Raw genomic sequence first — 115,343 nt, 5'->3', positions numbered from 1 at the left:
ATTTTGCTTAAAATGGGTGGTTATGCGCTCTTACGGATGAATATGGGGATGTTACCCGATGCTCACGCCGTTTTCGCCCCCGTTTTGGTGATTTTAGGGGTAGTTAATATTATCTACGCCGCCTTAACCTCCTTTGCCCAACGCAATCTTAAGCGCAAAATTGCCTATTCTTCCATCTCTCACATGGGATTTGTCTTGATTGGTATGGCTTCCTTTACCGATATTGGCACAAGTGGGGCGATGTTACAGATGATTTCCCACGGACTGATTGGGGCGAGTTTATTCTTTATGGTCGGTTGTACCTACGATCGCACCCATACCCTGATGTTAGACGAGATGGGCGGTGTCGGCAAGAAAATGAAGAAAGTTTTTGCCATGTGGACTACCTGTTCCCTCGCTTCCCTGGCTTTGCCCGGGATGAGCGGTTTTGTGGCGGAATTAATGGTATTTATCGGTTTTGCCACCAGTGATGCCTATAGTCCCACTTTCCGCGTCATCATCGTCTTTTTAGCGGCTATCGGTGTCATTCTCACCCCGATTTATCTCTTGTCCATGTTGCGAGAAATTCTCTACGGGCCGGAAAATAAGGAATTAGAAGAACACCATGCCCTAGTGGATGCGGAACCCCGGGAAGTCTTTATCATCGCTTCTCTATTAGTGCCAATTATCGGCATTGGACTCTATCCCAAAGTGGCGACGACGATTTACGATGCTACTACCAATAAATTAACCGCCCTAGTGCGTAATTCTGTCCCCAGTTTAGTGCAACAGGCAAAGGCAAAAACCCCCAGTTTCTCCCTTTATTCCCTAAAAGCCCCCGAAATCTAAGGAGTTATCAGTTATCAGTTATCAGTTACCAGTTACCAGTTATCAGATTTGAGTTTTAAGTGAGCAGTATTAAATCCCACTTTCCGCACTTCTTAACATTCAATTGATAATTTTTACTAATATTAGATCCGGTTATTAAAGAATGATTATTTATTCTCCCTTTTGCCTTTTGCATGAGTAGAAAACGGGTTTCTCCGAGAAACCCGTTTTCTGTGCGTTACTCAACGGATTTAGTATTATTATACTTTTAATTGATTGTGTCATTATTTTAATGCGATCGCTAACGAGTACAGCCTGGAGAATTATCAGAATTAGTCCCCACTGGAGCAATCGCGCCCAAAGAAGATTAGGCGGTCGCAACGCGCTCGCTACGCGAGACCGCAACATAGCAAAATATAGGAGTTTAGCCCATGTCTAACGAAACCGTGACTTATTCCCTAGAAGCTGTTCTAACAAGGATCGAGGGGAAAATAGACTCTCTACAAAAAGATGTTAATCAAAAATTCGACAAAATCGATGAACGATTAACCAAAGTAGAAATAGGACAATCGGAGTTAAAAGGGGAGATTAAAGCCTTAGGCTTTAAGGTTGAGGGCATCGATAAAAGATTAGAGAAAGTAGAAAACGAGCAATCTGTTTTAGTTAAGTCTGTTTCTGACTTACAGGGATTTCGGGGGTTAATTTTACCTCTGATTGTTGGGGGAATTAGTGCTGGTATCGGGGCAATAATCACCGTCAGCATCAGATTTTCTCTACTCGGTGGCAACCCCTAAATAGCGCAATCGCAACATAGCAAAATATAGGAGTTTAGCTCATGTCTAACGAAACCGTGACTTATTCCCTAGAAGCTGTTCTGACAAGGATTGAGGGAAAAATAGACAAAATCGATGAACGATTAACCAAAGTAGAAATAGGACAATCGGAGTTAAAAGGGGAGATTAAAGCCTTAGGCTTTAAGATTGAGGGCATCGATAAAAGATTAGAAAAAGTAGAAAACGAGCAATCTGTTTTAGTTAAGTCTGTTTCTGACTTACAGGGATTTCGGGGGTTAATTTTACCTCTGATTGTTGGGGGAATTAGTGCTGGTATCGGGGCAATAATCACCGTCAGCATCAGATTTTCTCTACTCGGTGGCAACCCCTAAATAGGGTTTGCTGAATAAATCTAAAAACCTTACAGGAAAGGGCTTTTAGCTTGATTGAGAGCTTCCCAAATGCACTTAAATCTGCTAGAATCTCTTAAAACCCTTGCATCACCCTTGCATCTTCTCTAATTAGTGCTAATGTACCGTAAAAGCGAGTTACCCTCAACCCCACCAGAAAACTTCGAGCTGCCCTTTGAGGGGAAATTATCCCAAGATAATCGTTGGGTAATTATGGCCAACCTCATTCCCTGGTCAGAATTTGAAGCGGAATACGCATCACTTTTTTCAGAAGAAATGGGCGCACCCGCCAAAACATTTAGGACAGCACTCGGAGCATTAATTATTAAAGAAAAATTAGGAACAAGCGATAGAGAAACGGTAGAACAAATCAAGGAAAATCCTTATTTACAATACTTCTTGGGGTTTTCAGCCTACAGCAATGAACCCCAGTTTGAAGCGTCAATGTTGGTTCACTTTCGAGAAAGAATCACTCGGGAACTAATTAATAAAGTGAATCGCTTTATGGTCAAAAATTCGAGAGAAATAAAAGAAGAAGAAAACACCGAAAAAAAGTTAGAGAGCGAAACCCAAAGTCAACCAGAAAATCGAGGTAAATTAATTTTAGATGCCAGTTGTGCGCCCGCAGATATTAGTTATCCTACGGATTTAAACCTGTTAAATCAAGGAAGAAAACAAACCGAAAAAATTATTGATATTCTCTAGGAAACTATAAAAGGAAAACTTGTTCAAAAACCGAGAACCTATCGTCTCCTGGCCAGAAAAAGTTATTTAGAAGTAGCAAAAAAAAGAAAACCTACCGTCAAACAAAGACGAAAAGCTCTAAAAAGACAACTGCAATATCTGAAAAGAAATCTCGACCATATTGAACAACTTTTAGCAGAAGGAGCCTCTCTACAAAGCTTGAAAAAAAGAGACTATAAACTGTTATTAGTAGTCACAGAAGTTTATCGCCAACAACTCTGGATGTACCAAAATAACAAACAGAGTATTGAAGACAGAATTGTCAGCTTAACTCAACCCCACATCCGTCCGATAGTCAGAGGAAAAGCTGGAAAACCCGTAGAATTTGGGGCCAAATTCTCAGCAAGCTGTATAGATGGTTACATATTTTTAGACCGGATTAGTTGGGATAACTTTAATGAATCGGGAGATTTAAAAGCACAAATAGAAGCTTATTATGACTATACAGGATACTATCCAGAATCAGTTCATGTGGACAAAATTTATCGAACCAGAGAAAACCGAGCTTGGTGTAAAGAAAGGGGAATCAGAATCAGTGGTCCCCCATTAGGAAGACCAGCCAAAAATGTTAGTAAAGAACAAAAGAAACAAGCTACTGATGATGAGAGGATTCGGAATTGTATAGAGGGCAAATTTGGACAAGGGAAAAGAAGATTTAGCTTAGGTAAAGTGATGGCTAAACTTCCTCATACTTCCTTTTCAGCGATTGCTATTACTTTTTTAGTCATGAATCTTTCTAACCTGTTGAGGCAGGTTTTTTGGGCTTTTTTATGTCTGAAATGGAAAAACAGCACTTTTTCTCGGTCAATGATTAGGATAAGTTATAATTTAAAAATTAATCAACAACTAAAGCTTATGCTTGTAGCTAAGTGAAATCATTGATTAAGAGACCTGTACTTTTCAATGACTTTTTCAGCAAACCCTAAATAGCGAGACCGCAACATAGCAAAATATAGGAGTCTAGCTCATGTCTAACGAAACCGTGACTTATTCCCTAGAAGCTGTTCTGACAAGGATCGAGGGGAAAATAGACTCTCTACAAAGAGATGTTAACAAGCTAGAGATAGGACAATCGGAGTTAAAAGGGGAGATTAAAGCCCTAGATGAGCGACTAACCACAGAAATTAAAGGATTAACTGCAAGAGTCGCTAATCAGGAATTTACCAATCGAGGGATTCTAATCGCTTTGGTTGTTGCCATTTTAGGAGGGGCAGCCAAACTTTTTGGTTTTCTTCCCAATCCCTAACAGATATCTAATTAGGAAGTTGCCGTTTTCTTTTCACTGATAACTGAAAAATCCCTACCCTACCCAATCACCTCGTGTAAATCCGTCGGTGCGAGATTAGGATAAACCACTTCACCATCCTTAAACCAGATAATGCGCTGAGAGTGACGCGCCACATCAGCCTCGTGAGTTACCATGACGATAGTAATGCCACTGTTATTCAATTCCGAGAAAATAGCCATCACCTCTTGGGTAGTTTTCGAGTCTAGGGCCCCCGTCGGTTCATCAGCAAGTAATAATATGGGTTGATTGACAATTGCCCTAGCAATAGCAACGCGCTGCTGTTGTCCCCCCGATAATTGATTGGGTTTATTGTGCAGTCGATTATCTAATTTTACCTTCGTTAAAGCAGCGATCGCTCTTTCCTTTCTTTCTTGGGGAGAAACCCCACCATAAATCATTGGTAACATGACATTTTCCAGCGCACTCATCTGGGGTAAAAGATGGAATTGCTGGAAAACAAAGCCGATTTTACGATTGCGAATCTGGGCTAAATCCCCATCCGGCAGCGTGGAAACGTCCAGATTTTCTAGATAATAAGACCCCGAGGTGGGACGATCAAGACAGCCGATAATATTCATGGCCGTGGATTTTCCCGAACCCGAAGCCCCCATAATAGCGCAATATTCCCCTTTTTTCAGGCTCAAATTGACGTTATTAAGGGCTTTAACCATGGTTTCGCCACTGCCGTAGATTTTAGATACATTTTCGAGGCGAATAATTACTGGCTGATAGACTTCGGCTTTATCGTTGCGTTCGCTGAGAGAGGAAGTATCAAAACTCATGAAATAAATTCGTGGGGGCAGGGTGTGGGGTGTAGGGTGTGGGGTGTAGGGTTTTAGCGATTTTTAGGGGGTCAATTACCTAATTTTCAGGCAAAAAGTGCCTAAATTTCCCCCCTGATCACTCCAAGGGCTGGCAGTTTTTGATTTCAAACAAGCTTAAAGATATTATCCAACAAGGTTTTTAGATTTATTCAGCCAGCCCTAAATAAAGATAAAACCAATAAATGCAGCTATTCTAACCTGAGCAATTCTCCATTCAAGCAACATCCTTGAGAAAACCGACTAAAGGCAAGAAAACCGGCGCTAAATTCGATCGAGCCACGGCTAAACAGGGATAGGATCGATCGCTATAATTTTCCCCCACCTGCAAGGGAAAAATCTTTTCTCCTAAAGAGATAAATACTCCGCCAGCGGCCTGTAGAATTGCCCAAACCGCAGCAATATCCCAGACTTTCGGGGTTGCTTCCACTCCTCCCAAAACCGTGCCATCGGCAACCAAAAGCAGATTATAACTAGCCACTCCTATCATCCGCACTTTGCAGGGAAAGGGATTTTTAAATATATCTGTACTACGAGCGCAGAGATTGAAAAGATGATTTTTGCTGGGAAAATCTTCGCTGGTGTGAATCGGTTGACCATCACGGTAGGCTCCCTCTGGACCGGTTAAACCCGTCTCACCGTACCAATAACCATAATAGGCCTGTTTTAGGCAGGGGAGATAAACAAATCCGAACACGGGAGTCCCCCAGTAGAGAAGTCCTAGGGAAATGCCCCAGATGGGAATACCGCGAGTAAAATTAGTCGTGCCGTCGATTGGATCCACGACCCAACACCATTCTTGATCCGGGAAAATATGGGTAGTTTCCTCGGTTAGGACTCCATGATCCTGGAAAGTGCGGGCAATTAGCGATCGCAATTCCCCATCAGACCAACGGTCGGCAGCCGTCACTAAAGTCCCATCTGCTTTATTGGTGGCCTGTAATTTGCCAAAATCAGCCAGTAAGCGATCGCCCACCTGCTCGGTAGCCTGATAACAAAAGTCTAAAACCTGACTCCAAAAAGTTTCCATAATTTTCTCGTTCGTCTTCTAGTAGAATATTAAATCATTGTCTAAACTTAGGTAGTCGAGATTGAGCGCGGAAGCACACCAAGAGATCAGACTAGCTACCCGTCTAGAAGCGATACTTTACCTAAAAGGGCAGCCTGTCCCCTTAACCGAGATGGTGACATTAACCAACAGCGATCGCTTGACGGTGGAAGATGCCATGATCGAGTTAATGTCCGATTATGCCCACCGGGATAGTGCCTTGGAAGTGGTGGAAACCCCCCTCGGTTATAGTTTACAATTGCGGTCAGCTTATCAGAATTTGATCGAAGACCTGATCCCGGCCGAATTAGGCACAGGAACCCTCCGTACTTTAGCAGCGATCGCACTGAAAGAACCGATTTTGCAAGCGGATTTAATTAATTTACGAGGCAGTACGGCCTATCAACAGGTTCAGGACTTGGTAGAACGAGGATTTGTGAGAAAACGCAAGCAAAACGAGGGTAGATCCTACTGGTTAGAAGTAACCGATAAATTTCATCAATATTTCGAGGTTGACAATCTTAGGGAACAGGGTATTCTGGAAGCTACCGATCAGGAATAAGGAGAGAGAGGGTATATTAGGGGTGAATATTTCTGATCACTGAGCTAAACTTGAGGAAGATGGGGGGACTTCGGGCAATCAAGAAGAGCGATTTGTTAACCTAGATCCAATAACCACTACAGCGTGGGAGTTCTGATGACTTTTAATCCTGATTTTTTTCCCTGGGAAACCGAAGAACAAAATGATAACTGTCTGATGCAGTATCTCCAGCAGCAGCATCCTGAAACCCTTGAGAGAATAGCCCAATCGGTCAGTAGCGAAATTAAAGATATTATCTCGCAAAACGTCAAGGGATTGGTGGGAATGTTGCCCTCAGAGGACTTTGCGGTACAAATTACCACCGACCGCGAGAATTTGGCGAATCTTCTCGCTTCAGCGATGATGACAGGTTATTTCCTCGGTCAAGTGGAGAAGCGCCATCATTTAGAATCAATTTTGTTAGCTACAGAATCAATTAAATTGGGCAAAAAACCAAAAATAGATTAATCTTCACCCCAAAAAGATAGAGACACTTTCATCGGTGTCTCTATCGGTTTTTAACCCCCTTTGGCAAAACTCACCATCACCAAAATCGAGAGCAGGATACCGGGGACAAGTAAACCCGCTAATAATCCAAATTCAGTCAGCGTCATAGGAAAATATGCCCAAAATTCCATCACTTCCCACTCTAACCCCCTCTTCCGGCCACCTCAACAAAGCTTAAGGAAAATTTAAAGCCTTTTATCGGTTTTTCTCCTATCAGTTGTTCGACTAGACAAACCAAAGAGAGTCGTTTTGATGTTGCCAAGCGGTTTATAAGTAGCTGGTTATAATTAAATTAAAAATGGATTTTAGGTTCGATCCCCCCTGCCCCCTAGGGCTGTTTCATTCTCCCATCAGAATATCAAAAGTAAAAGCGATCAATATCAGGTAAAATGATAAGTGACCGCCAACCTTTTAAATATATGTTGAGCTTAATAGAAAAACTGAAACAAGTCAAGGACTTTCGGAAAGATAAAGGAAAAAGACACCCTTTATGGATAGTATTAGTAGTAATAATACTGGGAACAATGCTAGGATACTCAGGTTATAGAGAACTAGGAGAGTTTGCTAAAAATAATCGGCACAGGCTCAGTAAAGAATTTAACATAATTCCAGAAAGAGTCCCATCCTATTCAACAATTAGAAGGGTAATGATGGGAGTTGACTGGCAGAGTTTGTTAAAAATGTTTAATGAATGGGCATTAGAAGAATATGGACAAAGAGATGATATAAATTGGCTAGGTATGGATGGAAAAAGTCTCAAAAACACCCTAAAGAATCCTAATAATGAACAACAAAATTTTATCATGTTTGTCTCATTGTTTAGTCAAGAAAGTGGATTAGTATTACACTTAAAAAGAATCGAAAACAAAAAAGGGTCTGAAATCGACGAAGGGCAAGCTATAATTGAGGATTGCTCTCTCCAAAATAAAGTTTTTACTGGCGATGCTTTACACTGTCAGAAAAAAACAATCAGCTTAATAGCCAAGAGTAAAAATGACTATGTTATCACCGTTAAAGGAAATCAGAAAAATCTTTATAAGCGAATACAAGACCTGAGTAATTCCTCAAAGCCAGAAAGTTGCTTTCTTGAACAAGATAATAGTCATGGACGAAAAATATCAAGAAAAATAGAAGTTTTTAAAGTGAGAAAAAATGAAAGACAAGGGTTTGAAAATCTGCGAAGAGTTATTAAAGTAGAAAGAAAGGGTAGTCGCGGGGATAAAACCTATGAAGAAACAGCTTACTATATCAGTAGCCTAACCGAATCCGCTCAAGTATTTGCTAAAATTATTCGAGGACATTGGAAAATAGAAAATCAGTTACATTGGGTAAAAGATGTAATTTTTGAGGAAGATAAAAGCGAGATAAGTGATTTTCAAGCGGCCAGCAATTGGTCAATTCTCACAACTATAGGATTGAATCTTTTCAGAGGTTTGGGTTTTCTCTCAATAACAGAGGGACAGAGGTGGTTAGCTGAACGTTGGGAAAAACTGATAGTTTTATCGACGTAAGAAGCAGAAAAATTAGCTAAATTAACAGGATGTACTCTCAGACAATTTCAAGAGAGATAGGCTTTTAGTGGCTTGGAAACAGGCTTTATCAATTTATTCATAATCAATATTGGCAGAGGATTAAAGATTAGTTATTGTCACTAACTCTTTTGATTAGAAAAAGATAAACTTGAGAATTTTCATTCAAATTTATTGACTCAAAATCCGCTGTACTTAATTTAAATGAATCAACCCTACCCTGCCCCCCCTTGATAAGGTAGGGTTGATTCATGAATCAACCCTACGCTTGATAAGGGGGGTGTCTGATAATTTTTAACGCCTACCTACTTAATTCTTTTTTCAGCGCTTCGTATAAAGCTGAATAATCTTCCTCTGCGAATCCCATTTCTAAAGCTTTTTCAAGAAGGCGCTGTACTCCTGTTAGGGGAAAAGTGGTTAAATCTAACTTCTCCGATTCCTCTAAAAAGAGATTAACATCTTTGAGTAAATGTTTAGTAGGAAAATTAGGGTTAGCATAATTTTCTTCTAACATTCTGGTTAATTTTTTGTCAAAAGTAGGCGCATATAAGGCACTTTGACGCAGGATAGTCATGAACTTTTCTAGATCTACTCCTTGCTGGGATAAAAAAGCTAAACTCAAAGCAAAAGCACTGGTTAGAGCGGCAATTAATTGATTTAAAGCTAATTTTAACGCCGCGGCGGTTCCCACTTCCCCGATTAACATCGGTTCTTGACCAAAATGTGCTAATAAATTTGACCATTGATGGAACTGTTTCTCCGTTGCTCCCACCATAACTAAGAGAGTCCCATTTTTAGCTTCAGGAATACTTCCTAACACGGGTGCTTCTAGATATTCTCCCCCTTTAGCCACAATTTGATCTCGCAGTTGTTTACTTTCAGAAGGAGCAATAGTTCCCATCTGGATAATAGTCCGATTATTGAAGTTAGATTGCTCAGAATTTAATCCTAAAACCTCTTGGATAGCGGCGGCATTAGTTAACATTAAAATCAGACAATCTGCCTCCTGAATTACTTGCTCAGGAGAGCTAACTGTTTTGGCTCCTAACTGCTGTAAAGCTGTCAATTTTTCTAAGGTGCGATTATAGGCAATAACAGAAATTTTCTGATTTAATAATCTTTCTACCATTGGCGTTCCCATTAATCCTGTTCCCAAAAATCCAACTTTCATAACTCAATTTTTCCCTGATTTAGTGATTAGTTTTTACTTGTTTTTATGGCTGTCCAATGACGATTAGAAGACTGATAAATTTTAACATTTTTTAATCCCGACTGCTGGATTAAATCGGCGATTTCTGCTAGGGTAAAAGCGGCATGGAGAGAATCTTTAAATAGTTGCGCTTGTCGGGGAGAAAAATTAGGATCGATTTCCCTCACCATCCCCTGGATTATTTCCTCGGAATCGGGACGGAATAAATCTCTTAAAAAAATGCCACCATTCGGTTTTAAAACTCGCTTAATTTCCCGTAAAAAAGGCAGAGGATTTTCGAGATGATGGATTAAACTATTAGAAATAACTAAATCAAATTGCTCGGATTGGTAGGGAAGATTTTTTCCATCAACTTTCTCCAATTTTATCTGTTCTTGACAGTTAGCATTAAGGATATTTTTTTGACCAATTTCTAACATAGAATCGGCCAGATCAATAGCGATAATTTGCCATTGGGGACGTAGTTGACTGATCATAATCGGAATGCGTGCAGTACCGGTTCCTACATCTAACACCCTAGCATTAATACCGGCCAATTGTACGGCTTCTTTAGCGAAATTAGTATTAACTTCTGTGAAGTCCATGGCATCATATTCGATCGCTTCTTCCCGATCATCCATTACTTCTGGTTCTAAAATTCTTTCCATAGAAAAGCTATCTTTAGGGATTACAATATTCACAATACATTGGATCGGCAGTTTTTTGACCGTTGGGAAAGAGTTTTTCTTCTCGATAATCACACTTTTGACAACCGTATAGTTCCAGTTTAATCAAAGAGGTGGGAAAGTGACATAAACCACAGGGTAAACCCGATGTTATTTCGATAATATCAAACCCCGGACAACCACAATTAGGGCATAATTGATTAAGTTTCTGAACAAGATTTGCTGTCGCAGCAACAATTGCTTTCATCCTCGTGGGATTGTGCATAGCGCGCATATCGGTTTCTAGGTGTACTTTGCCGTTTTTGTCAAGAATATCTTCAACAATTTTAACTAAATTTTTCTGGTCAGTAATTCCCTTAAAAATATGCTCAGAGTCGAGAGAATTTTTATCAAACATCACCACTAAACCATGACTAGGAAACCCGATTTTTTCGGCAAATTCTAAAGCAGCTGCTAGATTAGTTACAGTTTGTTGAGCGTGATTAGTTTCCGTGACTATTGCTTGACCAATTATTTCTAGATTATGGACTCGATCGAGCAATAAAATCAATTCACGATTACAGGAAATCAACGGCAAGTGGGGATAGGGATAAAAACTACCCTCACTAGCAATTCCGATATCGTATCCCGAAAGCTCGATCGCTTGTTGTGCCTTGCTGCGAGCGGTTTCAATTTGTGTCCCGATGCGCTTAATATCCCGGGTAAAAGTGCCAAAGCGATCGGTATCAAAATTATCGGGTACAATCACCTTAAGGCCTATTTCTTGCGCTAAAATCGGTGCAATTACCCGCTCTTTTCCGTGCATAGTCCCTAAAATTGCTATCCGATCTTGAAACATCTTTGTCAAGTAAAAAGGAGACAGGAGACAGGAGACAGGAGACAGGAGACAAATTCACCTGATAACTGATGGTGGGTTACGGCGAATACTAAATAGGTGGTAAAATATCTAAGTTATTGTCGCCTAACCCACCCTACGCTAACTTTCTGGGTTTTTTCCCTGAGCTTGTTTTAATCTTTCTGCTGCTGTTTCCATGACTTCTGCAAAGTTTTCGAGAATTTCGCCGGGGTGCGCTTCGAGGATTTTTGTGGATAGGGAAATGCGATTTTTATATTCGTCAATTTCCGCGACTACCACTTTAATTGCTTGACCAACTTTAAAGAAAGTCATGGGAGAATTAAAAGAGGCTCCTGTCACCTGTTTAGCATGGAGTAATCCCGTCACTCCACCGCAATCGACAAAGACACCGTAGGGTTGTAATTTAACCACGGTGCCACTTAATAATTTACCCACAGCTAATTGACTGATAGCGTTAGCGCGAGCAATTTCTCGCTGAGATAAAACTAATTTATTATTTTCTTGATCGATTTGAATAAAAGTTGCGGTTAAAAGTTGTCCGATGAGGGAATCTAAATCATTTTTTTCGATTAAATGGGAGCGAGGGATAAATCCTTTTAATCCCTCCACTTCCCCCGTCACTCCCCCCTTATTCACCCCCGTGACGCGCAGCTGCACCGACTTGCCACTTTCGGAGATTTCCCTGACATTTTCCCAAGCTTTTTGTAGTAATAATTGCCGCAGAGACAGGGTAACTTGTCCTTCCGCGTCCTGTCCACGGGTAATCAGAAAATCGAATTCTGCATCTATGGGTAAAGCTTCGGCAATGGAAGTAACATTTTCCAGGGAAATTTCCCTTAAAGAAATAAAAGCGGAGGATTTGCCGCCAATATCGATGAATGCTCCATCGGAGGTGTGTTGATCGACTCTCCCGCGCACGATCTGCCCTTTTTCAAATTGATAATCGTATTGATCAAGAGCTTTGGCAAAATCGTCCATGGAAAAGGCAGGGTTCGGTGTCATGATAAATAGAATGGTTACAAGTATAATTTCGATCTGCTTCCAGTGTAAGCTGAAGCTTGAGGGGTCAGACCATTAAGATTTAAGAAGGCTAAATAACTCTAGCACATGATCCCAAGCAGATTTGGCCGCATTAGCATTATAACTAGCCCTTTGGTCGCAGAAAAAGCCATGGTCGGCATTTTCATAGCGGAAAACTCGATGAGGAATTTGATAACGGATTAATGCGTTTTCTATCTCATCCACTTGCTTTTGAGGAATACTCGCATCTAACATCCCGAAAAATGCGTAGATTGTCCCCTTGATTTGGGGAGTCACCTTCACTGTCCCTTGGCCACCCCCAGGGGTTCCCGTGGTGATTCCCGCACCGTAAAAAGAGGCACTAACTTTGATATCCTCTAGAGTGGAGACAAGATAAACCACATGACCACCAAAACAAAAACCGATCGTGCCGACACCGGTTTTTTGCACCTGTGGCAAACTATAAAGATAATCGATGGTGGCTTGGATATCGCTGATTAATTCGGCTGCTTTGGTTTGTTCTTTGTACTGACGACCGATTTCTATATCTTCTATACTGTACCCCGTTTCAAAACCCGGAGCGAATCGCTGATAAATGGCAGGAGCGATCGCTATATAGCCTTCTTGGGCAATTCTGCGGGTGACATCGCGAATATGGTCGTTTACGCCGAATATTTCCTGAATCACGATAATTGCCGGATAAATTCCCACCCGATCGGGAATGGCTAAATAGGCATCTATGTCAATATCTTTGTTAGGAATCGTAACAGTTTGCGTATTAATAGTCATAATTTTCTCGATGAAAAGGGTGTTAGGGTGTTAGGGTGTTGGGGTTTTAGGGTCTTAGGGTTGTAGGGTTTTAGTTGAATTCCCCCAATTCCCCATCTCCCCAATTCCCCATCTCCCCAATTCCCCATCTCCCCATCTCCCCAATTCCTCAAATTAAAACAAACTTTTCCAAGGCCACGGCAACCCCATTTAAGTCTACACTAGGGGCAACCCAATCGGCTTGATCCTTAACAGCTTGGGGAGCATTACCCATGGCAACACCGACACCCGCATAGGTGAGCATAGAAACATCATTAAAATTATCACCGATCGCCATAACGTTTTGCGGTTGTAATCCTAGGATATCTTCGGCCAAAAATTGGGTGGCGCTTCCCTTAGTGGCCTCAACGTGGGTAACTTCAAAAAAAGTCGGACTCGATTGGGTAAAGTATAAATCTTGATTTTGATAGCGTTGCTGTAAATGATGCCAAATCTCGGCGATAAATTGCTTATCTTCCCCCATGGCCAGGATTTTAGTGGTTTTGTGGGCAACTTTGCGTAAATCTCCCACTGCTTGGGCAATAATACCCGATCGCTGCCGATAGAATTCCGTTTCCGCGTTTAATTGCCGCACATAAAGCACATCGTCCATATAAAAATTAAGGGAGATTTTCTCTTTCCATTGGGGTTGTTCGAGATAATCTAAAAGATCGATCGCCAAGTCGGGGGAAATGGGAGTATGTCGATGGTGAACTTGGGAAACAGGATCTTGAATCCAAGCGCCATTGTAAGCAATTAAAGGTAAAGTGGATTTAAGGCGTTTATGAAAACGTAAAGCCGAGCGGTACATCCTACCAGTGCCAATAGCGACGGGAATTCCCTTTTTTTGGACGGCCGAGACAGCTTGCACCACAGCTGGATTAACCTGATTGTTATCACCGGCGATCGTTCCATCCACATCGACAACGATTAAGCGAATATCCACAGTTATGTCCCATTCAACAGTCAACAGTTATTGACACTCTCGCCGTCAAGCTACGCTGTGACTGGAGATTCTTGCTTCTACTCCTCTTAACTAGACACAATCGGAAGACTATGCCCCCGTCAGACCGAATCCACAAGCGTTTTAGTTTAACGTCTACCGACTGCCCGGCGGCGGACGGATCTGAATTTTATTTGTGGGCAGAATTGACCTTAGCCGTTAAGCTTCTATCCTGCTTGACCCGTCACCATTACATTTTCAAGGGCGATATTTGTTCCGAGGTACAAAGGAGCGGGAGGTTTCCGTGATCCCTTACGCGCTTTACCGCTTTCTGTATTCTAGCGAAATCCCTCGAAAATTGTCAAAGTATTGAAAGCTAGGATGGAAGGCATGGGATTAAATGCAACAGTCCGAACATTTGGATACACGAATAAAACAATATTAAATTGGGAAAAGAAATTATCAGCCTGACAAGAAACGTTAGTATTTAACTCTAGATAAAATGTCACCATAATTACCTCAAAAACTGCCCTAGTTAATTATTTTTAGCTAGTTGACTAACAAGCCATGCTCTTAAATTCTTTTCTGCCTTCACTTCATCCTCTTTAGCAGTGGCTAAAAATTCATAGAGTTTAGTTTTGGGAACTAGGGGAAAAGTCGGACTAAATTCTCCTTCCTGATAAACCCCCTTTTCTAACCGATAAATGCGCCAGATTTGTCCATTAAAACGCCATAATTCCGGCACTCCCAAACGGGCATAAAGTGCTAATTTATTAATATCCGTATGGGTGATATCCACTTCCACCACTAAATCTGGGGGCGGATCTTCAGTTAAATTAATCCTTTTTCCTAGCACTTTAGCTTGATTTTGAATATAGTAGGCATTATCGGGTTCTGCTCCTCGTTCTAAATCTTCCCTAGCTAGAGTTGTGGAACCCATACTTTTAATTTTTAAACCCAATTCGGACACCAAAAAATAGATAAAACGTCCGATTAATTCTCGATAAAACTCGTGTTCTTCTAGGGGCATAGTAATTTCTAAAGTGCCACGATCATAAAATAAATGGGCGCGATTATTTTCCCCTAGTGCCTGTAAAATTTGCTGATAGGATAACCAATTGAGATGATAAAAAGTAACCCGTCTTTCTGCCCGGATTTCGCTAGTATTTAACTCCAGAGGAACTGTCACCATAATTACCTCAACTGCCCTAGTCAATTATTTTTAGCTAGTTGACTAACAAGCCATGCTCTTAAATTCTTTTCTGCCCTCACTTCATCCTCTTTAGCAGTGGCTAAAAATTCATAGAGTTTAGTTTTCGGAACTAGGGGAAAAGTCGGACTAAATTCTCCTTCCTGATAAACCCCCTTTTCTAACCGATAAATGCGCCAGATTTGTCCATTAAAACGCCATAATTCCGGCACTCCCAAACGGGCATAAAGTGCTAATTTATTAATATCCGTATGGGTGATATCCACTTCCACCACTAAATCTGGGGGCGGATCTTCAGTTAAATTAATCCTTTTTCCTAGCACTTTAGCTTGATTTTGAATATAGTAGGCATTATCGGGTTCTGCTCCTCGTTCTAAATCTTCCCTAGCTAGAGTTGTGGAACCCATACTTTTAATTTTTAAACCCAATTCTACCACCAAAATCCGAATAAATAATCCGATTAATTCTCGATAAAACTCGTGTTCTTCTAGGGGCATAGTAATCTCTAAAGTGCCACGATCATAAAATAAATGGGCGCGATTATTTTCCCCTAGTGCCTGTAAAATTTGCTGATAGGATAACCAACTGAGATGATAAAAAGTAACCCGTCTTTCTGCCCGGATTTCGCTAGTATTTAACTCCAGAGGAACTGTCACCATAACTGCCCCGAAAAGCGAAATTTATGCCCAAAAAAGGGGGTTGACTCACCCCCTGATCATCTTATCAAACCAGTGCCGGAACCTGGGGCCAACGCCCGATCGTCTTACCAATGACCGCTAACTCCTGAGTTAATCGATCGAATCGGTCGGGGGTCAAGGATTGCGGCCCATCAGATAGGGCCTTTGCCGGGTTAGGATGTACCTCGATCATCAAGGAATCGGCCCCGGCTGCCAGGGAAGCCATGGCCATGGTCGGGACATATTCCCATTTACCCGTACCGTGGCTAGGATCGATCATGATCGGCAGGTGAGTTAAAGTTCTTAAAACGGGAATACAGGATAAATCTAGGGTATTGCGAGTATATTTACTGTCAAAGGTGCGGATACCGCGTTCGCAGAGAATGACATTGCTATTTCCTGCTGCGAGGATATATTCTGCCGCCATCAACCAATCTTCAATAGTGGCCGCCATGCCGCGCTTGAGTAGGACCGGTTTCGGTTGCGCCCCAACTTTTTTCAGGAGGGAAAAATTCTGCATATTGCGCGCCCCCACTTGCACCACGTCGGCTATTTCGACAATCTTATCGAGATCCGCTGCGTCCATTACTTCCGTGATAATACCCAAACCACTGGCATCTCTAGCCGCCGCTAGTAATTCCAAAGCGCTTTCCCCGTGACCTTGGAAAGCATAGGGAGAAGTGCGGGGTTTGTAGGCACCACCGCGGAGGAATTGCGCTCCGGCTGCCGCCACTCGTTTGGCAGTTTCCACGATCATCGCTTCATTTTCCACCGAACAGGGGCCGGCGACAATGCTAACGGTATGATTTCTGCCGATGGGGATAACACCGTTAGGAGTGGGGACTAAAACCTCGCTGTATTCGCCGTGACGGTATTCTAAAGAGGCGCGTTTGAAGGGTTGTTCGACTCGCAGGACGGTTTCGATCCAAGGGCTTAATTCTTGGATTTGTAGGGGGTCTAATTCCCTGGTTTCTCCGACTAAACCGATGACAACTTTATGCTTACCGACGATTTTTTCGGGACTTAATCCCCATGCCTCGAATTCGGCACTGACGCGCTCGATTTCAATTTCCGGGGAACCAACTTTCATGACAATAATCATGGCATTAACCTTTTATTTTTTTCTTTAATCTCTATTGTTGACGATTTCTAGAGGTTATCTATTTTTCTTCCACTTCTTTTTTGCCGGACCGCCAGGCGGCGATCGTTCTGCCAAAATTAGCTTGAAATTCTTGCCATCCTAGCCAATCCCCCACCCGATCCTCATCCCAAGAAGCGGAGAAGATGCCATAACTCAGACCGATGAAACCTAGACCAAATAGGCTTAAACTGACGAGCATGGCGACGTAGGAAGGGATTTCGAGAAGATCGTGGCTAATAATCCAGTAGAAGCCAAAAAAGGAAGCTATCCCCAGTGCCGTCGGCAGGCCACAAAATACCGCCATCCGTTTGGCCATCCGTTGACTGACCACTTGCGGAATCGCCTTTAAGCTGGTTTCCTCGGAGCGATTTTTTAGGGGCGGTGGCACGGGACTAGGGGCAATTTTCGGGGTTTTTCGCTTATTTTGGCGCGGCTCAAAGGGGAGACGTTCTTTTTTCTCCGTCGATTTCGATTCAGAGGCCATGGTAGGGATGCAAAGGGGGTATGCTTAACGGCGAATTCCGAGACGACCAATCAGGGTTTGATAACGTTGTTGATCTTTCTTCTGGATATAGGTTAACAGTCCCCGACGACGACCGATCATCTGGAGTAATCCCCGACGGGAAGCATGGTCTTTCGGGTTAGCTTTCAGGTGTTCGGTCAGTTGGTTGATTCTCTCGGTTAAGAAAGCTACCTGTAACTCCGATGATCCTGTATCGGTTTCGTGGGCCTGATATTGGCTGATTAGTTCTTGTTTTTTGGTCTGGGTTAAGGCCATAGGACTCGTGATCTCTGCTTAAACACTGCAATCTATCATAGTATCACGTTTCTGGTCGATCCGTAAACATTGTTCGGGAGGCAGGAGATAGGGTGATAGGGTTTTGGGGTGATAGGGTGATGAGACAGCTTCCCCACCTCCCCACTTCCCCACTTCCCTATCTACCCCACTTCATAATCCATAATTCCCACACCCCACACCCCACTTCCCCACTTCCCAATTCCCAATTCCCCAATTCCGCAAATCATGGCAAAATCTTAGACATAGCGTCTAACTTACCCCGAAGATTCCATGCTGTTAAAATCCACGACCCGTCATATTCGCATTTATACGGCTGAAGTAAAAAATAATCAATTAATCGAGAGTAACAATGTCTTGACTCTTGATGTGGATCCCGATAATGAATTTAATTGGGAAGAAGTGGCTCTCAATAAGGTTTATAGTAAGTTTGATGAATTGGTAGAGTCCTACAATGGGGAAGAACTGAGCGAATATAATCTCCGTCGCATCGGTTCAGATCTAGAACATTTTATCCGTTCTCTCCTGCAAAAAGGCGAAATTAGCTATAATCTCAATGCCAGAGTGCAGAACTATAGTATGGGTTTACCGAAATTAGGGTGAACGATTCCGCGTCAGTCCCCACCCCGCTAGGAGTCCGGGTGGGGAATTTGCCTCGCGGCAATGAGGAGTTTCACTCCTTGGGGGTGAGGGAAGAATTGCCTGTTATACTAAATCCGCTGAGCATAGGCTACCTATAAGGACAGGCACTCATGCAAGAGGCACTCATGCAAACCGGATTTAGTATTAACATTCAATTGATAATTTTTACTAATATATTGCTTACAATCCATTGCCAGTAAGGACTATAGCTACAATGATTGATTTTGATCAAGGTGAAGAATTTTAATTTTTTTTCTCAGAAAAAATCAATTATTGAAAATGTTCTCAATAGTAGTTTCTACAGTGAAGGTTTTTCGTCAAAACAGTTTGGGGAATGTAAAGATATATAAAAGTATATGAAGATAGGCGGAATGTCGGTTAAATCGACAATAGCAGACAGTGCCGGTGCCGAGCAGCTAAAACTTAATAAAAAGGCGACAAAACTTAATAATGTCCAAAACAGCTAATTATGCCCCTCGTTGGCTCTCTGGTTGGTTAAAGAAAAATCTAGGCTAATCCGATAATAACCTGCTTGCAAATCCTACTAGGGTGGTTTTATCTGTTAAAATTTCTTGTCGTCGTGAAGTAAAGCGGGAAGAGTATGCGAATTCTATTTGTGGGTGCCGAGGCCGCCCCAATTGCCAAAGTTGGGGGAATGGGGGACGTAATTGGGGCATTACCGAAAGTCTTGCGTCAGCTAGGTCATGACGTGCGGATTTTTCTACCCTACTACGGTTTTCTCCAGGAAAAAATGGACATCCCTTCCGAACCCATTTGGTCAGGATTCGCCATGTTTCAGGATTTTTTAGTCTATGAGACGGTTTTACCCGATACGGATATTCCTCTCTACCTCTTTGGTCATCTAGCTTTCTCTGGACGCAATATCTACGGAGGCGAAGATGAGGCCTGGAGATTTACCCTATTTGCCAATGGTGCGGCGGAATTCGCTTGGAATTACTGGAAACCGCAAGTTATTCACTGTCATGATTGGCATACGGGCATGATTCCCGTCTGGATGCACCAAGACCCCGATATTAGCACCGTTTTTACTATCCATAATCTCGCCTACCAGGGCCCTTGGCGGGAGGCATTAGAAAAAATGACTTGGTGTCCTTGGTATATGCAGGGCGATAATACCATGGCCGCGGCGGTTCAATTTGCTAATCGCATCACCACCGTTTCTCCCACCTATGCCCGTCAAATACAGACCCCCATTTATGGCGAAAATTTAGAGGGATTATTGTCCTATATTTCCGGCAATCTGGTGGGGATTGTCAACGGCATCGATACGGAGGTGTATGACCCGGCTAAAGATGTTTATCTTAAGCAGAATTTTACCCCAGAAACCATCGAAAAACGTCTGATCAATAAAATTGCCCTGCAAGAAGAAGTGGGGCTACAGGTCAGTAAAAGTGCCTTTGTCATGGCGATGGTGACGCGTTTGGTGGAACAAAAAGGTATTGATCTAGTGATGCAAATTTTAGATCGCTTTCTCACCTATACTGATGCACAATTGATTATTTTGGGTACAGGCGATCGCTATTATGAAACCCAACTGTGGGAGATGACTTCCCGTTTCCGGGGGCGAATGTCCCTGCATCTTCTCTATAGTGATGCCCTTTCCCGTCGCATCTATGGGGGGGCCGATGCTTTGTTAATGCCTTCCCGTTTTGAACCCTGTGGCATTTCCCAATTAATGGCCATGCGTTACGGTTGTATTCCCATGGTACGCCGCACCGGTGGTTTGGTCGATACGGTATCTTTCCACGACCCAATTCAGGAAAGAGGAACAGGATTTAGTTTCGATCGCTATGAACCTTTAGACCTGTTTACCTGTATGATCCGGACTTGGGAAAGTTTCCGTTATAAACAGGATTGGCAAAAACTACAGCAACGGGCAATGACTCAAGATTTCAGTTGGTATAAATCCGCTTTGGAATATCTCAAAATCTACAAACAAATCACCGGACAATCGGATCAATTATCCGATGAGGAAAAAGATAAATTGGTCGCCCTGACTAGCAGTTAAATCCTCCTTGATTAGGGGTGGAAAGCTCTCACCCCTACTGGGTAGAAATTAATCGGTAACGGCATTGAGAAGAACTTCCGCTAGGGTCATATCTTCCATATCATCGATAGTAATTGTGTCAACGATATCGAATTTGGCCCCCGCCGATTCTAGCTGATCGTCTAAAGCTTTAAGAAATTCGGTTGCTTGTCGATCATGGCCTACTTGAATCAGAGAAATGGCTAATTCTTCATCCCTATCGAGTTTTCGAGAAGCTTCGATAATTTGACGCATCACCGCTTTGCGATCATCTGGTTCTCCGTCGGTAATCACCAGAATAGTTTCTCCGTTGGGTTTAGTTTTGCCAGCAGTTTTGCGCTGAAAATAATTATTGAGGGCATCTTGAAGAACAGCGGCTAGGTCTGTCCTCCCCATAGGTTCATTTTCTTGATAAATTTGTGTCACCTTATCGGAAGTAACATTATCATAGCGTCGGAAACGTCCGGAAAAAAGATAGATAGTGATGCCGTCGGGATCGAATTCCTCGCACTTTCTAGCCAAGGCGAGGGTGGATTCTTGGGCAATTTGCCAACGGGTTTTCTCGCTGGGTTTATCAGCAGTGGACATACTGCCACTTTTGTCAATAATCAGAGTATAATCTCTGTTTTCTACCATAGGGGCTATACCTCCAAGCAATTTGCGCTCGTCCTAGTCTAATAATTATTAAACTCTAGGATGGAAACTCTACCTCGATCGACTAGGGTTTTTTAACTATTGGGGGGAGGAGACAGCGCCCCCAACAGCAGAAACTATCGCCAGAAAACCGGTCGGGCTAAAATGAAAAAAGTATGAAAATTATTGCTTAACCCGATATTGTTAAATTAGCCGATGAGTGATAGCAAATCGATCGCCTCAACCGAGAAAAAGCCAGATCAGCCACCTTCTTGGAGTTTTTGGACGGTGTTTAGTTCCACCTTCCTAACCATATTTTTTGCTGAAATCGGCGATAAAACCCAATTAGCCACCCTTCTCATCAGTGCTGAATCCCAATCCCCCTGGGTGGTTTTTGCCGGGGCAGCCACCGCTTTAATCGCTACCAGTCTCCTCGGTGTCCTGATCGGTTATTGGATTGCTCGTCGTCTTTCCCCCAAAACTTTAGATATCGGTGTCGCTATCCTTCTCCTTTTGATCACCGGTTTACTGATCGGCGATATTCTCTAAGCAATCAGTGATCAAGAGTCAGGAGTCAGGAGATAGGAGACAGGAGACAGGAGATTAGGGACTTGCGCTTTGATAATGTACCATTTATGGCTGGTCTGATTCTTCTACAGAGCGAGTGTCTGGCTGGGATATTATTCCTACGCAGGTCCCTTATTTCTATTTATTCTTCCGACACCCCACACCCCACACCCCACACCCCACACCCCACACCCCACACCCCACTTCCCCACTTCCCCACTTCCCCACTTCCCCACTTCCCCACCTCCCCACTTCCCCACTTCCCCACTTCCCCACCTCCCCATCACCCATCTCCCTAGAATTTATGAATTGGCAATTATTCGGACTGACATTTATCACGGTTTTTTTGGCAGAAATAGGCGATAAAAGTCAATTAGTAGCGATCGCTCTCGGTGGCAGTTCCAAATCACCTAAAGCTGTCTTTTTTGGCTCAATTACCGCCTTAATCTGCACCAGTTTCTTAGGAGTCCTTGCGGGCGGCAGTATGGCGCAATTATTCCCCGCTAAGATATTAAAAGCGATAGCGGCCATTGGTTTTGCGCTGCTTGCTGTCCGGCTGCTTTGGCCAGATTCGGATTGATCATTAGGTTTGCGGCAAAAAGCTTTTCCTGGGGGCAGGGTGTGGGGTGTGGGGTGTGGGGTGTGGGGTGTGGGGTGTGGGGTGTCGGAAGAATAAATAGAAATAATCTCCTGTCTCCTGTCTCCTGTCTCCTGTCTCCTATCTCCTGACTCCTATCTCCTGTCTCCTGACTCCCGACTCCTGATAGCTAAAAAACTGAGGCAAATTCCAGAAAAATCATTAATTTTTGGGAAAAAAGTAGCAAAAATTACAAAAAACATCCAAAAAGTAGCGAAAGTTACAAAAAATCTGCTAACCTAGCCGTAATATCACACAGATATTCGTAGAAAGATTCCCGAAAATCTCCTCAGCAAAAACATCCGTGTGAAGTAGCTAATATTGTCAGCGAGGTTAGTTCAAGATCATCATGTCAAATTTAGGACGACGTAAATTTCTCCTGTACGGTTCTGCCGCTTTGGGAACCAGTATTCTGTTAAAAGCTTGTGGTGGCAATCAAAGCCAAACCCCCACGGCTAGTCCTAGCCCGGCTGCTAGTCCCGCCCCAACTTCTGGAGAGACAATTAAGGTGGGTATTCTGCACTCCCTCAGTGGCACCATGGCCATCAGTGAAACCAGCGTAGTTGATGCGGAAAAACTGGCGATCGAGGAAATCAATGCCGCCGGTGGTGTTCTTGGTAAACAGATCGAGGCAGTGGTGGAAGATGGCGCTTCCGATTGGCCAACTTTTGCCGAAAAAGCCACCAAACTGATCGATCAGGACAAAGTTGCGACTGTCTTCGGTTGTTGGACTTCCGCCAGTCGTAAGGCGGTTTTACCCGTGTTTGAAGCCAAAAACCATATGCTCTGGTATCCTGTCCAGTACGAGGGTCAAGAGTGTTCTAGAAATATCTTTTACACTGGTGCTGCCCCCAACCAACAGATCGAGCCGGCAGTGACTTGGTTGCTGGAAAATAAAGGGAAAAAATTCTTCCTCGTCGGTTCCGACTACGTTTTTCCCCGCACCGCCAACACGATTATTAAAGAGCAGTTAAAGGCGAAAGGCGGCGAAACCGTGGGCGAAGACTATCTACCCCTAGGTAACACGGAAGTTACCCCGATTATTACCAAAATTAAGCAAGCTTTACCCGATGGTGGCGTTATTTTCAACACCCTCAACGGTGACAGTAACGTGGCTTTCTTTAAACAACTGCAAGCGGCCGGTTTAACTCCCGATAAATATCCGGTCATGTCGGTGAGTGTTGCCGAGGAAGAAGTTAAACAAATCGGTAAGGAATATCTCCTCGGTCAATACGCTTGCTGGAACTATTTCCAAACCGTAGATACCCCCGCTAACAAAAAATTTGTTGAGGCTTTTCGAGCTAAATACGGTCCCGAGCGCGTCACTAACGACCCCATGGAAGCGGCCTATATTATGGTCTATCTCTGGAAGCAAGCGGTAGAACAAGCGGGAACCGCCGATGATCTCGACAAAGTTCGCGCCGCAGCCGTAGGACAAAAATTCGATGCTCCCGAAGGACCGGTGGAAATGTTCCCCAATCATCATATCTCCAAAACCGTCCGCGTTGGTCAGGTGAGAGATGATGGTCTATTTGACATCGTTTGGTCAACTCCGGGGGTAGTGGATCCGCAACCTTGGAACCAATTTGTCCCCGAAACTAAGGGCTTTGCCTGTGACTGGACGGATCCGGCTAAGGGCGGTAAGTTCAAAATGGAAAAATCCTAGTTTTAGGAATTTTTTCAGACAATAACGAGAGTGAGGTGGGCATTACTGTTCACCCCACTTTTTAAAGCTTAAAAATGCACGGGAATAACGAAAAGTGTCAGCATTATTGGAAGGATTGTTTAATGGTATTAGCATCGGTTCTGTGCTATTGCTGGCCGCTTTAGGACTAGCGATTGTCTTTGGACTGATGGGGGTAATTAATCTCGCTCACGGTGAGTTAATGATGTTAGGGGCCTACAGTACTTTTGTGGTGCAAAATGTCTTTAAAGGTTTCGGTTCTCCCCTCTTTGATACTTATGTTTTATTCGCCCTACCGATCGCTTTTTTAGTGTCGGGATTGGCGGGATTATTATTAGAAAGGGGGGTGATTAGGTTCCTCTACGGCAGACCCCTAGAAACGCTGCTGGCCACTTGGGGAGTCAGCTTAATTCTGCAGCAATTTGTCAGAAGTGTCAACGGGTTATTAGTAATTAGTTTAATAGTTTTCTGTCTGTTATTTTTTGGGGCGATGACGGTGTTAAGTCGTCGCCTAGATTGGGAGAGAATTCGCAATTTAACTATTGGTATCACCCTGCCTTTATCCCTAGCTATCGCTGGATTATTAGGCTATCTTTTATCTTTTAATCCGGTTCTCGCTCGACCCTGGTTTAGTGCCAGAAACGTCGATGTCACGGCTCCTGCTTGGTTACGGGGAGGTTTACCTTTACCCGGTTTTCAAATGCCCTACACCCGTCTATTTATTATCATTTTAACTGCCCTTTGTTTGTTAGGGACTTATTGGTTTTTAAATAAATCTTCTTGGGGTTTACGCATTCGTGCCGTCACCCAAAATCGCCAGATGAGTGCCTGTTTAGGCATTCCGACAAATCAAGTGGATGCTTTGACTTTTGCCCTCGGTTCGGGATTAGCTGGAGTTGCCGGTTGTGCGATTAGTTTTTTGGGTTCCGTCGGTCCAAACGTGGGACAAAATTATATCGTTGATACCTTCATGGTAGTGGTGGTGGGGGGAGTGGGTAATCTCCTGGGAACTATTATCGCGGCTATGGCGATCGGTGTGGCTAATTATTTAATTGGTTCGGGAACTTTTGCTCTGATTTTTGGTTCTGTAGAAGCCCTAAAACCCCTAACGGATTTCTTCACCTTTTTCTCCACCACTAGCATGGCAAAAGTGATGATTTTTGCTTTAATTATTGCTTTCTTGCAATTCAAACCTGCGGGAATTTTTCCTCCTAAAGGACGTACTGCCGAGTTATAGATTATGATTACCGAAACCATCACTAGAAACGAATCCCGACAACGGGAAAAGAAAAAGTTAATCACGGAAATCGCTGTTATTGTTGGTTTAGTGGTCATCTTTGCGGTGTTACTGCCCTTAGCTTTGTCGGCTTTCCGTTTGCGTTTATTGGGGCGATTTCTTTCCCTGGCTATTGTCGCTTTGGGGATAGATTTAATCTGGGGTTATACGGGTTTATTAAGTCTTGGTCATGGCATCTTTTTTGCCCTCGGTGGTTACGCTTTGGCCATGTACCTAAATCTTCAGTTACCCCCCGGACAAATGCCCGAATTTTTTACTCTCTACGGGGTGACAGAATTACCTTTTATTTGGCAACCTTTTTATTCCCTACCTTTGACAATTCTAGCCCTAATTATCGTACCAGCGATCGTGGCGGGATTATTGGGTTATTTAATCTTCCGCAACCGCATTAAAGGGGTTTATTTCTCGATTTTGACCCAAGCGGCTTTACTGGTATTTTTTAACTTTTTTAACGGCCAACAAAAGTTAATTAACGGCACTAATGGCTTAAAAACCGATACCCAAACAATTTTCGGGTTGCTGGTAGGCTCCGATGCCGTTCAAGTGGCCTTTTATTTACTCACAATTGTCTGTTTACTGGCTATTTATCTGCTCTGTCGTTGGTTAACTACCGGCAGATTTGGGCGCTTGTTAGTCGCCATTCGCGATGATGAGGTGCGTGTCCGTTTTTCTGGTTATGATCCTACTTGGTTTAAGGTGTTAGTTTTTGCCATTTCTGGGGCGATTGCTGGTGTTGCCGGCGCCCTTTATACCGTGCAAACGGGAATTATCACTCCTAACTCTATGGATGTGGCTTTTTCCATTGAAATGGTGATTTGGGTGGCTGTGGGGGGACGTGCTACCCTTGTGGGGGCAGTTGTCGGTACTTTATTAGTACGCCTAGCCCAAACTTTTTTAAGCGAACAATTTCCGGAAGTCTGGGTATTTTTCCAAGGGGCCCTATTCCTAATTGTGGTGACAGTGCTTCCCGATGGTCTTCTCGGTGGGATTAAACGTTTGCTGACTCATTTTGGTTTCCGCAAAACTTTAATTACCTATCCTAGTATTGAGGAAGCTCCGGAAGTGCAACTGGAAAAAGAAGAATTAGAGCATAAGTGACCTTAGCTATCAGTTATCAGTTATCAGTTATCAGTTATCAGATGTGAGTTTTCAGTTCACTGATTACTGCTGACTGTTCACTGAAAATACTTCCCAATTCCCTCTTAGAAATTATGACTGGAAAAATCTTAGAAATCGAGAATCTTACCGTTAGTTTTGGGGGTTTTAAAGCTCTCAATAATCTTAATTTCAGTATGGATACGGGAGAATTACGGGTGATTATCGGTCCCAATGGTGCGGGAAAAACCACTTTTTTAGATGTGATTACGGGGAAAGTGCAACCCACCATCGGACGGGTATTATTTAAAGGTCGAGATCTCCGCAAAATTCCTGAATATGCGATCGCTCGTTTGGGTATTGGTCGCAAATTTCAAACTCCTAGGGTATATTTAAATCTAACTGTCCGAGAAAATCTCGATTTAGTTAGTAATCGCAATAAAAATGTTTTCTCAACTCTTTTCGGTCGTCCTCCCCTAGAAGATAGCAGAAAAGTTATTGGTTTATTGGAAACTATCGGGTTAACTGCTAAAGCTGATTTACCCGCTTCTTTACTTTCCCACGGGGAAAAACAACGCTTAGAAATTGGCCAATTAGTGGCCCAGTCACCAGATTTACTGCTAGTAGATGAACCCGTAGCAGGATTAACCGATGAGGAAACGGAAAACGTGGGTAATTTGTTGTTAAATCTAGCGGAAAGTCATTCAATTATTGTCATTGAACACGATATGGAATTTGTCCGGCAAATTGCCCGCAAAGTCACGGTTTTACACCAAGGAACTGTTCTATGTGAGGGGAATATGGAGCAAATTCAAAATGATCCGAAAGTTATTGAAGTTTATCTAGGTTCCTCGGAAGAATAAAAAGTCAAAGGATTAAAATTAGTTAAAAAGGGTTGACAATGTTACACATATCTGATCTCAATGTTTACTACGGAGAAAGTCATATTTTAAGAGATGTTGACCTTAACATTAATGCGGGAGAAATGGTCTGTTTAATTGGACGTAATGGCGTGGGTAAAACTACCCTATTAAAAACCTTGATGGGTATCTTAAAACCGCGAGCGGGAACAATTAATTATGAGCAAGAAAACCTGATTAATAAAACCTCAGATCAAAGAGCCAGATTAGGACTGGGTTATGTGCCGCAGGGTAGGGATATTATTCCCCGTTTAACGGTAAAAGAGAATTTAATTCTCGGTTTGGAAGCTTTACCCACAAAAAGAAAAAATGCCACAATTCCCGAAGAAATCTTTGATTTGTTTCCCGTTTTAAAAACCATGTTATCGCGGATGGGAGGAGATTTAAGCGGTGGACAACAACAGCAATTAGCCATCGCTCGCGCCTTAGTGGGGGAACCAAAATTATTAATTTTAGATGAACCCACGGAAGGAATTCAACCGTCAATTATTCTCGAAATTGAAGCGGCGGTACGGCGCATTGTTGCCAGCAAAGGAATCGCCGTTTTATTAGTAGAACAACACCTGCATTTTGTCCGCCAAGCTGATCGATATTACGCCATGCAAAAAGGGGGAATTGTTGCTTCCGGTTTCACAAGTGAATTAAGTCAAGAAGTCATTCAGCGATTTTTGTCGGTTTAAACTTAACTTTTTCCTTGATAAGTAGGTAGGCGTTAAAAATTATCAGACACCCCCCTTATCAAGGGGGGATTAAGGGGGGATCGGCACCCCCCTTATCAAGGGATATCCCCCCGCCTATCGGCACCCCCCTTATCAAGGGGGGATTAAGGGGGGATCGACACCCCCCTTATCAAGGGATATCCCCCCGCCTATCGGCACCCCCCTTATCAAGGGGGGCAGGGGGGATCAAAGACAAAATCTATCTTCAATTTAATTATAACCACTTACTTATATGACTCAAATAGTCGTAATTGGTGGCGGGGCAGCGGGATTTTTTGGCGCAATTAAAGCGGCAGAATCTAACCCAAAAGCTGGCGTTACTATCCTAGAAGCGGCAAAAGAACCTCTGGCGAAAGTGCGGATTTCGGGAGGGGGACGCTGTAATGTCACCCATCATTGTTTTGACGTTTCCCAATTGGTTAATTATTATCCTCGCGGTGGCAAAGCACTACGGGGAGCTTTTAGTCGCTTTCAACCCCAAGATACTATTAAATGGTTTGAATTGCGAGGGGTAAAACTCAAAACAGAAGCGGATGGACGAATGTTTCCCAGCACCGATAATTCTGAAACTATTGTTAATTGTCTGCGGGAAAGTGCGACTTTTGCTGGGGTTAATTTAAGGCTAAATTCCCCAGTTAAATCGGTTAAAAAACAGGAAGAAAGTTTTTTAATTGAATTAAAAAGAGATGAGCAAATTAGGGCAGATAAGCTTTTAATTGCTACGGGAAGTAGTCCTTTTGGTTATCGCACCGCTCAAGATTTAGGTCATTCTCTAGTCTCTCCTGTCCCTTCTTTATTTACCTTTCAAATTGCCGATCCTCGTCTGAAAGATTTGTTAGGGGTTACTGTGGATAAAGTGCGAGTTCGTCTTGGGGGAAGTAAATTAGAACAAATCGGACCTTTGTTAATTACCCATTGGGGAGTCAGTGGACCTGCTATCCTAAAACTCTCTGCTTGGGGAGCGCGGGTACTTCACGAGCATCATTACCGAATGCCTTTAATCATTAATTGGTTGGGGGATTATCATCCTGAAAAATTGCGAGAAATTATCTTACAAACTAAAAGTGAATATCCCAAAAGAAAACTTTTTAATTATTGTCCCTTTGAGCAGTTACCTAAGCGTATTTGGCAGAGTTTATTAAGTTACTTGACTGTTAACTCGGAAACTCCCTGGGCCGAATTGTCTAAAAATACTCTCAATCGATTGATGATTGAATTACAGCAAGGGGAATATCAAATCAAAGGAAAAGGGGTGTTTAAGGAGGAATTTGTCACCGCTGGGGGAGTGAATCTTCAGGAAGTGGATTTTAAAACTATGGAAAGTAAAATCTGTCCGGGGTTATATTTTGCCGGGGAGGTACTAGATATCGATGCAGTTACGGGGGGATTTAATTTTCAAAGCGCTTGGACCACTGGTTATCTCGCCGGACAAGCTATGGGCAATAGAAGGGTGTAGAGAGCGCTGGAGAGGGGGAAGTGGGGAAGTGGGGAACCTTTTTTCAGTAAACAGTAAACAGTGAACTGAAAACTCACATCTGACAACAAGGGCCGAATCTAAGACCTAATTGGTTAAGCTAAAAGCTTTGATGTGCTTAGTTTCTAACCTTCTTTTTAGGTAGGAGAATTGTCAGATTCTGTCTTTTGCCTCTTGCCTGTTGCCTCTTGCCTTCAGAAGCTGATAACTGAATACTGACTCCTGAATACTGAATACTGAATAAGCTAAACGGCTTTTACTTCGGATCACCGATATAGACTCCAAAAGAGTTATAGCTATTGGATCATGCAGGTTAAGCGCCGTTTAGCTTACTGACTCCTGACTCCTGACTCCTGACTCCTGACTCCTGACTCCTGACTCCTGACTCCTGACTCCTGACTCCTGACTCCTGACTCCTGACTCCTGACTCCTGACTCCTGACTCCTGCCTTCGTTAAAACCGATTCCTTGATGCTGTTATTCCCAAATTGGACCGGCTGCAATGATTTCTTGGGAGGCAGTGGTAAATTGACGGAAATTTTCCACGAAACGATGGGCTAATTCTCGCGCCTGTAGGTCGTAGGATTCGCCATCTTGCCATGCTTGTCGCGGGTCGAGGATTTTTTTGGGAACTCCTGGGACAATTTCGGGGACGAGAACTTGAAAGATGGGATGAGGATGGAAAACGACTTCCTCTAAATCGCCATTTAAAGCGGCGGAAACCATAGCGCGGGTGTGTTTGATCGAAATGCGATCGCCGACTCCGTAGGGACCGCCGGACCAACCGGTATTAATCAGATAAACGGAGGTTTCGGGGTGTTGTTCTAAACGTTCCCCTAACATTTGGGCATAGACGAGGGGTGACAGAGGGAAGAAACATTGACCGAAACAACTGGAAAAAGTCACCTGTGGGGCGGTGATTCCCCGTTCCGTTCCCGCTAATTTGCTAGTATAGCCGGAGAGGAAATGATACATCGCTTGGTTCGTGGTTAATTTGGCGATTGGTGGCAGTACCCCAAAAGCATCGGCAGTTAAGAAGATAATAGTTTTCGGGTGGGTTCCCATGCCAGATACGGCACAATTAGGGATATAACGCAGGGGATAGGCGGCGCGGGTGTTTTCGGTCAAACGTCCATCATCGTAGTCGGGAAGGCGATTATCGGGGGAAAGGATCACGTTTTCGAGAATAGTGCCAAATTGAATCGCTGCCCAGATTTGGGGTTCGTATTCGGCACTTAAACGGATGGTTTTAGCATAACAACCGCCTTCAAAGTTAAAAATGCCGTCTTCTGACCAACCGTGTTCATCATCACCGATGAGGCTGCGTTTAGGATCGGCGGAAAGGGTGGTTTTACCCGTACCGGAGAGACCGAAAAAGAGGGCCGTATGACCGTGTTTATCCATGTTAGCGGCACCGTGCATCGGTAAAACCCCTTGTTTGGTCATCAGGTAGTTCATCATCGAGAAGACGGATTTTTTGATTTCGCCAGCGTAGCGAGTGCCACCGATGAGAACGATTTTTTTTGCTAGGTTGAGGACGATAAAGGCTTCGCTGTTCAGGTCGTCATCTTCGGGATCTCCCTGTAACCCCGGCAGGGCAATCACGGTAAAATCAGTTTGATGGGCAGCTAGTTCGACCGCACTGGGCCGGAGGAATAACTGATGGGCAAAGAGGTTATGATAGGCGATTTCGGTGACAACGCGCACGCCAAAGCGACAATTAGGATCGGACCCGACGTAACCATCGAAGATATATAGGTCTTTTCCCTGCACATAGGCGAGGACTTTTCGGTATAACTGCTGGAATTTTTCCTCGCTAATCGGGGCATTATGCTGATTCCAGTCGATTTCCTTTTCGCTAGTGGCTTCTTTGACAATGAATTTATCTTTGGGGGAACGACCGGTATATTTACCCGTTTCCACCACTAAAGCCCCATTATCGGCTAAAACGCCCTCATGACGTTCGATCGCCTGTTCGACTAATTGCGGTACGGAAAGATTGCGATAAACGCGACCGAGATTTTTCATGCCTAGGTTTTCGAGGCCGTAGGTGGGATGAAATTGATTTTCTAATTCGTAGTGGAAATTGACGTTCTCCACGCGATCGGGCAGGGGACAAGAGATACTATCATTGGTCAGCGTGTGTAGAGTCGGCATAACCCCAATTCTCCTGATAATTTAGTTGTCGGTTTAGAGGTAAGTTCTAGGTCTCTGATTAGTGCAGTTATAGAAACTAGAAAAACTTCGTTATCTGTCTTTTTTCACTCCCAGACACCTAAGAAGCTATATTGATTAGTTTATTTGATGATATTTCCCTGATTAGTCTGGTCTCTCGCTGTCGGTAAAGCCAATCTTAGAACGGTAATTCAGGCTTATTTGCGTATTTACCCCTCATCTCCCAGTCAGGGTTTTTACCTTTTCCCTCTTGCCGATCTAACTGCTTTTTCTAGCTATTTTTAGTCTAGCTGTACAATAGGATACAGACGATGTTTTTTTTACAAAAATTAACAGCTAAACAAAATTGGTCAGCTAATCTAGCAGTTAAGTGGGTGGGTGGAATTAAATATAAGATGAACGTAGGTTGGGTTGAAGCATGAAACCCAACGCCCGATTATGTTACGCTACCGCTAACCCATCCTACTGGACTGTTTCAGCTAATTTGGTGCAATAGATTCTCCCGATTCCTCCTCCTCAAACACAGGATAAAGATGTTTCAGCTTGACCCTAGCATCGCTGGTCGTAAACGTCCATATTACTGTAGATGCAGTCTGATTACGTTCTTTTTGCCAGGTTTCTATCTCCCTTTTCAGTTCTTCCTTGCTAGAAATCCTTCTATCTAAACATTGCCTCGATAAGACGCTTAGTTCAGTTTCGGCTACATTTAACCAGCTACCATTACGAGGTGTGTAATAAATTTCCAGTCTTCTAGCTAAACGATGAGCAACGGGTGCTGGAAATGCTTCATAAAGCGAGGCTATGTTATGAGTGTTGAGATTATCACAGACGAGCTTGACTTTTCGAGCCTTTGGATAGTCCACATCCAATAATTGACGAATTTCTTCTGCCCAATCTATTCGGGTTCGACTATCTCGGTTACTCACCCGTCTCCATCCTCGATGGGGGTCAAAAAACATGAACAAGGCTTGAACCCCTTCACGACTATAGTGATAGTCTTCTTTTTTATCTTGTCCAGGTTGCATGGGTATCGGAGGGTAAACTTCTCCAAGTAGTTGCTTTGATGCTTCATCCATCGCGATTAACGGTTCTTCTTCCGATGGCTGAGTGCCATACAGGTCAAGGACAACTTCCATCTGGGCAACAAATCGGGCTAAATCCTGTTCCGGAATACAGTATCTTTGGGTTTTCCAAGGGCGTAATTGGTTTTTTTTAGAGTACGCCACACCGTTGGACTGGAAATCTCGGTGATAATTTGTCTTTGTTTGAGTTCCGAGGTTAATAGTCGGATTGTCCACTCGGCTCGGCCAGATGGTGGCTCCGAACAGCACAGGGCAATGATTTGGGCGGCGGCGGCTCCATCAACTTTTGCCGGAGTGGGGGGAGTTTTTCTCGATTTCCGTTCTAATGCTGGTTTTTCGCCTTTTTGAAGAAATCTTTGACGAATACGTCCCACTGTATTTCTATGAACTTCTAAAGCTTCGCCTATTTCTTCATCTGTCCATTTCCTTTTCGCCTGTTCTCCCTCGTCACACATCAGCAAAATCCGAGCGTGGAGAATTTTTTTAGCTGGTGCATAGCCATTACGACTGATTTGTTCGAGGTTTTCTCTTTGTTCCCCTGTTAGATTGACTTTATCTCGCCGACCTCTTCCCATGATTGATGTCCTCTGCTTGTTCGAGCTATTGCCCTATTTTAGCTGAAACAGTCCACTACAAATAATTGTGCCTCCCTACTTAAGCTGCCCGCGAATTTAAATTGCTTGTTGAGATGAGGCACTCTTGCAACAGTAAAGGGATTTGAGGAGATTTAGCCAATCTTAAGGATAGGCGGTTAAAATGCGTCTTAGCCTATCTTAATGGTGGGGGAGGAAGTCTCTGGTTTTTGGGAAAGTCAGAACAATAGCTGGTTGTCTAGGGAGCATCTCACTTACGCGATAAGTAATTATACTTAGCCTAAAAGCCACTCTTAATCGTGTCTTGGAACGAAATAGAGGCTTTTAAAGACTGCGTACATGGAGAATTAAAACCCACATTCCGCACCCTCAACTGTCACATAAGCTGTCCCCCGCCAGAGACTTGAGTAAAAATACCTAGCTGGTGAAGGTTTTCTCGGTGGCCGCTAGGGGGGTCTTGAGACCCCTAATTATGAAAAAATAGGAATTGTTGGAAAACTGAGGCGAGTGGACTGTTCGACCATGAATCAATCAACAGAAATTGAAGTCAAAAATCTAGACCATCTGGGATTAGTAGCCGGAATTATCGATGAAATAGGAATCGTTGAAATTATCAACGAACAAGTCTCAATTGAGCGAGGAGAAATTGTCACAGCGGGGCAAGTAGTGAAAGCAATTATCCTGAATGGATTGGGATTTGTCTCCCGAGCCTTGTATTTATTTCCTCAATTTTTTGAAGATAAAGCAACCGAACATCTGCTGGGAGAGGGCATCGAACCCAAGCACTTGAATGATGATAAAATTGGTCGAGTAATGGACAAACTTTATCAACTTAATGTTTCGGTCATTTTCCTACTCATCAGTTTAGCCGCCGTGAAAAAATTTGGTGTAGCAACCGAGAACTCCCATTTAGATTCGACTTCTCTATCAGTAGAAGGAGAATATAAAAAGGAATACCCAACAGTAGAAATCCTGAAATCAGGAGCAGTGGGAGAAGAAATTGAAACCAGACAACAGCCAATAAAAATTACCTACGGATACTCCCGCGACCGAAGACCTGACTTAAAACAATTTATGATTGACTTAATCGTAAGTGGGGATGGAGATGTACCTTTATTCCTGAAAGTAGGGGACGGAAATGAAGCGGACAAAGCGGTTTTTGGTCAAATCGCCCGAGAATTTCAAAAACAAGTTGACTTTGACAGTTTAATAGTCGGCGATAGCGCCCTCTATAGCAAAGAGAATTTAAAACTAATGAAAGAAATGCGTTGGTTGTCTCGAGTACCATTAAGCATTAAAGAGGCTCAAGAGTTAGTCGATAGCATCTCAGAAAAAGAGTTAACCGATTCAGAAATACCGGGTTATTCCTGGCGGGAAACAAGCTCTAACTATGGGGGGATAGAACAAAGATGGTTGCTAGTTGAAAGTCAAGCTAGACAAGAATCAGACTTGAAAAAATTAGAGAAAAAAATCGAGCAAGAAAAGAATTCTGCCCAAGAAAAAATCCGGCAACTATCCCGAAGAGAATTTGAGAATAGAGCGGTGGCGTTGGCGATAGCCAAAGGATTATCTGACTCCTTAAAATCTCATCAGTTAACGGAGATTAAAGTCAATCTCATTCCGCCTGAGTCTCAGCAGTCAAAACTCAAATCAAAAGACGATTTGCCCTCTCAAAGCTATCAAGTTCAAGCCGAATTAGAGTTGAATTTGGCAGCGATTGAGAGGCTAAAGAAACGAGCAGGACGATTCGTTTTAGCAACTAACGATTTGGAGAAAAAACGATTGAGCAGTGAGGATATACTCAAAAAATATAAGGGGCAACAAGCTCCAGAAAGAGGATTTTCTTTTCTCAAAGACCCCTGCTTTTTTGCTGACAGTGTCTTTCTCAAATCTCCCCATAGAATCGAGGTCATGGCCATGCTCATGGGCTTGTGCCTGCTGGTTTATACTATTGGTCAAAGACAACTTCGTTTAAGTTTAAAACAGCAGGAGACGGGACTGAAAAATCCGTTGGGTAAGTTAACTGACCGACCAACATTACGCTGGATATTTCAGTGCTTTCAAGGGATTCATCTCGTCCGTATTCAAGACAATCAAAAGATTAGCAACTTAACGGATGAGAGGCGCAACATTTTGAGATTTTTCCCCAAACCTTGCCAAGAATATTATCTCTTATCTTGACCAGATGGATTGACTTCAAGGGGTGACAAAACAAAGCGAGCAACTGGAACATCTCCCCCTAGATGTTAAGTCTGATTGACCGGTCATTCTCAACAAGCACTGTTTATTGAGAATGACCGGGGGAACTCTGAAATTTTCGGCTTAGTTGCCGGCAGCTTGCCGCCAACTCACTCCTCTAGATAAGTATTTTGACTCGCGCCCCTTCCTCTTTTGAGACGTTGTGACACTTAGGGTGCGGAATGTGGGTTAAAACAAGAATTACCCTCGAAAAGCCTATTTTTCCACTAAGTATTTATGCTCATTGCAAAGGTGAGATGCTCCCGGTTGTCTAGAGATGATGACAATGATCCTAAACGTGGTCAAATTGATTTCGCCGCTAATAAAAAAAAGTCGATTGACACAGGAACCAGTTAGCGGCCAAAATTGACTCTATTAGCCGTTGGCAAGCCTTAGAATTGATTGTGTAACAGGTTAATTAAGTCTAGCTCGATCTCGAAAAAAAACAACTAATAATGATCATCGCAGGAGAAAGAAGCGGAGTCGGTAAAACTACGATTACTCTGGCAATCTTGGCCTATTTAATCAGTCGTGGCGATCGAGTGCAATCTTTTAAAGTCGGGCCCGATTATATCGATCCCATGTTCCATAGTCATTTTACCGGTCGCCCCTGTCGCAATCTCGATCCGGTTTTAACTTCTGAAGACTATGTAAAAACCGGTTTTGCCCAACATTGTCAAAATGTCGATTATGCTCTGATTGAAGGGGTAATGGGGCTATTTGATGGTATTCAATTAAGCGATACTCAATTTCCCGATTATGCCAGTACCGCCCATATTGCCCGTATTTTAGGGCTTCCTCTGCTGTTAGTTATCGATTGTAGTCGTTTATCTACCTCTGTCGCCGCTATTGTCCGCGGTTATCAATCTTTAGACAAAAATCTTCATCTAGCCGGAGTTATCCTCAATCGGGTTGGCAGCGATCGCCACCTGCAATTACTGCAAACCGCCCTAGAATCGATCAATATGCCGATTGTCGGGGTTTTGCGTCGTCAAGATTCCCTGACAATTCCCGATCGCCATCTAGGATTGGTTCCCAGGGATGAACTAGGAGAAATCAGGCAACTGCAAGATCAACTGGCTTCTATTGCCCAAAACTGCTTTAATTGGGACATTCTCTTGCCTTTACTCACTATTTCTCCCCAAGAGAACCCGAAAAATCCCACAGAAGAAAATAAGCTTTTTCCCCCTATCCGTATCGGTATTGCCAGAGATAAGGCTTTTAACTTTTATTATCCCGATAATCTCGATATTTTAGCCAATTTAGGCGCGGAATTAATCTTTTGGAGTCCCTTGCAAGGGGCAAATTTGCCCGAAAACCTGCAAGGGTTGTACTTTGGTGGCGGTTTTCCCGAAATCTTTGCCCCGGAATTAGCGGCTAACACCCCTATCTTAACTCAGGTGAGAAAAGCGATCGCCTCTGGAATGCCCACCTACGCCGAATGTGGGGGATTAATGTATTTATGTGAAAAAATAGTTGATTTTGAGCAAAAAAACCATTCTATGTTGCAAATAATCCCCCAATCTGCTATAATGTCCCCGAAATTAACCCTAGGTTATCGGCAAGCCATCGCCAAACAGGAGACGATCCTGCTCAAAGCAGGTCAACCAGTGCGCGGCCATGAATTCCATCGCTCCCAATTAAGCGGGGTGAGCGACGCACCGATTTATCAACTGCAAGCATTCCCCAAAAGTGATATCAATGCCGAAGGGTGGCAAGGTAAGAATCTGCACGCTTCCTATCTCCACCTACATTTTGGGGCTAACCTCAGCCTGCCGAAAAAATTTTTAGCTGCCGGCCTTGATTTTTTCCGCACAGCTGCGTTAAGCTAATTACAGATAAATTCAATAATTAATCCGTTAAGGGATACAGGAGGTGATGTCGATGGTAGAAAGTAGTAAAAGCATGGGTCTCCTAATCGACAATAGCTGGCTGTGCGCCGGGGCTGTTCTCTAGACCCCCACGTCTAAACAAGATTTAGACTAGCTGGAGTTCCTTCCGGCAGTCTGGTGTCGATTCCGATGACCCGCTACACCGCCCTTACCGAGCAATTGGTAAGGGCGGATAGTTTTTGAGGGTTTCCCGTCATCTGGGAACCCCAGAACCAGAACTAATACCAATTTTTTCCTAAGTGAGCCTTTCTTGACTTTAACTCTACGGGCGCAAACTAACCCAGCGTCGCTTCTGGTTTGGGGACACCATTTTAACGCCTGTCACCGAGATAATATCATTGGCCAAATTCTCTGCCATCATGGGAATGAGTTGATTTATATTATTCTCATAAGCTTTTATCCAGAATTTAGCTAGTTTCTCTCTCGCCTCCTCATTGACATAGATAGTTTTACCAGGCGTAATCAATACCATTGCCACATCACCGGAGTTTTCCGTGACGGCAAAGACAAACTGATCACGGTCGGACTTGAGACCTTCGTACCAGTAGTCTATGTGTTCTTCTAATTCGTATTCATAGAGAGCGCGTTCCATCTTGCCATCTTCTAGCAAGGCTTTACGCAGTGTATTGGCTATCTTTCTTTTTTTCATGGTCTTGTCTCTGTTTTTATCGGCGTTAAGTTTTGCCCATTAGACATCACTCCATATTAAGAGTGCCACCATAGAAATCATCAATTAACCTGACGACAACCCAGTTCAGTGGCCGTTATCAAAATCACAGAACCTTGCCCGACTCGTCTAGACGAGCCTGTTGTATGAGCTTAAGTTTTCTCTGTGTAAGGATTCTAACCTACTTTAGTTTTTGTTTAAGTGCCGTCAGGAGCGACAGGGTGGCCACTTTGTCAACCGGTCAAGGGAAAAAAAATGAGATCGCATCTTTCCCTAAGTAATTAAATTGTGTATAATGGCAAAAGAATAGAAAGGCTATATGCGTCGTCAAACTGTGTAGTCAACCTATAAGGTGTGAGGAAAAAACCATCATGTTAAGAATGTTCTGGAAATCATTGCTGGTTAGCCCAGCGATTTTAGGGGCTACCCTAGTAGCTTCCGCTAATGCTAGTAGCTTCGACCCCGTCAAATCTACCAGTGTTTCTACCGAATTTAACAATCTAGAAATCGCTCAAGTTCAGAATACCGGTGCAGGAACTGGCGAATTACTCAATCAGATCGAACAGTACGGTAACGAAGGTCAAGTTGCACCCGTACAGGGCAACACCATCGATCAAGTCACCAGCGTTAACCAACTGCGGGATGTTTCCCCCACCGCTTGGGCCTATGAAGCCCTAAGAAGCCTTGTGGAGCGCTATGGTTGTATTGTTGGTTATCCCGATCGCACCTTCCGCGGCGACCGAGCTTTAACCCGTTGGGAATTTGCGGCTGGTTTAAACGCTTGCTTAAACGTGATGGAACGTTTAATTCAAGATGGTGTCAACGTCCTCAAGGAAGACTTAGATGCCCTCAAGCGCTTGATGGATGAGTTCCAGGCCGAATTAGCGGCCTTGGGAGCTAGAGTTGATAACTTAGAAAGCCGGGTGTCTTTCCTCGAAAATAACCAATTCTCCACCACCACCAAATTAGCTGGGGAAGTTATTTTCGCTGTCACCGATACGGTCGGTGCTGGTAGCCCCGCCTCCCAGGCCGCCATGCAATACCGCGCTCGTTTGCTGTTAAACACGAGCTTCACCGGTCAGGACGTACTGAAAACTCGTTTAGCGGCGGGTAGTGCCACTCCCTTCGGATTTGATTACAAATCGACCACCACACTACAAAATGGTGATCCCGCTTCCGTCAGATTCGATAATCTGCAAAGCCCTTCCCTATTCCAAACTTGGACCGCGGCCGGTAACGGTAGCAATGTGGTTCTCGACTGGTTGGCCTACTATACCCCGATTGACTTAGGTTATTTTGGTCGCTTCAATACCTACGTCGCCGCTTGGGGCGGTATTTGGAATGACTTCGTTCCCACCACTAATCCCTTCTTTGAAGACTTCGACGGTGGTAATGGTGCGCTATCTACCTTCGCTTCCGAAAACCCCATATATCGTATCGGTGGTGGTTCTGGGGCCGGTGTTAGCCTACAGTTAGGCTTCCTCCAAAGCATTGTCGGTCCGACCTCCCTATCCTTGGGTTACTTAGCCGGTGGTGGTGGCTCTAGTTCTGCGGCCAATCCTAACCCGGGTAATGGTCTCTTTAACGGAGATTACGCCGCTTTAGCACAGATTAACGCTAACCTCTTTAACTTCCTCAACGTCGGCTTCACCTACGTTAACGCTTACCAAGGTGCCGATACCGCCATCTTCGGTAACGGTGGTTCCTTCGGTGTAACGGGGACTTCCGCCGCTAACCTTTCCCAAACTCAGTTAAATACCCTGCTCAACGTCAACGGCAACGATCCTGATAGCGTCACCCTACAGGATGAAGTCGGTTTCTTCAACTTCGGAGCCAAAGTATCCAATAGCTACGGTTTAACCGGTGCAGTGGATATTGGTTTCGCCAGCTTGAGTGCCTTCGGTTCCTACTCCACCGTGCGTTTACTCGGTCTCGGTGATGCGGAAGTGTGGACCTACGGTGCTGGTATTGCCTTCCCCGACTTGGGTAAAGAAGGAAATATCTTAGGTCTGTTTGCTGGTGCGCAGCCCTACATCGGTCACTTAAGCTTCCGAGACATGGGGCTAAAAGTATCTAACATCGTTCCCTACCACGTTGAATTGTTCTACAAGTACCAAGTCACCGACAATATTTCTATCACCCCCGGTGTCATCTGGATTTCTGCACCTGAACAGTTCAAAGGCACTGGTAATGAGTGGATTGGCACTCTCCGCGGAACCTTTACCTTCTAGGATTTCCTAAATTAAACCCGAAACCCCACCCATGGTGGGGTTTTGTTTTAGGCAAATAGACGCTGATATTCTATCTGGATACAAGCATCCATAATCACATTTAAACCCGCCTCGATCGCTTTTTTTTCGGCAACTGGGTGATAAATTCTCAATTGTGTCCAAAGGGTAGCGGCCCCAATAGCAATAGCTGACTCGACAATTTCGGGTAGATAATCAGGATGACGAAAAACGTTAACAATATCCACAGGTTCGGGGATAGCCTCTAGAGAAGGATAGCAGCTTTGACCGTCAATTTGCTGGACCATAGGATTGACAGGATAGACTCGATAACCCACCGCTTGCAGGAATTTGGCCACCTGATAGCTGGCGCGGCTCGATTTCTCGGAATGCCCGACCACTGCGATAATTTTACTATTGCTGAAGATGGTTTTGAGCGCACCATCGTCTCCTTTAATATTCGGCATTGTCCCACCTATCTTAGAACAGAGTTTCGCTTTCCATAAAGATGAAGTGTAACCTAATTTGGTATCGACTTTTGACTCCAGCTTTAGCCACTCTGAAGAACTGGCAGCAATGTTTAACTTTTCTACCGAAAAAACAGTTATTACCAATCCCAGTCAATCCCTGGGTATTTGTAGGAAAATTTACCCGATGGTCGCCCCTAAATCCTCTGACTTTAGTTAGCGCAAAACCTGATGAATTATCTTAGTATTATCATTCCGACTCTTAATGAGGAGTTAAGAATTGCAGCAACGTTAAAACAGATAGGTGCGGGGGTAGAAATTATTGTTGTCGATGGGGGAAGTACCGATAAAACCAGAGAAATAGCCGAACAATTGGGAGGAAAAGTAATTATTTCCCCCAGTAAAGGTCGTGGATTTCAGATGAATTTAGGAGCCAAAATAGCGAAAGGAGATATTTTGTTATTTCTGCATGGAGATACTTTACTTCCCCAGGAATTTCAAGAACAAATTATCAATACTTTATCCCAATCTGGGATAGTAGCGGGGGCCTTTGAATTAAAAATTGATGGAGAAGAAAAAACCCTGCGTTTAGTGGAAAAATTAGTTAATTGGCGTTCTCGCTGGCTTTCCCTTCCCTACGGAGATCAAGGAATATTTTTAAAAGCCTCAATCTTTGCCGATTTGGGCGGTTTTCCTGAGTTGCCAATTATGGAAGATTTTGAATTAATACAAAGATTGAAAAAAAGGGGTAAAATAGCCATAGTTTCTGCTCCGGTGATTACCTCGGCAAGACGTTGGCAAAAATTAGGAGTTGCCAAAACCACCTTAGTTAATCAATTAGTAATTATTGGTTATTATCTAAAAATTCCGCCGCATTTGTTGAAAATTTTTTATCGTTTATGGTAATAAAATAAAGGCTTGCTGAAAAAGTATTTTAGGTCATTGTGCAATGTAGGGGCGCAGGCGTTAAGCCCATAATGTGAGATTGTGAACATTTTTCAGCCAATATCCAAGAGAGGCAAATACAATTATACAATCGAAGAAACTCTACCAAAGAAGAGGTTTCCATGGCGCAAACATTAACAAAAATAATTAAAAATGCGGGGGGGGTAAGCATTACTTATTGGTAGCAGGCAATACCAGTCTTTTGAAAAATACAATTATATAATCGAAGAAAACTTACCAAGTGAAGAGTTTTCCATGGACAAAACATTAACAAAAGTAATCAAAAATGCGGGGGGGGGGTAAGCCTTGCTTATTGGTAGCGGGGGCAACTCTAGCCATCCTAGCCCCTTTCCAAGCCGCCCAAGCTGTAACTGTAAATGTAGGTACAGGGACAGTGACAGGCCATTTTGACAACGCCATCACGCTCCCTGGCTCAGTATACACGGGCAACGGAACCGACACCATCGAATGGGGAACGCCTGTAGATGGTTCATTTACCAATCAATTGTCCTTTATTCCTTCTGACTTTACCGATCAGCCCAAGGGTCAAGACTTTGTTGCAGGGCGCTTGTATTACCGTAATGGCACTATTTTTCTAGGCACTCAGATTGATGGGGTTGATCTGATAGTCAATACTACTTCCTCCGACCTAGATTTCACTCAAACATTGCCATTAAAAATCACGATTGTGAACACCCCAAATGTTGCCGATCCTATCGCTAGTGCAGATTTCATTTACTTTACGGATTTCCCCGATCTCGGTAGTTTCAGGGTACTAGAAGGAGAAGAGACCTATGTAGAAGTTATAACTCAGTTTAATTCCCTCGATCTTGTTGGTTTTGGAGCCGTGGGTGATCCTTTAAAAGGATTTTTATCACCCAGTACCGGTCCAAATCCATTTCCAGCGGTTCCAGAGCCTTCCTCGATTCTGGGGTTATTGGCATTGGGTTTACTGGGGATGGGTTCAGTATTTAACAAGCAGCGAAAATAAATTGACAAGTGTGGGGATGGGATTTTTTCCATCTCCACTTGAGGAAAAATGCGCTCTAGAAACCTTCCAAATTTAACTCTTAATTTGAGTAAACAAATTTTTTTAAATTCCCTGGCAATTACTCAAAAAATTTGACATCTTATAGCGGACAGGTAAAAATAAAAACTTTTCTTTGCCAAGGCACCGATCGATAGGATAATTGATCATCGGAACATCTGCTCTGAGAATATGTCTCTCGATCGCCGTCAATTTCTTGATCTTTCAGGTGCTACCCTTGGCACAGCCACTCTTGCTGGTTTTAACCCTGCCGCTTTTATCGAAAAAATTAGATTTATTCAGCCAACTCTATATAGGGTTTTCATCCCTTGTAACCCCATCCATCGCATAACACAAACCGAAGAACCGGGCTATCTTAGGTTTGGTGAGTAAAATGTATTCTAAGATACAGTCCTGCTGGCGAGGGAGTGGAAGGAACCACTCCAGACACAGAGGACACAAAGATTGATCGCTTCTATAGTAAGTTAAACTGATCACACAAAGAACTGATAGGCTTTTAGCGGCTTGAGAACAAGCTTTATCAATCTATTCATATAATTGAAAATTATCAAAAGCGCACACTGCCGGAAAGCCATTTATTTTTTACCGAAAAATTGGGTTGAAAGCCTCGCCCTTTGAGGGCGACTTTATAGGATGTATGATATTAAGAATAGGGGGCCGGGTAAGCAACCGCTTAAAAAACCCAGTCATCAACCGATGAACGCACCTTGAAAACTAGAGTTATGGGGTTCTCTAGTGGGACTTAAACGCCAAATAAAGATCAAATCGAGTATAATCGTTAAAGAGTAAGCACTTTACGTTGAAAGATCAGCGATGAAAGAGACAACCCCAGCCGCGATGCCCCCATGCTTTGACCGATGGTGTCGGCGGTTTGACAATTGCTTCAAAAACGAAGCGCAAAAAAACGGCTTCAGACAATATTTAGGAGGATTATTAGGGGAAAGTGAGCGGAAAAACCTCACTCAAATGGCCAATAATGCCGTCGGAGTAGTTTATAACCGATTACATCACTTTTTGACCGAATCTCCCTGGTCAGACCGTCAGGTGAATGAATGTCGGTTGCAAGTGATGAACCAATGCCGCCAGACGCAAATCCCCCGAGGATTTTCCCTGATTGTCGATGACTCAGGACATCGAAAAAGTGGCAATCTGACCGCCGGAGTTGGCAGGCAGTACCTAGGAGAAATTGGCAAGACAGACAACGGAATAGTCGCCGTCACTACCCATCTCTACGACGGCAAAAAAAGTGTCCCCCTAGACATTGAAATTTATCAACCGGCTAGTTCCTTAGCCGAGGGGAAAGAAGACAAAGAATTTAAGAAGAAACCGGAGATAGCGATAGATTTAATTGACCGGAGCTTAACCAGAGGCTATCGACCGAAAATCGTCTTAATAGATGCTGGTTATGGCAACAACACAAATTTTCTCAAAGCCCTGGAAGAAAGAAAGCTAAAATACTTAGGAGGATTGGCAAAAAATCGAAAAGTAATTATTGAAAAAGAAGGGGGTGTGGAAGAAACAATCCAGCTTGAGCAACTAGCAAAAAGCCTATCAGAAAAGGATTGGGAGAAAATCACCCTAAATCTAGATAAAGAAAAAACGGTTTGGGTAGCGGTATTCAGAGCGAAAATATCTCAACTAGAAGGAGAAAGGAACTTGGCGATCATCATGAATGCAAGTTCAATGGAAAAAGCAACAGAGGTTGACTATTTCATCACCAATGTAGTTGAGGCAGATACAGTAACAGCTTCGTGGATAGTGAGGACTTACACCGAAAGAAATTGGGTGGAAGTATTCTACCGAGAAGCCAAAGGATGGTTAGGGTTAAGGGAATACCAAGTCAGGGATAAACGAAGCTTACTTCGTCATTTTATCTTGGTGTTTTGTGCCTATACATTTATCCTGTGGCATCAGTTAACTGGGGGATTGCAAAGGCGGTGGGCGAATCGACCTTTAAACACTTTTGTGGAAGCCTTGGAAGCTTTTCGGACAGCGATGTCTTTCCGTTTCTTTGAGTGGCTGACCGAGAATCGGGATGTGTTTGCCGCTTACAAAGCCAGTTTAGGCTTTGTTTGGGCTTGAAATTTGTTTAAGTCCCACTAGGGGAATGCTCCTATAGGTAAAAATTCTCAGCACCAAGTACCAGAGAAACCAAGTATTTTAGAGGTTTGGAACTGTATCGTAGGGGCCCCCGAAAACAGGCTTCTGTAAGGTCGCGAAAGTCTGAGGAGAGAACCACCTCTGGGTGGGATTTCGCCAGGAATCTAATTCAAGTGGACTCGTTGAGCCAGAAATTCACAGCAGTGATGCGAGAAGAATCCACGTCCGTTTACGGCGTGGGGTATGTCAAAATAGAAGATTCCCTAGATTATTTTTGCGGGAGGCAATCGGTGATTCTCAATTTTTCCTTAAGGATTGTAGCGGCCAAAGGCAGACTATTCTGTAAGTTTTCACTCTACAAAACCTATCGGGTGGTCAGTACCGCCCCCGTCGATGTCCTCTGGCAAAAATTAATCAATGTGGCCGATGTCTCTTGGCATCCTTTGATCGCCAAGGCTGATGTTCCCTTGGGTTTAATCGCTAAACCAGGGTTAATCTATCAAGCTGTCACCCGTCTGACTCCCATTCCTATCCGGGTTTTCGTGGAAAATGTCCGCCCCGGGGAACTCCTCAGCCTCAGAGTTCTCGCTATCCCGGGCATGGAACAGAAAATGACCTACCAAGTGGAATCAACCCTCTGTGGTAGTTATATTTCCTATTCTGTCACTCTGCGGGGTTGGCTGTCCCCCTTTATCTGGTGGTTAAGTCGTCCCTATCTAGCCAAAGTCGCCGCCCAACTAGCCCACGCTGCCGAAGAATTAACGGCCTAAAAAAAATTCTCCCCAATTGTGCTAATAAATAATCTGCCAAGGGTCAAGATCTAAGTCACAATGGTATATGGATAGACTTAAACAAAATTTTAGTCAGCTACATTGGTACATATAGTCTACTGATATCATCCCGACGAGTTGAGCGCAACAACCTCAATCCGCCGGGATGAACTATCTCTAGAGACTTTACTGATGAAGTAAGCTCTACAGGAGGGAACTATGGGGGAATTAAACACAGCCGAACTTCTAGTTAAATGTCTAGAGAATGAAGGGGTCGAGTATATTTTTGGGCTACCCGGGGAAGAAAACCTCGATGTTTTGGAAGCCCTGAAAAACTCCTCGATCAAATTTATCACCACCCGTCACGAACAGGGCGCGGCTTTTATGGCCGATGTCTATGGACGCTTGACGGGAAAAGCGGGGGTTTGTCTCTCCACTTTAGGACCGGGGGCGACTAACCTGATGACAGGGGTAGCCGATGCTAACCTCGATGGGGCGCCCTTAGTGGCCATCACCGGCCAGGTGGGAACCGATCGGATGCACATTGAATCCCATCAATACCTGGATCTGGTGGCCATGTTCGCCCCGGTGACGAAATGGAATAAACAAATCGTGCGGCCGGGTATCACCCCAGAAGTGGTACGGAGAGCCTTTAAAACCGCCCAAAGTGAGAAACCGGGGGCAGTTCATATCGATCTTCCCGAAAATATCGCCGCTATGGCTGCCGATGGTCATCCCTTGCCCCTCGATAGTCAGGAAAAAGTTTACGCTTCCTATCGGACTTTGAACATGGCGGCGGCGGTGATTTCTAAAGCGAAAAATCCCTTGATTTTGGCGGGAAATGGGGCAATTCGCGCTAATGCTAGTGAGGCTTTAACGGAATTCGCCACGGCCTTGAATATCCCTGTGGCTAACACTTTTATGGGTAAGGGGGTGATTCCCTATACCCATCCTCTGGCTCTTTGGGCGGTAGGATTACAGCAACGGGATTTGATTAGTTGTGCCTTCGAGCGCAGTGATTTAATTATCGCTGTTGGTTACGATTTAATCGAGTATTCCCCGAAAAAATGGAATCCAGACGGTAAATTACCGATTATTCACATCGGCATGACTCCGGCGGAAATTGACAGCAGTTATGCCCCGGTGGTGGAAGTGGTGGGTGATATCACCGATTCTCTCATCGATATCCTCAAACGGGCCGATCGCCAGAATAAACCAACTCCCGTCACCGCGGGATTAAAGACGGAAATTCGGGCCGATTACGAAACCTATGCCAATGATACGGGTTTTCCGATCAAGCCACAAAAATTGATCTACGATCTGCGTCAGGTGATGGGACCGGAAGATATCGCTATTTGTGACGTGGGCGCTCATAAAATGTGGATGGCGCGCCAGTATCACTCCGATTGTCCCAATACTTGCATTATTTCTAACGGTTTCGCCGCTATGGGTATTGCTATCCCTGGTGCGATCGCCGCTAAGTTAGTTTATCCCAATAAGCGCATTGTGGCGGTGACGGGGGACGGCGGTTTTATGATGAATTGTCAGGAATTGGAGACAGCTTTGCGGGTGGGAACTCCCTTCGTCACTCTCATCTTTAATGATGGCGGTTACGGTTTAATCGAATGGAAGCAGTTAAACTATTTTGGGACATCTTCTTTTATTAAGTTTGGTAATCCCGATTTTGTTAAATTTGCCGAAAGTATGGGATTAAAAGGCTATCGGGTGGAATCTACTCAGGATTTGATCCCGACACTAGAGGAGGCTTTCCGGCAAGAGGTGCCTACGGTGATCGATGTTCCCGTCGATTACGGTGAAAATCTGCGTCTTTCCCAAAAATCGGGCGATCTAAGCTGTCAGATTTGGGAATAGAAGTTGATAGCGGCAAGCAACCCCCTCGGTAGCTTGCCGTTAACTTCTCGAAAAAAATCCCCTAACTAAATCTCAGTTAGGGGGAAGTAATTAGGTTGGCTTTGGTAACGTTAGAAAACCCGATCTAGAATAACCATTCTAGAACCGCCTCATCTTTAGTGTTGGTATTGCGAGAAGGGGTTTCCCGGGTAAATTTCATGTGGATAGAACGATTTTGTTCACCATCGGCGGCCACGGCCATAATCGGATAATCGATTAAACCATCTTGGAAGGACATCTGATAGCGGAAAGTGCCATCGGGATTGAGTTTAATCGGACGACCACCGATAGTTACGGTGGCATCGGGTTCCGTAGCACCATAGACGATTAATTCGGCATCGGCAACTAACCAGAATTTGCGCGGACGTTGTAGGGTTTCCGAAGCACCCATACCGATACCGGAAGCAGTTATGCCTATACCGGAAGCAGTTAGTCCCGATACCGTGGGAACTGCCCACATACCAACCCCAGAGGGGAATACATAAGAACTGATCACTTCCGACATCGGTACGGAACCAGCGACGTGCTGCATGGAACCAAACAAGGAACCGGCCACCCGTAGGGCCTCGATATCGCCGACACTCTCGAAAATTTGGTCGTAGATAGGGCTTCCCGTGGTTCCGGCGCTGCTGCCGTAGCGTTTGCTGGGGGGAACGAGTTCGTAAACAGTTTTACCCACCAGTTCTTCTTCCCAGTTAACGGTGACAAAAATATCTTCAATCCAGTCGGAAGGATAGACGGGAGGAATCCGCACTAAAGGAGAACGGGCCAAAACTAACCAACGACCATCGGCACAACGATAACCGATATCGATAACATAATCTCGATCGCTGACCGGAATCGGTAAATACCATTCCCGGGCTAATTCATCACAGAGATATTCTTGGACGCTATGCGCGCCTTGGCTATTGAGATCGATATCGGTGACATCATAAAGACGCAGGGCTAACTGTTGTCCCCCTTGACGACGGAGATCTTCTTTTGATTCGTTGGGGATATCCCAGTAAGCATAGGCCCACTGAGGATCGCGAGGTAGGAGGGTGATGCGATTTTCACCGTAGCCCCCGGGCAGATCTCCTAAACCATCATCCACTGAACCTAGGATATCTTCGATCGGGTTAGCTTGACCTAATTCAAATTTTGCTGCTTCCACTGGTTTTTCCTCTTTAATAATAGATTTAAAATTGCCGCTTACTCCCATAGCTTGGGTAATTGACTCGATTAACTGCGTTTTCCGCATCCGACTGTAACGAGAGATGCTGTATTGACTGGCAACTCGTCGTAGTTGCCGCAAGGTCATCTCATCTAAGGGGGGGTATTCTGGAACCATGAGTTGACGCTCTCCGATTAGTTACGACGGCAAATGTTTTTGGGCATTTGCAAAAGCAGTTATCTGGGTAATCCTTCTAACTACTCATCGATTGCTTTGTGAACGAGAGATCCACTCGATGGGGATCAAGGGAATCGCTTGTTATAAATACCTATTAAACAGTAAGATTCCGATTTTGAACAAGTACCTTGTCATGATTTCTTGACAAAATTGCCAACCCCTTGATCCCCAAGAGATTTTCATGTCAGGAAGTTTTGATATTCTGTCCTGCATTGAAACTGTATCTGAGAAATTTTAGTACAAATGCTCGGACTTCCTCTCCCTGCTCCCCACTGATTACTGATTACTGATTACTGATCACTGATTTGTACTCCGATCCCGATCGCCTGTAATCTGATATTGAGACTTTTAGTTAAGGAGACTGAACCGCTTGGCTACTCGTGTGATTATTGTTCGTCATGGACAAAGCAGTTATAACGCAGAGCAGAAAATACAAGGTCGCAGTGATGGCTCGGTTTTGACAGAAAAAGGCCATCTGGACGCGGAAAAAGTAGGAAATGCCCTCAGTCAAATCGATATCGCCGCTTTTTACTGTAGTCCTCTCCAAAGAGCCAAATCTACTGCTGAGGTGATTCAGTCTCGTTTAAATAATTCTCCCGTCATTCAACCCACTTCGCAGTTACTAGAAATCGATCTGCCTATCTGGGAAAATATGGTCAAAGAGGAGGTAAAAGCTCAATACCCTCAAGAATATCGGGATTGGCACCAAAAACCTCACGAATTTAAGATGATACTGCCCGATGGTCAAGAACATTATCCCGTTCTCTCTCTCTATCAACAAGCCCAAGATTTTTGGCGAGAAATTATTCCCCAACACGAGGGCAAAACTATCCTCATTGTTGCCCATAACGGCATTAATCGCTGTTTAATCCTCAGTGCCATCGGTATTCCGGTTTCCTTATACCATTCCCTACAACAATCTAACTGTTGCGTTAATGTTCTCAATTTTACGGGTGATTTTGGTGATCCTGTGCAGGTGGAATCCCTCAATCAAACGGCACACCTAGGGATAGCTTTACCCCCACCGCGTCCTCCTTTCCAAGGTTCGAGGCTGCTGCTGGTGCGTCACGGAGAAACCCAATGGAATCGGGATAAACGTTTTCAAGGTGTGCGCGATATTCCTCTCAATGATAATGGCAAAGCTCAAGCTGAGAAAGCCGCCGAATTTCTGCGAGAAACGGCGATCGATCACGCTGTCACCAGTCCTTTGTCCCGTCCCAAGGAAACTGCCCAAATTATCCTGCAATATCACCCCGATGTCACCTTAGATACCCAAGTAGATCTGACGGAAATCTGTCACGGACTTTGGGAAGGTAAATTAGAGGAGGAAATTGAAGCGAGTTTCCCCGGGATGTTAGAAGACTGGAAAAATGCCCCGGAAACCGTACAAATGCCGGAAGGGGAGAATTTACAAGAGGTTTGGGATCGAGCGATCGCTTGTTGGCGGCAAATCGTTAAAACCTATAGTAATAGCGATAGTCCTAAGACAATTATGGTAGTAGCTCACGATGCCATTAATAAGGTGATTCTTTGTTATTTATTGGGTTTAAAACCCGCCAATTTCTGGAATATTAAACAGGGAAATGGTGCGGTTAGTGTTATCGATTATCCCAAAGGGGTTGACTCTCAACCGGTCCTACAAGCAATTAATATTACCTCTCATCTAGGAGCGGGAATACTCGATCGCACGGCAGCCGGCGCTTTATAACAGTTATCAGTTATCAGTTATCAGTTATCAGTGGGTAAGTTAACAGTTAACAGATTTGAGTTTTAAGTGAGCAGTATGTGGTAAGTGTGCAGTATTAAATAGCAGTTTCTTGCCATCTTTTCACTGATTACTGATTATCAGCCAGTCAGCTGCCCTTGGCTTTCTTAATTAAGAACAGACTACCCCCAAGTATGGCGAAAGCAACAACCGCATTGGGTTCAGGAACTTTGGTAGCAAAAGAAGCATTGTCAATACTAAAACTATCGACAGCTGTTGTATTATTGGCAAAGATAACAGAACTAAATTCTGCTGTCCCGATAATACCGAGAAACCCATTCTCTCCACCAATTGTAGGATTGATAGAAATAGTTTGGTCTCCTGTGCCATCGAAATTGCCAGTAAGAGTTATAGTCATTTCAGATAAGTCTGATACACTCTAGACCAGTTAAACCCTTATGAACTCTGGCATTGATATTCTCAATCTTAATTGAAATGACTATAACTCATCAATGCGGGAAAAGTCAGCACCAAAAGCCAACACGGTAGCAGGAAACTGCCAGGTTATGGTATCAGAAGCACCCGTAAGTGTACCGGAAGCATTATCGTAAACACCAGAATTGACGATGCTGACACTGTTGTTATTAAACGAATTAGGCAGTGTGGGAGGAGCGGAATTAGTGGAAACAATCCCTGAATCTAGGGTAATTGACTGTGCCGAAGAAATAGTATTGCTAAAGGTATCGGTGGTAATCTTGTACGAGGGGTTCGTGGCGAGTGCCGCTTCCCAGGCAGTCCGATTTGTATAAATGGTATAAGCACTAACAGAAGACACGCTACTTAACAGTAGAGTTACTGTCCCTGTGGCGAAAGCTAAAGAATTAAGGGCATTGAGCTTCACTAGGTTATTTCCTCTCATTAAAGGTGAATAAAAACCAGAGTATCAGAGCAGGTACGAAAAATCCTCTCATCTTTGTACAGAATAATTACAACCCACCTTCCGCACTTCTTAACATTCAATTGATAATTTTTACTAATACATTGCTTACAACCCTTTGCCAGTAAAGATTGTAGCTACAAGGATCGATTTTCATCAAGGTGAAGAATTGTAATTTGTTTTCTCAGAAAAAATCAATTATTGAAAATGTTCTCAATAGTAGTTTCTACAATGAAGCTTTTTCGTCAAAACATCTTGGGGAATGTAAAAATATATAAAGGTATATGAAGATGTGCGGAATGTCGGATTTAATTCCACCCACCCACTTAACTAGAAGCTAATAATTTATTTTCAATCTGTCTAACTACCGTTAGCGCCGAATAGCTGACTCCGGCAGTACCTTCTCCCGGATGGGTGGAATCTCCCACTAACCAAAGATGGGGGATCGGAGTGCGCGTCGCTACTCCAAAAGGGCCAAAAGTGGACAGTCTTTGACCAATACCGCCGACAATGCCCTGATTTCGCCCTGTAAACCGTTCAAAAGTGCGAGGTGTAGCTGATTCGATGTGAACGATGTGATCAGGACTAAGATGGAAATAATTACCGAGACGATTGATCGCCTCTTGGGTGTATGCTGCTTTTAATTGCTGATAATTATCTTCTCCTTTTCGCCACCAAAGACTGGTATCGGTGAAGGAAGAAGCAATAATCGTCGCTTTTCCCACTGGAGCGCGACCATCCCCTTCTTTACTCACGGAAACAAACAAAGAGTTATTTTCGCCGATCATGCCATCGTCATCGTAGAGGAATTGCAAATGGGGGGGACAATCGGGGGGAATAGCAGCGCGATCGACTCCTAAGTAAACCACAAAAGCAGCGGATGCGGGGGGAAGTTTTTCGATTCTCCGGTGATAAAGACTGGGAATGGCTTCGCGATCGATTAATTGTGGTAAATTTTGGATCGGGATATTAGCGACAATCTCATCGGCCATTTCTGGATGTATTTGCCCATTTTTTTGATTTCTGACGATAATTCCCGTGGCTTTTCCCTTTTCTGTCAGTATTTTTTCCACTGTGTGGCGCATTTGCAATTTACCGCCGTATTTTTCCAAAGCTGCTACTAGGCGATCGCTTAATACCTGCATACTACCCTGAAGGTGGGATAAACCTTGGGGAGACTGAGAAACTGCTAAAGCGGTGGCGGCATAAAGTAAAGCGGTTTCATCGGCAGTAACTTGGGAATAAAGCTTTAACTGGAGATCAAGGAAGGTTTTTAGGCGTTTATCTGTCTCTAAGCCGTATAATCGCAGAGCATCGCCCACAGTCATCAAAGTAAAAGGGAAGGTAATGGCAGTATCTACACGCAAAGCGGAGATTAATTGCCCTAAATCCCACCAGTTGCGCGGGGGTAAAACTGGATCGCGACTTTGAAAACGCCAACTTGCTTGAAAGAGTTTTTGTAATAATTGCCAAAAAGGTTCGCTGCCCGGAAATTGTTTTTGTCTTTCCTCTTGCCACTTTTGCGGATTGCGCCAGACGTTAATCGCAGTGGTTTCCCCCGGCAGAAAAACGGCACAAGCGGGATCGCAAGGGACAGAATCGGGTAAATCTATCCCTAATTCGGCAAAAATGCGCTGATGAATGCCCCCTACTTCTAATCCTGCCACTTGAGTTGCCCCCACGTCAAAAGTAAAACCCCGACGGCAAAAAGTCGAGGCACAACCTCCGGGGACAAGCGCCTGATCATATACTGTGACTTGATAACCTCGACGCGCCAATAATGCCGCCGCCGTTAGTCCGCCAATCCCTGCACCAATAACGGTAATTTGCGTCATTTTCTTAACAATTATTTATATTTATTTTTATAGTAACGTTTTTGGCAGTCAGGAGACGGGAATCAGTGATCAGCTCCTGAAGGACGCAAAGCGCCCTAAAAAGAAAAAGAGAAACTAGGGACAAGCCCTGATATTCTAAATCTGGAAGTATCCTGAACTCAAACCGGAGTAACAATGGTGTCATGAGACCCGATTATCAGCTAGGTCCCTAGGAAAGAGGAAAAAAGAATTGGCGAGACGAGGATTAACTCTTGAACCCGTGGTCGAGAATCAAATAAAAAACCCTTCCTAGAACAAGGGTACTTCCCCGATCATAACTCGGAGCCAAGAAAGCCATGACCAAATCCCGAAACAAGTCTTCAAAAACCCAAAGTAGTGACCAGAAGTTAAACATCATCAATGCCAAGGCGGCGGGAGCGGAAAAGTCAAAAGCTCACAAACTCGTAAAGTTGTCAATCGAGCCGCCACGGCCTTTAGATTAGCCGCTCAAGCAGTCAGTCGTTCTAGTTGCGCTTTGGGGGCTTTTTATCGTCGTCTTTATCGCCGCGCTGGTGCGGCCAAGGCGATTACGGCTACGGCACATAAAATAGCGCGGATTTTTTATCATCTGTGGACGACCAAACAATCCTATCAAGAACTGGGAGCAGATGATTACGAACAACAGTATCGTCAACGGGTCATCAACAATCTCTCGAAAAAGGCGCAATCCCTTGGCTTTCAACTGGTTGAGGCTTCCTCAGCCTGAGTTAAGTTTCTGGAGAGTTGGAAGGTTTTGGGGTTTTAGGGTTTTGGGGGTTTAGGGTTTTAGTTAAAATTCCCCCATTCCCCCACTTCCCCACCAGCAATTCTCATTTTGAAAACAAAAGAAGATAAAGTTCTCTATGTGAACAAGAGAACTTCTGTCTAATTATCATTTTTTTTCAAGATAATCATCATAATTAGCTTCAAGAGACAGTTTTAAAATATCTGCCCATAAAAAACTTATCTCAACTCATAAATTTAGCTGAAATTCTGACCTAATTTGTGGTTTTTTCAATGAATAAAATAATCTTTCCTTCTCTCGAAAAATTGACATTTTTAACTAGAATTTATTTTTTTGAGCGGGACATATTCGGTAAGAATAAACAAGAAAAACTCTGACCAATTCTTAAACCAAAAATATTTTAATAAAGTACGAATATCATTAAAAAAACTGGTGCGAGTAACTAATAACTCACGAATCTTTTGATAAGTATGATTAACTAAATCTAAAACGGTATGAAATAAAAAAGCTAGTAAATTTAAAGACAACAAGAACTCGCATAAATGACTTTGACCATGACCAAAATTATGTTCTAAATTATAACCGTGATTTTTAAGAACGTTATTTCCTTCATTCTCAACTTTCCATCTGCTGCGTCCAGCTTTGACAATTTTTTCAACATTATTTTCAGTAATTTGATGATTGGTAATCCAATTATTTTGATAGATAATTTTCTGTGTTTTTTCATTAATGACCGTGACTTCACACCAATTAACTTCGAGACTTGACTCGACCTCTCTCAGAGGAACTCTAGAAACATAACGATAACGATAAATGAGATTCTTTCGTCCATCCCATTGTTTCTTTTCTACGGTTTTAACTTCTCCACTTTTTTCTAAAAATTCTCGCCATTCATATAAGGTTTTATGAGAAGTTTCAAGACAAACAAAAATAAAATTATAACCTTGTTTTAGAGCTAACTCACAGATAGGTTGGCGAGAGTATAAGTCATCTCCTAACAGGGTTACGGGATAACCATACTTCTTTTGATGATTCTTATCTAACCATCTTTTAACAGCCGCATTTTCACAATCTTGTTTTTGCTGCCCATCTTGTTTTTTAATAAATTCTGGTTCTAAATTAATCACTTGTTTTTGCTCAGGAGAAACCACAATTGGCGTGACGCAACCATGAAAATAAGTTGTCGTTCCATTACGAGGATTGCGGCAATTACAATGGGGACAACTAATTTTCTTTGAAGAAAAATATTCCGTACCATCTAAAGCTATTAAAATTTCCTCATCTAAGTAGAAAAATTTTTTAATAACTCCCGGTTTTTTTAACCATTGATAGACTTGTTGAAAAGAGCCAAATATTGTGGCAGCTGGGATAGGATCTAACAGGTTTCTGATTTGATTATCACCAGGTATTTTTTTGATACCAAATAAACTTGAAGCATTATCTTTTCCCTTACTACTTTTCATCAAACGTTGATGCTCTAAAAAAGAAGGTGACTGAGTAAAAAAAACCGAAAAAGCCGCCTTAACTGCATCTTCTACCTGATATTTGGTATTGTTTCCTGGTTTTCTGTCATCGGGTAAGTCATGTAATTCTTGAACTAAAAATTGTATTAATTCAGGAATTTCTCAAGTCACAGCCTTTTTCGTCATCGCAGAACAGTTTGATTAATTAATATTTCCAACTTAATAATTTTACCTCAACAGACAACAATCATCAATTTTTATTTGGTTCTCTTTCTGATGTAGAGAACTTTTGTTCTAGATTGCTCCCATCTTTCAAATATTTTGAGTATAAATACTCTATATACTCACTTCTCTGCGATGCAGTCGCACTCGCGGGAGCGCATTTTGTAGCTTGCTTAAAGCTTTGTTTCTGTCTGTATCACTTGTTACTTTTTAAAATGAGAATTGCTGCTTGGCCTGTACCTTGCTTGCCCGTTGGGATTCTGGCTATCAAGAGCCGTGGTTAGTTTTGACCGACTTGTCACCCCAAAGGGCTGATGCCCTCTGGTATGGCTTACGTCCTTCTACGGAGTGTGTTTACCGCGACCTCAAATCCGACGGCTGGCAATGGCAAAACACTCGCCTGCTTGACCCAGAGCGTGCCGAACGCCTTTGGTTAGCTATGGCTGTAGCTACTCTCTGGATGGTTATGCTGGGAGGAGAAGCGGAAAATCAATCTCCTGAACCCAATTTGTCGCCACTTCCCCCCCAACATACTGTCTTTAGTAAAACTCTCCACCTCAAACCTCTACGTCAGCTTTCTTGTTTTCTTCTGGGTTCTATTACCCTAGTTGCTGATTTACTGAAAGGTTTATCGATTCACCTTCATCGTTGGAGTTCTTTCCCTCCCACCCCCGTTGATGCTTTTTACTACTCCCCTTCCTCTTAGTTGTAAAATACCTACACCTGTCAGACTTCCCCACTTCCCTAAAATTCCAGAGGTTATAAGATAATTAAGCGATGATTAAAGAACCGTTAATTGAATTGAGAGGAGTATCGAAAAGATTCGGGGATAATGTTATTCTCGATGGTTTAGATTTAACCATTTATCGAGGGGAGGCCCTAGTAATTATCGGGCCGTCGGGAACGGGAAAATCAACGGTTTTACGGTTAATTGCGGGATTAACGGGGATAAATGCTGGAGAAATTCGTATTAAAGGTCAATTGCGTCAGGGATTGCTAGAAGATGGTCGAGAAGCGATGCGAACTTCCTTAGTTTTTCAACAAACGGCCCTGTTTGATTCTCTCACCGTCGGGGAAAATGTCGGTTTTTATCTTTATGAACAAACTAATTTAAAAAAAGCCAGAATTAGGGAATTAGTGGAAAAAAGCCTGGAAATGGTCGGTTTACAGGGAATTAGTGACCTTTATCCCTCGGAACTATCGGGAGGAATGCGTAAACGGGTGGCTTTTGCCCGCGCTATTATCACTAATCCCGATAATCCGGCCGATAATCCAGAATTACTGCTGTATGATGAACCTACCGCCGGATTAGACCCGATAGCTTCCACAATTATCGAGGATCTAGTGCGGACTCTCCATGAAAAATCAGGGTCTGCGAACACTTATGTGATGGTTTCTCACCAACAAAGTACCATCCGACGCACCGCCGATCGAGTAGTATTTCTCTATCAGGGAAAAGTGCAATGGCAGGGATTAGTGGCAGATATCGATCGTACCGATCATCCCATGATCCGGCAATTTTTTAGCGCCAGCATTGAAGGCCCGATTAGGACAATCGTTTAAGCTAGATTAAGCTAAATTAAGAACTATCGAGAATGAGAGAAAAATCATGCAGAGTTCGCGAGCTTTACGGGAAGGAAGACTAGGTTTGTTTGCTCTAGGCGGATTATTGGTCTTTGGGGCGCTCGCTATCTGGGTTCGCGGGGGGGGATTTGGTCAAAGAACCTATCAATTAATCTTCGAGTTTGCCGACGTGGAAGGGTTACAAGTCGGGGCGCCGGTGCGTTTTCGCGGGGTGAGAGTGGGAAGAATTACAAGTTTTATCCCGGGAAGCAATCAAGTGGAAGTTATTGCCGAAATCGCTTCTGCTACTTTAGTTATGCCTAGGAAGGTAACTGTTACTACCAATCTTTCCGGATTAATTGGTGAGGCAGCCATCGATATCACTCCCTTAGTTTCTTTAAGTGCTGAGGCCAAAAATCTCGACCCTCTGGCTCCCGACTGTGATCAACAGTTAATTCTCTGTAATAATACTCGTTTACAGGGGACAACAGGAACACAATTAATGTCTAGTGTTGGTCGTTTAGTGGATACTTTTACCAGTCCTGAATTTGTGGGTAATCTCAATGATGTCACCAAAAATACCGCTATAGCAGCTCAAAAAATCGCCCGTTTATCCGATGATACCTCCCAGACTATCCGTAATGCCCAAAGAGAAATCTCTCGTCTATCTTTGGAATTAGCTACCACCAGTCGCTCGGTCACTAATACAGCTAATAATGCCTCCCGTTTTGTCAATACTTTAGATAATACCGTTCAGGAAAATCGCAGTCAAATCAGCAGGACTTTTCAACAATCTTCCCAATTGGTCGCTAATCTCAATGCTGTTCTCAGCGAAAATCGCGGACAAATTGTTGATACTCTCGGTAATATTAATCAAGCTAGTTTAGGTATTGGTAGTCTCGCTAATAATCTCAATAATACCGCCCTGAGGTTGAATGCAGGTTTAGATGAAATTGATACTAAACAAGTCATGCAAAATATCGAGACTATTTTGAATAATGCGGTGGAAACATCGAATAATTTACGAGAAATTACTAAAACTATTAACGATCCTGCTACAATTGTCGTACTGCAAAAAACTCTCGAATCCGCTAGGGTGACTTTTGAAAATACTCAAAAAATCACCTCCGATATCGATGAGTTAATTGGTGATCCCCAATTTCGCGAGAATTTAAGACGTTTAATCGATGGCTTAAGTAATCTGCTTTCTTCCGGGGAACAATTAGAATATAATTTGCGTATCGCTCAAACTTTAGATACCATGACTCAAGAGTTAGCTAAACAAAAAGTTTTGACCATCTCTCGACCTTTAAATCCTAAGCAAATGCAACTCTATCCCCAATTTATCGTTCAACAACCACCCACGAGTGAAAAATGACAAAACAGCACAATTCAAGCGATAGATTATGAATTATGAATTGTGAATTATGAATTATGAATTATGAATTATGAATTAGGGAGAATAAATAAAAATAATCTCCTGTCTCCTGTCTCCTGTCTCCTGTCTCCTGTCTCCTATCTCCTGTCTCCTATCTCCTATCTCCTATCTCCTATCTCCTATCTCCTATCTCCTGTCTCCTATCTCCTGTCTCCTGACGGCTAAAATAACTGATGACTGATAATAATATGTTGAAATCAATTTGTATTACTCTTGGAACTCGTCCTGAAGCGATTAAATTAGCTCCCGTTATTCGTGCTTTTCAAGAATCGGAACAGTTTCAAACCCATGTAATTCTGACGGGACAGCATAAAGAAATGGTAGCGCAGGTGATGGAATTATTTGCTTTAAAAGCAGATGAAAATCTGGATATTATGCAAACCCGTCAAACCTTAACTGATATTACTTGCCGCAGTTTACGGGGTTTAGAAACGGTTTTTGAGCGCATAAAACCAGATTTAATTATTGTGCAAGGTGATACTACCACGGCTTTTGCTGCTGCTTTAGCGGCTTTTTATCAACAAATTCCTATCGCCCATGTAGAGGCAGGATTAAGAACTAATGATATCTATAATCCCTATCCCGAAGAAGCTAATCGCCGCCTAATTTCTCAACTGACTACCCTACATTTTGCTCCCACTACTTTAGCCGTGGAAAACTTACAAAAATCTGGGGTGACAGGAAATATTCACCACACCGGTAATACAGTTATTGATGCTTTATTAAGCGTAGCCAAAACCGCACCAGAATGTCAAATTGCGGGCTTAAATTGGTCAGATTATCGGGTTTTATTAGCTACGGTTCACCGCCGGGAAAATTGGGGCGAACCCTTACAGGATATTATCAAAGGATTCACTTTGTTGTTAGAAAAATATGCCGATACAGCCCTATTATTACCCCTCCATCGCAATCCCACCGTCCGAGAACCAATAAAGTCCGCTTTGGGCAATCATCCCAGGGTATTTTTAACTGAACCTATCGATTATGCCGAGTTAGTGGGGGCGATTCAACGCTGTTATTTATTATTAACTGATTCGGGGGGCATTCAAGAAGAAGCCCCTAGTTTAGGAAAACCGGTTTTAGTATTGCGAGAAACCACGGAAAGACCGGAAGCAGTACAAGCGGGAACAGCGAAATTAATTGGTACTAATCCAGAGCAAATTTTAGCACAAGCGGGAGAATTATTAGGGGATAAAATCGCCTATGATCGTATGGCTAATGCCATTAATCCTTTTGGAGATGGACAAGCATCCCAAAGAATCCTCCAAATCGTCCAAGATTTTTTGGCTTAATCTATGACTACTTGGTTGGGTATCGACCCCGGATTAGCGATTGTCGGTTGGGCTATTCTCCGGGATAATAGTGAGTTAATGCCGATTTTAGTCGATTACGGCACGATCGAAACTTCTAAAAATCTTTCTACTGCCCAGCGTTTGATCGAAATTGAACGGGATTTAAAGGAGTTAATCGCAGAATATAAACCGGGGGAAATTGCCGTGGAAATGCCCTTTTTTAACCGGCAAATCAAGGCAGCTGGTGGAGTCCTGCAAGCATTGGGAATTATCAATCTAGTTAGCTGCCGCGATGGGGGAATTGAACCGATTTTCCTCCATCAAGCTAGTTGGAAATGTCATCTCGGCCATGGTAAGGCCACTAAAGCTGAGGTGGCCGAACAAATTAAGTATTTATTCGGATTGACAAAAATGCCTATTAATGACGCTGTAGATGCTATAGCGATCGCATACGCTGGTTTCAGTGGCGTTCGCAATCAAATCTCTTGAAGCAATTTGACGAAATTGGCGCAAAAATTTAGCTGACAACTAAAAGCCATTTTTGGATTTAGTATAACTCGTCCTTTTAGCAAAAGTGATCGCACCAAAGGGTTTAAGTAGCGATCGCATACGCTGCTTTCAGTGGCGTTCGCAATCAAATCTCTTGAAGCAATTTGACGAAATTGGCGCAAAAATTTAGCTGACAACTAAAAGCCATTTTTGGATTTAGTATAACTCGTCCTTTTAGCAAAAGTGATCGCACCAAAGGGTTTAAGTGTGGAATTGTGATAATTGTCATCGTCAATGCTAATAAAAATATGGTATAGTTCTTAAACGATTATAAGTTTAAAATAATGAAAATAAATGAAAATAAAAGTTTCCCAAAAAAAGGGATCATCAAACGAAGTTAACCCTCAGTTAAAGATTAGGGGTCGAGAAGGTCGTCACCGACCTCCCCTCCCATTCAGAACCGTGCATGAGACTTTCACCTCACACGGCTCCTAGTTTGACTGTTCCCTTGTTAAGGATACAGCTTGACTTCTTTTGGTTGTCCTTGTATTATCTATACTAACTTCTAATGGTGTTAGCGTAGATGATTTTGGGCTTCCATCAGATGCCGATTTATCATCGTGACAGTGGCGGTGTAGTAATTGAAGGTTCTTGTATTCATCCTTTCCGCCTAAGCTTAGAGGGTGAATGTGGTCAACTTCAATTAAATCCGATGGGGTGAAATACTGCCCACATCGGCTACACTTGCCTTGTTGCTTTTTGAGTAGTTTGGCTACTCTTGTCGGTGTGTCGATTGCTTGTCCTCGTCTGGTCGCCCAGTAAGTCCAATTTCCGTCAAATGGTGATGCGTCGGGGCGTACTAGGGTATGTCTGACGATTGGTGTCCAATTATGTTTCCATAGATAGAGACCGTTTTTGGTTTTGAATAACCAAGATTCGTGTCTTTCTTTCCCATTGCTGAGTTTAACTGTATCCGGTCTAAAATAATTTCTCAGCTTTTCGTAGTTCGCTTTACCGCATCTTGATACTGTCCATGCCCTTAACATTAACCAGGTTGTATTGTCTAGTTTATTGAAGGTATCCATAGATACTACTCCTGAGTAGTAGTTAGCCCAACCTCTAATGATTGGGTTTAGTCGACTAATCAGGGCTGATTGAGGTGCTGTTTTGTGTTTTTTGATTACACCTTTAATCGCTTCTGTGTGGGTTTTAACTGCTTTTTGGCTGGGTTTGATGTGGGTTTTGTGACCAATTAATCGTTTTGCCCCATCTTTCCCAGATTTGTATTTTCCTACTGGATATTGCCTGATATTGAATCCTAGAAAGTCAAAACCGGGTTCTTCCATTTTCCCATTGTATTCAATAGGTTTGAGTGTGTGACACACTCTGGTTTTTTCTGGTTTAAGTTCTAATCCAATAGGCTTTAACCATTCAGAAATGGCAGTTTTGCACTGTTCAATGATTTCGAGTGATGGTGAAATCACCACAAAATCATCGGCGTACCTTATTAAAACAGCTTGATTTTTACCATTTCCCTTTTTGGGAAATAGTGTTTCAATTAATCTTGCCATTCCATCCAGTGCGATGTTGGCTAGTAGTGGACTTATTACCCCTCCTTGTGGTGTCCCTGTTTCTGTTTCTTCAAATACACCGTTATCCAAAACTCCTGCTTTGAGCCATTGTTTTATGTCTCTTTTCAGGGAACTTGGACAATGAATTTTGGACAGTAAAAAGTCGTGATTAATTCGGTCAAAACACTTGGCAATATCAGCATCTAATACAAAGTAGCTACTTTGATTAATGGTGATGTATATCCTTGATATAGCGTCATGGTCAGACCTTCCGGGTCGGAAACCATAGCTGGTTCCTTCCATTTTTGACTCCCATTCTGGTTCAAGTGCCGATTTAATCAACGCTTGTCTAGCTCTGTCTTTGATGGTTGGTATTCCTAATGGGCGTTTTTCATCCCTGCCGGGTTTAGGAATCCATACCCTTCTTAGCGGTTTTGCTTTAAGTGTTCCTTTGATTTCTTCGGTTAGATTTAGCCTTTGTTCTGGGGATATTGCTATCATTCCATCGACTCCTGCTGTTTTCTTTCCTTGATTATCTTGGGTTACTTTGCGAACTGCTAATAAACGAGCATAGTATGATTTCACCAATAGACGTTGCAACCTTCTAACCTTTGCATCCTGTCCCGATTTAGCCGCTTGGTATATCCTCTTTTGGAGCTTGAAAACATATCTTTGGACTTTTGCCCAATTGATAGTTTTCCATACATTCGTAGTCTTAGTGGTTTTCGGTTTCCCGAATCCTTTACCTTCTCTCGATTTCGTCATATAGACTCCTACTAGACTCTATCCTTACAATCAAACCGTAACCCGTCAGCATATCCTGATTATTACTGTCAGGCGTTGGCTTTTGGTTACATCTCACACCCTTGAAGGCTTGCGCTTACACTTATCGCTACTGGGTATTTCGACCGATACTCAGAGCCTAAAAGGGTTTATAACGTTCCGTTTATATGGGCATTCCATCTTTAGATTTGTCCTCTCCACCGGGGTACTTTAAAGGTCTGTGTGAGTGGGAAAGGTAAGACCCTCACTATTCCCCTTATTCTTTTGAATGTAGTGTGTCAACCTATTTCACTACTCAATGTTTACGATGGTTCAAGTCGGACATTTGGCTCACGCCTAATCTTGGATGGTTGGCAGTGGTCTCGGTTTGGATGTTAGGTTACATCTAGGAGCCTTCCGTTCCCCGCTTCAGTCCCAGAGTTGTGACTTCTGAATCTGGGGGTGGCTATCGCCGTTACTCTCAGCTTTGTAACGATTTGTGATTGATTGTTACAAAGTGTATTGACCTTGAGTCCCCTTGCCTGATTTGGTATCGGGTGATACTAAACGTTGGGACATATAAACAGTTATAAGGTTGGTCTGGGTTGACCTCTTAGATTCAGTCGGGGGACTGAAGACCTTACTAGGCGGTTATTTCGGGCATTTCAGCCCTATTTCATGCCTAAACGTTTCGCACAACTTTCTATATTATATCCAAGAATCATAAATGCTTGCCATTTTCCTTGATTGTTAGTATTGAATGGATTCATAGAGTATTCAGTGAATTTACGAGGATCGATCTCAGCTTGTTTTGCCATTGGTAATGGATTCCCCGATTGCCAATTTTGCTCCATGCTTATATCGTTTACCAAAGTGAATAGTAATGTCCATAATCAAGTTTTGTTTTGTTGTCAATACTCTGTTAATATATCTAATACTAAATCCGTTGAGTACAGGCTAGTTATGAGGAGAGGCAAAAGGCAAGAGGCAAAAGGCAAGGGGAATAAATAATCAGTTTTTAATAACCGGATTTAGTATAACCTATCAGCGATCGCATGATCATTATCAAATAGGCGATCAGATTTATTCTGTTAAATATTCTAAGAAAGATTGGCTATTTTTGTACGCTCACTGGGCTGTAATTGTTGAATGACAGAAATGAGTTGTTCTAGGGTGATAGGTATTGTTATCATGGATTTCATGTCTCTTAGTTGAATAAAAACAGTCTGTAATCTCATTATATCAAGTATGATGAGGATCTTGGTCATGCGAAACTAGACGTTAATTTCAATAGGCAGTAATTGTTGGGTTTCGTACCTTAGCTAAAGCTACACGCCTAGACTTATTATATGCTAAAACTCACTGCATACCGCTATATTTTCATAGGCAGATTGAAACCCTTCAAGGTAATAGTCCGGGTGTCCCAGCAGGAACACACTTATTTAATTTTGTCGTTCCATCAGATTGAATGTAGTAATCTTCACCCCAATCTGATGGATATACACCAAAAGAAACTATAGCGGTATTACCACAATTAGCAACAATTTTATCCGTCCAACTTTTCATTAAAATTTTAGATTCCATAATATTAATAATTATGCTCTCTATTTTTGGTTCAGATCTAGTGGTCACACTCCAATCCACTGAACTTAATGCAATATTCAATACATCAGTTCTATTCGTTGGATTTCCCGTTCTACCTTCATTGGCTACTCCTTTATAAATACTAAACTTAACCCTTCTAACTCCCTTTGAGCGAATTTCTTCAAGGACTTTATTGACAGTAGCTTGACAGCCTAGCTTTGGTTCTGATTGTGCTTTAACCGAAGGATAGGAACCAGCAAAAAGCGTTGACAATCCTAATAAGGAAGCAATTAAGAGATTTTGGGAGTTAAGTCGTTTCATGGTTTTGTCCTCTGAGGAAACTTAATTAAAATGAAATATTTTTGTTAGTAGTTGAGTTGACGTTAAAAAAGTAACCGTTGGTTGTGTTGGGTTTTGTGCCTTAATCAAACCTACATGGCTAGGAACTGTAGGGGCGCAAGGAACCTGCGCCCAGAATGTAACCTCTCTCAATTTATCAAGTCTGGTGAGTCAGCCTCACTTATTTGAATACCGCGATTATGATGTTTTTGAGATAGTTAAAGACTGTTCAATTACTTGAGGTTAACTATTTTGAATTAGGCGTAATAACAAACGTAATCCTTCATTAACGGCTGCTGAATCAGGAAAAATAGTAGCAACGTCGGGGTCTATTTCGACGGTTAAAGTAGTTCTTTTTCGCCCTTGACCTCTTGCTATGACTGGAAGTTTAGTAAAGTCATATTCGGGGCGTAAATCATCATCTAGATCACAGGTCTGATTCATAAGCTTTACGTTCTTGGGTGGTAGCTAAACGGGCACTAATTAAGCGTGTGGTTTCCGTGCGGTCAGTATAAGAAACAACTAGCAATCGTCCTTTGGCTGATTCCCCCATTATAATAAAACGTCGCTCCCCAAGAGAGTGTTCTGGATCGGCAAAGGTTAAAAATAAGGGATCATAGAACACGGATTTAGCTTCATCGAAAGAAACACCATGTTTGGCCAAGTTCCTTTTGGCTTTCTCCTCGTCCCAATCGAATAACATGGGTTACATTTATATGGGTTGGCTGAAAATTATAGCAGAATTTCTGGCTCTCCCGTACTTGTGGTGATAAGAAAAGGTTATCTAAGGTAGGGCGTATACCATACGGCGCGACAGAAAACGAATTTGCCCTATTGTAGGGGCGCAAGGAACCTGCACCCAGAATGTAACATACACTAACATTTTACCCCATAATGTCGGGAGAGCCGATTTTCATAGGCAGACTGAAACCCCCCAAGGAAGAGGACTAGGAGCATTTTCTGGTTTAACACACTTATTTAATTTTGTCGTTCCATCAGATTGAATGTAGTAATCTTCACCCCAATCTGATTGATCATTACCAAAACCAACTATCGCTGTATTGCTACAATTAACGGTTCTTCGGTTTGTGCTATGCAATGGACGGAGTTATAAGGGATGAAACCCTTATAGAGAAGGACATTGATGCGATTTTTGTCAATTGTTTTCGAGCTAGAACAAACTAATCAATAGAACTCTTGCCAGATAAGGATTTAGTCGATTTATGCCCCCCTATCGAACCATACCAAGTAACGAAGAGCCGAATATTATTATTGTTAACTAATCTTGTCCATTCAATTATTTCTCCCCCATCGGAAGCAAACTCACTCACCAAGAAAATGTGTTCGCCAAAAGCAACTCGACAAGGATAGTAGTAGCCATCCCGATCCTTCCGTAAAAAGACCGTGATTCCTTCCCAATCTCCTTCATGATTATTAAATCCTTCGTGGTCGTACCAATTGCTATGGGGATAGTGAAAGTAATAGTTAATTGCTAATTCTTTAATCCCTGTTTTTTTGTTATCTATTTCTAAATTATCATTTTCAACAATTGAGGCATAAATTTTAGCAGGAGTTTTTTTACTTCGACTGTAAGCGCCTTTGATATCTGTTTTAAATTGACTAAGATCTAAGTAATCATCTGCATTTCCTCTATCCTTAATATTGGGAGCATCTCACCTTTGCAATGAGCATAAATACTTAGTGGAAAAATAGGCTTTTCGAGGGTAATTCTTGTTTTAATTCTCCATGTACGCAGTCTTTAAAAGCCTCTATTTCGTTCCAAGACACGATTAAGAGTGGCTTTTAGGCTAAGTATAATTACTTATCGCGTAAGTGAGATGCTCCCTTAATATTGGCTTTAGTTTCGGCTTTCCAAGTATTTTTATTAACATCAAAAGGAACTTGATATTCTTACTCTGGCTCAAAATTCAAAATCGGAGTAAAATAGTTAATTAAACCTTGTTTCGTCAGTTCTCTACTGTCGATCACTTTGTTTTGACTGTCAGGAACTTTGATCCTAAAATTTTTGATAGTAACTTCAGGACGGTCAGCAATAAAAAGAGTTTTTAGATAAATATCTTCGCCTAATTCACCCTTGTGTAATTTATTTAACTTAAACTCAATTTCTTCAACAACAGCTTCTTGAGGGACAACAAATTTGTCGATGGTGATCTGGTAAATACCTGGTTCTCGAAAACGAATCGATATTTTATCATCATATCCTGATGCTTCATAGTGGGACTTAAACGATCAACAAGAGTATAATAGAGTATAATTGTTATAGAATAAGCACTTTACGTTGAAAGATCAGCGATGAAAGAGACAACCCCAGCTGCGATGCCTCCCTGCTTTGACCGATGGTGTCGGCGGTTTGACAATTGCTTCAAAAACGAAGCGCAAAAAAACGGCTTCAGACAATATTTAGGGTCTGCTGAAAAAGTTTTTCCTAGGGGCAGGGTGTAGGGTGTGGGGTGTGGTGCGATTCGTTGGCTAGAAACTAGACAGTAAGACGTTTAGAGGATTAGCCGCTTGGTAAATGTAGTACCTTGATAACTTTATAACCCTACAGGTGCGGGTTAGTAATAACCTTAGTCCTGTCCTCTAGATGCCTAGAGTGACGGCATTTCCTGCTGCTTTAGACTTGGTACATCTGAGGTAGTGAGCGAGGAAAAAAAAGCGGTATCTGATAGCCTAAATCAGAAACCCGTTGAGCCAGAACTTATGGATAGCCCTGGGGCGAAGATACGAATTAACCATCGTCAACACCCACGAGCCAAAAGGCTGACAGGCTCGAAACAAAAGTTAACAGAGTTGGGGCTGATAGCTTACACCACTATCAGTAAGGCATTCCCGTTGCTCTGTTGTGGACAGTATCATCCTAATGGTTCAACCAATGGTTATAGGGAACGAAGTAACCCTGATTGACTCTGCCCGTTCGGGGCAGTAGGAAACCATCCGCAAGTCAATAGAGGGAGAGGATGTCCTTAAAAGCCAAGGCTTTGAGTAATATCAAAGATATGCTGACAAAGGACGGGTAACTAGGAAGTCTAAGCAACAATCAACGGTCATATACGCCCTAAAACCAACAATCTTGTCTGGTGGGGATACAGCCAAGAGGGTTGAATAGACAAGGAAATAATAATTCCCATTATTATTCTACTAATGACAGTAGCCTAGTTACTCAGGAGCCGGATACGGCGAAAGTCGTAAGTCCGGTTTTGAAGCAGGGGGTGGGAAGGCGACTTCCTGCTCTACTGTAACGGGTGTGGGGTTTTACCGATTTTGAGGGGGTCAATTACCTAATTTTCAGGGAAAAAGTCCCTGAATTTACCCCTGATCACTCCCATATCTGGTACTTTTTGAGGGGAAAAAAGTCCAAAAGTCTTATCCAACAAGGTTTTTAGATTTATTCAGCCAGCCCTATTTAGGAGGATTATTAGGGGAAAGTGAGAGGAAAAACCTCACTCAAATTGCCAATAATGCCGTCGGAGTAGTTTATAACCGATTACATCACTTTTTGACCGAATCTCCCTGGTCAGACCGTCAGGTGAATGAATGTCGGTTGCAAGTGATGAACCAATGCCGCCAGACGCAAATCCCCCGAGGATTTTCCCTGATTGTCGATGACTCAGGACATCGAAAAAGTGGCAATCTGACCGCCGGAGTTGGCAGGCAGTACCTGGGAGAAATTGGCAAGACAGACAACGGAATAGTCGCCGTCACTACTCATCTCTACGACGGCAAAAAAAGTGTCCCCCTAGACAGGGAAATTTATCAACCGGCTAGTTCCTTAGCCGAGGGGAAAGAAGACAAAGAATTTAAGAAGAAACCAGAGATAGCGATAGATTTAATTGACCGGAGCTTAACCAGAGGCTATCGACCGAAAATCGTCTTAATAGATGCTGGTTATGGCAACAACACAAATTTTCTCAAAGCCCTGGAAGAAAGAAAGCTAAAATACTTAGGAGGATTGGCAAAAAATCGAAAAGTAATTATTGAAAAAGAAGGGGGTGTGGAAGAAACAATCCAGCTTGAGCAACTAGCAAAAAGCCTATCAGAAAAGGATTGGGAGAAAATCACCCTAAATCTAGATAAAGAGAAAACGGTTTGGGTAGCGGTATTCAGAGCGAAAATATCTCAACTAGAAGGAGAAAGGAACTTGGCGATCGTCATGAATGCAAGTTCAATGGAAAAAGCCACAGAGGTGGACTATTGGGACTTAAACGCCAAATAAAGATCAAATCGAGTATAATCGTTAAAGAGTAAGCACTTTACGTTGAAAGATCAGCGATGAAAGAGACAACCCCAGCCGCGATGCCCCCATGCTTTGACCGATGGTGTCGGCGGTTTGACAATTGCTTCAAAAACGAAGCGCAAAAAAACGGCTTCAGACAATATTTAGGAGGATTATTAGGGGAAAGTGAGCGGAAAAACCTCACTCAAATGGCCAATAATGCCGTCGGAGTAGTTTATAACCGATTACATCACTTTTTGACCGAATCTCCCTGGTCAGACCGTCAGGTGAATGAATGTCGGTTGCAAGTGATGAACCAATGCCGCCAGACGCAAATCCCCCGAGGATTTTCCCTGATTGTCGATGACTCAGGACATCGAAAAAGTGGCAATCTGACCGCCGGAGTTGGCAGGCAGTACCTAGGAGAAATTGGCAAGACAGACAACGGAATAGTCGCCGTCACTACTCATCTCTACGACGGCAAAAAAAGTGTACCCCTAGACAGGGAAATTTATCAACCGGCTAGTTCCTTAGCCGAGGGGAAAGAAGACAAAGAATTTAAGAAGAAACCAGAGATAGCGATAGATTTAATTGACCGGAGCTTAACCAGAGGCTATCGACCGAAAATCGTCTTAATAGATGCTGGTTATGGCAACAACACAAATTTTCTCAAAGCCCTGGAAGAAAGAAAGCTAAAATACTTAGGAGGATTGGCAAAAAATCGAAAAGTAATTATTGAAAAAGAAGGGGGTGTGGAAGAAACAATCCAGCTTGAGCAACTAGCAAAAAGCCTATCAGAAAAGGATTGGGAGAAAATCACCCTAAATCTAGATAAAGAAAAAACGGTTTGGGTAGCGGTATTCAGAGCGAAAATATCTCAACTAGAAGGAGAAAGGAACTTGGCGATCGTCATGAATGCAAGTTCAATGGAAAAAGCCACAGAGGTGGACTATTTCATCACCAATGTAGTTGAGGCAGATACAGTAACAGCTTCGTGGATAGTGAGGACTTACACCGAAAGAAATTGGGTGGAAGTATTCTACCGAGAAGCCAAAGGATGGTTAGGGTTAAGGGAATATCAAGTCAGGGATAAACGAAGCTTACTTCGTCATTTTATCCTGGTGTTTTGTGCCTATACATTTATCCTGTGGCATAAGTTAACTGGGGGATTGCAAAGGCAGTGGGCGAATCGACCTTTAAACACTTTTGTGGAAGCCTTGGAAGCTTTTCGGACAGCGATGTCTTTCCGTTTCTTTGAGTGGCTGACCGAGAATCGGGATGTGTTTGCCGCTTACAAAGCCAGTTTAGGCTTTGTTTGGGCTTGAAATTTGTTTAAGTCCCACTATTTCATCACCAATGTAGTTGAGGCAGATACAGTAACAGCTTCGTGGATAGTGAGGACTTACACCGAAAGAAATTGGGTGGAAGTATTCTACCGAGAAGCCAAAGGATGGTTAGGGTTAAGGGAATATCAAGTCAGGGATAAACGAAGCTTACTTCGTCATTTTATCTTGGTGTTTTGTGCCTATACATTTATCCTGTGGCATCATACCAATTTTCAATAGTCGTGACTAACATCTAAAAGCGCAATTCCTTTCCGAGAGCGGAATTGCGCTTTGGAATAATCAACTAAGTCTGTCATCACTTTTGAAAAATGATATCAGTTAACTGGGGGATTGCAAAGGCGGTGGGCGAATCGACCTTTAAACACTTTTGTGGAAGCCTTGGAAGCTTTTCGGACAGCGATGTCTTTCCGTTTCTTTGAGTGGCTGACCGAGAATCGGGATGTGTTTGCCGCTTACAAAGCCAGTTTAGGCTTTGTTTGGGCTTGAAATTTGTTTAAGTCCCAATAGCTAGAAACAGGTCTATTATAATCATCTGAAATCTTAATAGAAACCTGATCACTGAGCTTCCACTTTCTAAATCTTTTGATTACATCAAAATTTTCTAAATCTACACCTAGACGGAGATAATATTCGCCTTTTTCCTTAACTTCTACCGTCCAGTTAACCGTAATTTCCTTATCTACTCCTGCGGTTGCCCACCAGCGATCGATCCCTAATTTGGGTGTACCATCTGGTTGAATGGGGCTAAAATAATTATCAATTTTCTGCTCTGTTTGAGATTGCCCAATAGCCGGTTGTGGAGTTTGAGCCACGACAGAAGCGCTATATTTAGCATCAGGCAGACAGTAACTCAACAGAAAAACGCCACAGAGAGAGTGCCAGCAGCTTTCTCAAGAATTCCTCGCCAATAATGGCAAGAAATGCCCCTAAAGCCACCCAAAACCAACGCAACCGAGTTTTCACGCTTCGACCTCCTGACAATTTGGCTCTCCATGCCACCGAGAGATAGCTAGTTAACGGCTCATTGTATCACCAAAGCCCTCGAAGCAATCTTAAAGCTCCCCTAGCCATAACAATTTTTTAACACTCCCCAGCCTAAAGTCTTGGGGATTCTTGGTTCACCGAGATTACTTGCTTAGACAGAATTTCTCCTGAGAAAGTAGAGGCATTCTCGACAAGTGCGCGCGGTTTTAGCCAACTGTACTTAGGGTCTGCTGAAAAAGTTTTTCCTAGGGGCAGGGTATAGGGTGTAGGGTGTAGGGTGTGGTGCGATTCGTTGGCTAGAAACTAGACAGTAAGACGTTTAGAGGATTAGCCGCTTGGTAAATGTAGTACCTTGATAACTTTATAACCCTACAGGTGCGGGTTAGTAATAACCTTAGTCCTGTCCTCTAGATGCCTAGAGTGACGGCATTTCCTGCTGCTTTAGACTTGGTACATCTGAGGTAGTGAGCGAGGAAAAAAAAGCGGTATCTGATAGCCTAAATCAGAAACCCGTTGAGCCAGAACCTATGGATAGCCCTGGGGCGAAGATACGAATTAACCATCGTCAACACCCACGAGCCAAAAGGCTGACAGGCTCGAAACAAAAGTTAACAGAGTTGGGGCTGATAGCTCATACCACTATCAGTAAGGCATTCCCGTTACTCTGTTGTGGACAGTATCATCCTAAGGGTTCAACCAATGGTTATAGGGAACGAAGTAACCCTGATTGACTCTGCCCGTTCGGGGCAGTAGGAAACCATCCGCAAGTCAATAGAGGGAGAGGATGTCCTTAAAAGCCAAGGCTTTGAGTAATATCAAAGATATGCTGACAAAGGACGGGTAACTAGGAAGTCTAAGCAACAATCAACGGTCATATACGCCCTAAAACCAACAATCTTGTCTGGTGGGGATACAGCCAAGAGGGTTGAATAGACAAGGAAATAATAATTCCCATTATTATTCTACTAATGACAGTAGCCTAGTTACTCAGGAGCCGGATACGGCGAAAGTCGTAAGTCCGGTTTTGAAGCAGGGGGTGGGAAGGCGACTTCCTGCTCTACTGTAACGGGTGTGGGGTTTTACCGATTTTGAGGGGGTCAATTACCTAATTTTCAGGGAAAAAGTACCTGAATTTACCCCTGATCACTCCCATATCTGGTACTTTTGGATTTCAACAAAGTCTAAAAGTCTTATCCAGCAAGGTTTTTAGATTTATTCAGCCAGCCCTAACTATCAAAACACCACAACAGGAAGTCGAAGTTATCAAAGCACGGCTCAAGGGATTGAAGGAGGAACTCTCATGAGTGAAGAACAATTTGAACTGGTACAAGGTAGCGGTAATGTGTACCGCGATTTTGGCGATGTAGATGCGGACGTGCGACAAGCGAAAGCACTGCTTGCTGCTGAAATTATCAAGGTTCTGGAGAAGGAAGACTTATCAACCCGCGATGCTCAAGTGCGAACTGGAATTAATCACAGTGAATTTGTCCAGATTCGCCGTGCTAATTTGGGACGCTTTACTATTGACCGTTTGATCTCAATTTTGGGTCGTCTCAATCAACAGGTTGAAATTACTATTACGACCCATCCAAGAACCACTGATTCTTCACCAATGGCATCCTAACTGTAATTGAGTGTGGGTCGATGGGAACGACTGCGCCACCAAGCTAGTAGGGTACTAGCGATAAAAATACTCGAATAGGCCCCCGCTACAAAGCCAATAATTAAAGCTAGGGCAAAATATTTTAAAGTCGTGCCACCAAAGAGAAAAATCGCCACCAGAGGCAATAAAGTGGTCAGGGTGGTATTAATCGAACGAGTTAGGGTTTGACTCACCGCATTATCGACAATTTCATCCACGGATAATTCGGGGGTATTGACAAAATTTTCCCGAACGCGATCATAAATTACCACTGTGTCATTAACAGAAAAGCCCACAATTGTCAAGAGGGAAACCAAAAATAAACTATCCACTTCTACCCCCGCAATTAAGCCTAAAACCGCAAAGACCCCTAAAGTGATCAAAACGTCGTGCAGCAGGGCGACAATGGCAAAAAAAGCGTAATCCCGTTGAAAACGGAAGCTTAGATAGACAGCAATGCCAAAAAATGACACTAATAAAGCTAAAAATCCCGACCTAAATAATTCTTGACCGATGGTGGGACCGACCGTATCGATTTGACTGGTTTCGGGGTCAAAGGCACCGATTTTCTGGTTTAAGGTGTCGAGTAATTTTGTTCTCTGTTCTTCTGCGAGGGTTTTCGTCCGCACCGATAAAGTATATTTATCCAACACCTGCACACTACTGTTACCCAATCCCTCCTCGTCTAAAATCACTTGCACTTCGGCAGTAGTTAAGGGTTTTTCACAGTTATTCTTTTTGGCACAGGCTAATTCTATCTGAATTCTCGTACCACCAACAAAATCTAAACTCGGTCGCAAAGGCGCTTGAATAGTGAACCAAGAAATTACCATGGCCAAAATACTACCAATCGTCAGCAAGGCCGAGACTGTCCACCAAAAATTACGCTGTTTTGTAACGTTAAATGCCATATCGATTAAGTAAAAAGGAAAAAGGAAAAAGGAAAAAAGGGATTTGGGGAGTGGGGAGATTTTTCAGTTATCAGTAAGCAGTAATCAGTGGGGAAGTGGGGAAGTGGGGAAGTGGGGAAGTGGGGAAGTGGGGAAGTGGGGAAGTGGGGAAGTTGTCTCATCACCCTATCACCCCAAAACCCTATCACCCTATCACCCTATCACCCTATCTCCTCCTGAATCCTGACGACCGACTCCTGACGACCGGCTCCTGACTCCTGATTACTGATTACTGATTATTGATTTACCGGTAAATTGGGGCAGAAAAGTTGCGGTTTTTGACGGACGCTAGGGACGTTTAACACGGTGATTAACAGGAGAGTGCGACTACAGGTTAAAGCGGTAAACATACTCACAGCTACCCCAATGGCTAAAGTTAAAGCAAAACCCTTGACTAATCCCGAACCCAACCAAAATAAGGCAGCACAGGCGATTAAAGTAGTAACATTACTATCGAGAATACTGGAAAAAGCCCGGTAAAATCCCGACTCCACCGCCCGAAATAGGGATTTTCCGGCCCTTAATTCCTCCCGGGTACGCTCAAAAATCAGTACATTTGCATCAACTGCCATGCCGATACTGAGGATAAATCCGGCAATACCGGGTAACGTCATGGTGACTCCCACTAGGGCAAAAGCCCCCAGAGAAAGAATAGTATAGATAATCAGGGAAACATCGGCAATAATACCGGGTAAACGGTAATAAACCGCCATGAAGATTAAAACTAACAGTAAACCCACTAAACCGGCGTAGATACTGCGACGGATGCTATCCTGGCCTAAAGTTGCCCCGACGGTGCGAATTTCTTCCACTTTAACGGGGAAAGGTAGAGAACCACCGCGCAATTGAATCGCTAGATCGTTGGCAGTTTCGGCGGTAAAATTACCAGTAATCACGGCCCGGCCTCCTGTAATTCCCGTTTGGGCAAACTGCACATCAACCACAGGGGCGCTAATTAATTCATTATCGAGGAAAATCCCAATACTGCGACCAGTACCTGCGATCGCTTTAGTCAGTTCGGCAAATTTATTGCCCCCTTCCGAATCGAAAGTAATGGCCACTTCCCAGTTAGTGCCTTGGGTGGAACTAATAGTGGCATTTTGCAGATTTTTTCCAGTTAAGTCCACCGATTCAAATAAATTTAAAATCGCCTCTTTAGATTTTTGCAGAGATTGTTCTAGTTCGGCAATTTTAGCGGCATTTTCGGGTTTATTCTCGGCTTTGAGGGCGGCTAATTCCGCTTTTTTTTGTTGAAAAATTGAATATTCAGCCCGGAATTCTCCTTCTGTACCTTGTTTTTGCTGACGAAATTCTAATTGGGCCTGAACATTTAAGTTTCTCTCAGCTTCTTTGGGATTTGTGACCCCGGGTAGTTGCACGATTACCTGATTTTTACTGTCCACAGTCTGCACTAATGATTCAGAAACACCGAGGGCATTAACGCGATTTTCAATCACATTTTGTACGGCTTTTAAATCATTAGGTTGAATGGTTTTGACGGTTTCAGTGGGTTTAACCTGAATGGTTAATTGACTACCACCGCGCAGGTCTAAACCTAATTGTAGGGGTAACTTAATCAGGACGATGATCGAGGCAACAACCAGGCCGATGATCAGTAACAATAACCAATTTTGTCTCTGCATAACTTCAGTATCAAAAGGAGAATTTTTTAAATGCGATCGCCGACCATTTTTTGGACAGCTTCGACAATTTGATTAGGTTGAATAATCGTCAATCTTTCTAGATTACCGTTATAAGGTGTGGGGATATCTTGGGAAGATAATCTTAACACGGGGGCATCTAATTCATCGAATAACTGCTCGTTAATTAAAGCAATTAACTCGGAAGCAATTCCCGCCGTTTTCATACATTCTTCCACGATAATCACCCTGTGAGTCTTGCGAATCGAAGCGGCGATCGTCTCCATATCAAAGGGTTTCAGGGAAATTAAATCGATAATTTCTGGATCATAGCCATCTTTTTCTAACTGTTTTAATGCCTGTAAACAGTGATGACGCATCCGCGAATAGGTGAGAATGGTGATATCTTCTCCCTTGCGAACGATTTCCGCTTTATCGAGGGGTAAAAGATACTCGGTATCAGGTAAATTTTCCTTGAGATTATAGAGAAGAACGTGTTCAAAGAAAAGCACGGGGTTATTATCTCTAATCGCCGATTTTAATAAACCTTTGGCGTTGTAAGGAGTGGAACAAGCGACAATTTTTAGTCCGGGTACCGCGTGAAAATAGGCCTCTAAACGTTGGGAATGTTCCGCACCTAATTGTCTCCCCACACCCCCCGGACCGCGGATAACCATGGGGATTTTAAAATTACCGCCGGAGGTATAACGTAACATCCCAGCATTGTTGGCAATTTGGTTAAAGGCAAGCAGAAGAAAACCCATATTCATGCCTTCAATAATCGGACGCAATCCCGTCATGGCTGCCCCCACTGCCATGCCCGTAAAACTATTTTCAGCGATGGGAGTATCTAAAACCCTTAAATCGCCATATTTTTTGTAGAGATCTTTGGTAACTTTGTAGGAACCACCGTAATGACCCACATCTTCACCTAAAACAAATACTGTCTGGTCGCGGCCCATTTCCTCATCGATCGCCTGTCGCAAAGCATTAAATAATAGGGTTTCTGCCATATCAAGTCCCCGTTTACAATTCGGTCATCTTATCACTAAACTTATTATCTTACCCCTTTTCTGGTCCCAGGGAATAGGAAGTGGGGAAGTGGGGAAGTGGGGAGGTGGGGAAGTGGGGAAGTGGGGAGAATAAATAAAAGTAGGTGGAGAACGTAGGTTGGGTTGAAGCATGAAACCCAACGCCCGCATGGGTTACGCTACCGCTAACCCATCCTACAAATAATTGTGCCTCCCTACTGATGAATAAAAGAAATTATGACTATAGATAATAGTCTATTCTGGTTCCCGACAATCGGCCGGCAAAGAACTAAGATCAAGATCAAGGAATCCCCTACCGTTAAAGCTGTTGACATCCTCACCGCCGTAAAACGGACGGCGATTCCCAAACCTCACGATTTGAGTTTCTGCTTCTTTCCCGAAGGATTTTTCGCACCTGCCTTAACAGATTTACTCTGTTCTGGTCTTATGGTCGCTCGACAGACTGACACCGCAAGCCCTGCGGCCAAAATGTTTTTACTGGCGTTAATATCTCGGTCATGGTGAGTCCCACAGCTTGGACAATCCCACTCTCGAACATTTAACGGCATTTTCTCAGCAATATACCCGCAATTACTACACCTTTTAGAACTGGGAAACCATCTATCTATTTCGATGTAATTTCTGCCATACCAACGGCATTTATAGGCTAATTGTCGAGTGATTTCTCCCCAACTAACGTCAGATATTGCCTGAGATAATTTCGGGTTTTTGACCATATTCTTGACGGCTAAATTCTCAACCACAATCGTTTGGTTTTCACGAACTAATTGAGTGGTTAGCTTATGTAAATGGTCTTTTCTACTATCCGTGATTTGAGCGTGAATTCTGGCTACTTTGATTCTTGCCTTTTCTCGATTCTTTGAGTTTTTCTGTTTTCTAGAAAGATTTTTCGATGCTCTTCGCAGTCTCCGATAATGCTTTTTAAAATGCTTGGGATTAGACACTTTATCGCCATCGCTGGTAATCACGAGGCTACTAATTCCTAAGTCAATTCCAATGGCTTTATCTGTTACTGGTAAAGGCTTAATCGTTGGGTCATCAAATCTAATTGAAATATGCCAACGTCCTGAGGGATGTAATCTGACTGTTACTGTGCTTGGTTCACAGCTTTCTGGTATTTGTCTTGACCATCGAATAGGTAAAGGTTCTGTGCATTTAGCTAAATAGATTTGTTTGTCTTTAAATTTAAAAGCAGATTTGGTAAATTCGGCACTTCCTCCCTGATGTTTTTTCTTAAAGTTAGGATACTTAGTACGACCAGCAAAGAAGTTAGTAAAAGCTGTTTGTAGGTGTCTTAACCCTTGTTGTAAAGGTACACAGCTTACTTCATTGAGAAAGTCTAATTCTTCTTGCTTTTTCCAATCGGTTAGCATTGAAGAAGTTTGAGCTTAGCCTACTCTTTCTTGTCTTTCGTACCATGCTTGTGTTCTGACATGGAGAGCTTTATTGTAAACTAATCTTACACAGCCCAAAGTGCGCCGCAATAGCGACTCTTGTTCTGGTGTGGGGTAAAATCGGTAAGAATAGGCTTTTTCCATGTCTCACATTTTAGAATATATCGTCTAAATGCGCTAGTATTTAACGGTAAAGCCGCCGTAAAACGGCGGGGTTTCAGACCCAAATTTTCGATGAAATTACCCCGTCTTGCCACTTTAATCATTGGTCTGAGCTTTATTTTCGGATTAATGTTGTGGTTAGTCAACTCTATCTATCGTCTTTACATCCAGATCGCCTTTACCGCTCCTATCTTAGCTAATATTCTGCTTTTGCTCATTATCGGACTGCTGGGCTTGCTGATCTACGTTCTTCTGTATTACTTTTATCTGCTGCCCCAGCACCAAAAAAGTCGCCGCGGGTTACGTTCTTCCTCCCGTCCACCCCTAAAATTACCGGTAGAAAAAACCGAGGCCGCCGGGGAAACCTTAAAAGCTATCCGGCAACAAGTGGAGCAAATTCAAGATAAAGTAACTCAACAGGTTTTTATTAATCGTTCCCAAGAAATTGAGCGAAGTTTAGCCAGAAAAGAAGTTAAAATCATTGTTTTCGGCACAGGATCGGCGGGAAAAACCTCCCTAATTAACGCCCTCATCGGTCAAATGGTGGGCAATGTGGAGGCAACCATGGGAACCACGGAAAAAGGGGAAACCTATAGTTTAAAAATGAAAGGTGTGAATCGGGAAATTCAAATTACCGATACCCCCGGCATTCTCGAAATTGGTGCGGCCGGAGGTCAAAGGGAACAGTTAGCGCGACAATTAGCCACGGAAGCAGATTTACTTTTATTTGTCATTGATAACGATATTCGACAATCGGAATACGGCCCTTTATTGCGTTTAATTGATATCGGTAAACGTTCTCTCTTAGTCTTTAATAAAATCGATCTCTATAGCGATGAAGATCGAGACATTATTTTAAAACAATTACGAGAACGGCTAAAAGGAGTGATCCTTTCCGCCGATATTATTGCCGTCGCCGCTAATCCCCAACCAGTACAGTTAACTGGTGGACAAATGATCACACCGGAACCAGATATTTTAGCTTTAATTAAACGTTTGGCTTCAGTTTTACGGGCCGAAGGGGAGGATTTAGTGGCAGATAATATCCTCTTACAATCCCAAAGATTAGGAGAAGAAGCTAGGAAAATTATTGATCGCCAACGTCGTCGCCAAGCTGATAAAATTATTGATCGCTATCAGTGGATCGGTGCGGGAGTGATTGCGGTGACTCCCTTACCAGTGTTCGATATGTTAGCAACGGCGGCGGTTAATGCTCAAATGGTCAGGGAAATTGGTCAAGTTTATGGCTGTGAAATTAACAGCGATCGAGGCAAGGAATTGGCTCTATCTTTGGGCAAAACTCTAGTTAGTTTGGGAGTGGTAAAAGGAGCGGTAGAATTATTAGCCAGAATCCTACAGTTAAATTTTACTACCTATATAGTCGGTAAGGCAATTCAAGGGGTCAGTGCCGCCTATTTAACCCGCATTGCCGGCAAAAGTTTTATTGAATATTTCCGTCAGGATCAAGACTGGGGTGACGGTGGTATGACGGAAGTGGTACAAAGACAATTTCAACTCAGTCGCAAGGAAGAATTTATTAAGTCTTTTGTGGCCGATGCGATCGGTAAAGTGGTACAACCTTTTCAGGATGATTGGCAGCAAGAAGAAGTTTTAGAAGCTAGTTGCGAGGATGATTGGTAAAGATCGAACCAGGGAGCAATAGGCAAAATTGTATAGTAATTGTTACAATCGTTTTGGGGTTCCACAAGGGCAAAAAAAAGATGCGACAGCAAGTTATCGACTGGTTAAAAGAAAACGTCAACGAACACCGTCTGCGACATATTCTCGGTGTGGAGACCATGTGTATTGATTTAGCTCGTCATCACGATCTCGATCCCGTCCAAGCAGGGCAAGCGGGATTACTACACGATCTGGCTAAATTTTTCAAGCCCAAAAAACTGCTAAAAATGGCGGAATCGGCGGGAATAGACGTGGATAATATCTGTTTATCCCATCCCCACTTACTCCACGCCGATGTGAGTGCAGTTGTCGCCCAAAAAGAATTTAACGTTACCGACGAGGAAATTCTCGAAGCAATTCGCAATCATACCCTCGGTAAACCCAATATGAGCGATCTTAGCTGTATAGTCTTTATTGCCGATGCCTTGGAACCCAATCGCGGCGATACACCCGAATTAAACGCCCTACGACAACTCAGCTATCAAAATCTCCATAAAAGCGTTCAACAAACCTGTGATTATTCCCTAAAATATCTTTTAAGTAGCCATTGTCCCATTCATCCCCGCACCGTGCTAACGCGCAACTGGGCGTTACAAATTGTTAAAGAACAACCAACAGAAACTAAAACCATTGATTAACATAATCTCAAGACTCGCTTAAAACCACCTCAGCCAAAGGATAACCACAACCTGAATGACCAATCCCACTGGAATTATTACCTCCGTCGCCGAAAATCTCAAGACCGAAAAATTTCTAGAGACAATTGTCACCGCTGCCGAGGACAAGAAAGCGGGGGACATCGCCATCCTGAAAGTCGCCGATATCTGTTATTTAACCGATTATTTTCTGATTATTACCGGCTATTCTACCACCCAAGTGCGAGCGATCGAGGATGCGATCGAAGCTGCTATGGAACTAGAATGGCAACAGTCTCCCCGACAAGTGGAAGGAAAAAGCGAAGGTAGCTGGATCCTGATGGATTATGGCGATATCATTGTCCATATCTTTTTACCAAAAGAGCGAGAATTTTATAATTTAGAAGCATTTTGGGGTCATGCTCAACGGATTCCTCTACCTAGCGACCATTTGGAGGAGTAGAATCCATGAAATCCTCCCTTGATTTCTGTCCCGTCCCGGAAGAACAGCAACCGGTTAACGAGTACGAACAATTAAAAGAATCTTGGTTTTTCCGTTGGGCGACGCTAGATGTAGCCTCTTATACAAAAAAAATTGTCTGGTTATGGTTATGGACATGGTTAATTGTCGGACCGATTGCCGCCGCTAGTTTTCCCCTCAAAAAAGCCCCTTTTCTCTTCTTCTGCGCGGGGATTTTTGGCTCGACAATTTTGGTAGGATTGGTGTTATTGCGCTTGTATTTAGGCTGGATCTACGTCTATGATCGCTTGCAATCGGAGAAAGTATTTTATGAAGAGTCGGGCTGGTACGATGGCCAAATCTGGACAAAAACCGCCGCCATTTTAACCCGCGATCGTTTAATCGTCTCCTATCAAATCCAGCCCATTCTCCAGCGTTTACAAAAAACCGCCCTGATTCTAGGGGCAATTGTCGCTATCAGTGGTCTTTTTTGGCTATTTTTCACTCACTAACCGCAACCAATCACCAATCTGAATGAATAGGGTAAAACGTTCACCAACCCACCGCTTAGAAATTCATCTCCTCCGGGAAGGTATTATTGAATCGGTTCATAATGTCGAGGCCGCTATTTGCGATGACCGCGGCCGGGTATTATCCACCGCCGGCAGCGCCGAAACTAGCGCCTTTATTCGTTCGGCCCTGAAACCTTTTCAAGCACTGGCTGTCATCAGTACCGGCACCCTCGAACGCTACGATCTCAACGATAAGGATCTAGCCATTATCTGTAGTTCTCACCAAGGCACGGTGGAACACGCCCGTCAAGTCTTTAATATTCTCTGGCGTGCCGATATCGATCCTAATGCCCTGCAATGTCCTCTCCCGGAAGGTAAACCCAGTCGCTTGCAGTACAATTGTTCTGGTAAACACGCCGGGATGTTAGCGGTGTGTCAACAGCGCGGCTGGCCGTTAAATAGCTATCTCCGGCGTTCTAGTCCGATACAGAAGCTAATTCTCAGCAAAATTGCCGAATTATTGGGGATGCCGGGGGATGAATTAATCAGCGCCCACGATGACTGCGGCGCGCCCACCTATTCAATGCAGTTGGGGCAAATGGCCCATCTCTACGCCCAGTTAGCCTCTGGCAACCGTTTAGACTTAGAAAGAATCGTCCGGGCGATGACCTATCATCCCCGCATGGTAGCAGGAGAAGGGGCTTTTGATACGGAATTAATGCGGGCTAGTCAGGGGGAAATCGTCAGTAAAGCCGGGGCCGAAGGGATTCAATGTATCGGGCGCGTCGGTGAAGGTTTAGGATTAGCAATAAAAGCTTTAGATGGTTCCAAACGGGCTAAATATGCCGCAGCTTTGCAAATTCTCAAACAGTTAGGCTGGATTACTCCCAATGTGGCCGAATCTCTCTCGGAAAAATTCCTTAAAATCGGCAGTTATACCCGCTTGGAAGTGGTGGGAGAAATGGCTTTATTGTAAATAGTGGGTAGCTGTTAAAAATTGTCAGATACCCCCCTTAATAAGGGGGGACTAAGGGGGGATCAGCACCCCCCTTATTAAGGGGAGATCCCCCCGCCTATCGGCACCCCCCTTATCAAGGGGGGCAGGGGGGATCAGAGGCAAAATCTATCTTCAATTTAATTATAACCAGCTACTTAGAACAAAAACTTTTTTTTGGTGTGTTAGGGCAGTATTTATATCTTGATTTTTTTCCCTAAAAACAAGGCATTGCCTAACCCAACCCATTTATATCAAATTATAGCCCATAAAAATCCCCCTCAATTCTGTAAAATTAAGGGGCATGAGTTATATTAATGGGCAATTTAGCCTATTTTGGTGGTTTCTTTTTCGATAGAATGATGGCGTTTAACTTGGCGTTTTATGGTTGCACCAGCACCGAGTATTCCTAGAGAAAAGAGTCCTAAAGTTGAAGTGGGTTCGGGAACTTGTATAAGGCGTGTATAAACTACCTCAACATCAACAGGTAAATCTATAAAGCCTACCTCTATAAGTCCTGGTGATTCTTCTTTTCTTTTACTAGAACTTGCAATAACGTTAACGGAATCCGTAAAATATGGAATATAAAATACATCTGTTCCTAAAGATTCAAATGACAGATTTTCAGATAAATTAGTAATATAAAAGTTTATACCCTGAGCAGAAGCATTCATTGCAGCTAAAGCATCTTCTTCAGTAAACACATCAAATAGTGGAGGTGTACCATAGATATCATTTACCGTTCCTCGTTCAAGAATAACATTGTAGGTTCTTGAGATACCCGTACTTGGCAAAGTAAAAGACACTCCATTTATACCTTTGATCACACCAGGACTTGAAAATACAAGTTCAACGGCCTGACTTGGTAAACTAACAATACAGGTTGTTATCCCTGCCGTAGCAATAGGTACAGAGAACTGGGCGCAAAAACGAAGAAACTTCATAAAAAAAATCTATCAGTAAAATAATTAATGAAAGTGTAAATAAATCAAAATTTACTTTCAAGACCCATAAAAGCCCTATAAAGAAATATAAAGACACTAAATTTGCATTTTGCGGTATAATATCAGGCAATCCTGACTTAACTCCCTATTTAAAATCATCCTATGAACTCATTTGATATTCAATCTTTTATAATAACTATTGATGAGCTTGTTTTCTCCCATACAGGAGAACATTTAGACGATCTTCAGCATGAAATCTTAGAGGGAGTCGTCAATCATCAAAAATACGCCGAAATCGCTCAAAAAAATCATCGTTCTCAGAAATATATCAAGGAAACAGCAGGTAAATTATGGAAAACCTTATCAGAAATATTAGGACAGGAAGTCAGTAAGGCTAACATTAAATCGAGTTTACAAAGATATTGTTATTCTAATTTCTCTAACTCTAGTAATATTAAAGACGTTATACAAATCAATAGCGGTAATTTTTGTACTGGAAAAGAGAACAGTGAATTACCCTCATCTAAAATTTATCAACAAGCTAAATTAGAAACCATTCCCGAATTAATCAAAGAAGGATTAACTATCGAACAAATTGCTAGAGTTTTAAAACTTCCCCTAGAATTAGTGCGATCGCAAATAGAAGAATTTGAGTAACTCCCCGGCAACATCACTTATGGGTGCATTTCACATTTGCAGAAATACCGACAATCAGCAATTATCAGTAACTCTTAAATTACCACAAATGTGCCAGCAGCTGCCTGTAAGCATCCCACCGAAAAGCTAATGCGCGGGGGGTTTGGGGGCGGCGCCACGACCCCAACGGGGGGTTTGGGGGGTAGAACCCCCCAAAAGCTTGGATTGAGTGATAAAATCGCAAGTAACGCCCGATTTTAGCAGAGAGTTTCCCCCTTAAAAATCCCAACTTAGTAGATTGACAAAAATGAGATGCACTCTCACTTATAATATAGTTATCTTACTTATTACCTTGAGCCGATCTGAAAGTGAATTTTATTTTAGAACCAAGCGAGGAAAGAGATTATAATCTTTCTATTCCTTCTCTCCCCGGTTGTATTAATGAAGGACATCATCTCGAAGAAGCTTTGAGCAATATTCAAGAAGCTATGGAACTTTGTCTTGAATTAGAGGAAAAAGAAAGACGAATTGCAGAAGGTAATTATACGATAAGCGATTTTAACCAAAAAACTCAACAAGCTATTCAGAATATTGAAGAACAAAAAACCTTAACTGTTTGCAAGGATGAGGTTGAACTATATCGGCAGCTAGGAATTTATTGTCATTAATCTCTAGAGTCAGCGATTCCCTCTGTAGTCATGTTTTTGCTGGTTTTCTGCCCCGAAACCAGCTATAATGCTCGAAAGGTGAAAAGGGACTAAAAGCGCTGATTGAGTTAATCCGCGATGGTAAGGTGAGTCTGCGCTATCTAGTCTCGTCGGTGGTCTTGGCTACTGGGGTTGAGATAAACTAGATTTAATAACTGAAAATCCGGGGTAATCACTCATGTTACAATCCCTAAAAATTGAAGGCTTTCGCGGTTTTCAAAATTTTGAGATGGCCAATCTTGGTCGAATTAATCTCTTAGTGGGTAAAAATAATAGCGGTAAAACTTCTATTTTAGAAGCGATTCAGTTTTTGTATGCTCAGAATAATATAGATATATTTCTTGAAACTATTAGCTATAGAGGCGAGTTCGCTTGGTTGGAAAATAAGTTAGCTGGTCGCACTAAAGTTTTTGAAATTTGTCATTTATTTCCTGGGCATGAAATCGTCCCAAGTCAGGAAATTATTATCATTGGTTCTAGGGAATCACATCAGGAAAGTGTTACTATTTCTGTTAAAAGTATTCCTATACAACTATCTTTATTTTCAGACAAAAATGATGATTTAAATAATGATAATATTTTCGACGATGAGGAATGGAATAAACTTCTTTTAAGTATTAGATGGAGTCAATCACAAAAACCTATTGAAATGGAACTTCTTGCCAACGGTACTCTTGCCAGAGATTCTATAAGAAGAATAGCTAGTTTAAGCAGAATTTCCCATAAAATAGGTATTGATAATCAAATTGAATTGAAGTTCTTAACACCATTTTCTCTAACAAGTTCTGATATGGCAGCACTTTTTGATAACATTGTTCTCTCTCCTTTAGAAGATTTAATTATTGAATCTTTGAAAATTATTGAGCCAAAAATTGAAAGAATAGCCAGTGTTGTTTCTGGCAAGTATTTAACTTCAAATAACCTAGGTGTTAGAGGTGGGTTTTTAATCAAAATTAAAAATCATGATCAACCTATACCTATTGGCAGTTTAGGCGATGGATTTTGGCGAATGTTAGGATTAGTTTTAGCAATGGTTAATCTTAAAAATGGAATTTTATTAGTTGATGAAATTGATAGCGGATTGCATTTTACTGTCATGACTGATATGTGGAAAGTAGTCTGGGAAACCGCCAAAAAACTCAATATTCAGGTATTTGCCACCACTCACAGCCGCGATTGTTGGCAAAGTTTAGCCGAATTAATTACCGAAGAAAAAATTACCGATAACGAGATTACTATTCAAAGGATAGATAGGGAAAAAAGCCAATCTGTAATCTTTGATCCAGAAGAAATTGTTATTGCTGCTACAAGTAATCTTGAGGTGCGGTAACAATGCCTAAAATAGAGACAAAAAAGTTATTAGTGGAAGGTGCAGAGGAATTGAGAGTTATTCCCCAATTAATGGCAGCAAATGGAGTTACTTGGAATAGAGGGGAAGAACCATTGAATATCATAAATTGTGATGGTGTTGAAAATTTACTAAAACCTAAATATATCTCTACGCAACTAAAAACTCCTAACGGACTAACTCATTTAGGAATTATCATAGATGCGGACGAAGAACCTGATAATCGTTGGAAAAGTTTATATAATGCCTGTTTACCAAATATACCTAGCTTACCTCAAAATTTACCAGCAGCGGGATTAATTATGACTCTAGAATCGGGGATAAAATTCGGTGTGTGGATGATGCCAGATAATCAATCTAGAGGGATGTTAGAGACTTTTTTAGCCTATTTAGGGCTTGCTGAATAATGGTAAAACCCTTTTAAAATAAGGCTTTTGACCTGTTAAAATCCGATGTTAGTGCCAAAAAATCGGATTGGGACCATCAAAAACCTGGCATTATCCTTATTATAGTACATGGGTTGGTACAAAAAAGAGAGGGCAACAAAGCCTGAAACTCCCGACGACCGGCTACTGACGACCGACTCCTGACTCCTAACCCCACCAACAAACTTTTTCAGCAAACCCTAAATAAAGCCTCTTTCAAAAAGACTTAAATTAATCGTGCCGCGGGGGTTTATTGGTCGCAGAACCCGCCGGAACGACCTTGGAGGTGGGGGGGATACCTTTGAGGGAAATGAGCGTATTCATCACCGTTTTTGCCACAGGAGCGGCAACAGTGGAGCCAAAAGTATTGGCACCCTTGGGTTCATCCACCACCACCAAAACCACATAACGGGGCGATTCGATCGGTAAAATCGCGACAAAACTGGTAATTTTGGCGTTAGGTAGATAACCCCCCGTCGGACTAGCTTTTTGTGCGGTTCCCGTTTTGCCTCCGATGCGATAACCGGGGATTTGGGCCGCTACCCCCGTCCCCTTGCTGACGACGGTTTCCATCATTTCCACCACTTGCCGGGCCACGGTGGGAGAAAAGACTTTTTTGCTTGGATAATCGGGCTGCCAGTGCAAACGGCCGCGGTCGTCGGCTAATCCTTTGATCACATGGGGAGTCACCAGGGTGCCACCATTGGCCAGCGCACCGTGCAATTGTACTAATTTTAAAGGCGTTAGGGATAAACCTTGACCAAAGGAAGCGGTGGCCGATTCAATGGCATTATCCAGAAATTCTTGTTCAGGTTTGAGATATCCTGATACTTCTCCGGGTAAATCTACACCAACCCTTTGATTTATGTCCAATCCTAATAAACTTTTATAGAAATCAACTCGCCCCATTTTTTGGGCAATTTGCACCATGGCCACGTTACTAGAGGTTTGTAGGACTCGGGCCATATCTAGCGCCCCATAACCCTGTTTAGAGGCATTTTTAATCGTCCAGGGACCGACAGTAATTGCCCCTGGATCATTGACTACCGTATTAGCTTTAATTGCCCCCGCTTCCATGGCCATGGCGACAATAATTGGTTTAAAAGTTGACCCCGGTTCGTACTGATCGGCTACGGTCCAATTTTTAAATAGAGCCACATTGGCTTTATAGTATTCGTTGGGGTTAAAAGTTGGCTCACAAACTAGGGCTAAAAGAGAACCATCAAGGGAGTCCATGACGATGACGGCTCCCCGTTTAGCATTAAATTTTTTTAGCTGTTCTCGTAGGGCCGTCCGCGCCGCTCTTTGTAGTTTTAAATCGAGGGTTACTTCTAACTGTAATTCATCAAATTGAAAGATACCATGGGGAACAAAAGCTGGTAAAATTCGCCCGTCTCCCATGCGTCTTGTATTGACAGAAAAGGGATCTCTTTCTAATAACTGACTGGAACCTCTCTCTAATCCTGCTTGACCACGATGTTCTTTATCTACATAGCCAATCACGTCGGCTGCCACATCGTCTTGGGGATAATAACGAGCGTACTTTTCCTCTAATTCTACACCGTCAAGAGATAATTGTTTTAAGCCCCTAGCCACGGATTCGGTTAATTGATTGGCTAAACGAATTCCTGTTTCTTTTTCTTTAAATTTTTGAATCAGTTGATTACTGGGAATATTTAATAAAGGAGCTAATTTATCAGCCACTTCTGCCGGCGGAATCGCAAACAGTTTTGGGTGTACATAAAGAGTATAAATCAAGCGATCGGTCGCCAAAACATTACCATTACTATCGACGATCGCCCGTCGGGGAATATAGGGTCTAATACTGGTAGTTTGCTGTTGTCTGGCTCTTTTTTGCAATTCCTGTCCTTGTACTATTTGCAGTTGGTACAATCGCCAAGCTAAACCCACAATACCCATGACTAAAATCAACCACACCGCCACCAATCGCCCGTTACTCAAAGGCAAATTTTTTAACTTTTTTTGCCGTTTTTTGGCGTTTAAATAGGACTTTCTGTCCTGGATCCTGCCAGAGGGCGATCGAGTTTTTTTACCTCTAAATCTGGGTCTTTTTGTGTCAGTCATGAGCAGTATCTTTCAGTTATCAGTGAGCAGTAATCAGTAATCAGTAAGCAGTAATCAGTGAGCAGTAAACAGTAAACAGTGAGCAGTAAACAGTAAACAGTAAACAGTAATCAGTACACTTAAAAACTCACATCTGATAACTGTTAACTTACCCACTGATAACTGATAAGTGGGTGGGTGGAATTAAATATAAGATGAACGTAGGTTGGGTTGAAGCATGAAACCCAACGCCCGATTATGTTACGCTACCGCTAACCCATCCTACACATAATTGTGCCTCCCCACTTAACTGATAACTGCTAACTGTTAACTTCCCCACTGATAACTGTTAACTGTTAACTGATAACTGTTAATAGGCACTTCTCGGTCGAGAATTGACGGTAGATTGGGGTTGAGAAGCGTTGGCCGGTTTCAGGTTAGGGGCAGATTTACGCTGTAAAAAGATAGTTTGGAAGGGTTGGGGATGAGTTAATCCGGTTTCGGGTTTTTCTGCTTGTTGAGCTAGTTGATGTTTAAGGGTTTCATTGGTGGCCAAAAGATTGCGCTCGTGACGTTGCAGTGTTTCCAGTTTACCAAATTCTTTGTCCCAAACCTTGGGAATATATACCGTCCAAGCATATATTCCCAGAGTCGAACCCAACAGACAAAAAGTAATCACGGCCACTATTCTTTCTAGGAGACAAAGGGAACGTAATTGACGCGAGGCTAATTGTTTTTGTGTCGGGGCCACGGGAACTCTCGCCACCGATTTAGTCGTCGGTTTGACGGTGGGAGTCGGGGAGGATTGAGTAACTGGTTTAGTAGTGGGGTTGGGGGAAGTTACCCGCGACTGGGGACGACGTTGACTCCCTTGGCTTTTTTGGCGAGAAACGGGAACGGGAATATAGGACTTATGGGCAGCAGACATGATTTTCTCTCAATATTTCTAGCTAGTTGTCGTTGTCAAAAATTAAGTTTCTAAAATCAGGAGTCGGTCATCAGGAGTCAGGAGTCGGTCGTCAGTGGTTCGTGTTATGCAATGGACGGGGTTATCAGGGATTTGTCAATTGTTTTCCCTCTAGAACGAACTAATCAATTAAGTCTTTTGCCAGATAAGAATTTAGTCGATTTATGCCATCCGATCGAACCATGCCAAGTAACGAAGAACCATATTTAATTGATCACTGTTGCCTTTTTTCCTTTTTACTTTTTCCTTTAAAATCACTGTTCTAGTTCTAGACGTAAACGATATAAAATAGTTTGCGGATGAACTTGAGCGAGAATTTGATTGATCACCGTACTCGGTCCGGATGCCCCCCAACTACAACCGCGTTCTAGATAGATTTTAGCGGCTTTCCCGATGATATAGGTTCCATAAGCGGCAATTGCTCCCTGTAAGAGAGCGGTGCTACCGTAGAGGGTTAAAGAGGTGGGATTTTCAAAAATACTCGCCGCTGCCGCCGCCGTTTTGCCCAAACCGATAATCACAGTGCCGAGGATTTCCCCCAACAGCAACCCCGCACTACTCAAAAGTAGAGTCCGCCAGAGTTGACCAGCTTGGTGACTGGTAATCGGCAAGCCGTACAAACGAGCTAAAGCCCGAACTAGAGTTAAATCGACGATTGAAGCCCCTAGTAGGTCTAAAATAGCGATCGGATTGGCCGCAATCGCTAAAGCCTTATATTTCGCGTATTGCCAGATAATTTCCTCCGCTTGACTGTCCCGGAGTTCTAGGGTTTTTCTAGCGATATTTTCCTCCGCTTCTTGCCCTTGCACTAAAGCATTTAAGGCCAGTAGCGATCGCCCTTCCCGATTTAAAATCGTTAAGAGTTTATCTTGCAGCTCCTCAATTTGGGGGGGAGGGGTTTCCCACTCAGTCACCACGCGCCCATCGGGGTATTCCACCCGGACGGGAATCGGTTGCGGTTCGGCGGCTACCATAACTATCTCATCGCTAGTTAACAAATCTTCTAACGTTTTTTCGTCCCGATTGGTTCCTAATCTCTGTAACTGCTGAAAAATCTGACGGCGATCCGCTTCTGGATAGAGATCAATCTTATTAAACACCAAAATAATCGGTTTTTTTGCCCGGCGCAATTCTCCTAAGGCCTCGTATTCAGTGCGGGTAATATCCCCCGCAACGATAAATAAAATTAAATCGGCACTTTTAGCGACTTCTCTGGCCATATTCGCCCGCGCTTCCCCTTCAATCTCATCCAATCCGGGGGTATCGATTAATTCTATCTGGATTTTACCCGTGGCTGGTGTCCAACGCACCGATCGCGGCCAGCGTGTCACCCCGTGCAGGGGTCCGGTTGCCAGGACTTTTTGACCGACTAAAGCGTTTACCACCGAGGATTTACCGCGACTGACTAACCCGAAGGCTGCCACCCGAATCACCGTTTCATCCAGTTTAGCCAAGGCCGATTTTAGGGACTGTAAATCCTGTTTAACGGCGGCCTGAAGTTGGGGATCGGGGGGATAATTCCAATGACGGCGAAAACTGGCATACCAAGTTAAAGCCTGTTGTAAACTAGCTTTAGCCTGATTGTAATGAGTTTCCTCGAGCGATGGGGTCTTGGTCACGGTTGATTTTTTTACTGTTTATTGATGCTGCTGCCTTTATTGTAGAGTTTCGGGGCGGTAACTGAGACGCGGTTATTTGGGGTGGTGGGGAGGTGGGGAAGTGGGGAAGTGGGGAGCAGGAGAGATGGGGGAATTTCAACTAAAACCCTAAAACCCTAAAACCCTAAAACCCCAACACCTAACATCCTACTCCGCCAATCCCAATTGACCCAATAGCTGAAGGATAGTTTTTCCAGTGACGGGATCTCGCCAATCGGGGGCAATTTCCGCCAGGGGAAGCAGCACGAAGGCCCGTTCTCGGCAGCGGGGATGGGGTATCTTTAATTCGGGCGTTTCTAAGATCAGGTCATCATAAAATATTAAGTCTAAATCGAGGGTACGCGGTCCCCATCTTTCCCGTCGGACTCTCCCGAATAACTGCTCGATTTCTAACAATTTATGCAGTAAATCTAAGGGAGATAAGTCCACTTGCACAATGGCGCAACCGTTGAGATAATCGGGCTGAGGAGGGCCGACGGCTGCGGTTTGATACCATTGGGAATGAGCTTCTAGTGTAATTCCTTTGACTCGCTCTAATTCCCCTAAAGCTTGCCCTAAAATTGTCGCTGAATCCCCTAAATTACCGCCTAAAGCGATCGCCGCCCGCTTCATCCACATCCTTCCTCAACAATAATCTCGGCTAATTCCCCCGTCGCCCCCAAAGATTTACCTAAAGATATATTGACATTTGGATGCTTTTGTGATAGTTCAAAAACTTGGGCTTCGATCGCGTCCGTAATTGCACCAGTAAAGAGGAAATAGGGCAGTATAGCAATTGTTGGGCTACCTTGAGCAATTAAACTCTCGATTTGTTGGGATAAACTCGGTTCTATCGACCAATAAGCTGTAATTGCTCCAGAAAACGCCGCTAGATTTTCCACTTCCCGATTACCCCCGGGGCGACGACTACCGTGGGACAGTAAAATGCGGTCTTGGGGGCTTAAATCAGCAAATTGTCGGGATAACAGCGATTTTATGCCCTGATAACTGCCTAAATGGGGCTTTAACTCTAGCTCAATCGGCGATCGCACTTTGGCCACGGCCGCGGGAATATCTTCTTTAACGTGAACCCCCGACAGGAGAAACAGGGGGATAATCTGCAACCGGTTACATCCTTGGCTTTGTGCTTGTTGGGCAAAAGCTTCTATTTCTTGATGGAGAGGTGTTATCGCTAATTCTAGGGCGGCAGTCCCCACTAATACCCGATTATCTGCTTCTAGAACCGCTATAGATGGGCTAAACTCCGATTTACTCGCCAATCTTTCGGCGGGTTGACTGATTTTTTCTTGAACTAAGGCTGCTAATCGTGTCACCGCCATGGCTGGACGCGGATCGCGACTACCGTGGAAAACCAATAAGTAGGCTGAGGAGGTCTTCAAAGAAATCTTGCCAAAATAGTTTAGTTTTTAGCCTAATACATTTTCTCTCCCTTTAGGCATCAATGCCCCTGATATTCTCAATTTAGCCTATCTGAATTGGTAAGCGGGAAAACGTCCCCACTAGCCCCAAGTGCTACCATTTTACCGGATGTAAAGTGTGAGCAAATCAGCCCGCCGGCTTGAGTTAGCCTAGATATTGAGATATAATTGCTATTGACAGAAACTGCCAGAGGTATATTTGTATTATGCGGGTAATTAAGCTAAACGGCGCTTAACCTGCATGATCCAACAGCTATAACCCTTTTGGAGTCTATATCGGTGATCCGAAGTAAAAGCCGTTTAGCTTAGCCGTCGAATACTTCGCGATTTCTGTATGACCAACGCTAATTCCTGCGAGTCTCTCTATGATTGGTATAGAGTCGCTAGTAAAGCAGCATGGCAAAATCTAATCGATGTGCAAGCCACTTATAAAAGTGCTGAATCTGTTGGTAATTTCACTGTTTTTAACATTAAAGGAAATCACTATCGTCTAATTGTAGATCTAGTTTATAACCGACAGACTATCTATATTAAATATATTCTTACCCACGCCGAGTACGATAAAGAAAATTGGAAAAATGATGCTTACTTTTAATTCTAAAACCTATGGAGAATTACTCGCTCACTATCAACCAAAAGCAATCACCACAGAGGCGGAAAACGAGCGAGCGATCGCAATTGCTCAAGAGTTGGAACATCGCTCGGAACTTAGTTTAGAGGAGGAGGCTTTACTGGAGTTATTGATTAGTTTGATCGAAAGGTTCGAGGCGGATAATTATCCAATTCCTGACATAAATCCTTTAGCGACTTTACAACATCTTATAGAAGCTAATGATATAGAATATGCAGAGCTAATTACTATTTTGGGTTCCCCTGATGCGGTGGAGCAAATAATTAATGGACAACGCAGCATCAATCAGTCAGAAGCTAGGTCTTTGGGAGCATATTTTCGGGTTGATGCCAGTTTATTTACTTAATAAGTACCTAAGCAAAATTAATTACACATCTCAAGGGAAATTGATTTGACACGACTACTTAACAAATTATTGCGATAGCTTGCCATTAACTAATTTTCAGCGATAATCTAAAGTCAGAGTCTATCGGGAGATAAGATCATGAACCTTCGTCTAGTTCTATTTTCAGGCCTAGTAACGGCTTTAGTTGGTGCTGGTATCGGTTATGGCATTAGCCGCATTGAACGCAATCCCAGCCAAGTCAACTATAGAAATCCCTATAACTATCAAATCATCTATAGACGTTATTTTGCCGGTGCCGGGGCAGCCCTGGGCTTCTGTGTGGGTGCGGGTTTGCAAATGGTCAAAGAACTCAAAGAAGAAAGAGATAGAGAAATGGGCATCCTAGATGATGGCTCAGAATTCTAGTCTTTTGGGGCTAATTCCTCAAGAATGATGAATTGAACGTGATTAATCGCTAAATCGCCGATGGGAACTTGGGTTTTTAACACCGGTTGTCCTTCACTTAGCATTCGTTCAAAGGGGATATCTTTGGCAATTTCCGTGTGATACCAAGCTAAACCCATAAAGAAACGATTGGGATAGGGACCACCTTCAAAAATATCATCGGGATTGGACTCCATGGGAACCCAACCGATAGAGGGGAGATAAAATTCCATCCAGACGTGATTGTAATCTGGTTCGAGGGGTAAATTACGTTCGAGGGGATGGGGTGGGCATTTATAGCGTCCTACCGTACGACAGGCAATACCATTAAGACGACACAAAGCCAATAATAAACCCACATATTCGCCACAGGAACCCACTCCGCGCCGCAGAGCAATATCGGGGGTGTCGATGTTGGGTTTGATGCCGTAGGAAAGCTGATCATAGACGTAGTTACGAATACTATAAACTTTTCGGAGGAGATTGGTTTCCCGACCGATCGCTTCTTCGGCAGCATTGAGGATAATTTCTGTATTCATGGCCAGATCATCATTATCGATCAAATAGCGATCGGGAAAATCGGCGGGTAAGGGGGGTAAATCTTCGCAATCTTGGGGGGTAATTTGGTATTTAATTCCCCATACTTCTAATACTACTTTCCACCCAAAAATATGACGTTGTTTGGCGGTTATTTGCTTGAACTTAAATACTGCCACCCGCTGCCCGTCTTGAATTTCTTCAGTAAAAGGCAATCCCACCGCTTCGACGCTGCGAATTTTTTGCCGCGGTGTTTCTAGGGGTAAAGCGATGCGCCATTCCACATCTTTTAGTTCGATATTATATAGAGGTTCCAATTCCTCGACGTAGGATAATTCAATCAGATAACCATTAGAAAGGGCGTATTTTTTAGCGGGATCGTAGTGAAAATATAGAGGATGGACAAAAGTACGCGGACGATAACTAAGTTCGTAAACCTGTTCGGAATTGGGATTATCGCGGATAAAGGGTTCTTGGAAAGCATAGGCCACATATAAGATATCCTTGCCACTGTTCGCATTGCGATAAAATGCTAATCCCGTCGGTGATTCAAAAGGAGTTATCATGCTAAAAAGCTGTTCTCCCGTGGCGCGATCAAGACAGTAAACCGTTTGTTCTAGGGTATCCGTTAACCAAAGTTCTTCCCCGCGAATGGTGATATTTTCGATGCCGATACCAGGCGCGTACAAACGAGTAATCTCCTGTCCCGATTGGCGATCAAATATAAAGATTTGTCCAGAACGTTGACAAGTGACATAAATTGTGTTACCAGTTACGGCGACTCCGTTAGCGGTGTAGGGAAGACGGGTAAAAAATTTCGGGGTAAAATCTTCGAGAGTGCAGCAGTAGAGATTTTCGCGGGTAGTAAACCAGAGGTGATTTTGATCATCGATTGCCAATCCCGTCGTCCCGACGAATTCTTGCCAGCGATGGGAATTAATTACGGTTGTATGACCAGTATCGAGGGCAATTTGGTATAAATAGCCGTTTTTTGCGTCGATAGCGATTAATTTGTTATCTTGAAATACAATTCCGTGCAGGGCTGTGGCGCTAATCGGGCGAATCGTTTGACGATGGGAGGGAAGACTGGCAGGATCGAAAATCATAGGAGGAAGCGAAAAGGGAGAGCGTTTTTAAGTGAATAAAACAGCAATTCTTCCCACGATAGCAAATTTTATCGCCCTTGAATGCTCGTAATGAACTCCAATTCCGAAAAAAATGTCAAGAATTGTCACCTATAGTCCCTCTCATACCCTTGTACCTACCTACGAGTGTTTCAATCGTTGCAGTTATTGTAATTTTCGCAGGGATTTAGGCACTGATGGCTGGTTAAGTCTAGACAAGGCCAAAGAGATTTTAACTGCTTTGCAGGGTTCGGAAATTACGGAAATTTTAATTCTTAGCGGGGAAGTTCATCCTTTAGCAGCCAATCGAGAGTCATGGTTTCGGCATATTTATAATTTAGCAGCATTGGCTTTAAATATGGGTTTTTATCCCCATACCAATGCGGGGATTTTAACTTTTGCCGAGATGGAAAAACTGAAAAATGTCAATCTATCTATGGGCATAATGTTAGAACAAATGACGGTGACTTTATTAAATACTGTCCATCGTCATGCCCCCAGTAAAGTGCCATCCCTGCGCTTAGAGCAGTTACAATGGGCGGGAGAATTAGGAATTCCTTTTACCACGGGGTTATTATTAGGAATTGGTGAAACAGAATGCGATCGCTTAGTAACCTTAGAAACTATTGCCGCTATTCATCAACGTTGGGGACATATTCAAGAAGTGATCCTACAACCCTACAATCCGGGCAAAAGAGAACAGTGGCAAAATAATCCTTTTGATCTGCAAAAACTGCCCGATTTGGTTAGGCAAGCCAGGGAAATTTTGCCCCCAGATATTGTCATTCAAATTCCCCCGAATTTAGTACCCGATCCTCTTTTTCTCTTGGATTGTTTAGCGGCAGGAGCGCGGGATTTAGGCGGTATTGGCCTTATCGATGAAGTTAATCCCGATTACCTCCATTTACACCCCGATAAATTAAAGGAATTTTTAGCAATTTATGGCTGGGAATTAAAGCCACGCCTACCGGTTTATCAGTAATCAGTAATCAGTAATCAGTAATCAGTAATCAGTAATCAGGGAAAAGATAGCACTGTTAATGCCATTTAACACTACTTACTTAATACCGCATAATTGATTATTATTCATTCTTAATTTTCCTGACGACCGACGACCGAGGCTGCATCTCATTTTTGTACATCTACCAATTGGGATTTTTACGGGGAAACTCTCGGCTAAGATCGGGCATTACTTCCGATTTTATCACTCAATCCAAGCTTTTGGGGGGTTCTACCCCCCAAACCCCCCGTTGGGAGCGTGGCGCCGCCCCCAAACCCCCCGCGCATTAGTTTTTCGGTGGGATGCTTACACGCAGCTGCTGATACATTTGTAATTATCTATAGCGTTTCCTGTTCGCAAGAGGTACATTATCGATGTTGAAAAGCTTAATTAGCAAAGGTTTAACTGTGCCACACAGGTGTGAGACCCGCTATAAGAGTTACTGATAATTGCTGATTGTCGGTATTCCTGCAAATGTGAGATGCACCGACGACCGACTCCTAACCCTAACAACAATTTTTGATTTTTACCAGAGGTCTTATGATTCCCTCAAGCGAGCGCTACTGGCTCAAAAATGCTCATATTCCCGTTTCCCTGCTAGAAAATGAGAGTTTCTCTCCCCAAACCTCCGAGGGATTAACCTTAGTTAATCTGGAAATTAATGACGGTAACATTAATCGCATCACCTCAACAATCCCCCCCGAAGATAATATTCCCGTTATTGACCTCAAAAAAAAGATTGTTTTTCCTTGCTTTGTCGATATGCACACCCATCTCGATAAAGGTCATAGTTGGCAGCGTTGTCCTAACCATGATGGCACTTTTGACAGTGCCTTAAAAATGGCCCTAGAGGATTCCCGACGGGAGTGGCGCTTAGAGGATGTGTATCGTCGCATGGAATTCGGCGTTAAATGCAGTTATGCCCACGGAACCGCCGCTATTCGCACCCATATCGACTCTTTTGGTCAACAGGCACAGATTAGCTTAACTGCTTTGGCAGAATTGCAACGACAATGGGCCGGTAAAATCACCCTGCAAGCGGTTTCTCTAGTTTCCCTTGACTACTATCAAACCTCCGAGGGAGCGGCCTTAGCCGATAAAATTGCCGAATTTGGGGGCATATTAGGGGGAGTAGCCTACACAAATCCAGATTTACAGGCACAAATTGATATTACCTTCAAATTAGCCCAAGAAAGGGGTTTAAATCTCGATTTTCATCTGGATGAAAACGGCGATCCCGATTCTACCTGTTTAGCAGCGATCGCGCGTACTGCTATCAAAGAGCAATTTGACGGACAAATCATCTGTGGTCACTGTTGCAGTTTAGCGGTACAATCCCCTGAAATAATCCAAGAAACCCTAAATTTAGTCAAAAATGCGGGCATTGCTATCGTTAGCTTGCCGATGTGCAATCTCTACCTACAGGATCGTCAAGAGGAAAAAACCCCCTTTTGGCGCGGGACAACTAAGGTAAAAGAGATGAAAAAAGCGGGAATTCCGGTGGCTTTTGCCAGTGATAACTGTCGCGATCCCTTTTATGGTTTTGGGGATCACGATGGTTTAGAAGTCTTTACCCAAGCGGTGCGGATTGCTCATCTCGACACACCCTACGCTGACTGGGTAAATAGTGTCACCCTCACCCCAGCAAATCTGCTCGGATTGCCCCATTTAGGGCGCATTAAGACGGGTCTAGAGGCAAATTTGTTAATTTTCAAGGCGCGATACTTTAGCGAGCTATTATCGCGACCACAGTGGGATCGCCTCGTGATTCGGCGCGGGTTGAGCATCGATACTACTCTCCCCGATTACCAAGAGTTAGATGATTTAGTTCTAGGAATTGATCAAATCCTGTAAGGGTTTGACAAAAACCACCGATTCTAGGTTGATAGCACCGTAAATATGGGGAAAGGTCTCTTTTTCTAGCTCTAGAGTGGCATTTTCTGGGTTAGGATGTTGGGGCTGCTCCCATTTCACCGGGGACTGCAATTGTTCAGGAGAAATGGCTAAAACCAGCAAATCTGGCTGATTTTGATAAAAAGCGGCCACAACTTTCGGAATTTGTTCTAAGGTGGAGCAATGGATAAATCCCTCATTTTTTAGGGAATACGCCCGATATTCCCCCATTTCACGAGCTATTTGCCAACCTCTTTCTGTAGTGATGTGATAGATCATCGGTTCGCCTCCTACTGTAACCTTATTCCTAATTTTAGGATATAGCCTGAAGCTGTCAGCGGCCCTCAATTCTCTTAAACTAGGGGTCAGGGAATAAAGACAAGAAATTTGTCCGACCAATTAAGTAGGTAGGCGTTAAAAGTTGTCAGACACCCCCCTTATCAAGGGGGGCAGGGGGGATCCCCCCGCCTATCGGCACCCCCCTTATCAAGGGGGGCAGGGGGGATCGAACCTAAAATCCATTTTTAATTTAATTATAACCAGCTACTTACCAGAAAAAAATTGCCGATAACGTCCTCAAAATCTGTTTATAGTCTCTTTTTACCTGATATTAACCTTTTCCCCTTAAAATGAGCTTACCGAGCCAGTAACTGCAAAAATCTATGCTAGATAAAATATTTACTCCCAATCCCTACGCTGAAAAACCCGCTCCTCTGCGTCCTCGCAAGGGGGTAATTATCGGTGTTGGTCAGGTGGGGATGGCCTGCGCTTACTCGATGTTAATTCAAGACTGTTTTGATGAATTAATTCTGCAAGATATCGCCACGGATAAAGTCGAAGGGGAAGTGATGGATTTAAGGCACGGAATGCCTTTTATTGAACCCACAGACTTGAAAATGGGAACCGTGGCCGATGTGGGACAAAATGCCGATGTGGTGATTATTACTGCCGGGGCCGCCCAAAAAGAGGGAGAAACCAGATTACATCTCCTTGAGCGAAATGTGGCGATTTTTCGCCGTATTCTGGAGGATGTGGCTGTTTACTGCCCCAGTGCTTTGATTTTGGTGGTGAGTAATCCCGTCGATATCATGACCTATGTTACCTTGAAAATCACCAATTTTCCGCCTTCTAGGGTGATTGGTTCGGGTACGGTGCTAGATTCTGGCCGTTTACGCTCTCTTTTATCCACCCAACTCCATGTAGATGCGCGTAACGTCCACGCTTATATTATCGGTGAACACGGGGATAGTGAGCTTGCTGTCTGGAGTTCGGCTAATATCGGAGGAGCAAGGTTACTAGAAGGAGATTGGCAGGATTTAAGCGCAGCCGACCAAGAAAGCTTAACAGAAATTTTTCTTCAGGTTAAAAACGCCGCCTATGAAATTATCAAACGCAAGGGTTATACTAGCTATGCGATCGGTTTAGCTACCACAGATATCGTTAAAGCGATTTTACGTTCCCAAGAAAGAATTCTCACTATTAGCACTCTCCTCGATGGTCAATACGGTCTCAAAGATGTGTGTTTAAGTATTCCCTCGGTGGTTAACGAGAAAGGAGTGATTAAAACCCTGAATCTTGCTCTTAGTCCCAGAGAAATGGAACAGTTACATAATTCGGCCAAAATTATGCGCGATTTAATCGATCAACTCAAAATTTAACTTAGGGTTGGCTGAATAAATCTAAAAACATTGTTGGCTAAGATTTTTAGATTTTTTTGCCCTGAAAAAGTGCCGAACATAAGAGCGATCGAGGGGAAATTTTAGGCACTTTTTCCCCGAAAATTAGGTAATTGTGGGGTGGACTGAAGCAATTAGTGCTAGACTTCCCGAAAAGTCTATTTTATTTCAGTTTGTTGTTAGGAATCTACTTAAAATAGGTTGTTTAATCTGGCTAATATGCTTTTGGTTATGATATGCGGAAAAGTTCGCTGCGATGGTGCTAATACTAAATCCGTTGAGTTTAGGCTAATTATGAGGACAGGCAAAAGGCAAGAGGCAAGAGGCAAAAGGGAAAATATATAATCAGTCTTTAATAAACGAATTTAGTATGATATGTCGAGAGTGTTTACATATCGTTACTCTGAGGATTGTTATTCGGAAATTTGCTGTATAATAAATACTGAGAATACGCTCGCGACTGGAAGGTCGCAACAGTTTCGGGCATATCATGTATGCGACCATCGAAAAGGTGGATATTATGTCATACGCATCTGGTGAATGGACCGCTTTTAGTTTTGCTATAACTGAATCCGCAAAAAATGTATTTGACGCCGCTTTAAAAGGTTTTGTTGGGGTAGGGTACACCCCATTGGCCTTTGCAACTCAGGTTGTTGCGGGGATGAATTACTGCTTTTTATGTAAAGGAAAAGTTGTTTATCCTAACGCACCTGATCTCGTAGTACTGGTCTATATTTATAAACCACCACAAGGAGCTCCTCACATCACCAAAATCTCACAGATTAATCCTTGAAATTAGCCGATCTTGTAGTTAATGAAATGTAACGCACCTCTTTTTTCTCTAGCCGTGGTGCGATGCCGAAGGAACTGCGTAGCAGTACGCCGATCTGGTAGGGTGTGTTAATGAAATGTAACGCACCTCTTTTTTTCTAGTAGTAGCACCATGTTCATTCATTGAAGCAAGTGATTGTAAGCTAACGGGGTTTTTTGATTTTTGAAAAGGCGATCGTTAGTTACCGTCCTGACTTAAAAAATAGCCAACTGCACGCTGAAGCTGTTCCATCCCTTGTTGCAGTTGGTCAATACGAGCCTTAGATTCCTCCATTTGTTGAGCAGTAGCTTCCACAAACCGATCAATACGCCGATTCGTTGCCTCACTGATTGCTGCTAATCTGTCAATATTGCTTTCTATTCGCTCTATTCGCTGCTGACTTGCCTCTAGACTGGCTTCAATACGGTCTAACCGAGAACTTTGCCACCACATTTAGTTAACACCTTGAAAATAAGCGATTATTGTCCTCAGTTTAGCAAATCTTTAGACAAATTAATCTCTTTTCATAGGGCGATCGCTTGAGGCGAAACTGCGATCGCTGGTTGCTTAGTTAATGAAATGTAACGCACATATTTTTTCTCCAGTCAAACTATTTTTGACTAATCTCGAATGCTAAGTCGTATCTGTAAAAACAGACATCAAAGGCAAGAAAGAAGTTCATCTGTCCTAGTATTAGCGGCGCATATTTATCTTGTGTCCAAGCAAAGGCTAAATCTACGGTGGGGAATTGCTCAACAGTAGCTTTAACAACCAATGCACCAGCTTCAAATCTAGCTAAATTACCTCCTAATGGCAGAGATAGCCTTTGGTTTTCCCAGACTGCACCTAAAGCTAAACCCATTTCATAGGGCAACACATTAACACTAGAGCCAGTATCCAAGAGACCCGAAACATTCAAGGATTGACTTTGATAAGTTAATGTCAATGTTGACAATCCCGTCGCGCTTATGCGAGGGATTCTTGGTTCACTGACTCAAGTTGTCTTAGCAGGTATTTCTACCAACCAAAATAGAGCTTAAATCTCCCCAAGCGTTTAGGTCTAACGACCAGCTTCCGATATGCCCTATCGTAGCTTTTTTGAGTATATTCAAGGCCGCCATTTTGTCTCTATCTTCCACATATCCGCAGGAACAAACATGAGTTCTAACTGATAGAGACTTTTGGATTAACCGACCACAATTAAAGCATTCTTGACTTGTATAGGCTGGATTAACTGCTATGGTTAATCGGCCGTATTTAATGCCAAAATACTCTATCCATTTTCTCAATTGTGACCAACCAGCATCATTGATACTCTTAGCTAGTTTTCGATTACGCACAAGGTTCTTGACTTTTAAATCCTCGTAGGCTATCAAGTCGTTTGACTGAATTAAACGGAGTGCCAATTTTTTAGCAAACTCTTCTCGTTGCCTACTTACTTTTAAATGTCCCTTGGCGTATTTTTGACTAGCTTTTTTGTAGTTATTAGACTGCTTTTGTCCTCTCTTAAACTTTTTCGACTTTCTTCTATTCAGTTTATGAAGACGTTTCTCGGCTTTTCGATAATACTTAGGAGGCTCTACTGTATTCCCGTTACTGTCAGCATAAAGATATTTTAACCCCATATCTAATCCTAGGCAATGACCCGTCGATTCTAATTGTGGGGTTATATCTCTAGCATCGAGTTTTAGCATTAACTGGCAATAATATCCATCAGCCCTTTTAACTATTCTTATCCGTTGAATTTGCCATTCTTGAAAATCAAACAAGTCTCGACTACCAATTAGTTTTAACTCCCCAATGTTTTTTCCATCAGTGAAAGTTATTCTCTTGGAATTTCGATTAAGTTTCCAACCTGACTTTTTAAACTCAACAGAATGAGTACGTTTAGAGTATTTAGGATATCCTTTCTTACCAGCAATTTTGTTCTTACAGTTATTATAGAACCTAAGAATAGCAGTCCAAGTACGTTCGCAAGCCTGTTGACAAGCTGTAGAGTTAAGGTCTTGAACAAAAGGGTATTCACTTCTTAATTGAGTGACATATTTATATACATCCTTTTGTCCTACACCTTTATTGTCTTCCCAATATCTAAGACATTTATTCCGAACAAACTGTACTGTCCGAATAGCCTCATCAATGGCTTGATATTGAGATGGTTTTCCTCTAAGCTTGTACTCTAAAACAAACATTTTGCGTTATCGACCTACTACGCAAACTACTCTAGCATACTAAAGTTAAATTGGCAACTATAGATTAGAGTTATTCTTAGTCGTGCTTCGCTGTTCTATGCTGGCGGAACTTTTCATCTCCGAGGTGAAACCGAGGGTTCCTTCAAGCCGACATTATAGGTAAATAAGGAAGCGCACTTAATGCCCCAAGACTAGAATCTACCTCAGTGAAAGCAAATCTTACCTTATTAGCCATGAGTCAATTCTTGTTTCTCTTTTAATGCTTGAGCAAGAATGGCGGCAGCCTCAAAAGAGTCATGTAAACCTTGTCTAGGGAGATCATCTTGAATAGACATCGGTGCAATACCAGAATCCTTGAGCAACTCGGCTACAAGAAAGTTAAGTAATAAGAGCTTATCGGAGTAAGACAATTGCTTGAGCAGGGGCGCAAATTGAGTAGTTGTCAGCATGGATTCAAGAAAGTTACGGATTTTGACTTTCTGCACTTTGTCTGAGTATAACACCACCTTTGCGCTAATCCCTGCCCCAAAAGCAGGCTAACTTTGCCGTTGGAGAGAAATCCCAGAAATGTTCAATCTAATCTTTATGGTTCTTCGGTTTGTGTCAGTGCGATGCCGAAGGCACTGCGTAGCAGTACGCCGCTCTGGTAGTTAATGAAATGTAACGCACCTCTTTTTTCTCTAGTCAAACTATTAGAGCCAGTCTTAGGTTAGGTTGCCGAAAAAACATCTAGCCTGGGATTCCTCTAGCCACTGGATTGCGTGATCAAGTCATGTCTGTCCCTTACTAAAATAGAATCAGCGATTTCCCTAAGAGACCTAATTCCATGACGATTATCACTCTTTCACGTTATGTCACCAGAAACAATGAGATTTTAGGTGGAGAGCCAATTATTGAAGGCACTCGCACATCTATTCGCGCAATCGTAGGTCTGTGGCGATTAGGTGTGATGCCAGAGGAAATTCCAACTCATTTACCTCATTTGACCTTAGCACAAGTGTTCGATGCCTTGAGTTTTTATTTGGATCATCAAGCAGAAATTAACGAGTACATTGAACGTAACCAAGTCCCCGATGAGTTGGTGCATCCTTCTGTAAAGGCAGCTTTGGGTAAGCTATGAGCATATTTGCTTCGCTTTACATGGACGAAGATATGTCGGCGTTAGTTGCAACACTTCTGCGTTCTCGTGGTTTAGATGTCACCACTGTTCCTGAGCAGTCAACTTTGGGCAAAACTGACAGCGAACAATTAGAATTTGCCGCTTCTTTAGGTAGATGTCTTGTCACCCACAACCGAGTTGATTTTGAACGATTGCATCTTCAATTCATAGAGGAAGGCAGAGAACATTGTGGGATTATTGTTGTCCCTCAGAAAACTGCCTACGAGGTCGTGCAACGGGTTAGTGTTTTAGTCAACACCTTAACTGTTGATAGTATTAATAATCAGTTACTATACGCATGATTTCTCCGCAAACTTACACTCTAAGCACAAGCCAGCTAACACGATGAAGCGGCGATGTTCTAGTTCATTCATCACCGCTGACCATTGCTGTTAGACAGAAATCACAGAAATGTTCAATCTAATCTTTATAGTTCTTCGGTTTGTGTTAGGCCATGGACGGGTTATAAAGGGCGATTTTTGTCAATTGTTTTCGATAACGTTTTTAAAACCCGACACCCGACACCCTGTCCCCAGGAAAAACTTTTTTAGCAGACCCTAGCCATTATACCGATAGGACGGGTTGGCCGGTAGAAATGGCTTTTTCGACGATATCGGCGGCCATTTTCACTCCTCCAGTCTTCTGTAGTGCTTTTTGCATTCTCAGGGCATTTTCTCGGTAACTGGGGAAGGATAAGACCTTTTCAATCGCCTTTCGTAAACGGGGAACTTCTAGACGGGAAATCGGAATCACTTCCCCTGTCCCCGACCATTTTATCCGAGCAGATACCCCCGGTTGGTCGTTAGTGATGGGAATAGCCACCATCGGTACAGCTTGGGCAAGGGATTCTAGGGTAGTATTTAAGCCTGCGTGGGTGATAGTAAGAGAGGCTCTGGTTAAAAGCTCTAATTGGGGAGCGTAGGGAACAACTAGGGCGTTTTTTGTCGTTATTTGAATGTTAGAGTCGGTGTTGCCCAAGGATAAAACTAATTGTACCGGCAAATCGGCACAGGCTTCGGCGATCGCATTAAAGGCCGATTGTAGGCGATTTTGAATTGTACCGAGGGAAGCATAAATCAAGGGTTGTCCGGTTAATTTTTCGTAAGGAAAAGGAATCGTTTTTCTGGTGGAGGAATCGTGAAAGGGGCCGGTAAAGTGAAAGTGAGCGGGTAAATTTTGCCGAGGAAACTCGAATTCGGCAGGTTGTTGGCTAATTTGGGCGATGGGTGAATAGCGTTGATTGATGTTTTGATAGGGAATTAACCCCCATTCTTGACGCTGCCGGTTGATTAACTCATTCAGGGGACGAGTCAGAGAGTCAAGCAGTTTATAGCCAATTTTATTGCGAATAACCCCGATAAATGAGGGATTATAGTCCCAAATGGTCATAAAGGGCGGAATAAGCGGGTCACGATTTAAAACCAATGCCCCAGCAAAACTGACAAAGGGAATAGCTAATTTTTCTGCGATTGTACCTCCTGAGGGGGAGACTTGATCGACAATTAGGGCATCAATTCCCAAGCGACGCATCTCTTGAGGGATAGTTTCAAAGAGGGCAGCGGTAGAATTAGTAACTGATTGTACCGTGCGACGGACGGCGGCTGTTCCCTGTAATTGACCAATTTCGGCTAAATTTTTGGCTGATGTGCCTTTCGGATATTGGTCGGGTGCAATTGCCTGAAAATCTAAGCCGGCTGCTTGCACCATTTCTTCACCATCAAGAGTTAAAAAACAGGTAACTTTATGACCGCGTTTTTGTAACTCTTTTCCTAAAGGTAGGAGAGGATTGATATGTCCAGAAGCGGTGGGACAAAGAATGCCAAAATGAGTCATTAAACACCTCCACAGGTTTTCTTTAATTCTTCTAGATTCCAGAATGCACCACCCAAGGCGGAGAATTGTATTCCTTCAAAGCAGTTACGCACAGCCCCCAAAGCGAGGGGATTAACTAGATAAATAAACGGGACGTATTCCTGTTGAAGTTGTTGAATTTCATTATAGATAACTTTGCGCTTCTCAAAGTCTAATTCTTGGGAACCTTTGACGTATAAATCGGCGATTTTTTTCTCCCAATCCGCCGCTTGCCAGCCTTGAATCGGCGGGCTGCCGGGTTGAGGTTGTTGGTTAAAAGCGTGGAGATTTCCATCTACATACCAAATATTGGGGGCGTGGGGTTCATTATCGCCGGTAAAACCTAAAATATGTGCTTCCCAATCTAGACTATTACTTAGTTTATCAACTAAATTGCTAAAAGCGATCGCTTGAAAATCCACTTGAATTCCTATTGCGGCTAAATCATTTTTAATTTGTGCGCCAATTGCTTCCCGGATTTTGTTACCCGCATTAGTAATCAGGTTAAATCTAACGGGATTATTATCGGCATCGACTAGGAGATTATCACTATTATACTTAAATCCCGCCTCTAATAATAATTCTTTGGCTTTTTCGGGATTATAATCGTAACCTTTCAGGGTTTTATCGTAAAAAGGAGATTGGATAGAAAGAAAAGAATTTTGTTCTTGTCCCAATCCTCGATAGATATCATCAATCATTCTTTGACGATTAATGCCGTAGGCAATAGCTTGGCGGAAATTTAAGTTATTAAACCAACGGGATTTAATCGGATCTACTAGGGGTTTTCCGTCGCGTTTTCCTTGATTGAGATTAAAACCGATAAATTGGGTTCCGTAGGCAGGTCCCCCATTAAAAATAGTGAAATTTCCTCTTTCTTCTTCAGTTTTTAAGAGGGAGAAAAATTCGGGAGTTACCCCAATAGAATCTAAACTTCCAGAACGAAATTGCAGTAAAGTTGTGTCCTGCGATTCAACAATTGCCCAAATTACCGAAGTTATATGGGGTAATTGTTGTCCACGGTCATCTTTTTTCCAATAGTAAGGGTTATTCTCAAAAATAATCCTTTGTCCCGTTATATATTCTTTTAGTTTATAAGCACCATTAAAAACAATTTGATCGGGAGGAGTATCTAACCCCCAAGTGGAGAGAAATTCTAACCTACCATCGGGGCTTTTTTTCTGAATAGTTTTTTCTAAAGCGTGTTTAGGTAAAATCGGTGAACTGACAGCATCTAAAAAAGGAGCAAAAGGTTCGGGTAGTTTAAATTCGATTCGGCGATTATCTAGTTTAGTAATAACTGGAAATTCTTTTTTTAATCCTATTCTTAAACTATCGCGGTAGTTGTTGGGAATATCAGGATTTAGATATAAATCTTTATAGGTAAAAACCACATCATCAACGGTTAAGGGTTGACCATCCGACCATTTTAAACCCTCTCTCATAGTAAAAATAATGTTCAAATTATCATCGGAAATTGTCCAAGATTCTGCCAAGACCGGTTCTTTTTTGCCAGTAATGGGATTTTCTGTTAATAGTCCTTCGTAGGTTAAACCAAAAATATTCGGGGATTCGGCCGATAAAACAGCATTAAAGGTTTTTGGGTCACTTAATACCGATATGACCACTTGATTGCGTCTAACTTGATTACCACAAGCAGTTAGGGAAATCAGCAATAAACAAGAAATTAAAAATACCGTTAATCCCTGCCAAAATTTCACCATAATCTTTAATATTTTTCTGTCCGACTATCTAGAAGTAGAGACCTTGCCTTGCTATATACACCGAAACTGACCAAGCTGAAAGCCGCTGGACTGTTTCCTTGCCCCATCAATATAACAGGAAATGAGACAAAAAATCTCGCCTAGGAAAGATTGACAAAGGCGAGAAACCGTGTTTCCATCAAGAATGGGAGATAAAATCTAAGAACGTTGTTCGATCGGTGTATAGGGGACTTCGTGTTCTCCAGTGTATATTTGGGTAGGACGGAAAATGCGGTTAGCATTTAATTGTTCTTTCCAGTGGGCCAACCAACCGGCCACCCGGGAGATGGCAAAAATCGGGGTAAATAAATCACTGGGGATGCCTAATTTCCGATAGACCAATCCCGAATAGAAATCCACATTAGCATAGATACCTTTTTCGCCGTAGATATCCACCACTGCTTGTTCTAATTCTAGGGCGATATCGTAGTATTCATCGGAACCTAATTCCGCGAATAATTGTTCGGCAAGGTTTTGTAAAATCGTCGCCCGGGGATCCTTAACTTTATATACCCGGTGTCCAAAACCCATAACTTTTTGTTTATTGGCGATACATTTTTCCACATAGGGACGAACATTAGCCACCGAACCGATTTCCTCTAACATTAACAATACTTCCTCGTTTGCCCCACCGTGGAGGGGGCCGGCGAGAGTTCCCACTGCTGAAGCGATGACACCGTAGGGGTCGGTTAAAGTGGAAGCCGTCACCATGGCCGAAAAAGTCGAGGCATTCATGGTATGTTCGGCGTGGAGGGTCAAACAGACATCGAAAACTTTCGCCGCTAAATCCGTTGGTCGTCTTTCCGTCAACATATAGAGGAAATTGGCCGCATAATCAAGACTATCGTTGGGCTGAATGGGATGATTACCTTTGCGAATTAATTGAAACGCCGCCACCATGGTGGGGATTTTCGCTAATAACCGCACCACTGCCTGACGGATATATTCGGGATTATCCAAAGCCCGACGGGCATAGTATAACCCTAAAGCCGCCGCCGAAGTTTGTAGCGCATCCATGGGATGGCCTTTTTCGGGGAAGCATTTCATCATGTCTTCGATACGGTACTTGATGCGTCGATGATAACGGATTTCATCGGCAAATTCGTCCAGTTCCGCCCCCGTGGGCAGAACACCCCAGATAAGGAGATAGGCGGTTTCGAGGAAGGTACTTTTTTCGGCGAGTTCCTCAATCCGAATGCCCCGATACTCTAAGATTCCCTTTTGCCCATCCACAAAGCTGATACTCGATTGGGCGGCGGGAATTCCTTCTAAACCTGGCCGATATTCACAAACTGTCATAGTTCTACTTTCCGTGGCGAAGATTAAGCCCTAACGCTAACTTACTTGATCTTTCCACCCTTACCGAAATTTTATAGAAATTCTTCGGTTCTGCCTCTCCCGTTCAGGATTGGGGAGAAGTGGACGGAAATTACCCCTATTTAGCGATTGCTTCGTCGATTTAGTCAACCCTGCCCTAGCGCATTTTTTCTGGGCTTACTGTTCCGACTCTAGCTAGAGGACTTGATATTTATCTACTTTTATTGTAGCGAGACTATCTCGATCGATTGAGTAGATCAATAATTTTTTTTAAGTTTCTTCGGGATTAATATTTAACTCCCGCAGTTTTGCCGCCAATCGTTCGGCCCGTTGTCGTTCCGCTTCGGCCCGTTGACTTTCCGTTTCGGCCCGTTGTCGTTCCGCTTCGGCCCGTTGACTTTCCGTTTCGGCCCGTTGTCGTTCCGCTTCGGCCCGTTGTCGTTCTTGGTTGTAACTGGTGAAAGGTTGACCATCGGGATAATACAAGAGTAACTCTGGTTGGGCTAATTGAAAACGGATACCTAAGCGAGGACTGACCCAATTATCGAGATTTTCCAGACTTTCGAGCCGATTTTCCCGACGAATACAGCCGCCCAAATCATTTTTATCGGGATTATAAATGTAGTATTCTTCCACACCATAACGGTCATAAAACAGCAGTTTTCTGGTCATTTCCGTTGGGGTATTGCCCGGAGAGAGAATTTCAAAAACCACCTGTGGGGGGATATTGTTCTCTTTCCACTGTTGATAGGAACCTCTTTCCCCTTTCGGTCTGCCGAAAGCTACCATCACATCAGGCGCTTGCCGAGTCTTATTATCTCCCTCCACGGGATACCAGAGTAAATCACCGGCGACAAAAACATCGGCATTATTGGCAAATAACCAGTCTAGATTCGATTTAATCGTCGTAATCCAGCGAAATTGTCTTGTATTATCGGCCATCGGTTTACCATCGCTATCGGGATAGACGATTGTGGTTTTCGGGCTGTCGTCGAGTTGTCTAACCATTGCTTAACCCTAGAATTTCGTCTTGGCTTCCTTCATAGTATAACTTTACTATAAAAAACTAGGGCAAATATTTAGGGACGGTGATGATCCTAAATCCTGTTTAAAAAGTATCGGAGAGTGGGAATTAGTCAACCCTGCCCTAGGGCATTTTTTCTGGGCTTACTGTTGCGACTCTAGCTAGAGGACTTGATGTTTATTTACTTTTATTGTAGCGAGACTATCTCGATCGACTCCATCAATCGATAATTTTTTTTAAATTTCTTCGGGATTAATGTTTAATTCTCGCAGTTTTGCCGCCAATCGTTCGGCCCGTTGTCGTTCCACTTCGGCCCGTTGTCGTTCTTGGTTGTAACTGGTGAAAGGTTGACCATCGGGATAATACAAGAGTAACTCTGGTTGGGCTAATTGAAAACGAATGCCTAAGCGAGGACTGATCCAATTATCGAGATTTTCTAGACTTTCGAGCCGATTTTCTTGGCGAATACAGCCGCCCAAATCATTTTTATCGGGATTATAAATGTAGTATTCTTCCACACCATAACGGTCATAAAACAGTAGTTTTCTGGTCATTTCCGTTTGAGTATTACCCGGAGAGAGAATTTCAAAAACCACCTGTGGGGGGATATTGTTCTCTTTCCACTGTTGATAGGAACCTCTTTCCCCTTTCGGTCTGCCGAAAGCTACCATGACATCAGGCGCTTGCCGAGTCTTATTATCTCCCTCCACGGGATACCAGAGTAAATCACCGGCGACAAAAACATCGGCATTATTGGCAAATAACCAGTCTAGATTCGATTTAATCGTCGTAATCCAGCGAAATTGTCTTGTATTATCGGCCATCGGTTTACCATCGCTATCGGGATAGACGATTGCGGTTTTTGGGCTGTCGTCGAGTTGTCTAACCATTGCTTAACCCTAGAATTTCGTCTTGGCTTCCTTCATAGTATAACTTTACTATAAAAAACTAGGGCAAATATTTAGGGACGGTGATGATCCTAAATCCTGTTTAAAAAGTATCGGAGAGTGGGAATTAGTCAACCCTGCCCTAGGGCATTTTTTCTGGGCTTACTGTTGCGACTCTAGCTAGAGGACTTGATATTTATCTACTTTTATTCTACCGATAATTTTGGTTCTTCGTTACTTAGTATGGTTCGATAGGGGGGCATAAATCGACTAAATCCTTATCTGGCAAGAGATTTAATTGATTAGTTCGCTCTAGATCGAAAACAATTAACAAAAATCGCCAAATGTCTTTCTCTATAAGAGTTTCATTCCTTATAACCCTGTACGTTGCATAACACAAACCGAAGAACCATAATTTTTTTAAATCTCCTCGGGATTAATGTTTAATTCTCGCAGTTTTGCCGCCAATCGTTCGGCCCGTTGTCGTTCCGTTTCAGCCCGTTGTCGTTCCGCTTCGGCCCGTTGTCGTTCTTGGTTGTAACTGGTGAAAGGTTGACCATCGGGATAATACAAGAGTAACTCTGGTTGGGCTAATTGAAAACGAATGCCCAAGCGAGGACTGATCCAATTATCGAGATTTTCCAGACTTTCGAGGCGATTTTCCCGACGAATACAGCCGCCCAAATCATTTTTATCGGGATTATAAATCCCACATTCCGCACCCTCAACTGTCACATAATACCAAATTTCTAAATCCATGACAGACATCCACGCTCGAATGCTTGCCAAGCCGGTGTTCGTTGTGACGCGAATAAAGAAAAATGGTGTAAGCTGTCCCCCTCCAGAGACTTGAGTAAAAATACCTAGCTGGTGAAGGTTTTCTCGGTGGCCGCTAGGGGGGTCTTGAGACCCCTAATTATGAAAAAATAGGAATTGTTGGAAAACTGAGGCGAGTGGACTGTTCGACCATGAATCAATCAACAGAAATTGAAGTCAAAAATCTAGACCATCTGGGATTAGTAGCCGGAATTATCGATGAAATAGGAATCGTTGAAATTATCAACGAACAAGTCTCAATTGAGCGAGGAGAAATTGTCACAGCGGGGCAAGTCGTGAAAGCAATTATCCTGAATGGATTGGGATTTGTCTCCCGAGCCTTGTATTTATTTCCTCAATTTTTTGAAGATAAAGCAACCGAACATCTGCTGGGAGAGGGCATCGAACCAAAACACCTGAATGATGATAAAATTGGTCGAGTAATGGACAAACTTTATCAACTTAATGTTTCGGTCATTTTCCTACTGATTAGTTTAGCCGCCGTGAAAAAATTTGGTGTAGCAACCGAGAACTCCCATTTAGATTCGACTTCTCTATCAGTAGAAGGAGAATATAAAAAGGAATACCCAACAGTAGAAATCCTGAAATCAGGAGCAGTGGGAGAAGAAATTGAAACCAGACAACAGCCAATAAAAATTACCTACGGATACTCCCGCGACCGACGACCTGACTTAAAACAATTTATGATTGACTTAATCGTAAGTGGGGATGGAGATGTACCTTTATTCCTGAAAGTAGGGGACGGAAATGAAGCGGACAAAGCGGTTTTTGGTCAAATCGCCCGAGAATTTAAAAAACAAGTTGACTTTGACAGTTTAATAGTCGGCGATAGCGCCCTCTATAGCAAAGAGAATTTAAAACTAATGAAAGAAATGCGTTGGTTGTCTCGAGTACCATTAAGCATTAAAGAGGCTCAAGAGTTAGTCGATAGCATCTCAGAAAAAGAGTTAACCGATTCAGAAATACCGGGTTATTCCTGGCGGGAAACAAGCTCTAACTATGGGGGGATAGAACAAAGATGGTTGCTAGTTGAAAGTCAAGCTAGACAAGAATCAGACTTGAAAAAATTAGAGAAAAAAATCGAGCAGGAAAAGAATTCTGCCCAAGAAAAAATCCGGCAACTATCCCGAAGAGAATTTGAGAATAGAGCGGTGGCGTTGGCGATAGCCAAAGGATTATCTGACTCCTTAAAATCTCATCAGTTAACGGAGATTAAAGTCAATCTCATTCCGCCTGAGTCCCAGGGGTCAAAACTCAAATTAAAAGACGATTTACCCTCTCAAAGCTATCAAGTTCAAGCCAAATTAGAGTTGAATTTGACCGCCATTGAGAGGCTAAAGAAACGAGCAGGACGATTCGTTTTAGCAACTAACGATTTGGAGAAAAAACGATTGAGCAGTGAGGATATACTCAAAAAATATAAGGGGCAACAAGCTCCAGAAAGAGGATTTTCTTTTCTCAAAGACCCCTGCTTTTTTGCTGACAGTGTCTTTCTCAAATCTCCCCATAGAATCGAGGTCATGGCCATGCTCATGGGCTTGTGCCTGCTGGTTTATACTATTGGTCAAAGACAACTTCGTTTAAGTTTAAAACAGCAGGAGACGGGACTGAAAAATCCGTTGGGTAAGTTAACTGACCGACCGACGTTACGCTGGATATTTCAGTGCTTTCAAGGGATTCATCTCGTCCGTATTCAAGACAATCAAAAGATTAGCAACTTAACGGATGAGAGGCGCAACATTTTGAGATTTTTCCCCAAACCTTGCCAGGAATATTATCTCTTATCTTGACCAGATGGATTGACTTCAAGGGGTGACAAAACAAAGCGAGCAACTGGAACATCTCCCCCTAGATGTTAAGTCTGATTGCCTAGTCATTCTCAACAAGCACTGTTTATTGAGAATGACCGGGGGAACTCTGAAATTTTCGGCTTAGTGGGACTTAGACAAAAAACAAATCGAGAAAAGCTTCAACTCCAATCCCCGCTTGGGATTTACTTCGAGAAGCCCAAAATCGCTGAAACCCAGATATATCAAGGAAAATCATAAATCGAGGTTAACCCTTTGTCCCGTAATGGTTTGAGCCTTTTTTGCTGACCGAAAACGCCTAAGTCCCATTAGTTGCTGGCAGCTTGCCGCCAACTCACTCCTCTAGATAAGTATTTTGACTCACGCCCCTTCCTCTTTTGAGACGTTGTGACACTTAGGGTGCGGAATGTGGGTTATAAATGTAGTATTCTTCCACACCATAACGGTCATAAAACAGTAGTTTTCTGGTCATTTCCGTTTGAGTATTACCCGGAGAGAGAATTTCAAAAACCACCTGTGGGGGGATATTGTTCTCTTTCCACTGTTGATAGGAACCTCTTTCCCCTTTCGGTCTGCCGAAAGCTACCATGACATCAGGCGCTTGCCGAGTCTTATTATCTCCCTCCACGGGATACCAGAGTAAATCGCCAGCGACAAAAACATCGGCATCATTGGCAAATAACCAGTCTAAATTCGCTTTAATCGTCGTAATCCAGCGAAATTGTCTTGTATTATCGGCCATCGGTTTACCATCGCTATCGGGATAGACGATTGTGGTTTTCGGGCTGTCGTCGAGTTGTCTAACCATTGCTTAACCCGCATTTCTCACAAAAAGTACGATCACCAACCCCCGAAGCCTTACAAAATCTGGGTTTTGACTGGGTGATCGCCTTGTAGCAAAAACGACAGTGTGTTGTTAGGATTCAACTTAAGCTCATCATCAATTAGACCTTGAAAAAAGAACAAATTTAAAATGCGTATTTTTAGGTTAATTAGTTGATAAAGTCTCAATTTTAAGTAGAGAATGAAGTCAAAAGCTTGCTATAATTTAATCATTAAAACTATTTAAAGTATGTCAAGTTTATGACTCCTAGTTCAGACCAGTCTCGACTCAATCAATTAAATTTTGGAAACCTCAATGGAAGACAAGTAATCGCTAATTTTGAGGGAGGAAAAATCACCTCAGATGCAGGAATT

The 115,343-nt window shown here is 42.9% G+C and carries 110 protein-coding genes and 8 pseudogenes (2 of these 118 cut by a window edge); 65 read left to right on the top strand and 53 right to left on the bottom strand.

What is annotated here, in order from left to right:
- The 5 genes and pseudogenes from ndhD1 to MAE_RS02875 form a co-directional block, all read left to right on the top strand.
- Positions 1-828 carry the 3' portion of a photosynthetic/respiratory NAD(P)H-quinone oxidoreductase subunit D1 gene (ndhD1, locus tag MAE_RS02900; RefSeq protein WP_012264249.1) on the top strand. 756 nt of this gene lie to the left of the window's left edge, so only the last 828 of its 1,584 coding nucleotides appear in the window; its start codon lies off the left edge, out of view; it ends in the stop codon at positions 826-828.
- Between the two features lie 410 nt (positions 829-1,238).
- Entirely contained in the window at positions 1,239-1,601 is a 363-nt protein-coding gene (locus MAE_RS02890; RefSeq protein ID WP_004163090.1) for a DUF4164 family protein, read from the top strand.
- A 41-nt stretch (positions 1,602-1,642) separates the two neighbouring features.
- A complete protein-coding gene (locus tag MAE_RS02885) occupies positions 1,643-1,972 on the top strand; it encodes a hypothetical protein (protein ID WP_002735262.1) in 330 nt (109 codons plus the stop codon).
- 138 nt (positions 1,973-2,110) lie between these two features.
- Positions 2,111-3,607 (top strand): annotated as a pseudogene (locus MAE_RS02880) (IS5-like element ISMae6 family transposase).
- Positions 3,608-3,701: 94 nt separating this feature from the next.
- Entirely contained in the window at positions 3,702-3,980 is a 279-nt protein-coding gene (locus MAE_RS02875) for a hypothetical protein (RefSeq protein WP_002735949.1), read from the top strand.
- A 59-nt stretch (positions 3,981-4,039) separates the two neighbouring features.
- Here the strand turns inward: MAE_RS02875 and MAE_RS02870 are convergent, their stop codons facing one another.
- Together MAE_RS02870 and MAE_RS02865 are read right to left on the bottom strand one after the other, a co-directional pair.
- Positions 4,040-4,804 carry an ABC transporter ATP-binding protein gene (locus MAE_RS02870; RefSeq protein ID WP_012264245.1) on the bottom strand — a complete coding sequence of 255 codons (765 nt, stop codon included), beginning with the start codon at positions 4,802-4,804 and terminating at the stop codon, positions 4,040-4,042.
- Positions 4,805-5,060: 256 nt separating this feature from the next.
- Entirely contained in the window at positions 5,061-5,873 is an 813-nt protein-coding gene (locus MAE_RS02865) for an inositol monophosphatase family protein (protein WP_004163085.1), read from the bottom strand.
- A gap of 61 nt (positions 5,874-5,934) precedes the next feature.
- On the opposite strand from MAE_RS02865, the gene scpB reads away from it, so the two are divergent.
- The 3 genes from scpB to MAE_RS02850 all read left to right on the top strand — a co-directional run bounded on the left by scpB (position 5,935) and on the right by MAE_RS02850 (position 8,489).
- A complete protein-coding gene (gene scpB / locus MAE_RS02860; RefSeq protein WP_002737651.1) occupies positions 5,935-6,453 on the top strand; it encodes an SMC-Scp complex subunit ScpB in 519 nt (172 codons plus the stop codon).
- Between the two features lie 135 nt (positions 6,454-6,588).
- Complete coding sequence (locus MAE_RS02855; RefSeq protein ID WP_002803308.1) at positions 6,589-6,939, top strand: DUF760 domain-containing protein; 351 nt, start codon at positions 6,589-6,591, stop codon at positions 6,937-6,939.
- A gap of 458 nt (positions 6,940-7,397) precedes the next feature.
- Positions 7,398-8,489, top strand: a complete 1,092-nt coding sequence (locus tag MAE_RS02850; protein ID WP_012264242.1) for an ISAs1-like element ISMae8 family transposase — start codon at positions 7,398-7,400, stop codon at positions 8,487-8,489.
- Between the two features lie 319 nt (positions 8,490-8,808).
- Here MAE_RS02850 and MAE_RS02845 read toward each other — a convergent pair whose 3' ends face one another.
- From MAE_RS02845 to rpsO, 11 genes are all read right to left on the bottom strand, one after another.
- Positions 8,809-9,678 carry an NAD(P)-dependent oxidoreductase gene (locus tag MAE_RS02845; RefSeq protein WP_012264241.1) on the bottom strand — a complete coding sequence of 290 codons (870 nt, stop codon included), beginning with the start codon at positions 9,676-9,678 and terminating at the stop codon, positions 8,809-8,811.
- 26 nt (positions 9,679-9,704) lie between these two features.
- Positions 9,705-10,364, bottom strand: coding sequence for a class I SAM-dependent methyltransferase (locus MAE_RS02840; RefSeq protein ID WP_012264240.1), 660 nt, complete (start codon positions 10,362-10,364; stop codon positions 9,705-9,707).
- 13 nt (positions 10,365-10,377) lie between these two features.
- Positions 10,378-11,220 (bottom strand): DUF6671 family protein, encoded by an 843-nt coding sequence (locus MAE_RS02835; RefSeq protein WP_012264239.1) that lies wholly within the window; start codon positions 11,218-11,220, stop codon positions 10,378-10,380.
- Positions 11,221-11,358: 138 nt separating this feature from the next.
- A complete protein-coding gene (locus MAE_RS02830; protein ID WP_041803732.1) occupies positions 11,359-12,216 on the bottom strand; it encodes a S1 RNA-binding domain-containing protein in 858 nt (285 codons plus the stop codon).
- A 96-nt stretch (positions 12,217-12,312) separates the two neighbouring features.
- The gene (locus MAE_RS02825) at positions 12,313-13,047 is read right to left on the bottom strand and encodes a dienelactone hydrolase family protein (protein ID WP_004163077.1); all 735 of its coding nucleotides are present in this window, start codon (positions 13,045-13,047) and stop codon (positions 12,313-12,315) included.
- Between the two features lie 148 nt (positions 13,048-13,195).
- On the bottom strand, positions 13,196-14,011 hold the full coding sequence (locus tag MAE_RS02820) for a Cof-type HAD-IIB family hydrolase (protein ID WP_012264237.1): 816 nt from the start codon (positions 14,009-14,011) through the stop codon (positions 13,196-13,198).
- A 532-nt stretch (positions 14,012-14,543) separates the two neighbouring features.
- Entirely contained in the window at positions 14,544-15,200 is a 657-nt protein-coding gene (locus MAE_RS02815; RefSeq protein WP_012264235.1) for a Uma2 family endonuclease, read from the bottom strand.
- A 20-nt stretch (positions 15,201-15,220) separates the two neighbouring features.
- Complete coding sequence (locus MAE_RS02810) at positions 15,221-15,877, bottom strand: Uma2 family endonuclease (RefSeq protein WP_012264234.1); 657 nt, start codon at positions 15,875-15,877, stop codon at positions 15,221-15,223.
- 64 nt (positions 15,878-15,941) lie between these two features.
- Positions 15,942-16,997, bottom strand: coding sequence for a 3-deoxy-7-phosphoheptulonate synthase (gene aroF / locus MAE_RS02805; RefSeq protein ID WP_002750796.1), 1,056 nt, complete (start codon positions 16,995-16,997; stop codon positions 15,942-15,944).
- Positions 16,998-17,055: 58 nt separating this feature from the next.
- Positions 17,056-17,520, bottom strand: a complete 465-nt coding sequence (locus MAE_RS02800; protein WP_002763019.1) for a PAM68 family protein — start codon at positions 17,518-17,520, stop codon at positions 17,056-17,058.
- A gap of 24 nt (positions 17,521-17,544) precedes the next feature.
- Positions 17,545-17,814 (bottom strand): 30S ribosomal protein S15, encoded by a 270-nt coding sequence (rpsO, locus tag MAE_RS02795; RefSeq protein ID WP_002738807.1) that lies wholly within the window; start codon positions 17,812-17,814, stop codon positions 17,545-17,547.
- A 291-nt stretch (positions 17,815-18,105) separates the two neighbouring features.
- Here rpsO and MAE_RS02790 point away from each other — a divergent pair, with 291 nt between their 5' ends.
- Entirely contained in the window at positions 18,106-18,435 is a 330-nt protein-coding gene (locus MAE_RS02790; RefSeq protein ID WP_002738864.1) for an NAD(P)H-quinone oxidoreductase subunit M, read from the top strand.
- 640 nt (positions 18,436-19,075) lie between these two features.
- Complete coding sequence (gene glgA, locus MAE_RS02785; protein ID WP_012264233.1) at positions 19,076-20,503, top strand: glycogen synthase GlgA; 1,428 nt, start codon at positions 19,076-19,078, stop codon at positions 20,501-20,503.
- A 48-nt stretch (positions 20,504-20,551) separates the two neighbouring features.
- Here the strand turns inward: glgA and MAE_RS02780 are convergent, their stop codons facing one another.
- Entirely contained in the window at positions 20,552-21,157 is a 606-nt protein-coding gene (locus MAE_RS02780; protein ID WP_002733700.1) for a vWA domain-containing protein, read from the bottom strand.
- Positions 21,158-21,370: 213 nt separating this feature from the next.
- Between MAE_RS02780 and MAE_RS02775 the strand changes: the two genes are divergently transcribed.
- The gene (locus MAE_RS02775; protein ID WP_002777289.1) at positions 21,371-21,703 is read left to right on the top strand and encodes a TMEM165/GDT1 family protein; all 333 of its coding nucleotides are present in this window, start codon (positions 21,371-21,373) and stop codon (positions 21,701-21,703) included.
- Positions 21,704-21,859: 156 nt separating this feature from the next.
- On the opposite strand, the gene MAE_RS33115 is transcribed toward MAE_RS02775, so the two are convergent.
- On the bottom strand, positions 21,860-22,012 hold the full coding sequence (locus MAE_RS33115; RefSeq protein WP_158303488.1) for a hypothetical protein: 153 nt from the start codon (positions 22,010-22,012) through the stop codon (positions 21,860-21,862).
- A gap of 13 nt (positions 22,013-22,025) precedes the next feature.
- Between MAE_RS33115 and MAE_RS02770 the strand changes: the two genes are divergently transcribed.
- From MAE_RS02770 to MAE_RS02740, 8 genes are all read left to right on the top strand, one after another.
- Positions 22,026-22,301, top strand: coding sequence for a TMEM165/GDT1 family protein (locus MAE_RS02770; RefSeq protein WP_002732425.1), 276 nt, complete (start codon positions 22,026-22,028; stop codon positions 22,299-22,301).
- On the top strand, positions 22,298-22,450 hold the full coding sequence (locus MAE_RS33110) for a hypothetical protein (protein WP_158303487.1): 153 nt from the start codon (positions 22,298-22,300) through the stop codon (positions 22,448-22,450). Before MAE_RS02770 ends, MAE_RS33110 begins: the two co-directional genes overlap by 4 nt.
- A 257-nt stretch (positions 22,451-22,707) precedes the next feature.
- Positions 22,708-24,024 carry an urea ABC transporter substrate-binding protein gene (gene urtA / locus MAE_RS02765; RefSeq protein ID WP_012264231.1) on the top strand — a complete coding sequence of 439 codons (1,317 nt, stop codon included), beginning with the start codon at positions 22,708-22,710 and terminating at the stop codon, positions 24,022-24,024.
- 94 nt (positions 24,025-24,118) lie between these two features.
- On the top strand, positions 24,119-25,279 hold the full coding sequence (gene urtB, locus MAE_RS02760; protein WP_012264230.1) for an urea ABC transporter permease subunit UrtB: 1,161 nt from the start codon (positions 24,119-24,121) through the stop codon (positions 25,277-25,279).
- Positions 25,280-25,282: 3 nt separating this feature from the next.
- Positions 25,283-26,437: an urea ABC transporter permease subunit UrtC gene (gene urtC / locus MAE_RS02755; protein WP_002733641.1), complete on the top strand. Its 1,155-nt coding sequence runs from the start codon at positions 25,283-25,285 to the stop codon at positions 26,435-26,437.
- 113 nt (positions 26,438-26,550) lie between these two features.
- The gene (gene urtD / locus MAE_RS02750; protein WP_004163062.1) at positions 26,551-27,297 is read left to right on the top strand and encodes an urea ABC transporter ATP-binding protein UrtD; all 747 of its coding nucleotides are present in this window, start codon (positions 26,551-26,553) and stop codon (positions 27,295-27,297) included.
- A gap of 38 nt (positions 27,298-27,335) precedes the next feature.
- Positions 27,336-28,034: an urea ABC transporter ATP-binding subunit UrtE gene (gene urtE, locus MAE_RS02745; RefSeq protein WP_012264229.1), complete on the top strand. Its 699-nt coding sequence runs from the start codon at positions 27,336-27,338 to the stop codon at positions 28,032-28,034.
- 271 nt (positions 28,035-28,305) lie between these two features.
- Positions 28,306-29,529 carry an NAD(P)/FAD-dependent oxidoreductase gene (locus MAE_RS02740; protein WP_012264228.1) on the top strand — a complete coding sequence of 408 codons (1,224 nt, stop codon included), beginning with the start codon at positions 28,306-28,308 and terminating at the stop codon, positions 29,527-29,529.
- Positions 29,530-30,023: 494 nt separating this feature from the next.
- Here the strand turns inward: MAE_RS02740 and pckA are convergent, their stop codons facing one another.
- Both pckA and MAE_RS28305 read right to left on the bottom strand, forming a co-directional pair.
- A complete protein-coding gene (pckA, locus tag MAE_RS02735; RefSeq protein WP_041803727.1) occupies positions 30,024-31,703 on the bottom strand; it encodes a phosphoenolpyruvate carboxykinase (ATP) in 1,680 nt (559 codons plus the stop codon).
- A 497-nt stretch (positions 31,704-32,200) separates the two neighbouring features.
- A protein-coding gene (locus tag MAE_RS28305) for an IS630-like element ISMae25 family transposase (RefSeq protein ID WP_125730803.1) occupies positions 32,201-33,378 on the bottom strand; the annotation gives its coding sequence in 2 pieces (ribosomal slippage) (positions 32,201-32,937 and positions 32,937-33,378; 1,179 coding nt in all).
- Between the two features lie 540 nt (positions 33,379-33,918).
- Here MAE_RS28305 and MAE_RS02720 point away from each other — a divergent pair.
- Positions 33,919-35,577 (top strand): IS1634 family transposase, encoded by a 1,659-nt coding sequence (locus MAE_RS02720; RefSeq protein WP_012264225.1) that lies wholly within the window; start codon positions 33,919-33,921, stop codon positions 35,575-35,577.
- 512 nt (positions 35,578-36,089) lie between these two features.
- On the top strand, positions 36,090-37,466 hold the full coding sequence (locus MAE_RS02715; protein ID WP_012264224.1) for a cobyrinate a,c-diamide synthase: 1,377 nt from the start codon (positions 36,090-36,092) through the stop codon (positions 37,464-37,466).
- A gap of 322 nt (positions 37,467-37,788) precedes the next feature.
- Here the strand turns inward: MAE_RS02715 and MAE_RS02710 are convergent, their stop codons facing one another.
- Entirely contained in the window at positions 37,789-38,175 is a 387-nt protein-coding gene (locus MAE_RS02710; protein ID WP_004163047.1) for a hypothetical protein, read from the bottom strand.
- 389 nt (positions 38,176-38,564) lie between these two features.
- On the opposite strand from MAE_RS02710, the gene MAE_RS02705 reads away from it, so the two are divergent.
- On the top strand, positions 38,565-40,424 hold the full coding sequence (locus tag MAE_RS02705; protein WP_041803722.1) for an iron uptake porin: 1,860 nt from the start codon (positions 38,565-38,567) through the stop codon (positions 40,422-40,424).
- Between the two features lie 47 nt (positions 40,425-40,471).
- Here MAE_RS02705 and MAE_RS02700 read toward each other — a convergent pair whose 3' ends face one another.
- Positions 40,472-40,888, bottom strand: a complete 417-nt coding sequence (locus MAE_RS02700) for a CoA-binding protein (protein WP_012264221.1) — start codon at positions 40,886-40,888, stop codon at positions 40,472-40,474.
- Positions 40,889-40,959: 71 nt separating this feature from the next.
- Between MAE_RS02700 and MAE_RS02695 the strand changes: the two genes are divergently transcribed.
- The 6 genes from MAE_RS02695 (at position 40,960) to MAE_RS02665 (ending at position 47,623) form a co-directional block, all read left to right on the top strand.
- Positions 40,960-41,133 (top strand): hypothetical protein, encoded by a 174-nt coding sequence (locus MAE_RS02695; RefSeq protein WP_231859706.1) that lies wholly within the window; start codon positions 40,960-40,962, stop codon positions 41,131-41,133.
- Positions 41,120-41,794, top strand: coding sequence for a TIGR04283 family arsenosugar biosynthesis glycosyltransferase (locus MAE_RS02690; RefSeq protein ID WP_012264220.1), 675 nt, complete (start codon positions 41,120-41,122; stop codon positions 41,792-41,794). Before MAE_RS02695 ends, MAE_RS02690 begins: the two co-directional genes overlap by 14 nt.
- A gap of 325 nt (positions 41,795-42,119) precedes the next feature.
- Positions 42,120-42,824 carry a choice-of-anchor K domain-containing protein gene (locus tag MAE_RS02685; protein WP_012264218.1) on the top strand — a complete coding sequence of 235 codons (705 nt, stop codon included), beginning with the start codon at positions 42,120-42,122 and terminating at the stop codon, positions 42,822-42,824.
- A gap of 870 nt (positions 42,825-43,694) precedes the next feature.
- The gene (locus MAE_RS02675; protein ID WP_012264216.1) at positions 43,695-44,963 is read left to right on the top strand and encodes an IS701-like element ISMae34 family transposase; all 1,269 of its coding nucleotides are present in this window, start codon (positions 43,695-43,697) and stop codon (positions 44,961-44,963) included.
- Positions 44,964-45,271: 308 nt separating this feature from the next.
- Positions 45,272-45,751, top strand: coding sequence for a hypothetical protein (locus tag MAE_RS02670; protein ID WP_041804515.1), 480 nt, complete (start codon positions 45,272-45,274; stop codon positions 45,749-45,751).
- Between the two features lie 219 nt (positions 45,752-45,970).
- Positions 45,971-47,623, top strand: coding sequence for an acetolactate synthase large subunit (locus MAE_RS02665; protein ID WP_002759883.1), 1,653 nt, complete (start codon positions 45,971-45,973; stop codon positions 47,621-47,623).
- A 124-nt stretch (positions 47,624-47,747) separates the two neighbouring features.
- Here the strand turns inward: MAE_RS02665 and MAE_RS02660 are convergent, their stop codons facing one another.
- Positions 47,748-48,992, bottom strand: a complete 1,245-nt coding sequence (locus tag MAE_RS02660; protein ID WP_002759885.1) for a DUF4912 domain-containing protein — start codon at positions 48,990-48,992, stop codon at positions 47,748-47,750.
- A gap of 430 nt (positions 48,993-49,422) precedes the next feature.
- On the opposite strand from MAE_RS02660, the gene MAE_RS02655 reads away from it, so the two are divergent.
- A complete protein-coding gene (locus MAE_RS02655) occupies positions 49,423-50,760 on the top strand; it encodes a histidine phosphatase family protein (RefSeq protein ID WP_041803717.1) in 1,338 nt (445 codons plus the stop codon).
- Between the two features lie 145 nt (positions 50,761-50,905).
- Here MAE_RS02655 and MAE_RS02650 read toward each other — a convergent pair.
- Together MAE_RS02650 and crtD are read right to left on the bottom strand one after the other, a co-directional pair.
- A pseudogene (locus tag MAE_RS02650) lies at positions 50,906-51,676 on the bottom strand (PEP-CTERM sorting domain-containing protein).
- A 344-nt stretch (positions 51,677-52,020) separates the two neighbouring features.
- Positions 52,021-53,529, bottom strand: a complete 1,509-nt coding sequence (crtD, locus tag MAE_RS02645) for a C-3',4' desaturase CrtD (RefSeq protein ID WP_012264212.1) — start codon at positions 53,527-53,529, stop codon at positions 52,021-52,023.
- Between the two features lie 514 nt (positions 53,530-54,043).
- Between crtD and MAE_RS02640 the strand changes: the two genes are divergently transcribed.
- Positions 54,044-54,274, top strand: a complete 231-nt coding sequence (locus tag MAE_RS02640) for a hypothetical protein (RefSeq protein ID WP_012264209.1) — start codon at positions 54,044-54,046, stop codon at positions 54,272-54,274.
- A 418-nt stretch (positions 54,275-54,692) separates the two neighbouring features.
- Here the strand turns inward: MAE_RS02640 and MAE_RS02635 are convergent.
- Positions 54,693-55,914: pseudogene (locus MAE_RS02635) on the bottom strand (ISNCY family transposase).
- A 292-nt stretch (positions 55,915-56,206) separates the two neighbouring features.
- Between MAE_RS02635 and MAE_RS34660 the strand changes: the two are divergent.
- From MAE_RS34660 to MAE_RS02610, 6 genes are all read left to right on the top strand, one after another.
- Entirely contained in the window at positions 56,207-56,683 is a 477-nt protein-coding gene (locus MAE_RS34660; protein ID WP_231859705.1) for a transposase, read from the top strand.
- Positions 56,684-56,757: 74 nt separating this feature from the next.
- Positions 56,758-57,540: an ABC transporter ATP-binding protein gene (locus MAE_RS02625; RefSeq protein ID WP_173351099.1), complete on the top strand. Its 783-nt coding sequence runs from the start codon at positions 56,758-56,760 to the stop codon at positions 57,538-57,540.
- Between the two features lie 46 nt (positions 57,541-57,586).
- Positions 57,587-58,918: an MlaD family protein gene (locus tag MAE_RS02620; protein WP_012264207.1), complete on the top strand. Its 1,332-nt coding sequence runs from the start codon at positions 57,587-57,589 to the stop codon at positions 58,916-58,918.
- A 63-nt stretch (positions 58,919-58,981) separates the two neighbouring features.
- Entirely contained in the window at positions 58,982-59,143 is a 162-nt protein-coding gene (locus MAE_RS33930) for a hypothetical protein (protein WP_012264206.1), read from the top strand.
- A 23-nt stretch (positions 59,144-59,166) separates the two neighbouring features.
- Positions 59,167-60,270 carry a non-hydrolyzing UDP-N-acetylglucosamine 2-epimerase gene (gene wecB / locus MAE_RS02615; RefSeq protein ID WP_041804514.1) on the top strand — a complete coding sequence of 368 codons (1,104 nt, stop codon included), beginning with the start codon at positions 59,167-59,169 and terminating at the stop codon, positions 60,268-60,270.
- A 3-nt stretch (positions 60,271-60,273) separates the two neighbouring features.
- Positions 60,274-60,759: a crossover junction endodeoxyribonuclease RuvC gene (locus tag MAE_RS02610; protein WP_012264204.1), complete on the top strand. Its 486-nt coding sequence runs from the start codon at positions 60,274-60,276 to the stop codon at positions 60,757-60,759.
- Between the two features lie 491 nt (positions 60,760-61,250).
- On the opposite strand, the gene ltrA is transcribed toward MAE_RS02610, so the two are convergent.
- From ltrA to MAE_RS02585, 5 genes are all read right to left on the bottom strand, one after another.
- Complete coding sequence (gene ltrA, locus MAE_RS02605) at positions 61,251-63,095, bottom strand: group II intron reverse transcriptase/maturase (RefSeq protein WP_012264203.1); 1,845 nt, start codon at positions 63,093-63,095, stop codon at positions 61,251-61,253.
- 668 nt (positions 63,096-63,763) lie between these two features.
- Positions 63,764-63,964 (bottom strand): hypothetical protein, encoded by a 201-nt coding sequence (locus MAE_RS02600; protein ID WP_158303485.1) that lies wholly within the window; start codon positions 63,962-63,964, stop codon positions 63,764-63,766.
- Between the two features lie 529 nt (positions 63,965-64,493).
- A complete protein-coding gene (locus tag MAE_RS02595) occupies positions 64,494-64,997 on the bottom strand; it encodes a hypothetical protein (RefSeq protein WP_012264199.1) in 504 nt (167 codons plus the stop codon).
- Between the two features lie 261 nt (positions 64,998-65,258).
- Positions 65,259-65,459, bottom strand: a complete 201-nt coding sequence (locus MAE_RS02590; protein WP_002800716.1) for a hypothetical protein — start codon at positions 65,457-65,459, stop codon at positions 65,259-65,261.
- Entirely contained in the window at positions 65,443-65,718 is a 276-nt protein-coding gene (locus MAE_RS02585; RefSeq protein WP_002800717.1) for a BrnT family toxin, read from the bottom strand. Before MAE_RS02585 ends, MAE_RS02590 begins: the two co-directional genes overlap by 17 nt.
- 494 nt (positions 65,719-66,212) lie before the next feature.
- Here MAE_RS02585 and MAE_RS33100 point away from each other — a divergent pair, with 494 nt between their 5' ends.
- From MAE_RS33100 to MAE_RS31430, 6 genes and pseudogenes are all read left to right on the top strand, one after another.
- On the top strand, positions 66,213-66,386 hold the full coding sequence (locus tag MAE_RS33100; RefSeq protein WP_012264197.1) for a hypothetical protein: 174 nt from the start codon (positions 66,213-66,215) through the stop codon (positions 66,384-66,386).
- A 942-nt stretch (positions 66,387-67,328) separates the two neighbouring features.
- Entirely contained in the window at positions 67,329-67,478 is a 150-nt protein-coding gene (locus MAE_RS33095; RefSeq protein ID WP_012263821.1) for a hypothetical protein, read from the top strand.
- 886 nt (positions 67,479-68,364) lie between these two features.
- A pseudogene (locus MAE_RS02580) lies at positions 68,365-69,240 on the top strand (IS701 family transposase); the annotation flags it as partial.
- Positions 69,241-69,305: 65 nt separating this feature from the next.
- Positions 69,306-70,574 (top strand): IS701-like element ISMae34 family transposase, encoded by a 1,269-nt coding sequence (locus MAE_RS02575; RefSeq protein ID WP_012264194.1) that lies wholly within the window; start codon positions 69,306-69,308, stop codon positions 70,572-70,574.
- Between the two features lie 3 nt (positions 70,575-70,577).
- Complete coding sequence (locus MAE_RS31435; RefSeq protein ID WP_012264193.1) at positions 70,578-70,814, top strand: transposase; 237 nt, start codon at positions 70,578-70,580, stop codon at positions 70,812-70,814.
- A gap of 111 nt (positions 70,815-70,925) precedes the next feature.
- Complete coding sequence (locus MAE_RS31430; RefSeq protein ID WP_422730588.1) at positions 70,926-71,081, top strand: hypothetical protein; 156 nt, start codon at positions 70,926-70,928, stop codon at positions 71,079-71,081.
- Here the strand turns inward: MAE_RS31430 and MAE_RS02570 are convergent.
- Both MAE_RS02570 and MAE_RS35570 read right to left on the bottom strand, forming a co-directional pair.
- Positions 71,048-71,449: a hypothetical protein gene (locus MAE_RS02570; RefSeq protein ID WP_041803713.1), complete on the bottom strand. Its 402-nt coding sequence runs from the start codon at positions 71,447-71,449 to the stop codon at positions 71,048-71,050. The two genes, MAE_RS31430 and MAE_RS02570, sit on opposite strands and share 34 nt — an antisense overlap.
- On the bottom strand, positions 71,430-71,558 hold the full coding sequence (locus tag MAE_RS35570; RefSeq protein WP_256378264.1) for a hypothetical protein: 129 nt from the start codon (positions 71,556-71,558) through the stop codon (positions 71,430-71,432). The genes MAE_RS02570 and MAE_RS35570 overlap by 20 nt, the downstream gene beginning before the upstream one ends.
- Before the next feature lie 1,321 nt (positions 71,559-72,879).
- Between MAE_RS35570 and MAE_RS02565 the strand changes: the two genes are divergently transcribed.
- On the top strand, positions 72,880-73,203 hold the full coding sequence (locus tag MAE_RS02565) for a helix-turn-helix domain-containing protein (RefSeq protein ID WP_002752110.1): 324 nt from the start codon (positions 72,880-72,882) through the stop codon (positions 73,201-73,203).
- Here MAE_RS02565 and secF read toward each other — a convergent pair.
- The gene (gene secF, locus MAE_RS02560) at positions 73,200-74,132 is read right to left on the bottom strand and encodes a protein translocase subunit SecF (protein ID WP_012264190.1); all 933 of its coding nucleotides are present in this window, start codon (positions 74,130-74,132) and stop codon (positions 73,200-73,202) included. The two genes, MAE_RS02565 and secF, sit on opposite strands and share 4 nt — an antisense overlap.
- Positions 74,133-74,175: 43 nt before the next feature.
- Here secF and MAE_RS02555 point away from each other — a divergent pair, with 43 nt between their 5' ends.
- Positions 74,176-74,358 carry a hypothetical protein gene (locus MAE_RS02555; RefSeq protein WP_012264189.1) on the top strand — a complete coding sequence of 61 codons (183 nt, stop codon included), beginning with the start codon at positions 74,176-74,178 and terminating at the stop codon, positions 74,356-74,358.
- Between the two features lie 49 nt (positions 74,359-74,407).
- Here the strand turns inward: MAE_RS02555 and secD are convergent, their stop codons facing one another.
- The 3 genes and pseudogenes from secD to MAE_RS02540 form a co-directional block, all read right to left on the bottom strand.
- Complete coding sequence (gene secD, locus MAE_RS02550) at positions 74,408-75,814, bottom strand: protein translocase subunit SecD (protein ID WP_012264188.1); 1,407 nt, start codon at positions 75,812-75,814, stop codon at positions 74,408-74,410.
- Positions 75,815-75,840: 26 nt separating this feature from the next.
- Positions 75,841-76,824 (bottom strand): alpha-ketoacid dehydrogenase subunit beta, encoded by a 984-nt coding sequence (locus MAE_RS02545; RefSeq protein ID WP_002752113.1) that lies wholly within the window; start codon positions 76,822-76,824, stop codon positions 75,841-75,843.
- Between the two features lie 389 nt (positions 76,825-77,213).
- Positions 77,214-78,401 (bottom strand): annotated as a pseudogene (locus MAE_RS02540) (RNA-guided endonuclease InsQ/TnpB family protein).
- A gap of 90 nt (positions 78,402-78,491) precedes the next feature.
- Here MAE_RS02540 and MAE_RS02535 point away from each other — a divergent pair.
- The 5 genes from MAE_RS02535 (at position 78,492) to MAE_RS02515 (ending at position 82,682) form a co-directional block, all read left to right on the top strand.
- Positions 78,492-80,060, top strand: coding sequence for a YcjF family protein (locus tag MAE_RS02535; protein ID WP_012264184.1), 1,569 nt, complete (start codon positions 78,492-78,494; stop codon positions 80,058-80,060).
- An 80-nt stretch (positions 80,061-80,140) separates the two neighbouring features.
- Positions 80,141-80,737 (top strand): bis(5'-nucleosyl)-tetraphosphatase (symmetrical) YqeK, encoded by a 597-nt coding sequence (gene yqeK / locus MAE_RS02530; protein ID WP_002763152.1) that lies wholly within the window; start codon positions 80,141-80,143, stop codon positions 80,735-80,737.
- Between the two features lie 55 nt (positions 80,738-80,792).
- Positions 80,793-81,197 carry a ribosome silencing factor gene (rsfS, locus tag MAE_RS02525; protein ID WP_004163013.1) on the top strand — a complete coding sequence of 135 codons (405 nt, stop codon included), beginning with the start codon at positions 80,793-80,795 and terminating at the stop codon, positions 81,195-81,197.
- Positions 81,198-81,202: 5 nt separating this feature from the next.
- A complete protein-coding gene (locus MAE_RS02520; protein ID WP_002763155.1) occupies positions 81,203-81,706 on the top strand; it encodes a CGLD27 family protein in 504 nt (167 codons plus the stop codon).
- A gap of 22 nt (positions 81,707-81,728) precedes the next feature.
- Positions 81,729-82,682, top strand: coding sequence for an asparaginase (locus tag MAE_RS02515; RefSeq protein WP_012264183.1), 954 nt, complete (start codon positions 81,729-81,731; stop codon positions 82,680-82,682).
- A gap of 344 nt (positions 82,683-83,026) precedes the next feature.
- Here the strand turns inward: MAE_RS02515 and MAE_RS34655 are convergent, their stop codons facing one another.
- Positions 83,027-83,644 (bottom strand): PEP-CTERM sorting domain-containing protein, encoded by a 618-nt coding sequence (locus MAE_RS34655; RefSeq protein WP_012264182.1) that lies wholly within the window; start codon positions 83,642-83,644, stop codon positions 83,027-83,029.
- A gap of 162 nt (positions 83,645-83,806) precedes the next feature.
- Between MAE_RS34655 and MAE_RS02505 the strand changes: the two genes are divergently transcribed.
- The 5 genes and pseudogenes from MAE_RS02505 to MAE_RS02490 all read left to right on the top strand — a co-directional run bounded on the left by MAE_RS02505 (position 83,807) and on the right by MAE_RS02490 (position 86,742).
- Positions 83,807-84,301 (top strand): hypothetical protein, encoded by a 495-nt coding sequence (locus tag MAE_RS02505; protein WP_012264181.1) that lies wholly within the window; start codon positions 83,807-83,809, stop codon positions 84,299-84,301.
- 347 nt (positions 84,302-84,648) lie between these two features.
- A complete protein-coding gene (locus MAE_RS02500; RefSeq protein ID WP_231859704.1) occupies positions 84,649-84,948 on the top strand; it encodes a type II toxin-antitoxin system HicB family antitoxin in 300 nt (99 codons plus the stop codon).
- A gap of 83 nt (positions 84,949-85,031) precedes the next feature.
- Positions 85,032-85,100 (top strand): annotated as a pseudogene (locus tag MAE_RS35990) (divergent PAP2 family protein); the annotation flags it as partial.
- Between the two features lie 65 nt (positions 85,101-85,165).
- The gene (locus MAE_RS02495) at positions 85,166-86,317 is read left to right on the top strand and encodes an AAA family ATPase (RefSeq protein WP_012264178.1); all 1,152 of its coding nucleotides are present in this window, start codon (positions 85,166-85,168) and stop codon (positions 86,315-86,317) included.
- 2 nt (positions 86,318-86,319) lie between these two features.
- Positions 86,320-86,742: a DUF3226 domain-containing protein gene (locus MAE_RS02490; protein ID WP_002763172.1), complete on the top strand. Its 423-nt coding sequence runs from the start codon at positions 86,320-86,322 to the stop codon at positions 86,740-86,742.
- A 249-nt stretch (positions 86,743-86,991) separates the two neighbouring features.
- Here MAE_RS02490 and MAE_RS02485 read toward each other — a convergent pair whose 3' ends face one another.
- The 5 genes from MAE_RS02485 to MAE_RS02465 form a co-directional block, all read right to left on the bottom strand.
- Positions 86,992-88,845, bottom strand: coding sequence for a peptidoglycan D,D-transpeptidase FtsI family protein (locus tag MAE_RS02485; protein ID WP_012264176.1), 1,854 nt, complete (start codon positions 88,843-88,845; stop codon positions 86,992-86,994).
- Positions 88,846-89,194: 349 nt separating this feature from the next.
- Positions 89,195-89,752: a hypothetical protein gene (locus MAE_RS02480; RefSeq protein ID WP_012264175.1), complete on the bottom strand. Its 558-nt coding sequence runs from the start codon at positions 89,750-89,752 to the stop codon at positions 89,195-89,197.
- Positions 89,753-90,045: 293 nt separating this feature from the next.
- On the bottom strand, positions 90,046-91,410 hold the full coding sequence (locus MAE_RS02475) for a GTP-binding protein (RefSeq protein ID WP_012264174.1): 1,365 nt from the start codon (positions 91,408-91,410) through the stop codon (positions 90,046-90,048).
- A 186-nt stretch (positions 91,411-91,596) separates the two neighbouring features.
- On the bottom strand, positions 91,597-92,061 hold the full coding sequence (folK, locus tag MAE_RS02470) for a 2-amino-4-hydroxy-6-hydroxymethyldihydropteridine diphosphokinase (protein WP_041803708.1): 465 nt from the start codon (positions 92,059-92,061) through the stop codon (positions 91,597-91,599).
- Positions 92,058-92,768, bottom strand: coding sequence for a sirohydrochlorin chelatase (locus MAE_RS02465; RefSeq protein WP_012264173.1), 711 nt, complete (start codon positions 92,766-92,768; stop codon positions 92,058-92,060). Before MAE_RS02465 ends, folK begins: the two co-directional genes overlap by 4 nt.
- Positions 92,769-93,201: 433 nt before the next feature.
- Between MAE_RS02465 and MAE_RS02460 the strand changes: the two genes are divergently transcribed.
- The 3 genes from MAE_RS02460 to MAE_RS02450 all read left to right on the top strand — a co-directional run bounded on the left by MAE_RS02460 (position 93,202) and on the right by MAE_RS02450 (position 94,249).
- On the top strand, positions 93,202-93,462 hold the full coding sequence (locus tag MAE_RS02460; protein ID WP_012264172.1) for a type II toxin-antitoxin system HigB family toxin: 261 nt from the start codon (positions 93,202-93,204) through the stop codon (positions 93,460-93,462).
- Positions 93,449-93,844 (top strand): helix-turn-helix domain-containing protein, encoded by a 396-nt coding sequence (locus MAE_RS02455; protein WP_004162998.1) that lies wholly within the window; start codon positions 93,449-93,451, stop codon positions 93,842-93,844. The genes MAE_RS02460 and MAE_RS02455 overlap by 14 nt, the downstream gene beginning before the upstream one ends.
- Before the next feature lie 138 nt (positions 93,845-93,982).
- A complete protein-coding gene (locus MAE_RS02450) occupies positions 93,983-94,249 on the top strand; it encodes a hypothetical protein (protein WP_004162997.1) in 267 nt (88 codons plus the stop codon).
- Here the strand turns inward: MAE_RS02450 and MAE_RS02445 are convergent.
- Entirely contained in the window at positions 94,246-95,910 is a 1,665-nt protein-coding gene (locus MAE_RS02445; RefSeq protein WP_012264170.1) for a transglutaminase domain-containing protein, read from the bottom strand. The genes MAE_RS02450 and MAE_RS02445 overlap by 4 nt on opposite strands.
- Before the next feature lie 112 nt (positions 95,911-96,022).
- Between MAE_RS02445 and cofG the strand changes: the two genes are divergently transcribed.
- Positions 96,023-96,910 carry a 7,8-didemethyl-8-hydroxy-5-deazariboflavin synthase subunit CofG gene (cofG, locus tag MAE_RS02440; RefSeq protein WP_004162995.1) on the top strand — a complete coding sequence of 296 codons (888 nt, stop codon included), beginning with the start codon at positions 96,023-96,025 and terminating at the stop codon, positions 96,908-96,910.
- A gap of 558 nt (positions 96,911-97,468) precedes the next feature.
- Positions 97,469-98,782, top strand: a complete 1,314-nt coding sequence (locus MAE_RS02435) for a cytosine deaminase (protein ID WP_012264169.1) — start codon at positions 97,469-97,471, stop codon at positions 98,780-98,782.
- Here MAE_RS02435 and MAE_RS02430 read toward each other — a convergent pair.
- The gene (locus tag MAE_RS02430) at positions 98,759-99,100 is read right to left on the bottom strand and encodes a DUF952 domain-containing protein (protein ID WP_012264168.1); all 342 of its coding nucleotides are present in this window, start codon (positions 99,098-99,100) and stop codon (positions 98,759-98,761) included. The two genes, MAE_RS02435 and MAE_RS02430, sit on opposite strands and share 24 nt — an antisense overlap.
- A 383-nt stretch (positions 99,101-99,483) precedes the next feature.
- Between MAE_RS02430 and MAE_RS02425 the strand changes: the two genes are divergently transcribed.
- The gene (locus MAE_RS02425; RefSeq protein WP_012264167.1) at positions 99,484-100,479 is read left to right on the top strand and encodes an L-lactate dehydrogenase; all 996 of its coding nucleotides are present in this window, start codon (positions 99,484-99,486) and stop codon (positions 100,477-100,479) included.
- Positions 100,480-100,987: 508 nt separating this feature from the next.
- A complete protein-coding gene (locus MAE_RS02420) occupies positions 100,988-101,290 on the top strand; it encodes a hypothetical protein (protein ID WP_002794981.1) in 303 nt (100 codons plus the stop codon).
- A 216-nt stretch (positions 101,291-101,506) separates the two neighbouring features.
- Here MAE_RS02420 and MAE_RS02415 read toward each other — a convergent pair whose 3' ends face one another.
- The 4 genes from MAE_RS02415 to MAE_RS02400 all read right to left on the bottom strand — a co-directional run bounded on the left by MAE_RS02415 (position 101,507) and on the right by MAE_RS02400 (position 103,949).
- Complete coding sequence (locus MAE_RS02415; RefSeq protein ID WP_002755102.1) at positions 101,507-101,761, bottom strand: hypothetical protein; 255 nt, start codon at positions 101,759-101,761, stop codon at positions 101,507-101,509.
- Positions 101,762-101,918: 157 nt separating this feature from the next.
- Entirely contained in the window at positions 101,919-102,263 is a 345-nt protein-coding gene (locus MAE_RS02410) for a hypothetical protein (RefSeq protein ID WP_041803699.1), read from the bottom strand.
- A gap of 49 nt (positions 102,264-102,312) precedes the next feature.
- On the bottom strand, positions 102,313-103,500 hold the full coding sequence (locus MAE_RS02405) for an RNA-guided endonuclease InsQ/TnpB family protein (protein WP_012264165.1): 1,188 nt from the start codon (positions 103,498-103,500) through the stop codon (positions 102,313-102,315).
- Positions 103,501-103,727: 227 nt separating this feature from the next.
- Positions 103,728-103,949: a hypothetical protein gene (locus MAE_RS02400; RefSeq protein ID WP_012264164.1), complete on the bottom strand. Its 222-nt coding sequence runs from the start codon at positions 103,947-103,949 to the stop codon at positions 103,728-103,730.
- Positions 103,950-104,326: 377 nt separating this feature from the next.
- Between MAE_RS02400 and MAE_RS02395 the strand changes: the two genes are divergently transcribed.
- Entirely contained in the window at positions 104,327-104,620 is a 294-nt protein-coding gene (locus MAE_RS02395; RefSeq protein WP_002794978.1) for a DUF433 domain-containing protein, read from the top strand.
- The gene (locus MAE_RS02390) at positions 104,617-104,961 is read left to right on the top strand and encodes a DUF5615 family PIN-like protein (protein ID WP_004162992.1); all 345 of its coding nucleotides are present in this window, start codon (positions 104,617-104,619) and stop codon (positions 104,959-104,961) included. Before MAE_RS02395 ends, MAE_RS02390 begins: the two co-directional genes overlap by 4 nt.
- Before the next feature lie 262 nt (positions 104,962-105,223).
- Here the strand turns inward: MAE_RS02390 and MAE_RS02385 are convergent, their stop codons facing one another.
- The 6 genes and pseudogenes from MAE_RS02385 to MAE_RS02360 all read right to left on the bottom strand — a co-directional run.
- Positions 105,224-106,492: a glycosyltransferase gene (locus tag MAE_RS02385; protein ID WP_012264162.1), complete on the bottom strand. Its 1,269-nt coding sequence runs from the start codon at positions 106,490-106,492 to the stop codon at positions 105,224-105,226.
- The gene (locus tag MAE_RS02380) at positions 106,492-108,234 is read right to left on the bottom strand and encodes an ABC transporter substrate-binding protein (protein ID WP_012264161.1); all 1,743 of its coding nucleotides are present in this window, start codon (positions 108,232-108,234) and stop codon (positions 106,492-106,494) included. Before MAE_RS02380 ends, MAE_RS02385 begins: the two co-directional genes overlap by 1 nt.
- Before the next feature lie 198 nt (positions 108,235-108,432).
- Positions 108,433-109,572, bottom strand: coding sequence for a citrate synthase (locus MAE_RS02375; protein WP_012264160.1), 1,140 nt, complete (start codon positions 109,570-109,572; stop codon positions 108,433-108,435).
- A gap of 288 nt (positions 109,573-109,860) precedes the next feature.
- Positions 109,861-110,598, bottom strand: a complete 738-nt coding sequence (locus MAE_RS02370; protein WP_012264159.1) for a Uma2 family endonuclease — start codon at positions 110,596-110,598, stop codon at positions 109,861-109,863.
- A 252-nt stretch (positions 110,599-110,850) separates the two neighbouring features.
- Positions 110,851-111,504, bottom strand: coding sequence for a Uma2 family endonuclease (locus MAE_RS02365; protein WP_012264158.1), 654 nt, complete (start codon positions 111,502-111,504; stop codon positions 110,851-110,853).
- 417 nt (positions 111,505-111,921) lie between these two features.
- Positions 111,922-112,218 (bottom strand): annotated as a pseudogene (locus MAE_RS02360) (hypothetical protein); the annotation flags it as partial.
- Positions 112,219-112,469: 251 nt separating this feature from the next.
- On the opposite strand from MAE_RS02360, the gene MAE_RS02355 reads away from it, so the two are divergent.
- Entirely contained in the window at positions 112,470-114,128 is a 1,659-nt protein-coding gene (locus MAE_RS02355; protein WP_012264155.1) for an IS1634 family transposase, read from the top strand.
- 427 nt (positions 114,129-114,555) lie between these two features.
- Here the strand turns inward: MAE_RS02355 and MAE_RS02350 are convergent.
- A pseudogene (locus MAE_RS02350) lies at positions 114,556-114,954 on the bottom strand (Uma2 family endonuclease); the annotation flags it as partial.
- A gap of 275 nt (positions 114,955-115,229) precedes the next feature.
- On the opposite strand from MAE_RS02350, the gene MAE_RS02345 reads away from it, so the two are divergent.
- On the top strand, positions 115,230-115,343 hold the start of the coding sequence (locus tag MAE_RS02345; RefSeq protein ID WP_012264152.1) for an IS1380-like element ISMae9 family transposase. It continues 1,371 nt past the right edge of the window; only the first 114 of its 1,485 coding nucleotides appear in the window; the start codon lies at positions 115,230-115,232; the stop codon falls past the right edge of the window.

It is taken from the genome of Microcystis aeruginosa NIES-843 (assembly GCF_000010625.1).
In the GTDB taxonomy this organism is placed as follows: Bacteria; Cyanobacteriota; Cyanobacteriia; order Cyanobacteriales; family Microcystaceae; genus Microcystis; species Microcystis aeruginosa.
This window is presented reverse-complemented; position numbering and strand designations above follow the sequence as displayed.

Excerpts from the sequence above, each read along its gene's own strand:
- MAE_RS02890 (WP_004163090.1), top strand. The coding sequence starts at position 1,239 with ATGTCTAACGAAACCGTGACTTATTCCCTAGAAGCTGTTCTAACAAGG.
- MAE_RS02885 (WP_002735262.1), top strand. The coding sequence starts at position 1,643 with ATGTCTAACGAAACCGTGACTTATTCCCTAGAAGCTGTTCTGACAAGG.
- MAE_RS02875 (WP_002735949.1), top strand. The coding sequence starts at position 3,702 with ATGTCTAACGAAACCGTGACTTATTCCCTAGAAGCTGTTCTGACAAGG.
- MAE_RS02870 (WP_012264245.1), bottom strand. The coding sequence starts at position 4,804 with ATGAGTTTTGATACTTCCTCTCTCAGCGAACGCAACGATAAAGCCGAA.
- MAE_RS02865 (WP_004163085.1), bottom strand. The coding sequence starts at position 5,873 with ATGGAAACTTTTTGGAGTCAGGTTTTAGACTTTTGTTATCAGGCTACC.
- MAE_RS02855 (WP_002803308.1), top strand. The coding sequence starts at position 6,589 with ATGACTTTTAATCCTGATTTTTTTCCCTGGGAAACCGAAGAACAAAAT.
- MAE_RS02850 (WP_012264242.1), top strand. The coding sequence starts at position 7,398 with ATGTTGAGCTTAATAGAAAAACTGAAACAAGTCAAGGACTTTCGGAAA.
- MAE_RS02845 (WP_012264241.1), bottom strand. The coding sequence starts at position 9,678 with ATGAAAGTTGGATTTTTGGGAACAGGATTAATGGGAACGCCAATGGTA.
- MAE_RS02840 (WP_012264240.1), bottom strand. The coding sequence starts at position 10,364 with ATGGAAAGAATTTTAGAACCAGAAGTAATGGATGATCGGGAAGAAGCG.
- MAE_RS02835 (WP_012264239.1), bottom strand. The coding sequence starts at position 11,220 with ATGTTTCAAGATCGGATAGCAATTTTAGGGACTATGCACGGAAAAGAG.
- MAE_RS02830 (WP_041803732.1), bottom strand. The coding sequence starts at position 12,216 with ATGGACGATTTTGCCAAAGCTCTTGATCAATACGATTATCAATTTGAA.
- MAE_RS02825 (WP_004163077.1), bottom strand. The coding sequence starts at position 13,047 with ATGACTATTAATACGCAAACTGTTACGATTCCTAACAAAGATATTGAC.
- MAE_RS02815 (WP_012264235.1), bottom strand. The coding sequence starts at position 15,200 with ATGGTGACAGTTCCTCTGGAGTTAAATACTAGCGAAATCCGGGCAGAA.
- MAE_RS02810 (WP_012264234.1), bottom strand. The coding sequence starts at position 15,877 with ATGGTGACAGTTCCTCTGGAGTTAAATACTAGCGAAATCCGGGCAGAA.
- aroF (WP_002750796.1), bottom strand. The coding sequence starts at position 16,997 with ATGATTATTGTCATGAAAGTTGGTTCCCCGGAAATTGAAATCGAGCGC.
- MAE_RS02800 (WP_002763019.1), bottom strand. The coding sequence starts at position 17,520 with ATGGCCTCTGAATCGAAATCGACGGAGAAAAAAGAACGTCTCCCCTTT.
- rpsO (WP_002738807.1), bottom strand. The coding sequence starts at position 17,814 with ATGGCCTTAACCCAGACCAAAAAACAAGAACTAATCAGCCAATATCAG.
- MAE_RS02790 (WP_002738864.1), top strand. The coding sequence starts at position 18,106 with ATGCTGTTAAAATCCACGACCCGTCATATTCGCATTTATACGGCTGAA.
- glgA (WP_012264233.1), top strand. The coding sequence starts at position 19,076 with ATGCGAATTCTATTTGTGGGTGCCGAGGCCGCCCCAATTGCCAAAGTT.
- MAE_RS02780 (WP_002733700.1), bottom strand. The coding sequence starts at position 21,157 with ATGGTAGAAAACAGAGATTATACTCTGATTATTGACAAAAGTGGCAGT.
- MAE_RS02775 (WP_002777289.1), top strand. The coding sequence starts at position 21,371 with ATGAGTGATAGCAAATCGATCGCCTCAACCGAGAAAAAGCCAGATCAG.
- MAE_RS33115 (WP_158303488.1), bottom strand. The coding sequence starts at position 22,012 with ATGGGTGATGGGGAGGTGGGGAAGTGGGGAAGTGGGGAAGTGGGGAGG.
- MAE_RS02770 (WP_002732425.1), top strand. The coding sequence starts at position 22,026 with ATGAATTGGCAATTATTCGGACTGACATTTATCACGGTTTTTTTGGCA.
- urtA (WP_012264231.1), top strand. The coding sequence starts at position 22,708 with ATGTCAAATTTAGGACGACGTAAATTTCTCCTGTACGGTTCTGCCGCT.
- urtC (WP_002733641.1), top strand. The coding sequence starts at position 25,283 with ATGATTACCGAAACCATCACTAGAAACGAATCCCGACAACGGGAAAAG.
- urtD (WP_004163062.1), top strand. The coding sequence starts at position 26,551 with ATGACTGGAAAAATCTTAGAAATCGAGAATCTTACCGTTAGTTTTGGG.
- urtE (WP_012264229.1), top strand. The coding sequence starts at position 27,336 with ATGTTACACATATCTGATCTCAATGTTTACTACGGAGAAAGTCATATT.
- MAE_RS02740 (WP_012264228.1), top strand. The coding sequence starts at position 28,306 with ATGACTCAAATAGTCGTAATTGGTGGCGGGGCAGCGGGATTTTTTGGC.
- pckA (WP_041803727.1), bottom strand. The coding sequence starts at position 31,703 with ATGCCGACTCTACACACGCTGACCAATGATAGTATCTCTTGTCCCCTG.
- MAE_RS02720 (WP_012264225.1), top strand. The coding sequence starts at position 33,919 with ATGAATCAATCAACAGAAATTGAAGTCAAAAATCTAGACCATCTGGGA.
- MAE_RS02715 (WP_012264224.1), top strand. The coding sequence starts at position 36,090 with ATGATCATCGCAGGAGAAAGAAGCGGAGTCGGTAAAACTACGATTACT.
- MAE_RS02710 (WP_004163047.1), bottom strand. The coding sequence starts at position 38,175 with ATGAAAAAAAGAAAGATAGCCAATACACTGCGTAAAGCCTTGCTAGAA.
- MAE_RS02705 (WP_041803722.1), top strand. The coding sequence starts at position 38,565 with ATGTTAAGAATGTTCTGGAAATCATTGCTGGTTAGCCCAGCGATTTTA.
- MAE_RS02700 (WP_012264221.1), bottom strand. The coding sequence starts at position 40,888 with ATGCCGAATATTAAAGGAGACGATGGTGCGCTCAAAACCATCTTCAGC.
- MAE_RS02690 (WP_012264220.1), top strand. The coding sequence starts at position 41,120 with ATGAATTATCTTAGTATTATCATTCCGACTCTTAATGAGGAGTTAAGA.
- MAE_RS02685 (WP_012264218.1), top strand. The coding sequence starts at position 42,120 with ATGCGGGGGGGGGGTAAGCCTTGCTTATTGGTAGCGGGGGCAACTCTA.
- MAE_RS02675 (WP_012264216.1), top strand. The coding sequence starts at position 43,695 with ATGAAAGAGACAACCCCAGCCGCGATGCCCCCATGCTTTGACCGATGG.
- MAE_RS02665 (WP_002759883.1), top strand. The coding sequence starts at position 45,971 with ATGGGGGAATTAAACACAGCCGAACTTCTAGTTAAATGTCTAGAGAAT.
- MAE_RS02660 (WP_002759885.1), bottom strand. The coding sequence starts at position 48,992 with ATGGTTCCAGAATACCCCCCCTTAGATGAGATGACCTTGCGGCAACTA.
- crtD (WP_012264212.1), bottom strand. The coding sequence starts at position 53,529 with ATGACGCAAATTACCGTTATTGGTGCAGGGATTGGCGGACTAACGGCG.
- MAE_RS02620 (WP_012264207.1), top strand. The coding sequence starts at position 57,587 with ATGCAGAGTTCGCGAGCTTTACGGGAAGGAAGACTAGGTTTGTTTGCT.
- MAE_RS33930 (WP_012264206.1), top strand. The coding sequence starts at position 58,982 with ATGAATTATGAATTAGGGAGAATAAATAAAAATAATCTCCTGTCTCCT.
- wecB (WP_041804514.1), top strand. The coding sequence starts at position 59,167 with ATGTTGAAATCAATTTGTATTACTCTTGGAACTCGTCCTGAAGCGATT.
- MAE_RS02610 (WP_012264204.1), top strand. The coding sequence starts at position 60,274 with ATGACTACTTGGTTGGGTATCGACCCCGGATTAGCGATTGTCGGTTGG.
- ltrA (WP_012264203.1), bottom strand. The coding sequence starts at position 63,095 with ATGACGAAATCGAGAGAAGGTAAAGGATTCGGGAAACCGAAAACCACT.
- MAE_RS02595 (WP_012264199.1), bottom strand. The coding sequence starts at position 64,997 with ATGAAACGACTTAACTCCCAAAATCTCTTAATTGCTTCCTTATTAGGA.
- MAE_RS02590 (WP_002800716.1), bottom strand. The coding sequence starts at position 65,459 with ATGAATCAGACCTGTGATCTAGATGATGATTTACGCCCCGAATATGAC.
- MAE_RS02585 (WP_002800717.1), bottom strand. The coding sequence starts at position 65,718 with ATGTTATTCGATTGGGACGAGGAGAAAGCCAAAAGGAACTTGGCCAAA.
- MAE_RS33095 (WP_012263821.1), top strand. The coding sequence starts at position 67,329 with ATGAAAGAGACAACCCCAGCTGCGATGCCTCCCTGCTTTGACCGATGG.
- MAE_RS02575 (WP_012264194.1), top strand. The coding sequence starts at position 69,306 with ATGAAAGAGACAACCCCAGCCGCGATGCCCCCATGCTTTGACCGATGG.
- MAE_RS02565 (WP_002752110.1), top strand. The coding sequence starts at position 72,880 with ATGAGTGAAGAACAATTTGAACTGGTACAAGGTAGCGGTAATGTGTAC.
- secF (WP_012264190.1), bottom strand. The coding sequence starts at position 74,132 with ATGGCATTTAACGTTACAAAACAGCGTAATTTTTGGTGGACAGTCTCG.
- secD (WP_012264188.1), bottom strand. The coding sequence starts at position 75,814 with ATGCAGAGACAAAATTGGTTATTGTTACTGATCATCGGCCTGGTTGTT.
- MAE_RS02545 (WP_002752113.1), bottom strand. The coding sequence starts at position 76,824 with ATGGCAGAAACCCTATTATTTAATGCTTTGCGACAGGCGATCGATGAG.
- MAE_RS02535 (WP_012264184.1), top strand. The coding sequence starts at position 78,492 with ATGAAATTACCCCGTCTTGCCACTTTAATCATTGGTCTGAGCTTTATT.
- yqeK (WP_002763152.1), top strand. The coding sequence starts at position 80,141 with ATGCGACAGCAAGTTATCGACTGGTTAAAAGAAAACGTCAACGAACAC.
- rsfS (WP_004163013.1), top strand. The coding sequence starts at position 80,793 with ATGACCAATCCCACTGGAATTATTACCTCCGTCGCCGAAAATCTCAAG.
- MAE_RS02520 (WP_002763155.1), top strand. The coding sequence starts at position 81,203 with ATGAAATCCTCCCTTGATTTCTGTCCCGTCCCGGAAGAACAGCAACCG.
- MAE_RS02515 (WP_012264183.1), top strand. The coding sequence starts at position 81,729 with ATGAATAGGGTAAAACGTTCACCAACCCACCGCTTAGAAATTCATCTC.
- MAE_RS34655 (WP_012264182.1), bottom strand. The coding sequence starts at position 83,644 with ATGAAGTTTCTTCGTTTTTGCGCCCAGTTCTCTGTACCTATTGCTACG.
- MAE_RS02505 (WP_012264181.1), top strand. The coding sequence starts at position 83,807 with ATGAACTCATTTGATATTCAATCTTTTATAATAACTATTGATGAGCTT.
- MAE_RS02495 (WP_012264178.1), top strand. The coding sequence starts at position 85,166 with ATGTTACAATCCCTAAAAATTGAAGGCTTTCGCGGTTTTCAAAATTTT.
- MAE_RS02490 (WP_002763172.1), top strand. The coding sequence starts at position 86,320 with ATGCCTAAAATAGAGACAAAAAAGTTATTAGTGGAAGGTGCAGAGGAA.
- MAE_RS02485 (WP_012264176.1), bottom strand. The coding sequence starts at position 88,845 with ATGACTGACACAAAAAGACCCAGATTTAGAGGTAAAAAAACTCGATCG.
- MAE_RS02480 (WP_012264175.1), bottom strand. The coding sequence starts at position 89,752 with ATGTCTGCTGCCCATAAGTCCTATATTCCCGTTCCCGTTTCTCGCCAA.
- folK (WP_041803708.1), bottom strand. The coding sequence starts at position 92,061 with ATGAAGCGGGCGGCGATCGCTTTAGGCGGTAATTTAGGGGATTCAGCG.
- MAE_RS02465 (WP_012264173.1), bottom strand. The coding sequence starts at position 92,768 with ATGGCGGTGACACGATTAGCAGCCTTAGTTCAAGAAAAAATCAGTCAA.
- MAE_RS02460 (WP_012264172.1), top strand. The coding sequence starts at position 93,202 with ATGACCAACGCTAATTCCTGCGAGTCTCTCTATGATTGGTATAGAGTC.
- MAE_RS02455 (WP_004162998.1), top strand. The coding sequence starts at position 93,449 with ATGCTTACTTTTAATTCTAAAACCTATGGAGAATTACTCGCTCACTAT.
- MAE_RS02450 (WP_004162997.1), top strand. The coding sequence starts at position 93,983 with ATGAACCTTCGTCTAGTTCTATTTTCAGGCCTAGTAACGGCTTTAGTT.
- MAE_RS02445 (WP_012264170.1), bottom strand. The coding sequence starts at position 95,910 with ATGATTTTCGATCCTGCCAGTCTTCCCTCCCATCGTCAAACGATTCGC.
- cofG (WP_004162995.1), top strand. The coding sequence starts at position 96,023 with ATGTCAAGAATTGTCACCTATAGTCCCTCTCATACCCTTGTACCTACC.
- MAE_RS02435 (WP_012264169.1), top strand. The coding sequence starts at position 97,469 with ATGATTCCCTCAAGCGAGCGCTACTGGCTCAAAAATGCTCATATTCCC.
- MAE_RS02430 (WP_012264168.1), bottom strand. The coding sequence starts at position 99,100 with ATGATCTATCACATCACTACAGAAAGAGGTTGGCAAATAGCTCGTGAA.
- MAE_RS02425 (WP_012264167.1), top strand. The coding sequence starts at position 99,484 with ATGCTAGATAAAATATTTACTCCCAATCCCTACGCTGAAAAACCCGCT.
- MAE_RS02420 (WP_002794981.1), top strand. The coding sequence starts at position 100,988 with ATGTATGCGACCATCGAAAAGGTGGATATTATGTCATACGCATCTGGT.
- MAE_RS02415 (WP_002755102.1), bottom strand. The coding sequence starts at position 101,761 with ATGTGGTGGCAAAGTTCTCGGTTAGACCGTATTGAAGCCAGTCTAGAG.
- MAE_RS02405 (WP_012264165.1), bottom strand. The coding sequence starts at position 103,500 with ATGTTTGTTTTAGAGTACAAGCTTAGAGGAAAACCATCTCAATATCAA.
- MAE_RS02400 (WP_012264164.1), bottom strand. The coding sequence starts at position 103,949 with ATGCTGACAACTACTCAATTTGCGCCCCTGCTCAAGCAATTGTCTTAC.
- MAE_RS02395 (WP_002794978.1), top strand. The coding sequence starts at position 104,327 with ATGACGATTATCACTCTTTCACGTTATGTCACCAGAAACAATGAGATT.
- MAE_RS02390 (WP_004162992.1), top strand. The coding sequence starts at position 104,617 with ATGAGCATATTTGCTTCGCTTTACATGGACGAAGATATGTCGGCGTTA.
- MAE_RS02385 (WP_012264162.1), bottom strand. The coding sequence starts at position 106,492 with ATGACTCATTTTGGCATTCTTTGTCCCACCGCTTCTGGACATATCAAT.
- MAE_RS02380 (WP_012264161.1), bottom strand. The coding sequence starts at position 108,234 with ATGGTGAAATTTTGGCAGGGATTAACGGTATTTTTAATTTCTTGTTTA.
- MAE_RS02375 (WP_012264160.1), bottom strand. The coding sequence starts at position 109,572 with ATGACAGTTTGTGAATATCGGCCAGGTTTAGAAGGAATTCCCGCCGCC.
- MAE_RS02370 (WP_012264159.1), bottom strand. The coding sequence starts at position 110,598 with ATGGTTAGACAACTCGACGACAGCCCGAAAACCACAATCGTCTATCCC.
- MAE_RS02365 (WP_012264158.1), bottom strand. The coding sequence starts at position 111,504 with ATGGTTAGACAACTCGACGACAGCCCAAAAACCGCAATCGTCTATCCC.
- MAE_RS02355 (WP_012264155.1), top strand. The coding sequence starts at position 112,470 with ATGAATCAATCAACAGAAATTGAAGTCAAAAATCTAGACCATCTGGGA.